The sequence below is a fragment of the Enterobacter sp. 237C8 genome (assembly GCF_034106865.1).
GTDB lineage: Bacteria > Pseudomonadota > Gammaproteobacteria > Enterobacterales > Enterobacteriaceae > Enterobacter > Enterobacter asburiae_B.
Genome location: NZ_JAWNDF010000003.1, coordinates 1 through 113,491 on the forward strand (window position 1 = coordinate 1; position 113,491 = coordinate 113,491).

Sequence of the window (113,491 nt, forward strand, 5' to 3'; positions counted from 1 at the left end):
GCCGGAGAGATCCTGCTCGGTAAGAAAGGCGCGGCTGGTGATATATCCCCGGCTGATATACCAGTCAGAAATACGGGCGAGAAGCTCCGTTATTTTCGCCATATCCAGACAGCGGCCCTGCCACGGCGCAACCAGGGCCTGCCGCGTTTTCGGGGAAATGAGGGGCGTGCCGGAGAGGGTAATGGTATCAATGGTGAAGCAGGGCCCGGCGCCGGCTGCAGGCAGAGGCCTGTCAGGCGCGGGACGAGGAATACTCCGCTCCAGCTCTTCACGCTGTTGCTGGTTCTTTAATAACAGTTCCTCCTGCTGCTGACGCACGGTGTCCCGGTCAGCAGGAGTAAGGGGGGCTGCATGGCTCAGAGAGCAAAAAAATAACGAGCAAAAAAAGACGGCTTTGCTGTAATAGCGCATATAAAAGGATAATATTTTTTGGTTTTCTTAATTATGCCAGCTCCGACGCAATAGAGAATAGTCTCAAAAAGAGGGCTACTATAATTAGTAGTAATATTTGCGTTAAGTCTAAAAAAATAAAAATCCGTGATAAAGAAGAGTGTAGTTTCTGAAAGCTTTATTATTCGATCATGGTTCCTTCTTTCACAAAATATTAACTAACCTTCCCAATAATGAGATGTAAACGTCAGCGAGTAGTGCTGATTAAATTACCCGTCGTACTCATCGTGCTGCAAACTCTGATGGAGTCTGATAATTCAGTGCTGAATATGGGGCTCGCGCGATAACGTCTTTGAAGTTATCAATCAACAGCATGACGATATCTGTATGGGAAAGCGTGGACAGGATAAAAACAGGCAAAAGAAGATAACATCAGGAAAAGCTGGAGCGGGCGAAGGGAATCGAACCCTCGTATAGAGCTTGGGAAGCTCTCGTTCTACCATTGAACTACGCCCGCTTTGAGGTGCGTATGGCATTATAGACCTTACGCACCTTCATACAAGCCTCTTAACAACTAACCGGCGATAAAATAATCACTTAGCACTTCGGTTTGCTGCCGGGCACAGGCAGATAACGCTGCGGATCGATGGCCGTCGCCTTATAGCGAATCTGGAAATGCAGCTTCACCGCGTCCGTGCCGGTGCTGCCCATGGTGGCAATCTTCTGCCCGGCTTTGACGTTCTGACCGTTGTTGACCAGCATCGTGTCGTTGTGCGCATAGGCCGTGATGTAGTCTTCGCCATGCTTAATCATGATCAGGTTACCGTAGCCGCGCAGCTGGTTACCCACGTACACCACCTTCCCTGCCCCGGAGGCATAAACCGGCGTACCGCGCGCAGCGGCGATATCAATACCCTTGTTGCCACCTTCAGAAAGTGAGTAAGGGGCGACCACTTTACCGCTGGCAGGCCAAATCCAGCAGCGCTGTCCAACCGGCGGCCATGATGATTGCGGCACCTGATAGGACGGCGTCACTTTGGCGGTTTTGCCTTTCGTAGAGGATTTTTTGCCCGAGGACGAGCCGCCGCTAACCTTCAGCTGCTGCCCCACCTCGATGGTGTAGGGCGGCGAGAGGTTATTCAGCCGCGCCAGATCCTTCACGCTGGTTCCCGTTGCGCGCGAAATCCGGTATAGCGTATCCCCGCGCTTAACGGTATAGACCGAACCGGAATAGCTGCCCATATCCGAAGATTTGCTCCCTGAACAGCCCGCCAGCAATAGCGTCAGCGTCAGGCAAAAAATGGCGGTGATGGGATTTCTCGTCAGGCTTCCTGCAAACAAAACAGATCCTCGGTCAGCGTGAATGGCGCACTATGATAACAGCCAAAACGAATATGGGTCATGCCCTTTTCCGCTCTACGCGCCAAACCGTTCGTATAAGAATGCCGTATAATGATCCGGCTGATGGTGCTGAACCACTCGGCATTTTGGCACTGGAGCATCAATGAGTATTCAAGAACACGTTATTTTGGTAAACGACCAGGGAATGGTGATTGGCACTCAGGAAAAATATGCCGCGCACACCTTACATACCCCGCTGCATCTGGCTTTCTCCTCCTGGCTTTTTAACGCAAACGGCGAATGTCTGATCACCCGGCGCGCCTTAACCAAAAAAGCCTGGCCCGGCGTCTGGACCAACTCCGTCTGCGGCCACCCGCAGTCCGGCGAAGAGACGATACAGGCGATAATCCGCCGCTGCCGCTTTGAAGTGGGCGCTGAGCTAACCGATATCACCGCCGTCGCCCCTGAATTTCGCTATCGGGAAACCGACCCGTCCGGGATCGTGGAAAACGAAATTTGCCCGGTATTCGCGGCCCGCATCACCAATGACGTGACGATAAACGAAGATGAAGTGATGGACTATCAGTGGGTGGAGCTGGACGCGTTATTCCGCGCGCTGGACGCGACGCCCTGGGCCTTTAGCCCGTGGATGGTCATGGAAGCGACAACCGCCCGCGAAAAACTCAAAGCCTTCGCGGCGCAATAAAAAAGCCCCTTTCGGGGCTTTTTTTACATCTTAACGCCTTATTTCACCGGGCGCATCGCCGGGAACAGGATCACGTCGCGGATGGTGTGGCTGTTGGTGAACAGCATGACCATACGGTCGATACCAATCCCCAGGCCCGCCGTTGGTGGCAGACCGTGCTCCAGCGCGGTCACGTAGTCTTCGTCGAAGAACATCGCTTCGTCGTCGCCTGCCGCTTTCGCGTCAACCTGATCCTGGAAGCGCTGAGCCTGGTCTTCCGCATCGTTCAGCTCGCTAAAGCCGTTGCCGATTTCACGGCCGCCGATGAAGAATTCGAAGCGATCGGTGATTTCCGGGTTCTCGTCATTACGACGCGCCAGCGGAGAGACTTCAGCCGGGTATTCGGTGATGAAGGTCGGCTGAATCAGGTGCGCTTCGGCCACTTCTTCGAAGATCTCGGTCACGATACGGCCCAGACCCCAGCTCTTCTCAACCTTGATACCGATGCTTTCCGCGATCGCTTTCGCAGAATCGAAGTTATCCAGGTCCGCCATGTTGGTTTCCGGACGGTATTTCTTGATCGCTTCGCGCATGGTCAGTTTTTCGAACGGCTTGCCGAAGTCGAAGACTTCTTCACCGTAAGGAACCTGCGTGGTGCCCAGAATGTCCTGCGCCAGAGTGCGGAACAGGGATTCGGTCAGCTCGATCAGATCTTTGTAATCCGCATACGCCATATAGAGTTCCATCATGGTGAACTCTGGGTTATGACGAACGGAGATACCTTCGTTACGGAAGTTACGGTTGATTTCGAACACGCGGTCGAAACCACCGACCACCAGACGCTTCAGGTACAGTTCCGGCGCGATGCGCAGGTACATGTCCAGGTCCAGGGCGTTATGATGGGTGATGAACGGACGCGCAGACGCGCCGCCAGGGATCACCTGCATCATTGGGGTTTCCACTTCCATAAAGTCGCGGTTGACCATGAACTGGCGGATACCGGCCATGATCTGGGAGCGAATTTTGAAGGTCTTACGGGATTCATCGTTAGAGATGAGATCCAGGTAGCGCTGACGATAGCGCGCTTCCTGATCCTGCAGGCCGTGGAATTTGTCCGGCAGCGGGCGCAGAGCTTTGGTCAGCAGACGCAGCTCGGTGCAGTGGATAGACAGTTCACCGGTTTTGGTTTTGAACAGTTTACCTTTCGCGCCCAGGATATCGCCCAGGTCCCACTTCTTGAACTGCTCGTTGTAGATGCCTTCCGGCAGGTCGTCACGGGAAACGTACAGCTGAATACGGCCACCAACGTCCTGCAAGGTCACGAAGGAGGCTTTACCCATGATACGACGGGTCATCATGCGGCCTGCTACGGCCACTTCAACGTTCAGCGCTTCCAGCTCTTCGTTCTCTTTAGCGTCGAAGTCAGCGTGCAGTTGGTCTGAGGTATGGTCACGACGAAAATCGTTCGGGAACGGCACGCCCTGCTCGCGCAGCGCTGCCAGCTTCTCGCGGCGGGTTTTCAGTTCGTTGTTAAGATCGACTACCGCGTCAGCGCCCTGTGCTTGTTGTTCAGACATGTTGGTTCCTCATAACCCTGCTTTCAAACTTGCTTCGATAAATTGGTCCAGGCTGCCGTCCAGCACCGCCTGCGTGTTGCGGGTTTCAACCCCGGTACGCAGGTCTTTGATGCGGGAGTCATCAAGGACGTAAGAACGGATCTGGCTGCCCCAACCGATGTCGGACTTGTTGTCTTCCATCGCCTGTTTCTCAGCATTTTTCTTCTGCATCTCCAGCTCATAAAGCTTCGCTTTCATCTGCTTCATGGCCTGGTCTTTGTTCTTATGCTGGGAACGGTCGTTCTGGCACTGTGTTACCAGCCCGGTTGGAATGTGGGTAATACGCACCGCTGATTCCGTACGGTTAACGTGCTGACCACCCGCGCCGGATGCGCGATAAACGTCGATACGCAGGTCCGCCGGGTTAATTTCGATATCAATATCTTCATCAACTTCTGGATAAACAAACGCGGAGCTGAAGGAGGTATGACGACGGCCACCAGAGTCGAACGGGCTCTTACGCACCAGGCGGTGAACGCCGGTTTCGGTACGCAGCCAGCCGTAGGCATAATCGCCAATGATCTTGATGGTGACGGATTTCAGACCCGCAACTTCACCTTCAGACTCTTCGATAATTTCGGTTTTGAAGCCGCGCGCTTCTGCCCAACGCAGGTACATACGCGTCAGCATGCTGGCCCAGTCCTGCGCTTCGGTGCCGCCAGAACCCGCCTGAATATCGAGATAGCAGTCAGCGCTGTCGTATTCGCCGGAGAACATACGGCGGAACTCAAGCTGCGCCAGCTTCTCTTCCAGCACGTCGAGTTCTGCCACGGCTTCGTTAAAGGTTTCTTCGTCGTCGGCTTCGACGGCCAGCTCCAGCAAACCGGAAACATCTTCCAGCCCCTGAGCCATTTGATCCAGCGTATCTACGATAGCTTCGAGAGAGGAACGCTCTTTACCCAGCGCCTGTGCGCGTTCAGGTTCGTTCCAGACGTCCGGCTGTTCCAGCTCGGCGTTTACTTCTTCAAGACGCTCTTTCTTGGCATCGTAGTCAAAGATACCCCCTAAGAACGTCAGAGCGCTCCGTGAGGTCCTGAATACGGTTTTTTACCGGATTAATTTCAAACATGGTCTGTTTTCTTTTATGGACTTGTCAAAATGCGGTGATAAGAGCGGGATTGTACCGAATCCACGCCCTTTTTTATAGAGATTACTGCCGCTAAATTGGCCAGATATTGTCGATGATGATCTGCAGGGTGCGGTTACCGCGAAACTCGTTGATGTCCAGTTTGTACGCCAGCTCGACCTCGCGCACGCCGTTGTCCGGCCATACCGCCGTGTCAACGTTGAAGGCAATGCCGTCCAGCAGCGGTCCACCGCCCACGGGCTCGACCATCACTTTCAGATGGCGTTCGCCGACGATGCGCTGCTGCAGCAGACGGAAACGACCGTCAAACAGCGGTTCCGGGAACATCTGCCCCCACGGACCGGCATCGCGGAGCATTTGCGCCACGTCCATCGTCATCTCAAGCGGTGAAAGCTCGCCATCGGACACCACTTCCCCCTGCAACAGGGCCGGATCAATCCAGTCGGTGACCAGTTCACCAAACAGCCGCTGAAACTCGTCGAACTTCGCCTCTTCCAGCGACAGGCCCGCCGCCATCGCATGGCCGCCAAACTTGATCATCAGACCCGGATACAGCGTATCGAGACGCTCCAGCGCATCGCGCATGTGCAAACCCTGAATCGAACGGCCTGAGCCTTTCAGCGTGCCGTCGCCTGCGGGGGCGAACGCGATCACCGGGCGGTGGAAACGCTCTTTAATGCGCGACGCCAGAATGCCGACCACGCCCTGGTGCCACTCAGGATGGTACATCGCCAGGCCGCCCGGCAGCGTATCGCCGCTGCGTTCAAGCTTTTCGCACAGGGTCAGCGCTTCGGCCTGCATCCCCTGCTCAATCTCTTTGCGTGTCTGGTTCAGCGCGTCCAGCTCGTTGGCCAGCACGCGCGCTTCACCGATGTTGTCGCACAGCAGCAGCGCCACGCCGACGGACATATCGTCCAGCCTTCCTGCTGCGTTAAGACGCGGGCCGAGGGCAAAGCCCAGGTCGCTTGCCGCCAGCTTGAGCGGATCGCGGTTGGCAATCTCCAGCAGCGCCTTGATCCCCGGACGGCACTTGCCCGCCCGAATGCGGCTTAGGCCCTGCCAGGTCAAAATGCGGTTATTGGTATCGAGCGGTACCACGTCCGCGACGGTGCCCAGCGCCACCAGATCGAGATATTCGGCCAGGTTCGGTACGGCAATACCGCGAGAGTCGAACCAGCCCTTATCGCGCAGCAGGGTCCGTAACGCCAGCATCAGATAAAACGCTACGCCCACGCCTGCGAGGGATTTCGACGGGAAATCGCAGTCGCGCAGGTTGGGGTTAATAATCGCTTCCGCATCGGGCAGCGTTTCGCCCGGCAGGTGGTGATCGGTGACCAGCACCGGGATCCCCAACGCGTGAGCATGATCGACGCCCGCATGGGAGGAGATCCCGTTATCGACGGTCATGATCATCTGTGCACCACGGGCGTGGGCCTGATCGACCACTTCCGGGCTGAGGCCATAGCCGTCTTCAAAACGGTTCGGTACCAGATACGTGACGTTATCGCAGCCCAGCGCGCGCAGGCTGAGCACGCTCAGCGCGGTGCTGGTTGCGCCGTCGGCGTCGAAATCGCCCACCACCACAATCCGCGTTCCCTCTCGAAGCGCGTTGTAGAGCATTTCGGTGGCTTTTTCGATACCGCTCAGCTGCTGCCAGGGCAGCATCCCTTTCACGCTGCGTTCAAGATCCTCAGCGCGACGCACGCCGCGGCTGGCGTAGAGGCGCTTAAGCAGCGCCGGGAGATCGTCCGGTAAATCAACGGGTTCAACCGCCTCGCGGCGGCGCAATTTTATTGGGGCTTTCACGCGGATTATTTACCACCAAACTGTTTCTGGTGCGCGTCGAGGAACTCTTTCATCTCTTTCGGTCCCTGATAGCCCGGAACGACATAGCCGTTGCTCAGGACAATCGCAGGCGTACCGCTCACGCCAAACTGCACGCCGAGCGCGTAGTGGTTAGCGATATCAATGTCGCAGGAGGCCGGCTTAACGCCTTTGCCGTTCATCGCGTCGTCAAACGCTTTGTTACGGTCTTTCGCACACCAGATAGCCTTCATGTCCTGCTCTGGCTGGCTCTGCACGCCCGCGCGCGGGAAGGCCAGATAACGCACGGTAATGCCCAGCGCGTTGTAGTCTTTCATCTCTTCATGCAGCTTGTGGCAGTAGCCGCAGGTGATGTCGGTGAAGACGGTAATGACGTGTTTTTCCTGCGCCGCTTTATAGACGATCATCTCTTTTTCGAGCGCGTTCAGGTTTTTCATCAGCAGCTGGTTGGTGACGTTTACCGGCTGCGCGCCGCTCACGTCGTACATTGGCCCCTGAATAATGTGTTTGCCGTCTTCGGTGACGTACAGCACGCCGCTGTTGGTGAGTACCGTTTTCATGCCGGCAACCGGTGCAGGCTGAATATCGCTACCGGTGACGCCAAGCTTAGCCAGCGACTGTTTGATGGCGGCATCGTCCGCATGGGCGAAACCGGTAAATGAGGCTGCCAGCAGGGTGAACAGCGCGAAAGACTTTTTCATATGTGATCCTGTTACAATTCGTCGGCACTCACGCACGAGGGTGGTGCTGTTGGTGTAGCTGCCGCAGGCGTTCCGTCGCGACATGGGTATAAATTTGCGTCGTGGAAAGATCGCTGTGGCCCAGCAGCATCTGCACCACGCGTAAATCAGCGCCGTGGTTTAACAGATGCGTCGCGAAGGCGTGACGCAATACGTGCGGCGAAAGCTTTTCACTGTCGATACCCGCCAGTGTGGCGTAATGCTTGATGCGATGCCAGAACGTTTGCCGCGTCATCTGCTGGGCGCGCTGGCTCGGAAACAGGACATCGATAGACGTACCATTGAGCAGCCACGGACGACCGTGCTCCAGGTACGTTTCCAGCCAGTAAACCGCCTCTTCACCCAGCGGAACCAGCCTTTCCTTATTTCCTTTACCGATGACGCGCACTACGCCCTGACGCAGGCTGATGTCGCTCATCGTCAGGCCAACCAGTTCCGAAACGCGCAAGCCGGTAGCATACAATAGCTCAAGCATGGCTTTATCGCGTAACTCCAGCGGCAGGTCAACAGCCGGTGACTGTAATAATCTCTCAACTTGTGCTTCGCTGAGATCTTTCGGCAGCCGCTGCGGGAGCTTAGGAGATGCCAGCAGCGCGCTGGGATCGTCTTCGCGGATCTTCTCACGGTAGAGGTGCTGGAACAGCCGACGCATGGCGCTGAGCAAACGCGCGGAACTGGTGGCTTTGTAGCCCCCTGCGATACGTTCCCCAAGCAGCGCCTGCAGGTCGTCACGCTGCGCGCTCGCAAGGGATAACCCCCGGTGCGCAAGCCACTCCACCAGCATGGTGAGATCGCGACGGTAGGCGCTAAGGGTATTCTCCGCCAGATTTTTCTCCAGCCACAGCGCGTCGAGAAACTGTTCGATCAGTGCGAGATCCTTTTCCACATCAGCCCCTTTGATTCTGCAGTCAGGCCATTATGCCTGATTGCGACCGGTTTCTGGTACACTACGCGCATAGTCAAAGCAAGAATTGAGATAGTTACGCGATGAATATTGGTCTGTTCTATGGTTCCAGCACCTGCTACACCGAAATGGCGGCAGAGAAAATTCGCGACATCATTGGCCCGGAACTGGTGACGTTGCATAACCTGAAAGATGACGCGGTCGCGCTGATGGAACAGTACGATGTCCTGATCCTTGGCATCCCAACCTGGGATTTTGGTGAGATACAGGAAGACTGGGAAGCCATCTGGGATCAACTCGATTCGGTCAATCTCGACGGCAAAATCATTGCCATGTACGGCATGGGGGATCAGCTGGGCTACGGGGAATGGTTCCTGGACGCGCTCGGCATGCTGCATGACAAGCTGGCGCCGAGAGGGGTGTCGTTTATCGGCTACTGGCCAACCGAAGGTTACGAGTTCACCAGTAAAAAACCGATTATTGCCGACGGCGAGCTGTTTGTTGGACTCGCGCTGGATGAAACCAACCAGTACGATCTCAGCGATGAGCGCCTGCAAAGCTGGTGCGAGCAGATTCTGGGCGAAATGGCTGAAAAGTTTAGCTAACGCGCATTACCCCTGCGTCGTCTGTTGCAACAGCATCCGGCGCAGGTCTCGCCACTCGGCAGCATCCATACTGTCAGCCGCCAGCCACAGATGCTGGCAACGCCCGCCGTCCACCTTGCGTAACCGTAACATCATGCCGCAGTTGAGCATCCAGGGCATACCGAGAATATCCCACTCTTTACCCTGCCAGCGCAGGCGGGAATCCATCAGTAATTTAATCTCTCCCTGACGGGCATTAATGCGACGCTGGCTGCGTACGCTGTCAAAAACGACAAACGACAGTAACAGCAGCCACAGCGGCGTATAGCTCAGCGGCCACGGCATCAGTAAAACAAAGGCCGCGACCAGGCCGTGGAGCAATAAAGACATCCACTGCGAGCGCCACGAGACGCGAAGATCAGATTGCCACAGGACCACGTTCCCGATTCCGTGTTTGAATTAATTGCACCATCCGTTGCAACTCGGTGTCGGCGGGTTTGCCGTGGTTCATCAGCCAGTTGAATAAATCCGGATCGTCAGACTCAAGCAGGCGAACAAACAGACGCTTATCATCATCGCTTAAGCTGTCATACTCATATTCGAAGAAAGGCATGATGGAAATATCAAGTTCACGCATGCCGCGACGGCACGCCCAGTGAATACGGGCCTTGTTGTTAATATCCATGTTCAGTTTCCTGCATTACGTTTGGCACAGTCGGTACCCCGTTCAGTGTTCTTTATTTCTCTACGGGGACACCAGCTAGTGTAACGTGTTTTTGACCGTTTCATTACTGGAATATTGCGATCGCCGAGCAGGCTTCCAGAATAATCCCCACAAAGACAGTGGATTACATTATTTTGCGTAGCGCTACGCATAACCGGTTTAGGGCACAAATGGTCTGTTGAAAGCGCTTGCATTGCCTGCAGGCTCTTTTACCATTAGGCATTATCAAAGCGTTAAGCAATTCAGGATATCGTTATGGCATTTACACCATTTTCTCCTCGCCAGCCCGCCGCCTCTGCGCGTCTGCCGCTGACGCTTATTTCTCTTGATGACTGGGCGCTGGCAACGCTCTCCGGTGCCGACGCCGAAAAATATCTGCAGGGCCAGGTGACCGCCGACGTCAGCCAGATGACCGAACACCAGCACCTGCTGGCCGCGCATTGTGACCCAAAAGGCAAAATGTGGAGCAATCTGCGACTCTTCCGCCGTCAGGACGGCTTTGCCTTTATTGAGCGCCGCAGCCTGCAAGAGGCCCAGCTCAAAGAGCTGAAGAAGTACGCGGTCTTCTCCAAAGTCACTATCGCCCCGGACGACGAACATGTCCTGCTGGGAGTGGCCGGCTTCCAGGCGCGTGCGGCGCTGAAAAATCTCTTCAGCGAACTGCCGGATGCAGAAAAGCAGGTGGTCAGCGAAGGCGCGACCTCCATCCTGTGGTTTGAACACCCGGCGGAGCGTTTCCTGTTAGTCACGGATGCGGCAACAGCCGAACGCGTGACCGAAGCGCTGCGCGGCGAAGCGCAGCTCAACAACAGTCAGCAGTGGCTGGCGCTGAATATCGAAGCGGGTCTGCCGGTGATTGACGCCGCAAACAGCGCGCAGTTTATTCCTCAGGCAACGAACCTGCAGGCGCTGGGGGGTATCAGCTTTAAAAAGGGCTGTTATACCGGCCAGGAGATGGTGGCACGTGCAAAATTCCGCGGAGCTAACAAACGAGCGCTGTGGACGCTGGCGGGCCATGCCAGCCGTGTACCTGAAGCGGGTGAAGACTTAGAGCTGAAGATGGGTGATAACTGGCGCCGCACCGGCACCGTGTTAGCCGCCGTACAGCTGGATGATGGACGTCTTTTGGTGCAGGCCGTCATGAACAACGACATGGAAGCCGACAGCGTGTTCCGCGTGCGTGACGATGCGAACACGCTGAGCATCGAGCCGCTGCCATATTCGTTAGAAGAGTAATCGTATCCAGGTGCCCTCCCTCTCCCTGTGGGAGAGGGCCGGGGTAAGGGCAACCGCCCGCACGGTGGAAAAAACTACACCTGCCCCACGTACAAATAGATCGCCAAAAAGTGGCATACGCTGCCGCCCAGCACAAAGCCGTGCCAGATGGCATGGTTGTACGGGATGCGCTTGCAGACGTAGAAAATCACGCCGAGCGAGTACACCACGCCGCCTAAGGCCAGAAGCGTCACGCCCCCTACCGACAGTTTAATCGCCAGTTGATACACCACAATCAGCGACAGCCAGCCCATTGTCAGATAGGTGACCAGTGACAGCACCTTAAACCGGTGCGCGATGGTCAGCTTAAACAGGATCCCCAGCAGTGCCAGGCTCCAGATAACAATCATCAGGCCACGCGACAGCGGTGAGTTGAGCCCCACCAGCAGAAACGGTGTGTAGGTGCCTGCAATCAGAAGATAGATAGCACAGTGGTCAAATTTCTTGAGCCACATCTTGGCCCGCTGATGCGGGATCGCGTGATACAGCGTCGACGCCAGGAACAGCAGGATCATACTCCCGCCATACAGGCTGTAGCTGGTAATGGCCATCGCGCTGGCATTGGCGTCCACCGCCTGCACCAGCAATAACACTAAACCGACAATCCCAAACACCAGGCCAATGCCGTGGCTGATGCTGTTGGCTACTTCCTCAGCCAGCGAATATCCCTGTGCGATTAATGGTCTGCTCACCATACAAAACTCCGGGAAAACAAAAGATGATTATTCATCGCATAACTATGCTAACTGAGAATGATTCCAGTGAACACCTGTTAGCTAAAATAAAGTTAAACATAACGTTTCTAAATTACAATCAGACAGTTACACTTTAATTTCAGCGAACGCTCGTTTCGATTTTAATTATAAACATTTAAAATCAATTACATAAAACTGGTTCTGCCTGGGGTAGATCTCTGCGATCACGCTTTTCAATGCATCCAGGGTCATGTTCTCCTGTTCAGCATGTTTTTGCGTCAATGTGTCGAACGTAACGGTTGACGTTCCTGTTACTTCGATGGTGCAAAAATAACCATCATCCTCATAACGCCCCACCCGCAGGATATCGCCGGTTTTGAAATGGGATTCACTTTTATCCCGGATAGTGATGGTTTTACGTCCGGCCAGGATGTCGTCCTGAAAGCGCTGAAAAAAAGTGATGTCGTTTGGCTGCATGTTATTATTCCCTGAAGAAAAGTCTGATGAGTGAGTGTAGCCATTGTGAGCATGTTCTCCCATTCCGCCATTGCCAGTCTCAATAACCTGGAGATGATGGTCTACAACTATGTCATAAAAAATCGTGACAAAGTGATGTACATGACCATCCGCGAGCTGGCGGATGCGGCAGACGTCTCAACCACGACTATCCTGCGCTTTTGCCGCAAGCTTAACTGCGAAGGGTATTCTGAATTTCGGGTGCGCTTTAAGCTTTATCTTGAACAGAACGAGCCCCAGCAGGCGAATTTCGGTGCCAGCGAAATTATCAGCTTTTTTAAAAGCGTGAATAATGAAGAGTTCGATGCGCTATTAGATAATGCGGTTGATATTATTTTATCGTCAGAGCGAATTATATTTGTCGGTGCCGGAACATCGGGTTCGCTGGCAAAATATGGCGCACGCTTCTTTTCTAATATCGGGAAATTCAGTAACCATATTGATGACCCTTATTTCCCGGTCACCAATGATATGGCGAAAAATGCGCTGGCGATTGTGCTTTCCGTCTCTGGCGAGACCGAGGAGATCCTGCGCTTCGCCAGCCAGTTCAGCCTGCATCACTGCAAGGTGCTCTCGATAACCAGCCACGAGCACTCGCGTCTCGCAAAACTGGCGGACTTTAATCTCTCCTGGCATGTTCCTCAGACGCGTATTGCAGGCGTCTACGACATCACCACGCAAATTCCCGTCATTTATATTCTGGAGTCTCTCGGACGTAAACTGGCGAAGAAACTTACAGAATAAAACACCCTGTTTTTTTGATGTAACAAATCACATTTACTGTGAATTGTTATATCGTGACATTCAATTTCGCTTTGCTAGACTCGATGCCAATAAGCCATTTATTGAGAAGAGCAGCGATGAAAAAATTAACCTTACCAAAAGATTTTTTATGGGGCGGCGCGGTTGCCGCTCACCAGGTTGAAGGCGGCTGGAACAAAGGCGGCAAAGGGCCAAGCATTTGTGACGTATTGACCGGCGGTGCGCACGGCGTCCCGCGCGAAATCACCCAGGAAGTAGTGCCGGGTAAATACTACCCAAACCACGAGGCCATCGACTTCCACGGCCACTATAAAGAAGACATCAAGCTGTTTGCCGAGATGGGTTTCAAGTGCTTCCGCACCTCTATCGCCTGGACGCGCATCTTCCCGAAAGGTGACGAAACGCAGCCAAACGAAGAGGGGCTGAAGTTCTACGACGACATGTTCGACGAGCTGCTGAAATACAACATCGAACCGGTGATCACCCTCTCCCACTTCGAAATGCCGCTGCACCTGGTACAGGAGTACGGTAGCTGGACCAACCGTAAAGTGGTCGATTTCTTCGTGCGCTTCGCGGAAGTGGTTTTTGAGCGCTACAAAAACAAGGTCAAATACTGGATGACCTTCAACGAAATCAATAACCAGCGTAACTGGCGCGCGCCGCTGTTCGGTTACTGCTGCTCGGGCGTGGTCTATACCGAACATGACAATCCGGAAGAGACCATGTACCAGGTCCTGCACCACCAGTTTGTGGCCAGCGCCCTGGCGGTGAAAGCCGCGCGCCGCATCAACCCTGAGATGAAAGTTGGCTGCATGCTGGCGATGGTGGCGCTCTATCCGTTCTCCTGCAAACCGGAAGACGTGATGTTCGCCCAGGAATCCATGCGCGAGCGCTATGTCTTTACCGACGTCCAGCTGCGTGGTTACTACCCGTCCTACGTGCTGAACGAGTGGGAGCGCCGCGGCTTCTCCATCAAAATGGAGGCAGGCGACGAGCAGATCCTGCGTGAAGGTACCTGCGACTACTTAGGTTTCAGCTACTACATGACCAACGCGGTGAAAGCGGAAGGCGGGACCGGCGATGCGATTTCCGGCTTCGAAGGCAGCGTGCCGAATCCGCACGTGAAAGCGTCCGACTGGGGCTGGCAGATCGATCCGGTAGGCCTGCGCTATTCCCTGTGCGAACTGTACGAGCGTTATCAGAAGCCGCTGTTTATCGTGGAAAACGGGTTCGGCGCCTACGATAAGGTGGAAGAAGACGGCAGCATCAACGACGACTATCGCATCGACTACCTGCGTGCCCACGTGGAAGAGATGATCAAAGCCGTGACGCACGACGGCGTGGATCTGATGGGCTATACGCCATGGGGCTGCATCGATTGCGTGTCGTTCACCACCGGCCAGTACAGCAAGCGCTACGGTTTTATCTACGTGAACAAGCACGACGACGGCACGGGCGACATGTCGCGTTCCCGCAAGAAGAGCTTTAACTGGTATAAGGAAGTGATTGCCAGCAACGGCGAGAATCTTTAACGCCGGGCGGCGCTACGCTTGATCCCCTCTCCCTTTGGGAGAGGGTTAGGGTGAGGGGTTTACTTCCCGCCCGCCAACTCAATAAAACTGCCCGTTACGTACGACGCCTTCTCGCTCAGCAGCCAGACAATCGCCTGCGCCACCTCTTCCGGCTGGCCGCCGCGCTGCATCGGCAGCAACGATTTCACGCGATCCACTCGCCCCGGCTCTCCACCGGACGCATGAATATCGGTATAAATCAGCCCCGGACGTACGCAGTTGACGCGAATACCCTGCGCCGCCACCTCCAGCGATAGCCCGGTTGTTAGCGAATCGACCGCCCCCTTGGACGCGGCATAATCCACATATTCACCCGGCGCGCCCAGTCGCGACGCGGCGGAAGAGACGTTCACTATCGCCCCACCCTTGCCGCCATGCCTGAAGGACATGCGTTTTACCGCTTCCCGGCAGCAGAGAAAGTAGCCCGTGACGTTGGTCGCCAGGACGCGGTTAATGCGCTCAGCGGAGAGGTTCTCGATAGTGGATTGCTCAAACAGAATGCCCGCATTATTGACCAGCGCACGAAGCGGCTCGCCTTCACGATCGAGGCTGTCAAACATCGCCAGCACCTGGGCTTCATCACTGATATCCGCGCGGACGGCAAAGGCTTTACCGCCCGCTTCAACGATCTGGTTGATCACGTCCGTCGCGGCTTTAATGTTGTGGTGATAGTTCACCGCCACAGTGTAGCCTTCGCGCGCCAGCTGCAGCGCGGTGGCTTTCCCAATGCCCCGGCTGGCGCCGGTGACCAGTGCTATTGCCATTTTCTTCTCCCAATAAAAAAGCCGGGTGGCGGCTTCGCCTTACCCGGCCTACGTTACTACACCAATAATATTACTGGTATTCGCTCATCGGCACGCAGGAGCAGAACAGGTTACGGTCACCGTAGACGTCATCAAGACGCTTCACGGTCGGCCAGTACTTGTTTGCCACGCCTGCCGGGAAGACGGCCAGCTCGCGGGAATAACCGTGGTTCCACTCTGCCACCATTTCGTGCTGGGTGTGCGGGGCGTTAACCAGCGGGTTATCTTCCAGCGTCCACTCGCCGTCCTGCACGCGATCGATCTCCATGCGGATGGCCAGCATCGCGTCGATAAAGCGGTCCAGCTCGGCTTTGCTTTCAGATTCCGTTGGCTCCACCATCAGCGTACCCGCAACCGGGAACGACATGGTTGGCGCGTGGAAGCCGTAGTCAATCAGGCGCTTGGCAATATCCAGCTCGCTGATGCCCGTCGCTTCTTTCAGGGGACGAATATCGAGGATGCACTCGTGCGCCACGCGACCGTCGCGGCCGGTATAGAGCACCGGGAAGGCAGACTTCAGGCGAGTCGCAATATAGTTGGCGTTCAGGATCGCCACCTGGCTCGCCTGCTTCAGCCCTTCCGCGCCCATCATGCGGATGTACATCCAGCTGATTGGCAGGATAGAGGCGCTACCGAACGGTGCCGCAGAGACCGCGCCCTGACGGGTCAGCATCCCTTCAATCTGCACCACGCTGTGGCCCGGTACAAACGGTGCAAGGTGCGCTTTCACGCCGATTGGGCCCATGCCCGGGCCGCCACCGCCGTGCGGGATGCAGAAGGTTTTGTGCAGGTTCAGGTGCGACACGTCCGCGCCGATAAAGCCCGGAGAGGTAATGCCCACCTGAGCGTTCATGTTTGCGCCGTCGAGGTAAACCTGACCGCCGAACTGGTGCACCACTTCGCACACTTCACGGATGGTCTCTTCGTACACGCCGTGGGTAGACGGGTAGGTCACCATGATGCAGGAGAGCTTGTCGCCCGCCTGCTCGGCTTTCGCACGCAGGTCGACCAGATCGATGTTGCCGTTCTTATCGCACGCCACCACCACCACTTCCATGCCCGCCATCTGCGCAGAAGCCGGGTTGGTACCGTGGGCGGAGCTTGGGATCAGGCAGATATCGCGGTGACCTTCGTTGCGGCTTTCGTGATAGTGACGGATCGCCAGCAGACCCGCGTATTCGCCCTGCGCGCCGGAGTTCGGCTGCATGCAGAGCGCGTCATAACCGGTCAATTTCACCAGCCAGTCGGAAAGCTGGTTGATCATCATATGATAACCTTCCGCCTGCTCTGGCGGGCAGAACGGGTGCAGCTCGGAGAATTCAGGCCAGGTGATCGGGATCATCTCCGCCGCGGCGTTCAGCTTCATGGTGCAGGAGCCCAGCGGGATCATCGCCTGGTTCAGCGCCAGATCCTTGCGCTCCAGAGAGTGCATATAGCGCATCATCTCGGTTTCGCTGTGGTAGCGGTTAAACACCGGATGCGTCAGGATCGCATCGTTACGCAGCATGCTTTCCTGAATGGAGCGGCTGTCGAGCGCGACCTCTTTGTCGAGCGCATCAATGTCCAGACCGTGCGCGTCACCCAGCAACACGCTGAACAGGTTCAGGATATCGTCGCGGGTGGTGCTTTCATCCAGCGTAATGCCGACGGCGTTGTGAATGTCGCTGCGCAGGTTGATCTCTGCTGCATTCGCGCGCGCCAGCACGGCCGCTTTGTCCGCCACTTCCACACACAGGGTGTCGAAGTAGTGAGCGTGGCGCAGCTTAAGGCCTTTCTGCTGCAGACCGCAGGCCAGAATATCGGCCAGGCGGTGAATTCGGCTGGCAATGCGTTTCAGGCCAGCCGGGCCGTGGAACACGGCGTACAGGCTGGCGATGTTTGCCAACAGTACCTGGGAGGTACAGATGTTGGAGTTCGCTTTCTCGCGGCGGATGTGCTGCTCGCGGGTCTGCATCGCCATGCGCAGGGCGGTGTTACCGGCAGCGTCTTTTGAGACGCCGATAATACGGCCTGGCATGGAGCGTTTGAATTCATCTTTCGCGCCGAAGAACGCCGCGTGCGGGCCGCCGTAGCCCATCGGCACGCCGAAGCGTTGCGCTGAACCGAATACGATATCCGCGCCCTGTTTACCCGGCGCCGTCAGCAGCACCAGCGCCATAAAATCGGCGGCAACGCTGACAACCACTTTGCGGGTTTTCAGCTCGGCAATCAGCGCGCCGTAGTCGTGAACTTCGCCGGTGGTGCCCACCTGCTGCAGCAGCACGCCGAAGACGTCCTGGTGATCCAGCACTTTGTCAGCGTCGTCTACGATCACGTCAAACCCGAAGGTCTCTGCGCGGGTACGCACCACGTCCAGCGTCTGGGGATGCACGTCCGCCGCGACGAAGAAGCGGTTGGCATTTTTCAGCTTGCTCACGCGTTTGGCCATCGCCATTGCTTCGGCGGCAGCGGTCGCTTCATCCAGCAGCGAAGCGGAGGCGATGTCCATCCCGGTCAGATCCAGTGTCACCTGCTGGAAGTTCAGCAGCGCTTCCAGACGGCCCTGGGAGACTTCCGGCTGGTACGGGGTGTAAGCGGTGTACCAGCCCGGGTTTTCCAGCATGTTGCGCAGGATAACCGGCGGTAACTGCACGTTGGTGTAGCCCATGCCAATGTAAGACTTATAGCGCTTGTTCAGGCCTGCGATAGCCTTCAGCTCCGCCAGCGCGGCGAATTCCGTGGTGGCTTCCCCCACCTGAGGCGGCGTGGCAAGCTGGATGTCTTTTGGCACAATCTGGCCGATCAGTGCGTTTAATGAATCCGCGCCAACTGTCTTCAGCATCTCCTGCTGTTGCTGAGCATCCGGCCCAATGTGACGTTCAATGAAGGCGCCACGGTTTTCAAGCTGGCTTAAAGTCTGTGTCATGAGCGATGGTTCCTGAAACGTGCAGTGAATTTAAGTTCCCTCTCCCTCTGGGAGAGGGTTAGGGTGAGGGGAAGATGGGCACCCTCGCCCCTGCCCTCTCCCGAAAGGAGAGGGGGATAAACGATTACTCGTCTTCTAACAGTGCTTCGTACGCGGTCGCATCCAGCAGCGCGGCAACCTGAGATTCGTCGCTGGCTTTGATCTTGAAGATCCAGCCGCCTTCATAAGGCTCGCTGTTCACCAGCTCTGGCGAATCGCTCAGCGCGTCGTTGACGGCAACGATTTCGCCGCTCACAGGAGCATAGATGTCAGATGCCGCTTTTACGGACTCCGCCACGGCGCAGTCGTCGCCCGCGCTAACGGTCGTGCCCACGTCAGGCAGGTCAACAAACACCATGTCGCCCAGCAGCTCTTGCGCGTGCTCGGTGATCCCTACGGTGTAAGTGCCGTCCGCCTCTTTGCGCAGCCACTCGTGTTCTTTGCTGTATTTCAGTTCTGCTGGCACATTGCTCATTGAAGTTCTCCTGATAAAAATGATTAGGCGACCGGCTTACCGGCGCGAACAAAAATCGGTTTGGTCACGTTGACCGGCATTTCGCGGTTGCGGATTTGTACCACCGCCGTTTCGCCAATGCCCGCCGGCACGCGTGCCAGTGCAATACTGTAGCCCAGCGTCGGGGAGAAGGTACCGCTGGTGATCACGCCTTCGCGAGGATTGCCGTCGGCATCGGTAAAGCGCACCGGCAGTTCACCGCGCAGCACGCCCTTCTCGGTCATCACCAGACCCACCAGCTGTTCAGTGCCCTTCTCGCGCTGCATCTCCAGCGCTTCGCGGCCAATAAAGTCACGGTCAGCCGGTTCCCATGCGATGGTCCAGCCCATGTTGGCGGCCAGCGGAGAGACGCCTTCATCCATCTCCTGACCGTAGAGGTTCATCCCCGCTTCCAGACGCAGCGTATCGCGCGCGCCCAGACCCGCAGGCTTCACGCCCGCCTCCACCAGCGCGCGCCAGAAATCAGCGGCCTTCTCGTTCGGCATCGCAATTTCGTAGCCCGCTTCACCGGTGTAGCCGGTGGTGGCGATAAACAGATCGCCCGCCTGCACGCCGAAGAACGGCTTCATGCCTTCGGTTGCTTTGCGCTGCTCGTCGTTAAACAGAGACGCGGCTTTCGCCTGCGCGTTCGGCCCCTGTACGGCGATCAGCGACAGATCGTCACGGACGGTGATGTCGATGGCATAAGGTTCGGCGTGTTGGGTGATCCAGGAGAGGTCTTTTTCACGGGTGGCGGAGTTGACAACGAGGCGGAAGAAATCTTCAGTGAAATAGTAGACGATAAGGTCATCAATCACGCCGCCGGAGGCATTCAGCATGCCGGTATAGAGCGCTTTACCCGGCGTCTTCAGTTTGGCAACGTCATTTGCCAGCAGATAACGCAAAAACTCCCGGGTGCGGCTACCGCGCAGATCGACAATCGTCATGTGGGACACGTCGAACATACCGGCATCGGTGCGCACCGCGTGGTGCTCATCAATCTGCGAGCCGTAGTGCAGCGGCATCATCCAGCCGTGGAAGTCCACCATGCGGGCGCCGCATAACACGTGTTGTTCGTACAAAGGAGTCTGTTGAGCCATCTTGTCCTCGTTGAAAAATTCACCGTGAAACCCGGTATCGGCCCCGTTACCTGGCGCCGACGCAAACGTTCTCTTTTACCCGAACTTACCACCGAAACCGGCGGTTAACCATAAGGTAAAACGGGTCATCACATTAGCTTATGACCAAAAAACGCTGAAAAGCCTACAGAGTTATTCACTGGAAAAATGCGATTAAACCCGCACAAAATTAACAATGATCTAACAGGATTTAGCACATGGTGATATTTCGTGCGGGAAAACGGGCCGAATTTCCGTAACATAAAATCCCGTAGATTAGATTTTCTAATGCGAAAAATGACGTGAAATTAGAATATTTCAAACGAGGGAATTTCCCCGGCGCAGAGGCCGGGAAAATAAAGTGTGACGGGGATCGAGATTAGCGTAACCAGTCGGGAAGATCGTTAAGACCCATCGCCTGACGGAGGAGTTGAGGTTTAACACCCGGAAGGGTGTCAGCAAGCTTGAGGCCAATGTCGCGCAGCAGTTTTTTCGCCGGATTCGCCCCGGCAAACAGCTCGCGGAAGCCCTGCATGCCCGCCAGCATCATCGCCGCACTGTGCTTGCGGCTGCGCTCGTAGCGACGCAGGTACAGATGCTGACCGATATCTTTGCCTTCGCGATGCAGGCGACGCAGTTCCTCAACCAGCTCAGCCGCGTCCATAAAGCCAAGGTTAACGCCCTGCCCGGCCAGCGGATGAATGGTATGCGCCGCATCCCCCACCAGCGCCAGACGGTGCGCAGCAAACTGACGCGCGTAGCGGCCGGTTAACGGGAATACCTGACGCTCGCTTTCAAGCGTACACAGGCCAAGGCGGTTATCAAAGGCCATGCACAGCGCCTGGTTAAAGGCATCCGGCGTCGCCTCCTCCATCAGCTGGGCTTTTTCAGGCACCAGGGACCAGACAATCGAGCACAGGTGCGGATCGGCAAGCGGCAGGAACGCCAGAATGCCGTCGTTGTGGAAAATCTGCCGCGCCACGCCGCCGTGCGGCTCCTCGGTACGGATCGTCGCCACCAGAGCGTGATGACGATAGTCCCAGAAGGTCAGCGGGATATCGGCTTTATTCCGCAGCCAGGAGTTCGCACCGTCAGCACCGACCACCAGACGCGCGGTCAGCATGTCGCCGCTCTGTAAGGTGATAAACGCCTCGTTTTCACCCCACGCCACCTGCTGGATCTGCGCAGGCGCAATCAGCGTCACGTCGCTGCACTGCTGCGCTTTCTGCCACAGCGCGTGGTGGATCACCGCGTTTTCGACGATATGACCCAGATGGCTGTAACCCATGCTTTCATCATCAAAAGCAATATGACCAAAGCTGTCTTTATCCCACACTTCCATGCCGTGATAGCAGCTGGCGCGCTGCGCCACAATATCTGCCCAGACGCCAAGGTGCGTCAGCAATTTCTCGCTGGCGGCATTGATCGCCGAGACGCGGAGTTCCGGCGGGGCATCTGGCGCAACGGGCTGAGGCTGCTTTTGCTCCAGCACCGCCACGCGCAGGCCGCTGCCCTGTAAACCGCAGGCCAGAGCCAGTCCGACCATACCGCCGCCAACAATGGCGACATCAACATTTTGCACGGTGATAACTCCTTAACGCGCGACCCAACCAAGAGTCCGCTGCGCCAGCACGTCACGTGCCGGAATGAATAATTCCATCGCCATTAGCCCGAGGTTGCGACCCGCAACCAGCGGTGCCCAGCGATTGGCAAAAAGATGGACTAAGCCGTCGGTGACGCCAATCGTCGCCTCTTTATCCGCCTGGCGGCGCTTCTGGTAATGGCTGAGCACCGGGTATGCGCCACAGTCTTTTTGTTCGCCCCATGCCTGAGACAGGGTTTCCGCCAGGCTCATGACATCCCGCAGGCCAAGGTTGAACCCCTGCCCCGCGATGGGGTGCAGCGTCTGCGCGGCATTACCGACAAGCGCCAGACGATGCGAGATGGACTGAGAGGCAGTAGTCAGCGAAAGCGGGTAAATCGCCCGCTGTCCAGCATGGGTAATACGCCCCAGCCGCCAGCCAAAGGCTTTCTGCAGCTCGGTACAAAAACGTTCGTCTGACCAGGCTTTAACCTCTTCGGCCTTATCCTGCGGGTGGCACCAGACCAGGGAACAACGCCCGTCCGACATCGGCAGCATCGCCAGCGGGCCATGCTGCGTAAAGCGTTCAAACGCCCTTCCGTGGTGTTCAGCTGCGGTAGAGACGTTGGCAATGACCGCAACCTGCCCGTAAGGCTGTTGACGCCACTCCACGCCACACTGGGCGCCGAGCGATGAGCGCGAGCCGTCCGCGGCGACCAGAAGCTGGCCTTCAAGCACGGTGCCGTTTTCCAGCGTTACGCTGACCGACGCCTCACTGCGGCTCACGCTGGCCACGCGCGCCGGACAATGCAGCGTGACGCCCGGCGCATCCTGGAGCAGACGAAACAGACGCAATCCGACGTCGTGCAGCTCGACAACCTGACCCAGCGCGTCAATGCGGTAATCCTGCGCGTCCAGCGTGACAAAGCCAGCATGGCCGCGATCGCTTACGTGAACGGTTTTAATTGCCGTCGCGCAATCGGCGATGGCCTGCCAGATGCCAATACGGGACAGCTGCTGGCAGGTACCCTGCGCCAGGGCAATAGCGCGGGAATCAAAACCGGGATGATTCTTCGCATGCGGTGCGATAGCTTCAACCAGGTGCACCGGAAGCTGCCCCTTCGTCAAATGCGAAATGGCCAGCGCCAGCGTGGCCCCGGTCATGCCGCCGCCAACGATAATCACGCTCATGCGCGTGCCGCTGCCATCAGCGCCTCGATATCGTCAGCGTTTTTCACGACGCTCGCGGTCAGGTTTTCGTTACCGGTTTCGGTGATCACGATGTCGTCTTCGATGCGAATGCCAATTCCGCGGTACTCTTCAGACACGTCGGCATCCGGTGCGATATACAGGCCTGGCTCCACGGTTAACACCATGCCCGGCTCCAGCACGCGCGAACGGTCGGTGCCGTACGCGCCAACGTCATGCACATCCAGCCCCAGCCAGTGGCTTAGGCCGTGCATGAAATACGGTCGATGCGCATTTTCAGCGATCAGGATATCGACCTCCCCTTTCAGGATCCCGAGCCTGACCAGACCGGTAATCATGATGCGCACCACTTCGCCGGTCACTTCCTGCATGGAGGTACCGGGACGATACAGCCTGAGCGCCGTCTCAAGCGACTCGAGAACGATGTCGTAAATGGCGCGCTGTGCCGGTGAGAATTTACCGTTCACCGGAAAAGTACGGGTGATGTCTCCCGCGTAGCCCTGATATTCGCAACCGGCGTCAATCAGCACCAGATCGCCGTCGCGCAGCGCGCTTTCGTTTTCGGTGTAGTGCAGAATGCAGCCGTTTTCTCCGCCGCCAACAATGGTGTTGTAGGAGGGATAACGCGCGCCGTGGCGGTTAAATTCGTGATGAATTTCGCCTTCCAGCTGGTATTCGAACATCCCGGGACGGCACTTTTCCATGGCGCGGGTGTGCGCCAGGGCGCTGATTTCGCCCGCTCGACGCATCAAATTCAGCTCTTCTTCAGACTTGAACAGGCGCATTTCATGCACCACCGGACGCCAGTCCGTCAGCGTGGCCGGCGCGGACAGGTTCTGCCGCGAGCCTTTGCGCAGCTTATCCAGCGCGGTGAAAACAATCTCATCGGCGTACGCATATTCACCCTGCGCGTGATAGAGCACGTCGAGGCCGTTAAGCAGCTGATAGAGCTGCTGGTTGATTTCGCTAAACGCCAGAGCACGGTCAACGCCCAGCTTCGCCGGTGCGGCCTCCTGGCCCAGGCGGCGACCAAACCAGATTTCGGCCGTCAGATCGCGCACGCGGTTGAAAATCACGCTGTGGTTGTGGGTGTCATTGCTCTTAATCAGCACCAGCACCGCTTCCGGCTCGTTAAAGCCGGTGAAGTACCAGAAATCGCTGCTCTGGCGATAGGGGTATTCGCTGTCGGCGCTGCGCGTGACTTCGGGCGCAGCAAAAATCAGCGCGGCGCTGCCCGGCTGCATTGTTGCCAGCAGCGCCTGACGGCGGCGCGAATACTCTTGACTCGAGATAACCATGACACCCTCCTGTGCGTTATTTTTCTTAATGTAAGGTTGGCTTGCGGACTTCCGGCGCGGTCGGCTGTGAGCGCGTGAAATTGTCGTGGCACAGCAGTGCCGCCACGCGCACGTACTCGATAATCTCTTCAAGAGACATTTCCAGCTCTTCCTGGTCTTCGTCTTCATCGTAGCCGAGCTGGGCAATGTTACGCAGGTCGTCAATCGCTTCACCCGCTTCGCCGGTCACTTTATCCAGTTTAGGCTGCGTCACGCCCAGCCCCAGCAGATAGTGGTTTACCCAGCCGGCCAGCGCATCGGCGCGATCGAACACGCTGACGTCGTCGCCTTCAGGCAGATAAAGCTGAAAAAGGAAGCCATCGTCTTCCAGCGAATCGCTGGTTGCGGCGTGCATTTTACGCAGCGCTTCCGCCAGCTCGTGACCAAACGCCAGCCCTTCATTCGTGAGGTCGTGGATCAGCGGCTGCCATGAGCTGTCGCTGTTTCCGCCGCACAGCATGCCACTGATCAGACCGTGCATTTCGGCAGGGGTTAAACCGACTCCCTGCTGGTTCAGTAACTGGTTTAAATCCTTGTAACCAGGCATTTCGTTCTGTATAGACATGAGCATTCGTCATCAAAGGGGGGAAGTTTCATGATATGCTACCACTTTGGACCCTGGTGATACCAGAAAAGGGCTTGTATCTTCACATCAGGGTAGCTATAGTGTCGCCCCTTCGCAGCCCCCGGGGCAGTAAGCGAAGGCAGCGCAGTCAATCAGCAGGAAGGTGGCATGTCTGCACAACCCGTCGATCTCCAGATTTTTGGCCGTTCACTGCGAGTGAATTGTCCGCCTGAACAAAGGGATGCTTTGAATCAGGCAGCGGACGATTTGAATCAGCGGTTGCAAGATCTAAAAGAACGCACTAGAGTCACAAATACTGAGCAGCTGGTTTTCATCGCCGCGTTGAACATCAGCTATGAACTGACTCAGGAAAAAGCGAAGACCCGCGACTACGCGGCAAGCATGGAGCAGCGCATTAAAATGCTCCAGCAGACCATAGAACAGGCATTGCTTGATCAAGGTCGCAATCCCGAAAGACCGGGACCAAAGTTTGAATAACACTTCTCAGTTGACTATGGTAGAGTAACTGTGAAGACAAAATTTCTCTGAGATGTTCGCAAGCGGGCCAGTCCCCTGAGCCGATATTTCATACCACAAGAATGTGGCGCTCCATGGTTGGTGAGCATGCTCGGTCCGTCCGAGAAGCCTTAAAACTATGACGACACATTCACCTTGAACCAAGGGTTCAAGGGTTACAGCCTGCGGCGGCATCTCGGAGATTCCCTCTCTTTTCTTCTACCGACTACCATGACCCAATTCCCTGAAGTTTCTGCTTCACGCCAGGACATCCGTCAGTTAATTCGTCAGCGCCGCCGTGCGTTAACCGCCGATCAGCAAGCGCATTTTGCCCAGCAGGCCGCCGCCCGTATGATGGCGTATCCCCCTGTCGTGATGGCGCACACCGTTGCGCTGTTTCTGTCATTTGATGGAGAGCTGGATACCCAACCGCTGATAGAGCAGCTCTGGCGCGCCGGGAAGAAGGTCTATCTGCCGGTGCTGCACCCGTTCAGCGAAGGTAATTTGCTGTTTCTGCACTATCACCCCCACAGCGAGCTGGTGGTGAATCGCCTGAAAATCACCGAGCCGAAACTCGACGTGCGCGACGTGCTCCCGCTGTCACAGCTGGATGTGCTGATTACGCCGCTGGTGGCGTTTGATGAACAGGGCCAGCGTTTAGGGATGGGCGGCGGTTTTTACGACCGGACGCTGCAAAACTGGCAGCAGTACGGGTTGCAGCCGGTGGGTTATGCGCATGATTGTCAGGGCGTAGAGGCGTTGCCGGTGGAGAAATGGGATGTGCCGTTGCCGGCGGTAGTGACGCCATCAAAGTTGTGGGAGTGGTGAATCAAACGTGCGGCGTGATGCCCTCACCCCAGCCCTCTCCCACAGGGAGAGGGTGAAAACATAAAAAACGGTAACTATCGTTACCGTTTTGCATTTATCTCGCACCATCAGTACAGCAGACGCGCGCGAATCGTCCCTTGAATCGCCTTCATGCTCTGCAGCGCTTTCTCAGCAACATCGTCATCCGCTTCGATATCAATGACCACGTAGCCCATCTGCGAGTTCGTTTGCAGATACTGCGCGGCAATGTTGACGCCCTGCTCGGCAAAGATCTGGTTGATGGCGGTCAGCACGCCAGGACGGTTTTCGTGGATGTGGAGCAGACGACGACCACCGTGCAGCGGCAGAGACACTTCCGGGAAGTTCACGGCAGAGAGCGTAGAACCGTTGTCGGAATATTTGCTCAGCTTACCCGCTACTTCCAGGCCGATATTCTCCTGCGCTTCCTGGGTAGAGCCGCCGATGTGCGGCGTCAGGATCACGTTGTCGAATTCGCACAGCGGAGAGGTAAACGGATCGCTGTTGGTCGCTGGCTCCGTCGGGAAGACGTCGATGGCCGCGCCCGCCAGGTGCTTACGCTTCAGCGCATCCGCCAGGGCCGGGATATCGACAACCGTACCGCGCGCGGCGTTGATCAGCAGTGAGCCCGGCTTCATCAGCGCCAGCTCTTCCGCGCCCATCATGTTTTTGGTGGACGCATTTTCCGGCACGTGCAGGCTCACCACGTCGCTCATGTTCAGCAGGTCAGAAAGGTGTTGAACCTGGGTAGCGTTACCCAGCGGCAGCTTGCTTTCGATATCGTAGAAAAACACGTGCATACCCAGGGATTCCGCCAGAATACCGAGCTGCGTACCGATGTGGCCGTAACCGATAATCCCCAGTTTTTTACCACGTGCTTCATATGAGCCGGACGCCAGCTTGTTCCACACGCCGCGGTGCGCCTTGGCGTTCGCTTCAGGAATGCCGCGCAGCAGCAGCAGCAGTTCGCCAATCACCAGCTCCGCCACGGAACGGGTGTTGGAGAACGGGGCGTTGAAGACGGGAATACCGCGTTTGGCGGCGGCATTCAGGTCAACCTGATTGGTACCGATGCAGAAGCAGCCGATAGCCACCAGCTTTTCCGCCGCGGCAATAACCTCTTCAGTCAGGTGAGTACGGGATCGCAGGCCAATGAAGTGGGCATCACGGATGGACGCTTTCAGCTCTTCGGTATCGAGCGCGCCTTTGTGAAATTCGATGTTGGTGTAACCTGCCGCACGAAGGCTATCGATTGCTTTTTGATGCACGCCCTCGACCAGCAGGAATTTAATCTTGTCTTTCTCCAGTGATACCTTTGCCATTTACCCGACCCTGTTTTTGTCTGAACTGATGTTGTGCTGGATATGAATCCGCTGTAGCCAACATATCAAAAAAAACTATTGCAGCAATATGAACGTTTGCGTCGGCACTCTGAAGAAAAGTCATACAGAGCAAAATGTCAGAGGAAAATGCTATGGAAATTTACAAACGCGGCAGGATCGGCAAAAGAGGCGTAAAAACGTGACACAAGTCACCGAATTTAGCTTTTCAAAAATTTTTTAGCGGGGGGAGGACTCCCCCCGTCAGATCATTTTACGATGGTTTTCACGCCGTCAGCGGTGCCGATCAGCGCCACATCCGCGCCACGGTTGGCGAATAGCCCTACGGTCACTACGCCTGGAATACCGTTGATGGCATTTTCCAGCGCAATCGCGTCAAGAATTTCCAGACCGTGAACGTCGAGGATCACGTTACCGTTGTCGGTGACTACGCCCTGACGGTATTCCGGGCGACCGCCCAGCTTCACCAGCTGACGGGCAACCGCGCTACGGGCCATTGGGATCACTTCGACCGGCAGCGGGAAATTACCCAGAATGTCGACCTGCTTGGAGGCGTCCGCGATACAGATGAACTTGTCCGCAACGGAGGCGATGATTTTTTCACGCGTCAGCGCCGCGCCGCCGCCTTTGATCATCTGCATGTGGCCGTTGATTTCATCCGCGCCATCAACGTAAATCCCCAGACGATCCACTTCGTTGAGATCGAAAACGGTAATGCCGAGGCTTTTCAGCTTTTCCGTGGAAGCATCAGAGCTGGAAACCGCGCCCTCGATTTGCCCCTTCATCGTGCCCAGCGCATCGATAAAGTGTGCCGCGGTTGATCCCGTACCGACACCGACAATGGTACCCGGCTGCACGTACTGGAGAGCGGCCCATCCTACTGCTTTTTTCAGTTCATCCTGCGTCATGATCGTTTTGCCTGTGGTGTGAAAACTCAGGGCGCATTATAGAACACGTCGAATGGAATTCGTCTGCCACGAAGGGAAAATTGTGTCATAGTGCAGAATAAGCAAAATTAAGGAGCCAGCCAGAGCAATGAAACGTCCGGACTACAGAACACTACAGGCACTTGATGCAGTTATTCGTGAACGCGGTTTTGAGCGCGCGGCGCAAAAGCTTTGCATCACCCAGTCCGCCGTATCACAGCGTATCAAACAGCTTGAAAACATGTTCGGCCAGCCGCTGCTGGTGCGTACCGTGCCGCCACGTCCAACCGAGCAAGGGCAAAAACTTCTCGCCCTGCTGCGCCAGGTTGAACTGCTGGAAGACGAGTGGCTGGGTGACGAACAAACGGGCTCTACGCCGCTGCTGCTCTCTCTGGCGGTCAACGCCGACAGCCTGGCAACCTGGCTGCTGCCGGCCCTTGCGCCGGTATTAGCGGATTCCCCTATCCGTCTGAATTTACAGGTTGAAGATGAAACCCGTACCCAGGAACGCCTGCGTCGCGGTGAAGTGGTTGGGGCGGTCAGTATCCAGCCTCAGGCCTTGCCAAGCTGTCTTGTCGATCAGCTGGGCGCGCTGGACTACCTGTTTGTGGGTTCAAAAGCCTTTGCAGAGCGCTACTTCCCGAACGGCGTCACCCGCGCCGCGCTGCTGAAAGCCCCTGCCGTGGCGTTCGACCATCTGGACGATATGCATCAGGCGTTCCTGCAGCAAAACTTCGATCTGCCGCCGGGCAGCGTGCCGTGCCATATCGTCAACTCGTCTGAAGCCTTTGTGCAGCTTGCGCGTCAGGGCACCACCTGCTGCATGATCCCGCATCTGCAGATTGAGAAAGAGTTGAAAAGCGGTGAGCTGATTGACCTCACGCCGGGGCTATATCAGCGCCGGATGCTCTACTGGCACCGGTTTGCGCCAGAAAGCCGCATGATGCGCAACGTCACCGACGCGCTGCTGGCCTACGGGCACAAGGTGTTGAGACAGGATTAATCGATTGAATTCCCTCTCCCTGCGGGAGAGGGTTAGGGTGAGGGCAAATTACTGCGCCTTAGCCGCCTCAGTTTGCTGAGTTTGAGTTGGCTCCAGCTGGAACACCACATCCACCTGATCGTCAAACTGGATGGTTGGCTGCTCGTAAGTTTCCTGAGCAGACACCGGGGCTGCATCAGCCTTCATCATCCGCACCATCGGGCTTGGCTGGTAGTTAGAGACGTGGTAACGCACGCTGTAAACCGGGCCGAGCTTGCTCTTAAAGCCAGAAGCCAGCTGTTCCGCCTGGTGAATGGCATCATCAATCGCCGCTTTACGCGCTTCGTCTTTGTATTTCTCCGGTTGCGCAACGCCCAGCGACACGGAACGAATTTCGTTCAGACCCGCCTTCAGCGCGCCATCCAGCAGCGAGTTAAGCTTATCCAGCTGACGCACGGTCACTTCGACGGTACGCACGGCACGGTAGCCTTTCAGGATGCTTTTACCATTCTGGTAGTCGTAATCGGGTTGAGTACGCAGGTTCGCGGAGTTGATATCTTTTTTACCGACACCGTTCTGCTCGAGGAAAGAGAGGTATTGCGCAACACGATCGTCAGCCTGCTTCTTGGCAGATGCCGCATCTTTCGCAGATACATTGACTTCAATTGCCAGCGTTGCGACATCGGGTACCGCGTCCACGCTTGCGGTGCCTGAAGTGACGATGTGCGGGCCATCCGGCAGTTCACTTGCCTGCACCGACACCGCACCAAAACTTACTAATGCCGCCAGGGCCATCACCTTAAACTTCACTGTTATTCCTCCATGTTGCGAAGAGTGCCCATTAACAGGGCGCATGCCAGCAAGCTTAGCGGGTCTTGTTCAGTTGTCCATAAGACAAGGATTAGTTGAACAATTCCTGTACGTGGTGAATCCCCTCTTTTGCCAGCTGAAAAGCAATAAACCACATCACCAGCCCCACCAGCGTATTAATGATGCGCTGGGCTTTGGCCGTACGCAGACGAGGAGCCAGCCATGCAGCCAGAATGGCGAGACCAAAGAACCAGAGGAAAGAGGCGCTAACCGTACCCAGCGCAAACCAGCGTTTCGGCTCAACGTCCAGCTGCCCGCCCAAGCTGCCCAGCACCACGAAGGTGTCCAGATAAACATGCGGATTAAGCCAGGTGACCGCCAGCATGGTGACGATAATCTTCCAGCGGCCCTGCTTCATGACTTCCGCACTCGCCAGTTCGAGGTTGCTGCTCATCGCGGTTTTCAGTGCACCAAAACCGTACCAGAGCAGAAACGCCACGCCGCCCCAGGTGACCAGCGCCAGCAGCCAGGGAGACTGCATGAGCAATGCGCTGCCGCCAAAAATCCCGGCACAGATCAGCAGTAAATCGCTTACCGCGCACAGCAGGGCAATCATCAGATGATACTGGCGGCGAATGCCCTGGTTCATCACAAACGCATTTTGCGGGCCAAGGGGAAGGATCATGGCCGCACCTAAGGCAAGCCCTTGAAAGTAATAAGATAACATGACGAAATTCTCACAGTATTGTCCAGGAAGGAGACTATACTGCGCGAATCACATTAGAGGAAATTGATAATATTAATTGGGGATTAGCAGCACTTATAAAAATAAAGCCCGGTGGCGCTAACGCTTACCGGGCCGGCAAGAAGTTATTCGGCTTCTTTGACTTTTTTGACGTTTACGTCCATCTGCGGGTACGGGAAGCTGATGCCGTTGGCGTCGAAGTCGCGCTTAATGCGTTCCAGAACGTCCCAGTACACGTTTTGCAGATCGCTGCTTTTGCTCCAGATACGCACCACGAAGTTAATGGAGGAAGCGCCCAGCTCGTTCAGGCGAACCGTCTGCTCTTTATCTTTCAGAATGCGATCGTCTGAGGCGATGATGTTGCTAATCAGCGACTTCACCTGATCGATGTCGGAGTCGTACGCCACGCTGATAATCAGCTCGTTACGACGCACCGGTTCACGGGAGAAGTTAATGATGTTGCCCGCGATGATTTTCCCGTTAGGCACGACCACGATGCGACCATCGACGGTACGCATGGTCGTTGAGAAAATCTGCACCTGTAGCACGGTTCCGGCAATGCCGCCAAGGTCAACGTATTCGCCGGAGCGGAACGGACGGAAGGTGACCAGCAGAACGCCAGCCGCCAGGTTTGACAGCGAGCCCTGCAGCGCCAGACCAATAGCCAGACCGGCGGCACCGAGAACGGCAATGACGGAGGCGGTCTGCACGCCCACACGGCCCAGCGCCGCAATCAGCGTAAAGGCGATAATGCCGTAGCGCACCAGCGCGGAGAGGAAGTCAGCCACCGTGGCGTCAATATTACGTGCCAGCATTACGCGGTTAACCGTGTTCGATACAATGCGCGCCACGATCATCCCGACGATGATGATGGCAATCGCCGCGACGATATTCACGGCATAGCTCAGCAGCAGCGCCTGGTTGCGCACCAGCCAGTTACCGGCGTTATTGATGCTGTCTACAACATCGAGTTGTTCCATTTATTCTTCCTTTTGTTATACCAAAACACAAAATCCATCCCCCATGGAGACAGGCAGGTCCGTAAAGGGTAAACAAAAAGCGCAAGTATTGCCAAACAGATCACAAAAACCGGCCTGGCAGAGTATTGAAAAAGCATAAAAAAAAGCCCGCATTTGCGGGCCTTCTGATGCTGTTAGCAGCTCAAATTACAGAACGTCTACCGCGTTCAGTTCTTTGAATGCCTGCTCCAGACGAGTAATCATAGAAGTCTGGGCAGCGCGCAGCCATACGCGTGGATCGTAGTATTTCTTGTTCGGCTGGTCTTCGCCTTTCGGGTTGCCCAGCTGACCCTGCAGGTAAGCTTCGTTGGTTTTGTAGTACTGCAGGATACCGTCCCATGTTGCCCACTGGGTGTCGGTATCGATGTTCATTTTCACTACGCCGTAGCTTACGGAGTCTTTGATTTCCTGAGCAGAAGAACCGGAACCGCCGTGGAAGACGAAGTTCAGGCTGTTGTGCGGCAGGTTGTGTTTCTTGGAAACATATTCCTGAGAATCACGCAGGATGGTCGGGGTCAGAACCACGTTACCTGGTTTGTAAACGCCGTGTACGTTACCGAAGGACGCTGCGATGGTGAAGCGTGGGCTGATTTTGCTCAGCTCGGTGTAAGCGTAATCAACGTCTTCTGGCTGGGTGTACAGTGCAGAAGCGTCCATGTGGCTGTTGTCCACGCCGTCTTCTTCACCACCGGTGCAACCCAGTTCGATTTCCAGAGTCATGTCCATTTTGGCCATGCGCGCCAGGTATTTGGAGCAGATTTCGATGTTTTCGTGCAGTGACTCTTCAGACAGGTCGATCATGTGAGAAGAGAACAGTGGCTTACCGGTAGCCGCGAAGTGTTTTTCACCCGCGTCCAGCAGACCGTCGATCCACGGCAGCAGTTTCTTCGCGCAGTGGTCAGTGTGCAGGATAACTGGAACACCGTAGTGCTCAGCCATCTGGTGTACGTGGTGCGCACCAGAGATAGCGCCCAGGATTGCAGCACCCTGAGGAATGTCAGTTTTCACGCCTTTACCTGCGATGAACGCAGCGCCGCCGTTAGAGAACTGAACGATAACTGGCGCTTTAACTTTAGCAGCAGTTTCCAGTACGGCGTTGATGGAGTCGGTACCCACGCAGTTAACTGCTGGCAGAGCGAAGTTGTTTTCTTTAGCTACCTGGAACACTTTCTGTACGTCATCACCAGTGATAACGCCAGGTTTTACGAAATCAAAAATTTTAGACATGTTGCTTAGTCCTGTATCTTCGGCCGTTAGAAAAGGTGCGAGCTCTTAAAAGCGCGCTGAAAATTGGGCAGGTTTCCCTGCCCTTGAATGGCTTACTTCTTAGCGCGCTCTTCGAGCATTGCTACTGCTGGCAGTACTTTGCCTTCCACGAATTCGAGGAATGCGCCGCCACCAGTGGAGATGTAGGAGATCTTGTCAGCGATACCGAACAGGTCGATTGCTGCCAGGGTGTCACCACCGCCTGCGATAGAAAACGCTTCGCTGTCTGCGATAGCGTTAGCAACGATTTCAGTACCTTTGCGGAAGTTCGGGAATTCGAACACGCCAACAGGACCGTTCCACAGGATAGTTTTTGCGTTTTTAAGGATTTCAGCCAGTTTCTGTGCAGAAACGTCGCCCAGGTCCAGAATCTGCTCTTCATCTTTGATGTCGTTAACAGATTTCAGGGTCGCGGTTGCGGTTTCGGAGAACTCGGTCGCTACGCGAACGTCAGTTGGAACCGGGATATCGCAGGTGCTCAGCAGGCGTTTGGCTTCGTCAACCAGGTCTGCTTCGTACAGGGATTTGCCCACGTTGTGGCCCTGAGCAGCAACGAAGGTGTTCGCGATACCACCGCCAACGATCAGCTGGTCAGCGATTTTAGACAGGGAATCCAGAACGGTCAGTTTGGTAGAAACTTTAGAACCACCAACGATAGCCACCATTGGACGAGCAGGTTCTTTCAGTGCTTTACCCAGCGCTTCCAGTTCGTCAGCCAGCAGAGGACCGGCGCACGCTACGTCTGCAAATTTACCGATACCGTGGGTTGACGCCTGAGCACGGTGAGCCGTACCGAATGCATCCATCACGAACACGTCGCACAGTGCAGCGTATTTTTTGGACAGAGTTTCGTCGTCTTTCTTTTCGCCTTTGTTAAAGCGAACGTTTTCCAGAACAACCAGTTCACCGGCTGCAACTTCAACGCCGTCCAGGTAATCTTTCACCAGGCGAACCGGGTTGGACAGTTTGTCTTTCAGGTAATTAACCACTGGCAGCAGAGAGAACTCTTCGTTGTACTCGCCTTCAGTTGGACGACCCAGGTGGGAGGTGACCATCACTTTCGCGCCCTGCTTCAGAGCCAGTTCGATGGTTGGCAGAGATGCACGGATACGCGCGTCGCTGGTCACTTTGCCATCTTTAACCGGTACGTTCAGATCGGCACGGATGAAAACGCGTTTACCAGCCAGATCCAGATCGGTCATCTTAATTACAGACATGGTGAATCCTCTCGTTGATTCTTAAAGTTTTGCAGACGCACAATGCGTCTTACCTGAAACCTTGAGCGGCCATTGCTAACGTGGTGTCGAGCATTCGGTTAGCAAAGCCCCATTCGTTATCACACCAGACCAGCGTCTTGATAAGGTGTGCGCCACTGACTCTCGTTTGCGTGCCATCGACGATGGCGCTGTGCGGGTCGTGGTTAAAATCTACTGAGACCAACGGTAATTCCGTATAGTCAACTATACCATGAAATGCCCCCTGTGCCGCTTTTTGCAGCAACAGGTTGACTTCACAGGCTTTTACCGGTTTTTTCACCGTCACGCTAAGGTCGATTGCGGTGACGTTAATCGTCGGAACACGCACGGCAATCGCTTCAAACCGGTCATTAAACTGCGGAAAAATTCGGGTGATCCCTGCAGCCAGTTTCGTGTCCACCGGAATGATTGACTGGCTCGCTGCGCGAGTGCGTCGTAAATCCGGATGGTAGGCGTCGATAACCTGCTGATCGTGCATGGCGGAGTGAATCGTGGTCACGGTGCCGGATTCAATGCCATACGCATCGTCTAACAGTTTGATGACCGGAATAATGCAGTTAGTGGTACAGGAGGCGTTGGAAACAATGCGGTGTTCGGCCTGCAGCTCATGCTGGTTGACGCCAAACACGACGGTCGCGTCGAGGTCGTTACTGCCGGGATGAGAAAACAGGACTTTTTTCGCGCCTGCTGCCAGATGCGCTTCGCCATGTTCACGGTTGCCGTACACGCCGGTACAGTCAAGCACCACATCCACACCCAGTTCACGCCAGGGTAGCCCGGAGATGCTGTTCTCATGCAGCACACGAATAGCGTCGTCACCAACAAAAAGTCGATCTCTTTCCTGGCGTACGTCCCAGGCAAAGCGTCCGTGGCTGGTGTCATATTTCAACAAATGCGCCATGCCCGTAGCATCCGCCAGTTCATTGATTGCCACCACGGTTATTTCCGCCCGACGTCCTGATTCATATAAAGCACGAACCACGTTACGTCCGATGCGACCGAAGCCATTAATCGCTACGCGTACGGTCATAGATCTCCTGCAAAGCAATCCCTGAGTTTGAGGTGGCTGAAAGAGTAATCCAGCTACGCCCGAAGGGGAATCCTTGCTGTCACAAACTGCGATTGATTGGTCAATTGTCGAACATTTAATCGACTGAAACGCTTCAGCAAGAATAAGCGAATCGGGGAATAAAAGGAATGTCTGTCCAGATGAATAAGCGCGCTATATGACTTGCGTCACATTTTAGGTGGAATAATGGCGGCAAGGTAAAAGCAAAACGGTAACCGAGAGGTTACCGTTTTTTAGTGTTTGCACCCTCTCCCGTGGGAGAGGGCTCGGGTGAGGGCATCAGCCCGCACCGTACAAACGATTACAGCAGTTCTTTCGCTTTCGCGACAACGTTCTCAACGGTGAAGCCGAACTCTTCGAACAGCTGTTCTGCAGGAGCAGATTCACCGAAGGTGGTCATACCGACGATAGCGCCGTTCAGACCCACGTATTTGAACCAGTAGTCAGCGATACCCGCTTCCACTGCTACACGAGCGGAAACCGCTTTAGGCAGAACGGATTCACGGTAAGCGGCATCCTGTTTGTCGAACGCATCGGTAGACGGCATGGAGACCACGCGCGCTTTCACGCCTTCGGCAGTCAGTTTTTCCCACGCGGCAACAGCCAGTTCAACTTCAGAACCGGTGGCGATGAAGATCAGCTCTGGCTGGCCCGCGCTATCTTTCAGCACGTAACCACCGCGAGCGATGTTTGCCAGCTGCTCAGGCGTACGCTCCTGCTGCGCCAGGTTCTGACGGGAGAGGATCAGCGCGGTTGGACCGTCCTGACGCTCAACGCCGTATTTCCACGCCACCGCGGATTCCACCTGGTCACATGGACGCCATGTGCTCATGTTCGGGGTCACGCGCAGGGAAGCCACCTGCTCTACCGGCTGGTGAGTTGGACCATCTTCGCCCAGACCGATGGAGTCGTGGGTGTAGACCATCACCTGACGCTGTTTCATCAGCGCGGCCATACGCACGGCGTTACGTGCGTATTCAACGAACATCAGGAAGGTAGAGGTGTACGGCAGGAAACCGCCGTGCAGGGAGATACCGTTGGCAATCGCGGTCATACCGAACTCACGCACACCGTAATGGATGTAGTTACCGGCAGTATTTTCGTTGATTGGCTTAGAACCAGACCACAGGGTCAGGTTAGATGGTGCCAGGTCAGCGGAGCCGCCCAGGAATTCTGGAAGCCATGGGCCGAACGCTTCAATCGCATTCTGAGACGCTTTACGGCTCGCGATTTTAGACGGGTTCGCCTGCAGCTTAGCGATGAATTCGTTCGCTTTCGCGTCGAAGTCAGACGGCATTTCACCTTTCATACGACGGGTGAATTCAGCCGCTTCCTGCGGGAACGCTTTCGCATAGGCAGCGAATTTCTCGTTCCAGGCCGCTTCTTTCGCCTGGCCTACTTCTTTTGCATCCCACTGAGCGTAGATCTCAGACGGGATTTCGAATGCAGGGTGTTTCCAGCCCAGCGCTTCGCGAGTCAGTGCGATTTCCGCATCACCCAATGGCGCACCGTGGGAGTCGTGAGTACCCGCTTTGTTCGGGGAGCCGAAACCGATGATGGTTTTGCACATCAGCAGGGACGGTTTGTCCGTCACCGCGCGCGCTTCTTCCACTGCACGTTTAATCGAGTCAGCATCGTGACCATCAACGCCACGCACTACGTGCCAGCCGTAGGCTTCGAAACGTGCTGCGGTGTCGTCGGTGAACCAGCCTTCAACGTGACCGTCGATGGAGATACCGTTGTCGTCATAGAACGCAACCAGTTTGCCCAGCTTCAGGGTACCTGCCAGGGAGCACACTTCGTGAGAAATGCCTTCCATCATGCAGCCGTCGCCCATGAACGCGTAGGTGAAGTGGTCTACGATGTCGTGACCAGGACGGTTGAACTGCGCCGCCAGCGTCTTCTCGGCAATCGCCATACCCACAGCGTTAGCAATACCCTGACCCAGCGGACCGGTGGTGGTTTCTACGCCAGCGGTGTAACCCACTTCCGGGTGACCTGGAGTTTTAGAGTGCAGCTGACGGAAGTTTTTCAGCTCTTCGATAGGCAGATCGTAGCCGGTGAGATGCAGCAGGCTATAGATCAGCATAGAGCCGTGGCCGTTGGACAGCACGAAGCGGTCGCGGTCAGCCCATGACGGGTTCTGCGGGTTGTGGTTCAGGAAATCACGCCACAGGACTTCGGCGATATCAGCCATACCCATAGGAGCCCCTGGGTGGCCGGATTTGGCTTTCTGTACTGCGTCCATGCTCAGCGCACGAATAGCATTAGCAAGCTCTTTACGTGAGGACATTTTAACTCCAGATCGGACTGTTAAAGGCCATGCCCTTGACGACAGCGCGTTTTGGGCTACGCCGGAAAAAAGTGCCAACAATGTAACCCAAGCCGCAAGTCATGTACATGGAGCATTCTTTTGCTTGTTAAGAAATCTCTGGATCATGCTCGCATGTTGCGCAATCTGCTCGCCCGGCCCTGTAGATATTCCTTATACTTAGCCCGACACCGGCTTCGCTGACGGTGCCCTTTTCGGATTTTATTCAGTTTAACGAGTACGGAAGCAACCTCATGAAAATGCGTGCAATAGTGCTGACCCTGGGTACAACGCTCCTGCTGAGCGGCTGTCAGAATATGGATTCTAACGGTCTGATGACGTCAGGTGCAGAGGCCTTTCAGGCCTATTCCCTGAGCGATGCGCAGGTGAAAGCGCTGAGCGACCAGGCCTGTAAAGATATGGACGGAAAAGCCACGCTTGCGTCGGCTAACAGTACCTACACGCAGCGTCTGAATAAGATTGCTTCCGCGCTGGGCGACAACATCAACGGCCAGCCCGTGAACTACAAGGTGTACATGGCGAAAGATGTCAACGCCTTCGCGATGGCGAACGGCTGTATCCGTGTCTACAGCGGGCTGATGGACATGATGACCGACAACGAAGTGGAAGCGGTCATCGGCCACGAAATGGGCCACGTTGCCCTGGGCCACGTGAAGAAAGGGATGCAGGTTGCCCTGGGGACCAATGCCATCCGCGCAGCGGCGGCCTCTGCGGGCGGTATCGTTGGCAGCCTGTCGCAGTCACAGCTTGGCGACGTGGGTGAAAAGCTGGTTAACTCTCAGTTCTCACAGCGTCAGGAGTCCGAGGCGGATGACTACTCCTACGATCTGTTGCGCAAACGCGGCATTAATCCATCAGGCTTAGCCACCAGCTTCGAAAAACTGGCCAAGCTGGAAGCCGGACGCCAAAGCTCCATGTTTGACGATCACCCGGCCTCAGAAGAACGCGCACAGCATATTCGCGACCGTATGGCCGCAGACGGAATTAAATAATTTTGGAAGGAGGCAGATTTGCCTCCTTTTTATTTCGCATGAATTGTTAACTTAACAGCACGTATCGACAACACCCCTGAAAGCCCCGCCAAATCTGCCTTATCACCTTGAAATGTCTGGTCACATAATTATTGCAAAGGTCACTTTTTCCGGTAATTATCACCCCCGCAGTTATTCAAATTACTATATCCAGACAGAGACGTTCCCTCCGTGAAAAAAGAATTATCATTAATTGCTTTAAGTTTATTTGCTGCATTACCTGCCGCTGCAAGCCAGCAATCCGACAGCCAGGGTTTTATTGACGACAGCCATCTGGATCTGTTTTTACGCAATGCGTATATCAGCCGCGACTACCATCAGGGCCAGCAGGACAAAGCCGAGTGGGGTCAGGGGATCATCGCCACGTTTGCATCCGGCTATACCGAAGGGCTGGTGGGCTTTGGCGTGGACGGTATTGCTCAATACGGCGTGCGCCTGGACGGCGGCCGTGGCAAAAGCGGCGCAGGTGGCATCGACTTCTTTAAACAGGAAGAGGATGGCCGGGCAAAATCCGATCTGGCAAAGTTTGGCGCCACCGCCAAAATGCGTATATCAAACACCGTGCTGAGCTACGGAAATCAGCGTCCAGAGCTGCCTGTCATCAATGCCGACAGCTCCCGCCTGCTGTTTGAAAGCTACACCGGCACCATGCTGACCTCGAAAGAGATCGACGGTCTGGAAATCAACGCCGGTTACTTCACCGACGAGCAGCGTAAAAGCGATGACCGCCACGACAGCGGGCTGAAGAGCCTCTCCTTCGGCGGTGCGAGCTATCAGTTTAACGACCAGTTCAGCGGCGCGCTGTACGCCTCTCATAATGAAGAGGTGATGAACAAGCAGTACCTGGGCATGAACTTCAAACAGCCGTTCAGCACCGGGCAGCAGCTGGTGCTCGACTTCAACGGCTATAACTCCCGTCTGGATCAGGGTTACGCGGACAGCCTCGACACGGGCCGCAGCAACACCATCTGGAGCCTGGCGGCGAGCTACATCTGGGACATTCACACGTTCAAAGTGGCGTACCAGCAGAGCAGCGGCAGCACCGGTTACAACTACGGCGGCTATCGTGACAAGGGCGGCGTGGGTGACGGCGGAAACACCATCTGGCTGGCGAACTCCTACTGGTCTGATTTTAACGGCGAAGACGAACGTTCCTGGCAGGCATCCTACGGTCTGGACTTTGGCGGTCTTGGCTTACCGGGCCTGAGCTGGACCACTGCCTACGTACGTGGGGATAATATTAAAACCTCTGAAACCAGCAACGGCAAAGAGCACGAGTGGTTTAACCAGATCCAGTACCAGGTGCAGGATGGTCCGGCGAAGGATCTGAAGCTTAAACTGCGCTACTCCGTACTGCGCGTCTCCGGCAACGCCAGCGAGTACAACGTGGGCGGGGACGAGATCCGGGCTTATGTGGAATACCCGTTTAACGTGTTCTGAAGGCAATAAAAAACCTCTCAATAGAGAGGTTTTTTTTCACGCAAGGTGAGGCTTATTCGCCTTTTTTGGCTGCCTGAATGTAGAGCATTTCCAGCGCCAGAGTCGCTGCGGCCAGCGCGGTGATCTCGGACTGGTCATACGCAGGCGCCACTTCCACCACGTCCATCCCGACAATGTTCAGATCCTTCAGGCCGCGCACCAGCTTGATGGCACGATCTGAGGTCAAACCGCCGATGACCGGCGTACCGGTACCCGGAGCAAATGCCGGATCCAGACAGTCGATGTCGAAGGTCAGATACACGGGCATATCACCCACGATCTGCTTCACCTGAGCGATGATGTCGTCGACGCCGCGATCGTTAACCTGCCCCGCATCCAGCACGGTGAAACCGTTGTCTTTGTCGAACTCGGTGCGAATGCCGATCTGCACGGAGTGGTTCGGGTCGATCAGACCTTCGTTCGGCGCGGTGAAGAACATGGTGCCGTGGTCAAACTCGCAGCCGTTCGCGTAGGTGTCGGTATGTGCATCGAAGTGCACCAGCGCCATTTTACCGAAGTGCTTCGCATGGGCGCGCAGCAGCGGCAGGGTCACGAAGTGGTCGCCGCCGAAGGAGAGCATGCGCTTACCGGCAGCCAGCAGCTTCTCGGCGTGCGCCTGCAGCTTCTCGCTCATCTCACGCGCGTCGCCGAAGGCGTACACCAGGTCACCGCAGTCCACCACGTTCAGGCGCTCGCGCATGTCAAAGTTCCATGGGAAGCGGTTATGCTCCCAGGCCAGGTTAGTGGAAACCTGACGAATCGCTGCCGGGCCGTGACGACCACCCGCGCGGCCAGATGTTGCCATATCGAACGGCACGCCGGTGATCACCCAGTCAGCGTCGCTGTCGTACGGCTGGAAGTTCATCGGAAGGCGTAAAAAACCAAACGCGTTAGATACCAGAGAGTTATCGTACTGATGACCTAAAGTGCTCATGTCCTGACCTCTTTTAAAGTCGATACATTAAAAACAGATGAAAAAAAATCCCCTCCGCGTCGTTAAACCCGACGAGGAAGGGATTGATTCGTAAATCGCTTATTGGGGCGAATTATCGCCGGTAATGCATACGGGTTCAAGTGAGTATAGGGCATTGTGCGGTCTGATGCCCTCACCCCGCCCTCTCCCTGTGGGAGAGGGCGTTTTCCTACTCGTCTTCCAGGTAGGTGTACCCGTACAGGCCCGCTTCAAACTCTTCCAGGAACTGCTGCTGGAGCGCATCGTCCAGACCGGTGTTTTTCACCTGGTCGCGGAACTGAGTGAGCAGTTTTTTCGGATCCAGCTGAACGTATTCCAGCATGTCCGCCACGGTGTCTCCTTCATCGGACAGCTCGATTTCCACGTTGCCGTCAGGGAACACGAACACGTCCACCGCTTCGGTATCACCGAACAGGTTGTGCATGTTGCCGAGGATCTCCTGATAAGCGCCGACCATAAAGAAGCCCAGCATCGGCGGGTTCTCCGGGTCGTATTCCGGCATTGGCATCGTCGTTGCGATACCGTCGCCGTCAACGTAGTGGTCGATGGCACCGTCGGAGTCACAGGTGATGTCCAGCAGCACCGCACGGCGTTCCGGCGCGTGGTTCAGCCCTTCCAGCGGCAGAACCGGGAACAGCTGGTCGATACCCCAGGCATCCGGCATCGACTGGAACAGCGAGAAGTTGACGTAAATCTTGTCCGCCATACGCTCCTGCAGCTCGTCGATAATCGGACGGTGCGCGCGGTTGCTCGGGTCGAGCTGTTTCTGCACTTCATGGCACATGTTCAGGTAGAGCTGTTCCGCCCACGCGCGCTCCTGCAGGCTGAAGGTGCCTGAAGAATAACCCACGTGAATGTCATGCAGATCCATCTGGCTGTCGTGCAGCCATTCGCGCAGGGAACGACGCGTGCCCGGCTCGTGCATTTCCTGCCAGGTTTCCCACATGCTTTGCAGGGAACGCGGAGCATCGTCTGCCGGAGGCGTCGCCTCGGAGATTTCGCTACGCTCAACGCCGATGATGTTAGAGACCAGCACCGTATGGTGCGCGGTCACCGCGCGACCGGATTCGGTGATCACCGTCGGGTGCGGCAAGCCGTTCTCTTCACAGGCATCACCGATTGCCCAGATGATGTTGTTCGCGTATTCGTTCAGGCCGTAGTTCACGGAACAGTCAGACTGCGAGCGGGTCCCTTCGTAGTCCACGCCCAGGCCGCCGCCCACGTCGAAGCACTGAATATTTACGCCGAGCTTGTGCAGCTCAACGTAGAAACGCGCTGACTCACGCACGCCGGTGGCGATGTCGCGAATATTGGCCATCTGCGAGCCGAGGTGGAAGTGCAGCAGCTGAATGCTGTCCAGACGACCGCGCTCGCGCAGGATTTCCACCAGCTGCAGCACCTGGTTTGCCGCCAGGCCGAACTTGGATTTCTCGCCGCCGGAGGACTGCCATTTACCGGAACCTTGTGACGCCAGACGCGCACGCACGCCAAGGCGCGGCACCACGTTCAGACGTTCGGCCTCTTCCAGCACGATGGCGATTTCGGTCATTTTTTCGATAACCAGATAGACCTTGTGGCCCATCTTTTCGCCGATCAGCGCCAGACGAATGTATTCACGGTCTTTATAGCCGTTACAGACGATCACTGAACGGGTCATGCCCGCATGCGCCAGAACCGCCATCAGCTCCGCTTTGGAGCCTGCTTCCAGGCCCAGCGGCTCGCCGGAGTGGATCAGGGATTCAATCACGCGGCGGTGCTGGTTCACCTTGATCGGGTAAACCAGGAAATAGTCGCCTTTATAGCCGTAGGACTCACGCGCGCGCTTGAACGCGGCGTTAATAGAACGCAGGCGATGTTGCAGGATCTGCGGGAAGCAGAACAGTGCAGGCAAACGCTGGCCCTGAGCCTCACGGGCTTTCACCAGTTTCGCGAGATCCACGCGCGCTTCAGGGACGTCCGGATCCGGGCAGACGCTGATGTGGCCCAGTTCGTTGACGTCGTAGTAGTTATTGCCCCACCAGGCAATATTGTAAGTGCGCAGCATCTTGCTGGCTTCCTCGGAGCTCATCGCAACCTCCTGCATAGAACGTAGTACACCCTGTTCGCCCGCTGACGAAGGCGAAAAAGAAGACATGTCGTCAGACATAGCGAACCTCAACTCTTTGTAATAAGTGTAAAACAGTTGACTACTATCGCAGCGTTATACGGCGATAACAACCCATAAACGGCTCCGTTTCCCAGCAGAGTATGCTGAAAACCAGACCGTGCGACCGGTTTCTTATTCATATCATTGTAAAACACGTATCCGAACTCTGTATGACAAGGTTCGGCGAAACCACGAGAAAACTCTTGTATTAACAAGAGCGCCCTTGTTCAGTTTTCACAAAGCGTGACCGGCCCTGGAATCCTGAGAAGCGCCGAGATGGGTATAACATCGGCAGGTTTGCAGACTAGAAATGCGGGTTGCGGGAATCAAATACGCGCCAGAACGGCTGCGCTGAATGTGCGGAAAACGATGGTTCATTATCTCGTATCACCTCCACGGCCGCCTCTGTTGAAACGGACCACAAGCCAAAGCTAAAAGTTCACTGCTTAACCCGGCTGGAAGTGGCGACACGATGAGTTCATCGAGCGCTTATTTTATATGAGCCGCGCGCCGCGTTTTATACCGAGAACAGGGGTAAAAAGCAAAAGATAAATGTGCGTGTTGCCGGGGCCGTCAGGAATTATTGCCAGCAGCAATTTCAACTGAGTGAGAGGTTAGTCAAAAAAAACTGGAAATCGGGCGAAGAAGTGACCTAAAATAGCCGTCCAGATGTTAATCCATCTATACTGATTAACACTCATACTGCCAGTGTCAAAAACCTGCAGGCCTTGGTAGAATTATCTCCTTTGGCTATTCCGCACAGCAGCTTGAGCTAACCAAATTCCTCTTAGGTGAAATAAAACATGGCAAAACACCTGTTTACGTCCGAGTCCGTATCAGAAGGACATCCTGATAAAATTGCTGACCAAATCTCCGATGCGGTGCTGGATGCGATCCTGGCGCAGGATCCTAAAGCGCGCGTAGCGTGCGAAACCTATGTCAAAACCGGCATGGTTCTGGTTGGCGGTGAGATCACCACCAGCGCATGGGTTGATATCGAAGAGATCACCCGTAATACGGTGCGTGAGATCGGCTATGTGCATTCTGATATGGGCTTTGATGCCAACTCCTGCGCGGTTCTGAGCGCGATTGGCAAACAGTCTCCAGACATCAACCAGGGCGTTGACCGTGCCGATCCGCTGGAACAGGGCGCGGGCGACCAGGGCCTGATGTTTGGCTATGCAACCAACGAAACCGACGTGCTGATGCCAGCACCGGTCACCTACGCACACCGTCTGGTGCAGCGTCAGGCTGAAGTGCGTAAAAACGGCACCCTGCCGTGGCTGCGCCCGGATGCGAAAAGCCAGGTCACCTTCCAGTATGACGATGGCAAAATCGTCGGTATTGACGCGGTGGTTCTGTCTACCCAGCACTCCGAAGATATCGATCAGAAATCCCTGCAGGAAGCAGTGATGGAAGAGATCATCAAGCCGGTTCTGCCGACCGAATGGCTGAGCTCTGCGACCAAATTCTTCATCAACCCAACCGGACGCTTCGTTATCGGCGGCCCAATGGGTGACTGCGGTCTGACCGGTCGTAAAATCATCGTTGATACCTACGGCGGCATGGCGCGTCACGGTGGCGGTGCGTTCTCCGGTAAAGATCCGTCTAAAGTTGACCGTTCTGCGGCGTACGCGGCACGTTATGTGGCGAAAAACATTGTTGCAGCCGGCCTGGCTGACCGCTGTGAGATCCAGGTTTCCTACGCGATCGGCGTAGCTGAGCCAACCTCCATCATGGTTGAAACCTTCGGTACCGAGAAAGTGCCTTCAGAACAGCTGACGCTGCTGGTGCGCGAGTTCTTCGACCTGCGTCCATACGGCCTGATTCAGATGCTGGATCTGCTGCACCCAATCTACAAAGAAACCGCGGCATACGGTCACTTTGGTCGTGAACATTTCCCATGGGAAAAAACCGACAAAGCCGCCCTGCTGCGTGAAGCTGCCGGTCTGAAGTAATCGACTGACATCTGCGTGATAAAAGGCCAGCCTTCGGGCTGGCCTTTTTTTGTAGGTGGCGCCGCAAAGGTGCACATATGGTACCGATTACACCGCACCGGATGCGCCTCGCTTTCAGAACATTCTCTTTGCATGATCGCCTTTCTTCTGCTGTTACATCGCCTTTCAGTTAAGTCTGAAATGTGTTCTTTCGCGATGCATATCACCTCGTTTACCTCTATATTTTCAAAGCTTTAATTATTTTTACGTTTGCACGCTAGTGTAACCGATTACACCTATGTGATTAATCTCACATATTTTTACGGGTCACTCACCTACCCTTTACATCAATAAAACTGATAACCCAACTGGAGGGCATAATGCCTGACAATAAAAAACAGGGGCGTAGGTCCAACAAGGCGATGACATTCTTCGTCTGTTTCCTCGCCGCCCTGGCAGGATTACTTTTTGGCCTGGATATCGGCGTGATTGCCGGTGCATTACCTTTCATCACTGACGAGTTCCAGATCAGCGCTCACACCCAGGAGTGGGTGGTCAGCTCCATGATGTTTGGCGCCGCAGTGGGTGCCGTCGGCAGCGGCTGGCTCTCCTTCAAGCTCGGGCGTAAAAAGAGCCTGATGATCGGCGCGATCCTGTTCGTTGCCGGTTCACTCTTCTCTGCCGCTGCGCCTAACGTTGAGGTTCTGCTGGTTTCCCGCGTGCTGCTCGGCCTGGCCGTGGGCGTGGCGTCCTATACCGCCCCGCTTTACCTGTCTGAAATCGCGCCGGAGAAAATCCGCGGCAGTATGATTTCGATGTACCAGCTCATGATCACCATCGGTATTTTGGGCGCGTACCTTTCCGACACCGCGTTTAGCTACAGCGGCGCATGGCGCTGGATGCTCGGCGTGATCATCATCCCGGCCATTCTGCTGCTGATTGGCGTCTTTTTCCTGCCGGACAGCCCGCGCTGGTTCGCCGCCAAACGCCGATTCCACGATGCCGAACGCGTACTGATGCGCCTGCGCGACACCAGCGCCGAAGCGAAAAACGAGCTGGAAGAGATCCGCGAAAGCCTGAAGGTCAAACAGTCCGGCTGGGCGCTGTTTAAAGAGAACAGCAACTTCCGCCGCGCGGTGTTCCTCGGCGTGCTGCTTCAGGTCATGCAGCAGTTCACCGGGATGAACGTCATCATGTATTACGCGCCAAAAATCTTTGAGCTGGCGGGCTATACCAACACCACCGAGCAGATGTGGGGGACCGTCATCGTGGGTCTGACCAACGTGCTGGCGACCTTTATCGCCATCGGTCTGGTGGACCGCTGGGGACGTAAGCCAACTCTGACGCTGGGCTTCCTGGTGATGGCGGCCGGTATGGGTGTCCTCGGTACCATGATGCATGTGGGCATTCACTCACCAACCGCCCAGTACTTTGCGGTCGGCATGCTGCTGATGTTTATCGTCGGGTTTGCGATGAGCGCCGGCCCGCTGATTTGGGTGCTGTGCTCTGAGATCCAGCCGCTGAAAGGGCGTGATTTTGGTATCACCTGCTCTACCGCAACCAACTGGATTGCCAACATGATCGTCGGCGCAACGTTCCTGACCATGCTCAATACCCTGGGCAACGCGAACACCTTCTGGGTCTACGCTGGTCTGAACATCTTCTTTATTGTGCTGACTATCTGGCTGGTTCCAGAAACCAAACACGTTTCTCTGGAACATATTGAACGTAACCTGATGAAAGGTCGTCCTCTGCGCGAAATCGGCGCCCACGACTAATCCTCATGCGGGAGGCGCCTCTTGCGCCTCCCCGCTTCGCGCTTTATGCTCTGCCCCTATGAAAGCACCCCGTCTCCCCATCGCCCTTCAGCAAGCCGTTATGCGCAGCCTGCGGGAAAAACTCGCCCAGGCGAACCTGAAGCTCGGCCGTAATTACCCTGAACCTAAGATCGTATATCAGCAGCGCGGAACCGCAGCGGGTACTGCCTGGCTCGAGCCCTATGAGATCCGCCTTAACCCGGTGCTGATGATGGAAAACCAGCAGGCGTTTATCGAGGAAGTGGTACCGCACGAGCTGGCGCATCTGCTGGTGTGGAAACACTTCGGACGCGTCGCGCCCCACGGCAAGGAGTGGAAGTGGATGATGGAAGCGGTGCTCGGCGTTCCGGCACGCCGTACCCATCAGTTCGAGCTGGAATCGGTGCGCCGCAATACCTTCCCCTACCGCTGCCAGTGTCAGCAGCACCAGCTTACCGTCCGCCGCCATAATCGCGTGGTGCGCGGCGAGGCGACCTACCGCTGCGTCAAATGCGGCGAGCCGCTGGTTGCGGAATAATCATCTGAACTTTCAGGAACTTTCCTGATCTGACTGATTGCATACGGGAACAACATTCGTTACGTTGCGGGCTCGTTTTGACACGGAGTGTAAGATGTCCCGTAATTTTTCTCTCGCGGTCGCCTTTCTGACGACGGCGCTCTCAGGCCATGCTCTGGCCGACGGTATCAACAGTTTTTCCCAGGCTAAGGCAGCAGGCGTAAAGGTAAACGCCGATGTGCCGGGCGATTTCTACTGCGGCTGTAAAATTAACTGGCAGGGTAAAAAAGGGGTCGTTGACCTTGAGTCCTGCGGCTATAAGGTGCGTAAAAATGAAAACCGCGCCAGCCGCATTGAATGGGAACATGTCGTTCCGGCCTGGCAGTTTGGCCACCAGCGCCAGTGCTGGCAGGATGGCGGACGTAAAAACTGCGCCAAAGATCCGGTTTATCGCCAGATGGAAAGCGATATGCATAACCTGCAGCCTGCCGTCGGTGAAGTGAACGGCGACCGAGGTAATTTCATGTACAGCCAGTGGAACGGTGGTGAAGGCCAGTACGGCCAGTGCGGTATGAAGGTTGATTTTAAAGAGAAAGTCGCCGAGCCCCCTGCCCGCGCGCGCGGCAGTATCGCCCGCACCTACTTCTATATGCGTGACCGTTACGACCTCAACCTCTCCCGCCAGCAGACGCAGCTGTTCAACGCCTGGGACAAGCAGTATCCGGTGACGGAGTGGGAATGCCAGCGCGACGAACGTATCGCCAGAGTCCAGGGGAATCACAACCCTTACGTCCAGCGGGCTTGCCAGGCGCAAAAGAGCTAACCTACACTACGGCAATTCGCTTATATCGCATGACACATGGAATTTCTGACTATGCGCATTCCCCGCATTTACCATCCTGAACTGATTACCGCAGGCCGCGAAATCGCCCTGTCTGATGACGCCGCCAACCACGTTGGCCGCGTGCTGCGCATGGGCGCAGGTCAGGCAATACAGCTGTTCGACGGCTCGAACCAGGTTTTCGACGCGGAAATCACGCGGTCTGATAAAAAAAGCGTACACGTTAACGTCCTGCGTGGCGAAGTGGATGACCGGGAATCACCGCTGCACATCCATCTGGGCCAGGTGATGTCGCGCGGCGAGAAAATGGAGTTCACCATTCAGAAATCCATTGAACTGGGTGTAAGCCTCATTACGCCACTTTTTTCTGAACGCTGTGGCGTTAAACTGGATGCGGAACGTCTGAACAAAAAGATCCAGCAGTGGCAGAAAATTGCCATTGCGGCTTGCGAACAGAGTGGCCGCAACCGTATTCCGGAGATCCGCCCGGCGATGGATCTGGAGGACTGGTGTGCAGAAGAGGAGAGCGGGCTGAAGCTCAATCTTCATCCGCGCGCCAGCGCCAGCATCAATACGCTGCCTCTGCCCGTTGAGCGCGTACGCCTGCTGATTGGCCCCGAAGGCGGCCTGTCGGCGGATGAAATTGCGATGACGGCACGTTACCAGTTTACTGATATTCTGTTGGGACCTCGCGTTCTGCGCACTGAGACAACGGCACTCACGGCCATTACCGCGCTACAGGTACGGTTTGGCGATCTGGGTTGAAGCATTAACGGAGAAGAACATGATCAAGCTCGGCATCGTGATGGACCCCATCGCAAACATTAACATCAAGAAAGATTCCAGCTTCGCCATGCTGCTGGAAGCGCAGCGTCGCGGCTATGAACTCCACTATATGGAGATGAACGATCTTTACCTGATCAACGGTGAAGCCCGCGCGCGCACCCGCATCGTTAACGTCGAGCAGAACTACGACAAATGGTACGAGTTCGGCACCGAGCAGGATATTGCCCTGGCCGATCTCAACGTCATCCTGATGCGTAAAGATCCGCCGTTCGACACCGAATACATCTACAGCACCTACATCCTTGAGCGTGCAGAAGAGAAAGGCACGCTGATCGTCAACAAGCCGCAGAGCCTGCGCGACTGCAACGAGAAGCTCTACACCGCCTGGTTCTCTGACCTGACGCCGGAAACCCTCGTGACCCGCAGCAAAGCGCAGCTGAAAGAATTCTGGCAGAAGCACGGCGATATCATCATGAAGCCGCTGGACGGCATGGGCGGCGCGTCGATTTTCCGCGTGAAAGAGAGCGACCCGAACATTGGCGTGATTGCCGAAACGCTGACCGAGCTGGGTACGCGCTACTGCATGGCACAGAACTATATTCCGGCGATCAAAGACGGCGATAAGCGCGTTCTGGTGGTGGATGGCGAACCGGTTCCTTACTGCCTGGCGCGTATCCCGCAGGGTGGCGAAACTCGTGGGAACCTGGCAGCCGGCGGTCGCGGTGAGCCGCGCCCGCTGACCGAAAGCGACTGGGAAATTGCCCGCCGCGTTGGCCCGACGCTGAAAGCCAAAGGCCTGATCTTCGTTGGCCTGGATATCATCGGCGATCGTCTGACCGAAGTGAACGTCACCAGCCCGACCTGCATTCGTGAAATTGAAGCGGAATTCCCGATTTCGATCACCGGAATGCTGATGGACGCTATCGAAAAACGTTTACAGAAATAACCTAACAATACTATTAGTGACAGCGCCTGTGTTTGTCCCCATACTGGGCGCTGTCGCTTTTTAAACCAGGAAACAGTACCTCTGACAATGAATTTACAGCATCACTTTCTTATTGCCATGCCTGCTCTCCAGGACCCGATTTTTCGCCGCGCCGTGGTTTATATTTGTGAATACAATGAAGACGGCGCGATGGGTATTATCATCAATAAACCACTGGAAAATCTTCAGGTTGAAGGAATTCTGGACAAGCTGAAAATACCGGCTGAAGCGCGACTGCCGGAAATCCGGCTTGATAAACCCGTGATGCTGGGTGGACCTCTTGCAGAAGATCGCGGCTTTATCCTGCATACGCCGCCGGTATTCTCTTCCAGTATTCGAATTTCGGATAACACCGTTATCACGACCTCGCGCGACGTGCTTGAAACGCTGGGCACCGCTGAGCAGCCTTCTGAAGTGCTGGTGGCGCTGGGCTATTCGTCGTGGGAGAAAGGCCAGCTTGAGCAAGAGATCCTCGATAACGCCTGGCTTACCGCGCCTGCGGACATGAATATCCTGTTTAAAACCCCGATCGCCGATCGCTGGCGTGACGCGGCAAAGCTGATTGGCATTGATATCCTGACCATGCCTGGCGTAGCGGGGCACGCCTGATGAGCGGAACGCTTCTGGCCTTCGATTTTGGTACTAAAAGCATTGGCGTCGCCGTGGGTCAGCGCATCACCGGTACCGCGCGTCCGCTTACGGCCCTGAAGGCCAACGACGGCACGCCAGACTGGAATCTTATCGAGCGTATGCTCAAAGAGTGGCAGCCGGATGACGTGATTGTTGGGCTCCCGCTGAACATGGACGGCACAGAACAGCCGCTTACCGCCCGGGCGCGTAAGTTCGCCAATAAAATCCATGGCCGCTTTGGCGTCTCCGTGAAGCTTCACGACGAGCGTCTTAGCACCGTCGAAGCGCGCGCGGGCCTGTTTGAGCACGGCGGCTTCCGGGCGCTCAACAAAGGCAGCGTGGACTCCGCTTCAGCAGTAATCATCCTCGAAAGCTATTTCGACCAGGGCTTTTAAACACAGGGGCTTACAGCCGCCCCTGCGCCCGTCTCTCCGCCAGGCTCTGGTCAAAGTTCTGCATTCCTGCCTGCTGACCGGTCTGGATGATGCCGGGCAGTTGCCACGTTTTCCCTTCACGAATCAAATTCGCCGCCGCCGCAGTGTTCACCAGCAGTTCATACAACGCGACGCGCCCGCCCTGTAGATCGGGAAGCAGCCTCTGCGCCAGCACCGCCCGCAGGCTGCCGGCCAGCTGGCTACGCACCGGATCTTTCTCCTGCGCCGGGAACGTATCGACCAGTCGTTCAATCGCCTGCGATGCCCCGCGCGTATGCAGCGTCGCCAGCACCAGATGGCCGGTTTCCGCCGCCGTCAGCGCCAGGCGGATCGTTTCGCTGTCGCGCAGCTCCCCCAGCAGAATAACGTCCGGATCCTGGCGTAAGGCGCTGCGCAGCGCTTCGGCAAATGACGGGCTGTGCTGACCTATCTCCCGCTGCTGGATCAGGCAACGTTCGCTCTGGTAGATAAACTCCACCGGATCTTCAAGCGTGAGGATATGGCCGTCAGCATGGTGGTTGAGAAAATCGACCATCGCCGCCAGCGTAGTGGATTTGCCGCTGCCGGTCGCCCCCGTGACCAGAATCAGCCCGGCGTCATTGGATAACAGTTCCGGGATCGCCCGCGGCGCGCCCAGCGAAGAGAGTTGCGGGCAGCTACGAGGCAACAGCCGCAGCGTCACAGAGACACCTCTCATCTGCTTAAAGGCACTGCCGCGCAGGCGCTGGCCTCCCGTTACCGTCGCGGCAAAATCCACCTGCCCCTTTGCCCACCATGTTCCCTGCTGCTCATCGTTAAGCCACGCTTTTAATAACGCCCCAACGTCGGGAGGCTGAAAGGGAGCGGGTTCAAGCCGGCCTAATCTGCGCCAGCGCGGTGGCGAATCACTGCACAGGTGTAGATCGGAGACGTTATGCTTTACACTAAGGGCCACAATTTCTTCCACATCCATAGACTACTCCTCGGAAAATGAACGACATTGCGCATAACCTGGCACAGGTCCGGGACAAAATCTCTGCCGCCGCAGCGCGTTGCGGCCGTGCTTCAGAAGAAATTACGCTGCTTGCAGTCAGCAAAACCAAGCCTGCGAGCGCCATCGCAGAAGCTATTGATGCAGGCCAGCGGGCGTTTGGTGAAAACTACGTGCAGGAAGGCGTGGATAAAATTCGCTACTTCCAGGAACAGGGAAATACGGATCTGCAGTGGCACTTTATTGGCCCCCTGCAGTCGAACAAAAGCCGTCTGGTGGCAGAGCACTTCGACTGGTGCCACACCATCGACCGCCTGCGTATCGCTACCCGTCTGAATGACCAGCGTCCGGCAGAAATGCCGGCACTCAACGTGCTGATTCAGGTCAACATCAGCGACGAAAACAGCAAGTCCGGCATTGCGCTGAGCGAGCTGGAGGCGCTGGCCGCCGAGGTGGCCGAACTGCCGCGCTTGACCCTGCGCGGGCTGATGGCCATTCCTGCGCCTGAGTCAAGTTATGAAAGGCAGTTTGCCGTGGCACAGCAAATGGCTGTAGCATTTGAGGCGCTTAAAGCGCGCTATAACACGGTAGACACGCTTTCACTGGGCATGTCGGATGATATGGAAGCCGCCATCGCGGCAGGCAGCACTATGGTGCGCATCGGCACGGCAATTTTCGGTGCGCGCGACTACTCAAAATAATAAGGAAACCTGAGGAACGCCATGAAGACGTTGACTTTCCTGCTCTCAACAGTGCTTGAGCTGTATACGATGGCGCTTTTGCTGCGCGTCTGGATGCAGTGGGCCCGCTGTGATTTTTACAATCCGTTCTCGCAGTTTGTCGTGAAAATCACGCAACCTGTTGTCGGACCGCTGCGCCGCATTATCCCGGCGATGGGTCCCATCGACAGTTCGTCTCTGCTGGTGGCGTTTATTCTGAGCGTTATCAAAGCGATCGTGCTGTTTATGGTCATCACCTTCCAGCCGATTATCTGGATTGCTGCGGTCCTGATTTTAGTCAAAACCATCGGCCTGCTGATTTTCTGGGTGCTGCTGGTCATGGCCATCATGAGCTGGGTAAGCCAGGGGCGTAGTCCAGTAGAATATGCGCTGATCCAACTGGCCGAGCCGCTGCTGCGCCCGATTCGCAACCTGCTGCCTTCGATGGGCGGTATTGATTTCTCGCCGATGATCCTGGTTCTGCTGCTGTACGTGGTTAATATGGGGATCGCTGAGCTGTTACAGTCCACGGGCGATATGCTGCTGCCGGGGCTGTGGATGGCGCTATGAGTGCCGTAAGCACCTGCGCTGACGGGCTGGTTTTGCGGCTGTATATTCAGCCAAAAGCCAGCCGTGACGGTATTGTTGGGCTTCATGGCGACGAGTTAAAAGTCGCCATCACCGCCCCACCGGTTGACGGCCAGGCGAACGCGCATCTGACCAAATATCTGGCAAAACAGTTTCGCGTCGCCAAAAGCCAGGTCATCATTGAAAAAGGTGAACTTGGGCGACATAAACAGGTAAAAATCCTTAATCCGCAATCTATCCCGACGGAAGTCGCGGCTCTGAAAGAACAGGACTAAACCATGCAGAAAGTTGTTCTCGCGACCGGCAACGCCGGTAAAGTGCGCGAGCTGGCCTCGCTATTAAATGATTTTGGGCTCGATGTGGTCGCCCAGACCGATCTGGGCGTGGAGTCCGCCGAAGAGACGGGGCTGACGTTTATCGAAAACGCGATCCTGAAAGCACGTCACGCCGCGCAAATTACCGGCCTGCCCGCGATTGCCGACGACTCCGGCCTGGCCGTGGACTTCCTGGGCGGTGCACCGGGGATTTACTCTGCGCGCTATTCCGGCGTTGACGCCACCGACCAGCAGAATCTGGAAAAGCTGCTTGTCGCCCTGAAAGACGTACCGGACGAACAGCGCACCGCGCAGTTCCACTGCGTGCTGGTCTATATGCGCCACGCGGAAGACCCGACGCCGATTGTCTGCCACGGCAGCTGGCCGGGCGTGATTACCCGTGAAGCGGCTGGCAACGGCGGCTTTGGCTACGACCCGATTTTCTTTGTCCCGACCGAGGGCAAAACCGCTGCGGAACTGACCCGCGAAGAGAAAAGCGCGATTTCCCACCGTGGACGCGCGCTGAAACTGTTACTGGAAGCACTGCGTAATGGCTAATTTGCCGCCTCTGAGTCTGTATATTCACATCCCGTGGTGCGTGCAGAAATGTCCGTACTGCGATTTCAACTCGCACGCGCTGAAGGGCGAAGTGCCGCACGATGACTACGTTGCGCATCTGCTGGCCGACCTGGACGCCGATGTCGCTTACGCACAGGGACGTGAAGTTAAGACCATTTTCATTGGTGGCGGTACGCCGAGCCTGCTGTCCGGCCCGGCAATGCAGACGCTGCTGGACGGCGTGCGTGCGCGCCTGAACCTGGCGGCAGATGCTGAAATTACGATGGAAGCCAACCCCGGCACCGTTGAGGCCGACCGTTTTGTCGACTATCAGCGCGCGGGCGTGAACCGCATCTCCATCGGCGTGCAGAGCTTTAGCGAGCCGAAGCTGAAACGTCTGGGGCGCATTCACGGCCCGGAAGAGGCAAAGCGCGCGGCACACCTGGCAACGGGGCTTAACCTTCGCAGCTTTAACCTGGATTTGATGCACGGCCTGCCGGATCAGTCGCTGGAAGAGGCGCTGAACGACCTGCGCCAGGCGATCGAACTGAACCCGCCGCACCTGTCGTGGTATCAGCTCACCATCGAGCCAAACACGCTGTTCGGTTCCCGCCCGCCGGTGCTACCGGACGACGACGCGCTGTGGGATATCTTCGAGCAGGGTCACAGGCTGCTAACCGCTGCGGGCTATCAGCAGTATGAAACGTCCGCGTACGCGAAGCCGGGCTATCAGTGCCAGCACAACCTGAACTACTGGCGCTTTGGCGACTATCTGGGAATTGGCTGCGGGGCGCACGGCAAGGTGACCTTCCCGGACGGGCGCATTCTGCGCACCGCTAAAACCCGCCACCCGCGCGGGTATATGGAAGGGCGTTACCTGGAGCGTCAGCACGACGTCGAGGCGGCGGATAAACCGTTTGAGTTCTTTATGAACCGCTTCCGTCTGCTGGAAGCCGCGCCGCGCGCGGAATTTACGCGTTACACCGGGCTGCCGGAATCGGTGATCCGCCCGCAGATTGACGAGGCGCTGGCGCAGGGGTATCTCACCGAGAGCGAGGAATACTGGCAGATCACCGAGCACGGCAAGCTGTTCTTAAACTCTCTTCTTGAGCTGTTCCTCGCCGAAGAATCCTGAAGGCTGATTCAGGATTTTGCATCCCGCTCTGCCGGCTGAGGGAAAGGCTGGCAGAGTGTGGGGATGAAAATTACTCGTTCTTATGCAAAACAGCTCAGACGTGAGCTGACAAAAGAAGAAAGACGGCTTTGGTATCTACTGCGCAGCCGCCGTTTCGAAAATTATAAATTTCGTCGACAACATCCTGTAGATCACTACATTCTGGATTTCGCCTGCTGCGCGGCTCATCTGGCTGTTGAGCTGGATGGTGGGCAACATGATGAAAAGCAGGAATACGATCGTCAAAGAACGTGCTGGCTTAACGAGAAAGGCTGGCATGTCATTCGATTCTGGAACAACGAACTCTGGAATAACGAAGAGGCGGTGTTAGAAAAGATCCTTGAAACACTGCAAATGCTGCAACCCTCACCCCGGCCCTCTCCCTGAAAGGGAGAGGGAGCAAACCATCCCCTCGCCCCTTTGGGGAGAGGGTTAGGGTGAGGGGAAATTACTTAAGCGTCCCCACCAGCGCCTTCCGGCTATCTTCCAGCGACACCACGCGTTTACACACGTCTTTGCCGAACTGCTGGAAATCATCTTCCTGGTTCTTCCACTCGTTCTGAATGGAGGTCTGCAAGCCGCCCAGGCTGCCCAGCACGCCCTGCAGCGGATTACCGCCGCCTTTCAGCACGGCTTTCGCCCCCATTTCGTTGATGCTGTCCTGCAGGATGCCGCCCATCGCCTGGTTCACCAGCTGCTGCCCGTCAGCACGGACCTGATCGATCGCCTTGTAGTGGAACGTCAGGCCGTCGGAGCGCGTCTCGATAATGCGGTTCATCTGCTCTTTAAGCTGCTTATCGAGCTTCGTCAGACGGGTGCGCATATTGCTGCTCTCACCCACTTCTTTGGTGATGATCTTATCCAGCGCGACGCGGCTTTTCTCAACGCGGGTCAGCGCGCCTTCATTAATCCATGGCAGCGCGGTACGCAAATCGGCCTGATAGTCTTTCGCCTGCTCACGCTGTGCGGCAGTCAGGTTGTACTGCTTGCCGTTAAAGGTGACGTTCCCCTGCGGCGTAATCACCAGATTGCCGTTCTCGCCTTTGACCTGCACGGTTTGCGGGCTTAACACCACGTCATCACGCGGGGTGACGCTACATTGATAATCCGCATGGGCGGTGAATCCGGTTGCCATCAAAGCAACAGCCAGCAACGTTTTGCGCATCTTAAACACTCCCTCAGACAAAATGGGCCAGCTAATGCTGGCCCCTTACTGCTTTATTAGTCCCACCAAACGTCGAAAAGTTCGCTGACGCGGACATCTTCGAGCTTGTGGTCTTCAAGCCATTTACGTACCAGGGCCTGATGTTCTTCAGTGCATTTACCCACTTCCTGGGTGCAGATCAGACCTTCCCAGGCCAGGTAGCCGCTACCGTCGAAGGCCAGCTTGTTTGGCTCAATCACGTCATTGATGAACGCATCCACGTCCTGATCGATCTGTTCTACACTGGTGCCTTCCGGGAAACGCCACGCAACGGAGAAGCCCACTTCCTGGAATTCTTCGATGTGCATCTTTTTACGCAGACGACGGCTACGATTCTTTGCCATTATTTCACCCTCTCGAACATTAAGTCCCATACACCGTGACCAAGACGGTGGCCACGCTGTTCAAATTTCGTTACCGGACGCGATTCCGGACGCGGTACATAATCGTTACTCTCAGACTGGTTTTTATACCCGTCCAGCGACGACATCACTTCCAGCATATGTTCCGCATACGGTTCCCAGTCGGTCGCCATATGGAAGACACCGCCCAGCTTCAGCTTACTTTTCACCAGCTCGGCAAACGGCGCCTGAACGATACGGCGTTTATTATGACGTGCTTTGTGCCACGGGTCAGGGAAAAAGAGCTGAACCATGGTTAAAGAATTGTCAGGAATCATTTTATGCAGCACTTCCACCGCGTCGTGACACATCACGCGCAGGTTCTCAACGCCCTCTTCATGGGCCGTTGCCAGGCATGCACCCACGCCCGGGGAGTGGACTTCGATACCGAGGAAGTTCTGCTCCGGTCGCGCTTTCGCCATGGCCACCAGCGAGGTGCCCATACCAAACCCGATCTCCAGCGTGACGGGTGCTTCGCGGCCGAACAGTTCGGTAAAGTCCAGAGGCTGCTCGCTGAACTCAACGCCCATCACCGGCCAGTAGTTGTCCAGCGCATGTTGCTGCCCTTTTGTCAGGCGGCCCTGACGGCGGACAAAGCTGCGAATACGGCGCAGCGGGCGACCGTTTTCATCAAATTCCGGTGAAATGACGTCGTTTTTCATAAAAGAGTTGTCTGCTTGTGAGAATGTTCGGGAAACGGGCATTATCCAAAGTTAAGGCTTCTATGCAAGCATGGGAAAGATCCGGTTTACAGCAGATTGACGCTGTGCTGCAATCTGCGTCCCTGATTATGCGAATCGATGACCATGCAAGCCTCTCAATTTTCAGCCCAGGTGCTGGACTGGTACGACAAATACGGGCGTAAAACCCTGCCCTGGCAAATTGAAAAAACGCCTTACAAAGTATGGCTCTCCGAGGTGATGTTGCAACAAACGCAGGTCGCCACGGTGATCCCTTACTTCGAGCGTTTTATGGCGCGCTTCCCGACGGTGGCCGATCTGGCAAACGCGCCATTAGACGAAGTGCTGCACCTGTGGACAGGCCTGGGCTATTACGCCCGCGCGCGTAATCTTCACAAGGCCGCGCAGCAGGTCGCGACGCGCCATAACGGTAAATTCCCGGAAACCTTTGACGAGGTGGCCGATCTTCCCGGCGTCGGACGTTCAACCGCAGGCGCCATTCTCTCCCTGTCTTTAGGCAAGCATTTCCCGATCCTCGACGGCAACGTGAAGCGCGTGCTGGCACGCTGCTATGCCGTCGACGGCTGGCCGGGGAAGAAGGACGTCGAAAAACGCCTTTGGGAAATAAGTGAAGCGGTCACCCCGGCCAACGGCGTCGAGCGTTTCAACCAGGCGATGATGGATCTCGGCGCGCTGGTCTGCACGCGCTCAAAACCGAAATGCGAACTCTGCCCGGTGAATAATCTCTGCGTGGCGTATGCCAACCATTCATGGGCGCAATATCCGGGTAAGAAACCCAAACAGACGCTGCCGGAGCGCACCGGCTATATGCTGCTGATGCAGCACGGCGACGAGGTCTTCCTCGCCCAGCGTCCACCGAGCGGTCTGTGGGGTGGTCTATACTGCTTTCCACAGTTTGAAGATGAAGATTTGCTGCGTGAATGGCTTAAACAGCGCGGGATTGCTGCCGATAACCTGACGCAGCTGACCGCGTTTCGCCATACGTTCAGCCATTTCCACCTGGATATTGTACCCATGTGGCTTCCCGTGTCGTCATTTGCCTCGTGCATGGATGAAGGCACCGCTCTCTGGTATAACTTAGCGCAACCGCCATCAGTCGGACTGGCGGCTCCCGTGGAGCGCCTGTTACAGCAATTACGTGCCGGTGCAATGGTTTAGCATCGACAAGAAAAAGAGGAATGAGTATGGCCAGAACGATTTTTTGTACTTTCCTGCAGCGTGACGCTGAAGGCCAGGATTTCCAGCTTTATCCGGGCGATCTGGGTAAACGCATCTACAATGAAATCTCCAAAGAAGCCTGGGGACAGTGGCAGAAAAAGCAGACCATGCTGATCAACGAGAAAAAACTCAGCATGATGAACCCGGAACACCGCAAGCTGCTGGAGCAGGAGATGGTGAGCTTCCTGTTCGAAGGTAAAGACGTGCACATCGAAGGCTATACGCCACCGGAAAAATAACAGCGTGCGGGGGAAACCCCGCCGTTAAAGCAAACACAACACGCACTCCCGGAATGATGAAAAAACTTTTAGCGCTAGCCCTTGTTGCGCCGTTGCTTGTCTCGTGTTCGTCAAAAAAAGGCGAAGATTACAACGAAGCCTGGATCAAGGACACCAACGGTTTTGACATTTTGATGGGGCAGTTTGCCCACAACATCGAGAACATATGGGGATTTAACGAAGTTCTTATTGCCGGACCTAAGGACTACGTTAAGTACACCGACGCCTATCAGACCCGTAGCCACATCAACTTTGATGAGGGTACGATCACGATTGAGACCATCGCAGGCACCGACCCTGCGGCACGACTGCGTCAGGCGATCGTCAAAACCCTGCTGATGGGTGACGATCCGGGTTCTATCGATCTCTACTCCGATGCCGACGATATCACTATCTCGAAAGAGCCGTTCCTGTACGGCCAGGTCGTCGATCAGACCGCTCAGCCGATCCGCTGGGAAGGTCGCGCCACGAAATTTGCCGACTACCTGCTGCAGACGCGCCTGAAAAGCCGCTCTAACGGTCTGAAGATTATCTACAGCGTCACCATCAACCTCGTCCCGAACCACCTCGACAAGCGTGCGCATAAGTACATTGGGATGGTGCGTCAGGCCTCGCGCAAGTACGGCGTGGATGAGTCGCTGATTCTGGCGATTATGCAGACCGAATCCTCGTTTAACCCATACGCGGTGAGCCGTTCCGACGCCCTGGGGCTGATGCAGGTAGTGCAGCACAGCGCCGGTAAAGACGTCTTCCGCGCGCAGGGGAAATCCGGCACGCCGAGCCGCAGCTATCTGTTCGATCCGCAGAGCAACATTGATACCGGCACCGCCTATCTGGCGATGCTGAACAATGTGTACCTGGGCGGAATTGATAACCCAACGTCGCGCCGCTATGCGGTGATCACCGCCTATAACGGCGGCGCGGGCAGCGTGCTGCGCGTCTTCTCGAATGACAAAGTGCAGGCCGCGAACATCATCAACAGCATGGCGCCGGGGGATGTCTACTCCACTCTCACCACTCGTCACCCGTCTGCGGAATCCCGTCGCTATCTGTATAAGGTGAATACGGCGCAGAAGAACTATCGTCGCCGGTGATCGGCACACCTTCTTCCCACAGGGAGAAGGTGTTCTGTTTCCCCTCTTCCTGTGGGAGAGGGTCAGTGTGAGGGCATCAGGCCGCACCTATCCAACCCCACCCATACGAAAATGTTATTTGCATCACAATCCAAACTGCAAATTAATGTGGATTGCATTTTTTTGCGGGAGGTAACAAAACATATTGTTGCCAACTGATAGAATTGCATCAAATAACAACCCTGAATGTTCCCAAAACAACATATCTCCCGCTCACTTGTGAGGAAAGTAACATGAACCTTAAGCTGCAGCTTAAAATATTGTCGTTTCTGCAGTTCTGCCTGTGGGGTAGCTGGCTGACCACACTCGGCTCCTATATGTTTGTGACGCTCAAGTTCGACGGTGCGTCAATCGGTGCCGTATACAGCTCGCTCGGTATTGCGGCTGTCTTCATGCCAACGCTGCTGGGCATCGTGGCGGATAAATGGTTGAGTGCGAAATGGCTGTACATGCTTTGCCATCTGGTGGGCGCGGGGACGCTGTTTATGGCAGCCCAGGTGACCACGCCGGGGGCGATGTTCATGGTGATCCTGCTTAACTCGCTGGCCTATATGCCAACGCTTGGCCTGATCAACACCATCTCCTACTACCGCCTGAAATCTGCGGATTTGGATATCGTGACCGATTTCCCGCCAATCCGTATCTGGGGCACCATCGGCTTTATCATGGCGATGTGGGGCGTTAGCTTCGCAGGCTTCGAACTGAGCCATATGCAGCTCTATATCGGTGCGGCGCTCTCCGTGGTGCTGGCGATCTTCACCCTGACGCTGCCAACCATTCCGGTTTCTAACCAGCAGAAAAACCAGAGCTGGAGCACCATGCTCGGCCTGGACGCGTTCGCGCTGTTTAAAAACAAACGCATGGCGATCTTCTTTATCTTCTCCATGCTGCTGGGCGCGGAGCTGCAGATCACCAACATGTTCGGCAACACCTTCCTGCACAGCTTCGATAACAACCCGCTGTTCTCCGGCAGCTTTATCGTTGAACATGCGTCGGTGATGATGTCCATCTCTCAGATCTCTGAGACGCTGTTCATCCTGACCATCCCGTTCTTCCTGAGCCGCTACGGCATCAAAAACGTCATGCTGATCAGTATCGCGGCATGGATGTTGCGCTTCGGCCTGTTCGCCTACGGTGACCCGAGCGCGTTTGGTACCGTGCTGCTGGTGCTGTCGATGATCGTTTACGGCTGCGCCTTCGACTTCTTCAACATCTCTGGTTCGGTGTTTGTGGAAAAAGAGGTGAAGCCTGAAATCCGCGCCAGCGCGCAGGGTATGTTCCTGATGATGACCAACGGCTTCGGCTGTATTCTGGGCGGCGTGGTAAGCGGTAAAGTGGTTGAGATGTACACCACCAACGGCATCACCAACTGGCAGCCTGTGTGGCTGATCTTCGCGGCGTACTCGCTGGTGCTGTTCTTCGCGTTCATCGCGCTGTTCAAGTACAAGCACGTGCGCGAGCCGCACGGTGCGCAGCCGATCGCGCATTAATCTTTGCGGTATTGTGCCCGGTGGCGGCTTCGCCTTACCGGGCCTACAAAAACACCGTTCACAGGCCGGGTAAGCGTTAGCGCCACCCGGCTATTTTATTGCAGAGAGCACCCACCCCACCGACAGCAAATCCGCGCTGCCGCCCGGGCTCAGGTTCCGTTCAATCAATGCCTTATCCATCTTAAGCAGCGCCTCGCGATCCCAGCCGTTAGCCAGTAATTCCCGCGCGTAGCCCTGAACGTAGCGCAGCCCTTCAATGCCGCCGCGCGAGACGAGATTACTGTCCTGATTAACCGCCATCAGGCGCAACAGCAGGCCGTGAAGCGACTGTCCGCTCCACTGCGCCAGCACCCTACGCGCCGTCGCAAAGCCGCTTTCCGCCTCTCCGCGCGCGCCGGTTAAGCCGTACAGCTGAAACTGCCGCTCGCCCGCCGTCGCCTGTCCGCTGCGCGCGGCCAGTTCCCGCGACACCAGCCCGCTGCAGATGTTACTCACCTCACAACAGAGGCTGTCTGCGGAGATATTTTTCACACGTCCGGCAGCGAAGCACAGTAAACCCAGGGCAAAAATCCCGCCCTTGTGGGTGTTCACTCCGTTCGTCGCGGCGTACATCGCCTGCTCGCAGGCCATCCCCATCGGGCGGATAATGCGAAGCTGTGCGTCAGCGGGTTTATCTGCATGCGCGTTACCAAGTTCGGCAAAGCGCGAAAACCACGGGGTAATCGCCGCAATGCTGCGGACGAACAGCGCGTGGTCCATATCGCGATGGGAACCGTTATTGAGCTTGTCCACCAGCCCCGGCTTGGGCGTCAGCTCCAGTTCCTGCCATAGCGCCGCCTCCGCAAGCGCGGGCACGTCAACCGGGCGCGGTTTAGTCGCGAGCAAACCAGTCATCGATCGTCTTCTCCACGCGGGAAACCACCTGCTCAAGGGGGTGATTGCGCGAACGGGAACAGGCATGAGCGGGTTCGTCGCAGATCAGGCAGCGTCTGAGATTCGCCCCCAGCGACTGACGCCCGACGTGGCCGTGCTGAGGGCAGATCACGTCCAGATCCCACAGCCTGCCGAGCGGGTGCGTCTGCTCCAGCTCCGCACAGTGCGCTTTGATTTCCACCGCGGGATGGGCCACGCACCACAGGGCTTCTGGCCCGGTCGGGAGCCACAGCACCTGACGGTCCAGCACCTGCCAGCGGTTTTCCCACAGCAGCTGGTCGCACATTTGCAGCGCCACGCCCATGGTATTGCGATAGCGCAGGCTGTCTTTGATTTCCCCTGGTGTGACCAGCGTGAGGGAAATCACCGGTTGTTGATAGTGCTCAAGCATGTCAGCCTGGCGCGCCGCGCGGCGCTCTTTCGCCGCCAGCAGTTCCTCCAGGCTGACACCCGCCCGCACGGGTGTCGCTATTGTCATAACTACTCCTTTACCTGTCGCACGGTGTCGATCACGCTGCCGTCGCGGTAGCGGATCACCCCGACGATTTTGTCGGTAAATTCAATTGGTTTCGGTACGCCCGTCAGGGAAATAGCCCGCTCGTAAAGCGCGCTGATATCTACAACTTTGAGCCCGGCTTCCAGCAGGCGCTCGCGGATCTCCGGGCGCGCCGGGTTGACCGCAATGCCGTGGTCGGTGACCAGCACGTCGATGCTCTCACCCGGCGTGAGGCGCGTGGTGACGCGCTTCACGACCGTTGGAATGCGGCTGCGCAGCAGCGGCGCGACAACGATGGTCAGGTTTGCCGCGGCGGCCACGTCGCAGTGTCCGCCGGACGCCCCGCGCATCACCCCGTCGGAGCCGGTGATAACGTTGACGTTGAAATCAACGTCGATTTCCAGCGCGCTGAGGATCACCACGTCGAGCTGGTCGCAGCTTGCCGCCTTGCTGCCGGGGTTGGCGTAGACGTTGGTGGAGATCTCCACGTGGTTCGGGTTACGCGCCAGCGAGGCCGCCGCCTGGCCGTCAAAGCACTGGGTATCGAGCAGCTTTTCGATGAGTCCCTTCTCGTGTAAATCCACCAGGCTGCCGGTGATGCCGCCGAGCGCAAAGCGCGCCTTCACGCCGCTGCGCTCCATCTTCTCTTCCATAAAGCGCGTGCAGGCGGTCGCCGCCGCGCCGGAGCCGGTCTGCATCGAGAAGCCCGGTTTGAAGTAGCCGGAGTGTTCAATCACGTCCGCCGCATAGCGGGCGATCATCAGCTCGCGCGGGTTGCTGGTGACGCGCGCCGCGCCGACGCTGATTTTCGCCGGGTCGCCCACGCTTTCAACCTGCACGATGTAGTCCACCTGGTCCTGCACCAGGCTGGCGGGCATATTCGGAAACGGCACCAGTTCTTCAGTCAGCAGCACTACTTTACGGGCAAAGTGCGCGTCCACCATCGCGTAGCCCAGGGACCCGCAGCACGATTTACCGTGCGTGCCGTTGGCGTTGCCAAACTCATCGCTGCACGGCACGCCGAGAAACGCTACGTCGATATTCAGCTCGCCGTCCTGGAGCAGCTTCACGCGCCCGCCGTGGGAATGAATTTGCACCGGCTCGTCCATCAGCCCGTGGGAGATGGCGTCCGCCAGCCTGCCGCGCATGCCCGAGGTGTAAATCCGGGTGATGACGCCGCTTTCGATATGCTCGATCAGCGCGTCGTTGCAGGTCATCAGCGAGCTGGAGGCCAGCGTCAAGTTTTTGAAGCCCATTCGCGCCAGCAGCGCCACGACGGTGTTGATCACCCGGTCGCCTTCGCGAAAAGCGTGGTGGAAGGAGATGGTCATCCCGTCCTGCAGGCCGCAACGCTTAACCGCCTCTTCAACAGAGGCGCAGAGCTTGCGGCTGTGCTTCGCCTCGCAGTCCGCCAGCCACGGCGTGGCGCTGTGGGCGGTATCAAAGGGTTTTAAGTCCCGCAGATGGGGAAAATTCACGTGAAGAAGTTCTGTCTGATTCATTATTTTATCCTTACCGACGCACGCCGGAGGCCGCCGCGCGCTCCAGCACCACCTGCGCGTGGTTAATAATCGGTGCATCCACCATTTTGCCGTTGAGCGACACCACGCCCAGGCCGTTACGCTCGCCCTCTTCTGCCGCCTCAATCACCCTTTTGGCGTGATCCACCTCTTCCTGAGTCGGGGCGTAGGCGTTGTGCAGCAGGTCAATCTGGCGCGGGTTAATCAGCGATTTGCCGTTAAAGCCCATCTTGCGGATCAGATCGACCTCGCGCAGGAACCCGGCCTCGTCGTTAACGTCTGACCACACCACGTCGAAGGCGTCGATGCCCGCCGCGCGGGCGGCGTGCAGCACGGCGCAGCGGGCGTAGAACAGCTCGGTGCCGTCGCCGCGCTCGGTCTGCATGTCCATCACGTAGTCAAAGGCGGCCAGCGCAATCCCGATGAGGCGCACAGAGCTGCGGGCAATCGCCACGGCGTTGATGACACCAATGGCCGATTCAATCGCCGCCATCACGCGGGTGGAGCCAACCTCGCGGCCGCACTCCTGCTCGATACGCTCGAGATGGTTTTCCAGCTCGTAGATATCGTCCGGCGTGTCGGTTTTCGGCAGGCGGATCACGTCCACGCCGGCCCGCACGGCGGCTTCCAGATCCAGCAGGCCAAACGGCGTGCTGAGCGGGTTAATACGCACCACGGTTTCGATATCCTGATACATCGGGTGCTGCAGGGCGTGGAACACCAGCATGCGCGCGGTATCCTTCTCGCGCAGGGCGACGGCGTCCTCAAGATCAAACATGATGGAGTCGGGACGGTAGATAAAGGCGGTTGAGAGCATGGCGGCGTTGGCGCCCGGCAGGAACAGCATGCTGCGGCGGAGTTTGCTCATTTCAGCACCCCCCAGTTGATGGCCTGTTCATCGGCGGCACGCATCAGCGCGCTTTGCAGGCGGGCGCGGATCACACAGTCCAGCGCCCCTTTGTCTTCAATAATGATTAATCCCTGGTGCACGTTCATGGCGCGCAATGTGTCGTTGACCACCTGGCGAATCTGCTCGCCAAACTGCTTAATCACTTCACTGTGGATGACTATCTCCAGCTCGCCGTGAGCGGGAGCGATTTTCACCATCAGGTCGCTGGACTCCTGCGTTCCGGCCAGCGCCTCCCTTACAATTTTCATGATAAATTCCTGGTAGTTAAGCGACTTCCGCACTCGCACGGTAATGCGTTTCGAGATGCGCGAAGGTGGAGTCCGGGACAATCTCCCGGATCCGGGAAAACTGCTGTGTCTTCAGTAAGCGGCGCACTTCGGACGCTGAAATAGCGTTGCCGGTGGCCTTGATGCGCGGCATTTCTACCACCTCGATATGCGAGGCCAGCAGGTCGTGCAGCGTCTGGTTGTACTGGCGGGTGATATCGCAGAACGGCTCCGAGCCGATGAAGCGGTGCGTAATGCCCAGCGCCGGGGCGATGAAGTCCCGGAAGATCAGCACGTCGATCTCGCTCCACGCCTGCTGCACTTTGCCGGTCTCCTTCAGGAAGTAGGCCGGGAAGGTGGCGCGGGAGATGATGTACTGCGAGCCTTCATGCACCAACACGTTCGGCAGATGCGCTACGCCCGCGCGCACCATCTCGAGGCGCGCGCTGAACGGGAAGAACGAGGCGTCTTCACGCACCACGAACAGGTGCAGGGCATCGCACCGCTGCGCCGCCTGCTCCACCAGATGGCGGTGGCCGAGGGTGAACGGATTGGCGTTCATCACTATCGCGCCAACGTTCTCCCCGCACTTGCGCTTCGCGCGCAGGGAACGGCAGTAGCGTTCGATCCCCTGCGGGGTGTTCTCCATCAGCACCGCGTTGTTTCCGCTCTGGGCAATCGGCCAGAAGCCGCTGCGGGCAAAGCGCTCCCGGTTGCACGGACGGGTGCAGAGGAAGAGGTGAAAATGGCCGCACTCCAGCGCCGCATTTTCCACCTCTGCCAGCAGCCGCGCGCTGAGGTTCTCGCCGCGAAGCTGCTCGTTGACCGCCACGCATTTGATGACGTTGGCAGCAAGCCCTGCGCAACCCACCAGCTGCGAGCCGGACCAGGCTTCGACAAACAGCGTGATGTCGTTGTCCAGGCCAAGGCCGCTGTCTGCCAGCAGGTAGCGGATCTGGCTTAAGCGTTCCGGGTGTTTCGCCACCAGCGTGTGGCGAAAATCGATGGGTTGACTGTTCATGCCGTCTTTCTTAATGTGCTGCCGCAAGCCCGACGGCTGGCGCTTCCACGATCACGTTGCTCAGATGACCGATATGCTCGATCTCCACCTCAATGCGATCCCCTTCCTTCATAAACAGCGGCGGATTGCGCTTTTTACCCACCCCGCCAGGAGATCCGGTGATGATCACGTCGCCCGGGCTGAGGCGGGTGAAGGTGCTGATGTACTCGATCAGCTCCGCAACCTTGTGGATCATGCTGCTGGTGTTGTCTTCCTGCACCATGCGGCCGTTCAGCCAGGTGCGGATCGCAAGCCTGTGCGGATCCGGGATCTCATCTGCCGTCGCCATCCACGGCCCAAACGCGCCGGTTTTGCGCCAGTTTTTACCGGCGGTGAACCAGGTGTGCTGCCAGTCGCGGGCGGAGCCGTCCATGTAGCAGCTGTAGCCCGCCACGTGGCGCAGGGCGTCATCGCGGCTGATGTTCTCCCCGCCTTTACCGATGATCACCGCCAGCTCGCCTTCATAGTCGAATTCGCAGGAGTGGCGTGGCTTCAGCACCGGCTCGTTGTGGCCGGTCTGTGAATCCGGGAAGCGGACAAACAGCGTCGGGGCCGGGTTATGCTGGTCAAACTCCTTGCGCTTGTCGGCATAGTTCATGCCCACGCAGAGGATTTTTTCCGGCTGCTCGATCACCGGTAAGAAGGTGATGGCGCTCATCGGCACGTCCACGGCGTCGTTCAGGTAACGGGTGGCCTGCGCCAGCCCGTTGCCCTGCAGCAGCGCCTTGAGGTCGCTGTAGCGGTCGCCGAGACGGCGGCCTAAATCAATCACGCCGTCGGCCTGGACGATGCCGTAGCTGCGTTTTCCCTGGTATAAAAAGCTTGCGAGTTTCATTGTTCTTTCCTGAAAACTTAAACGAGGAAGTTGCCCAGAATCAGCAGTGAGACAGAGACGTTAATCGCCCCGCCGATACGGGTAGCAATCTGGGCGAACGGCATCAGGCTCATGCGGTTGCCTGCGGTCAGGATCGCCACGTCGCCGGTACCGCCCTGGCCGCTCTGGCAGCAGGAGACGATGGCGACATCAATCGGGTGCATACCAATCTTTTTGCCGACGAAGAAGCCGGTTGCCACCAGTGCGGAAACGGTGCTGACAATCACCAGCAGGTTGCTGACGGTGAACGCCGCCACCAGTTCATGCCACGGGGTGATGGCCACGCCGACGGCGAAGAGGATTGGGTAGGTCACGGAGGTCTGGAAGAATTTGTACACCACCTGAGAGCCTTCCAGCAGGCGCGGAGAGGCGCCGTTGCAGAGCTTCACCAGGACCGCCATAAACAGCATGCCAACTGGTGCTGGCAGGCCAATCAGCTTGTGGCCGAGCATGCCCAGCATGTAGAGCAGCACCGCCAGCAGCGCGCCGGAGGCGATAGTGGTGACGTCCGCTTTGCCGGAAAATGCAGGCTGAGAGACGGTGGCATCGGCATTCGCACGGTTAGGCATCAGCTGACCTTCACCGGTCAGGTGCGGGAAGCGTTTACCGAGCTGGTTCAGGCAGCCGGAGATGATGATTGCCGTCAGACCGCCGAGCATTACCATCGGCAGCACGCGGCCGAGCGCCACGCCCTGGTCCATGTGCAGCAGGGTGGCATAACCGATGGAAAGCGGGATTGCCCCTTCTCCGACGCCGCCCGCCATAATCGGCAGAATGATAAAGAAGAAGATCTGGAACGGCTCAAGACCCAGCGCCAGGCCGACGCCCATTCCCACCAGCATGCCGACAACTTCACCGCACAGCATCGGGAAGAAGATGCGCAGGAAGCCCTGAATCAGCACCGTGCGGTTCATGCTCATGATGCTGCCGACGATAATGCAGCAGATGTAGAGATAGAGAATGTTGGTGGATTTGTAGAACTTGGTGGTGGACTCGACCACCACGTCCGGCAGCAGACCATAATAGACCAGCGCGGAAGGGATAAAGGTGGCGCAAATCGCCGCCGCGCCGAGCTTGCCGACAATCGGCAGGCGTTTGCCAAACTCGCCGCAGGCAAAGCCGAAGAAGGCCAGCGTTGCCACCATGACCACGATATCGCTCGGCAGTTTTCCGCCCAGGCAATCAATCGCAATCAGCGCGCCCGCCAGAACGAACAGCGGCAGAGGAATAATCCCAACTTTCCAGGTATCCATAATATGCCACCAGCGCTCTTTGAGCGAAGGCCGCTGAATTTCAATCGGGTCGTGGGTAACAGAGAAAGAATCGTCAGTTGTGCTCATAATAAGCCCCTTGGTTATTTTGTGCGTTCAGCTTAGAGTCACAAAGGCTTACTTTATGTGAGGGATGGCATATTAAAAGCGAAGTTTTAATGGCAGCTATGGTTTTAATGGTTTCTTTTATTTAATGTGATTTATACCTTATTTATTGCCGTGGTTTTTATGGTTTCTTTTCCGAATTGAACAAACAAATAACATTTATTCGGGAAGCCCGAAGCACGTTCGCCTTCAGCATAACGCTTTTACAGCGCCCGCTGTGCAAGGGATCACAAGTTTTCGGCAAAGCGGGCGTCAGCGCGAAAAAAGATGATATATTGGCGATCTTTGCTGCTACCTCGCGTGATAGTTATGAAAGTTTCTTTCCAGATTAAGCTGTTTATTTCGCTGGTTGCCTTTTTCTCGGTGCTTTTCGCGCTGCTGGGCGGATATTATTATGCCGACGTCGGGAAACAGCTTTATCAGGAAATGAGTACGCGTGCCAAAATACAGGCTGAAGAGATTGCGCTTATTCCGACATTGCGTAATGAAGTTGAACAAAAGAATATCAGCGCCATCCATGATTTTATGCAGAAGATTTCTGCGCACAGTGACGCCAGCTTTATTGTGATTGGTGATAATAAGGGGCAGCATCTTTTTCACTCCGTCTTTGCCGACAGAGTGGGCACAACCCTGGTTGGCGGAGACAATGAAGCCGTATTGCAGGGTAAAAGCACCACCACCATTCGCAAAGGCGGGCTGGGCATTTCGCTGCGCAGTAAAGCCCCCATCTTCAACGCCGCCGGACAGGTGGTCGGCATTGTTTCGGTAGGCTATCTGACCAGCTACCTTGATACCATTACCGTCAGCAAAGTGGTTAATATCCTGATTGCCGCCGTGCTGCTGCTGATCGCTCTCTTTATCTTCTCCTGGTTCTTTACCCGCAGCATCAAGAAGCAGATCTTCTCCCTTGAGCCGCGCGAGATCGGCCTGCTGGTGCGCCAGCAGAAGGCAATGATGGAGTCTATTTATGAAGGCGTGATTGCCATTGACGATCGGCGGCGGATTGAAGTCATCAACCAGGCGGCGCGCAAGCTGCTGGGCCTGAGCCAGCCGGCCCGCGAGCTGCGCGGACAGCTGATAAGCCAGGTGATCGATCCGGTCCCGTTCTTCGACACGCAGACGATGCTGGCGAAAGATACCCATGACGAGATTTGTCGTTTTAACGATCTCACGGTGATTGCCAGCCGGGTGCACATCATGCTTGAGGGGTCGCTGCAGGGCTGGGTGATCACCTTCCGCGATCGCAACGAGATCGACTCGCTGAGCGCCCAGCTCAGCCAGGTAAAACGCTATGTCGATAACCTGCGCATTATGCGCCACGAGCAGTTAAACAGGATGACCACCCTCTCCGGCCTGCTGCACATGGGCCGCTATGAGGAAGCCATTGGCTACATTCAGGCGCAGTCGGAACATGCCCAGGAGCTGCTGGACTTTATCTCTTCGCGCTTCAGTTCCCCAACCCTGTGCGGCCTGCTGCTGGGGAAAGCCGCCCGCGCGCGGGAGAAAGGCGTAGAGCTGTGTTTCGACCCGGGCTGTCGGCTGGACAGACCCTTCCTGCCCCTTGGGGAGCAAGAGCTGATTTCAATTATTGGCAACCTGTTGGATAACGCCATCGAAGCAACACAGCGGTCGTCGCTTCCCCACGCGCCGGTAGAAGTGCTGATAAAACTCAGCGAACAGGAGCTGATTATTGAAGTCGCCGACCAGGGCGTTGGCATTACACCGGAGATGCGTGACCGGATCTTTGAACGCGGCATCACCACCAAAACGCGCGGCGATCATGGGATTGGCCTGTATCTGATCGAAAGCTACGTCACACAGGCTGGCGGCGCGATAGAAGTTGCCGATAATACGCCACGCGGCGCCATTTTCTCCTTGTTTATCCCGGCCACGGGAATCGCCCGGCAACTGGAAGACACCGACTATGCAACATGAACTTATCGACGTACTGATTGTTGAAGACGAGAACGAACTGGCGCAACTGCACGCAGAGCTGATAGGCAAACACCCGCGTCTGAGGCTGGTGGGCATTGCCTCGTCGCTGGCTGCGGCCCAGGCAGAGCTTGAAAGCAAACAGCCGCAGCTGATGCTGCTGGATAACTACCTGCCGGACGGCAAAGGCATCTCGCTTATCAATAACCCCATGCTGGCCCGCGCCAACTGCTCGGTGATTTTTATTACTGCCGCCAGCGATATGGACACCTGCAGCCAGGCGATTCGCAACGGCGCGTTCGACTACATCCTCAAACCCGTCTCCTGGAAGCGGCTCAGCCAGTCGCTGGAGCGGTTCGTGCAGTTTGCGGAACAGCAGCGCGTCTGGAAGATTGTCGACCAGCAGAACGTGGATTCGCTGTATCAGCTCCAGGCGAAAAACTACCGCCTGGACAACGGCAGTAAAGGCATTGAGGAAAATACGCTGGCGCGGGTGCAGACGCTGTTCAACGACAAGGCAACGCACTGCTTTACCGTGGATGAGGTGGTGAGCGAAACCGGATTAAGCAAAACCACCACCCGGCGCTATCTGGAGCACTGCGTGGAGGCGGGTTTTCTGACGGTGGAGATGCTGTACGGCAAGATTGGGCATCCGAGGAGGATGTACAAGCGTAGTGCGGTTTGATGAAACGTTCCCTCTCCCTGTGGGAGAGGGTTAGGGTAAGGGGCAACAGCCCGCACTATCTCAATACATACCCATACAGCCGCTTAATCCCGTCGGCATCCTTCTCGCTGTAAACCCCCTGCAGCTCCGGCGAGAAGCCCGGCAGCAGGTTGATGCCCTCCTCCAGCGCGAGGAAGTAACGCTGTACCGCCCCGCCCCAGACCTCACCCGGCACCACGCACAGCACGCCCGGCGGATAGGGCAGCGCCCCTTCGGCAGCAATGCGCCCTGCGGCATCACGTATGCGAACCAGCTCCACGTCACCGCGAATATAGGCCCGGTTCGCATCCTGCGGGTTCATCACTACCTCAGGCAGGCTCTCCTTGCGGAACATCGCCTTCTGCAGATCCTTCACGTCAAAGCTGACGTAGAGATCGTGCATCTCCTGGCACAGCTGGCGGAGGGTGTAATCCCGGTAGCGCACCGGGTATTTCTGGAAGATCGTCGGCAGCACGTCCGCCAGCGGCGTATCGTCTTCAATATGCTGTTCGAACTGGCCCAGCATCGCCACCAGCTGCGCCAGCTTCTCGCTGCTTTCGGCAGGCGTCAGCAGGAACAGGATCGAATTGAGGTCGCATTTCTCCGGCACGATGCCGTTTTCGCGCAGGTAGTGCGCCAGAATCGTCGCCGGGATCCCGAAATCCGTGTACTCCCCGGTTTCAGCATCGATACCCGGCGTGGTCAGCAGGAGCTTGCACGGGTCGACAAAGTACTGCTCGCGGGCATAGCCCTCAAAGCCGTGCCATTTGGCCCCCGGCTCAAAGCTGAAGAAGCGCAGCTCGCTGGCAATGGCGTGCGTCGGATGATCCTGCCACGGCCGGCCCGCCACCACCGGTGGGATAAACGGTTTGATCATATGGCAATTCGCAATGATCGCCTTGCGCGCTTCAATCCCCAGCTCGACGCACTCCGCCCACAGCCTGCGTCCGCTTTCACCTTCGTGGATCTTGGCATTCACATCCAGCGCTGCAAACAGCGGATAAAACGGGCTGGTGGAGGCATGCAGCATAAACGCGTTGTTCAGCCGCTTGTGCGGACAGAAACGCGCCTGACCGCGAATGTGGTTATCCTTTTTATGGATCTGCGACGTTTGCGAGAACCCGGCCTGCTGTTTATGCACCGACTGGGTCACGAAAATTCCCGGATCGTTCTCGTTCAATTCCAGCAAGAGCGGGGACGTTTCCGCCATCATCGGAATAAACTGCTCGTAACCCACCCATGCGGAGTCAAAGAGGATGTAGTCGCAGAGATGACCGATCTTGTCGATCACCTGGCGGGCGTTGTAGATCGTCCCGTCGTAAGTGCCAAGCTGAATGATCGCCAGGCGGAACGGGCGCGCCTCGTCGGCCTTCTCCGGCGCCGCTTCACGGATAAGATCCCGCAGATAGGCATCGTCAAAGCAGTGGTCGTCAATTCCGCCAATAAAGCCAAACGGGTTACGCGCGGCCTCAAGATAAACCGGCGTGGCGCCCGCCTGGATCAGCGCCCCGTGGTGGTTAGACTTATGGTTATTGCGATCGAACAGCACCAGGTCGCCGCGGGTCAGCAGCGCGTTGGTCACCACCTTATTGGCCGCTGAGGTGCCGTTCAGCACGAAGTAGGTTTTGTCCGCGTTGAACACTTTCGCCGCGAACTTTTGCGCGTGCTTGGCGGACCCTTCGTGGATCAGCAGATCGCCCAGCTTCACGTCGGCGTTGCACATGTCGGCGCGAAACACGTTTTCACCGAAGAAATCATAGAACTGTCGCCCTGCCGGGTGTTTTTTGAAAAATGCCCCGTGCTGGTGGCCCGGACAGGCGAAAGTGCTGTTGCCCATCTCCACATACTGGCTCAGGGTATCAAAAAAGGGCGGCAGCAGGTTCTCTTCGTAGCGGCTGGCAGCGCTCTCCAGTTCCAGAAACTCCTGAGCTTTACCCGAGATGACCGCGGTGGCGCCGTCGGGTACGTCCGTTGGCTCCTGCGAGAAAATAAACACCGGTAAATGAAAGCCCGTGCGTTTCAGCAGTGCAAGAATGCCGCTGCGACTTTCAGCTGTTGTGATGACGACGGCCGCCACATCGGTAAAATCAGTGCTGTCCAGCGTCACCTTTTCGCGGTGCGTAGACACAGTGGAGAGCAGCTCGCGGCTGACGGCAATTTTCATGGTTTTCATAGGCGCAGTTACCCTCACCGGGCGGTGAGACAGGGAGGAGAAAATTCGCGCAATAATGTCACCTTTTATTTTGAGGTGCAAGAAGGAATCAGTATGCACGAAATCAACCAAAGCTAAGGCCCGCGCGGCCCTGCCGTGCCATAATAATGCAATATCAATGATTAAATAACAGGAGTTAACTTTGGTTATCGGGCCATTTATTAACGCAGGCGCCGTATTGCTGGGCGGCGTACTCGGCGCCGTTCTGAGCCAGCGGTTGCCGGAGCGTATTCGCACCTCCATGCCCTCGATATTCGGCCTGGCATCGTTAGGGATCGGTATTCTTCTCGTGATCAAATGCGCCAACCTGCCGGTGATGGTGCTGGCCACCCTGCTCGGCGCGCTGATTGGCGAGTTCTGCTATCTGGAAAAAGGCATTAACAGCGCGGTGAGTAAAGCCAAAAACCTGATTGCCCGACCGGGCGGCAAGGCGAAACACGGTACGCACGAGTCGTTTATTCAAAACTATGTCGCCATCATCATTCTGTTTTGCGCCAGCGGCACCGGGATTTTCGGTTCGATGCAGGAGGGGATGACGGGCGACCCAAGCATTTTGATTGCGAAGGCATTTCTTGATTTCTTTACGGCCACTATTTTTGCCACCACGCTCGGCGTTGCCGTTGCCGCGATTTCCGTGCCGATGCTGCTAATTCAGCTGGCACTCGCCACCTGCGCCACGTTGATTCTCCCGCTCACCACGCCGGCAATGATGGCAGACTTTACCGCCGTCGGCGGCCTGCTGCTGTTGGCGACCGGGCTGCGCATCTGTGGGATTAAGATGTTTGCCGTGGTGAACATGCTGCCCGCACTGCTGCTCGCCATGCCGCTCTCCGCGCTCTGGACGCACTTTTTCGCTTAAGGATGCGGCGAAATGGTGAGAGATTGCGCAGTCTGTAACGAAAACAACATTTTTCGTTGACGCCACGGGGCAGATCGGGTTTAATGCGCCCCGTTGCCCGGATAGCTCAGTCGGTAGAGCAGGGGATTGAAAATCCCCGTGTCCTTGGTTCGATTCCGAGTCCGGGCACCACTATTTAAAGAACCCGCCCTCGTGGCGGGTTTTTGCTTTTGGTTTCTCCCCACCCCAGGGATCGTTCCCACCTGCGTCCAGCAGTTTGTTTTTAAAGATAAACAAACACGCCTCGTTGAAGTTCTCCGCCCCCAGGCGTTCCGAGAGAGCCGTTCGTTTACGATAGAGGCTTTTCACCGACGTATTCAGCTCATCGGCAATGGCTTCCATCGGCATCCCTGCCCTCAGCAGCCGCAGCATGATCGCTTCGTGCGTGCTAAGCCGTAAGTTAAGCAGCCACTTCGTGGTCAGGCGCCTGCCCTTCATATTGAGCACCAGGTTAAATAACGACGCCATATCCGGCGCGGTCAGCGACGTGTTCATAAATAACTTCATACTGAGCAGATTCTCCTCGCGGTGTCGCATATCGAGCATAACGCAGCAGATTGTTTTTTTCGTTCTGGCCGGATGGCGTATCAGGTAATCATATAAACGGAGCGGAGAACGACTATCAATCAATACAGAATATTCATCTGCACCGTTATCAAATATGTTTCTGTCAATCGAGTCGAGCAGGATAATATCCGGGAAAAATATCCGCATCCCTCTGACAAGGTAGCGATCCTGAGTCACTAAAACAATTGAAGTTGCCACTAACCATCCCTTTTAGATTAAAGCAAGCACGATCCCTCGCAAAGAAGGCCGCCTTCGTTTTATAGCGCTGTTATATTAACGATAAATGTATTCTGGCTTTGGACATCCCTCAATACAGACATTGATGAGTAAGACTTCCTGTAGACTATCATTCAATGGCTGCCATTAATTATAAATAAAAAACAATCGCAGAAAAGTCACTTCTCTAAACATTAAGAGTTTTTGTCATGAAACTTCCCAAACATGCACCAGAAAGTACTTTAATTGAGGCAGGTAAACCACATTAAAAATATATACAAAGCTGTCACAATATAAATAAAATACCAATACATCAATCAGTTACAAATAAACAATCATTTCAATAAAACCGCCAAAAACCACTCGATACAGAATTATCTCAAAACAACACAGCCCCATTTCAACATATTTATCCGGCAACATATCAGGTGTACATTAGCTTTCACCCAGTCCACTGACATAAGGATCCATAATTACCTTTAGGTAAGTATCCCGTAACATCACTGCATTCAGATTTAATGTTCTCATTTATGGCCTTTAACCCTGAGTTTAAAGGCGGCCGTGTTATGCAATGGATTCATGATAAACAAATGGCAAATAGATATGGAAAGATCGCTTCGCTTCAATACGTTATTCTTTTATCGCGCCCCAACATTATTGTTTCTGTTATTCCTCTTTCCTGTTCTGGCTCAGGCGACTGAATCCGTTTATGAGCAACAGATTCAACAGGCGCGTAACGGTAATTACTCGCCGTTTCTCGATTATCTTCAGCGTTATCAGCAGCAGCATGCCCTGACGCCAGAACACGTTGCGGACTGGTTACAGGTTGCGTCCTGGGCAGGTCATGATGACGAGGTTATTCAGGTCTGGCAGCGTTACGGTATTTATATGCCGCTGCCCGCCCGCGGCGTTGCTGCCGTCGCGCAATCCTGGCGGAATAAAAAAGCCTGGCAGCCAGCCCTGGCGCGCTGGAAAGAGGCGCGTAGCCTTGCGCCGGACAACGACGAGTATCGTATCGGCTACATAAAAACTCTCGCCGATGCCCGCATGGACACGCTTGCCCTGCAGGAAGCCCAACGGCTGGTAGCGGAAAATCCTTCTCAGGCACATCTTGAGACGCTCTCGTATGTCTGGTTACGCCAGGGAAAAAGCTGGGATCGGCTTCTGGCAGACACGCGCGCGCTGAATATCGCGCCTGAGAATAAAGCGCTCCTCAGCGAGCTGATCGACGCGCTAACGGATAGCCGGGTGAACACCCCCGCGCTGCAGCTTTCACAAAGCGTCACGCTGTCCCCCGCGGAGCGTCGCCGTCTTGAGCGTAATGCCGCTGCAGAACGGGTTCGCCTTGCCGATGTGCCAGGCAGAACAGAAAAGGAGCGCCTGCAGCTTGCGCAAACCGCGCTGAATCGTTACGACGCCCTGCTTTCCCGCTGGCAAAACGATCCGCAGGCGGCGGAAGACGTCGTCCTGGCGCGTATCGACAGGCTTGGCGCGCTTTACGCCCATGCTGATTACCCACGGGTGATTAGCGAATATCAGGCTCTTACGGCAGCCCAGCATCCGGTGCCGGGCTGGGCCATCGGCTGGGTGATTTCCGCGTATCTGCAGGAGCAAAACGCTGCCGCCGCCTTCGCGCTTCTGCAACGCTATCCGCAATACGCTTCCGATCCGCAGGACGAGGAGCACGCGCTTTTCTACGCCTGGCTGGATACGGGAGATTATCAATCCGCCCGCCGATATGCTGAGCGCCAGACCCGCAGCGTCCCGTGGACCCGCTACGATTTCGGCTCCCCTACCCCTCAGCCGAACGATCGGTGGCTTACCGGACAGTCGCTCCGCTTTAACTATTTGCTGGCAACGAATGCGCTGCCGGAAGCCGAAAAGCTGGCGCACCGTCTGGCGACAACGGCGCCGGGCAATCAGGGATTACAGATTGACTACGCCACCCTGCTTCAGGCGCGGGGCCTGCCGCGTGCGGCCGAGCAAACGCTGAAAAAGGCGGAGGCGCTGGAGCCGTCCAATACAGAGCTAGAGCAACAGCAGGCTTACGTCGCGATGGATCTACAGGAGTGGCGACAGATGGATTTACTGGCCGACGACGTGCTTGCCCGCGCGCCTGCCGACCGCAGCGCCAGGCGTCTCGACAGGCTCAGGACGGTCCACCACATGTCCGAGCTGCGCCTCAACGCGAGCAAGGGTTTGCACTCCGATAGCCCCGTCAGCGGGACGCACGACCTGAGCTGGGACGCCACGCTCTATGGCCCACCCGTAGCGGACAGCTGGCGGCTGTTTGCGGGTACCCGCTACGCGCAGAGTAATTTCGATGAAGGCAAAGGCACCAGCCGTCACCTTTTGGGCGGCGTCGAGTGGCGACCACGCGACCTCCAGCTCGAAGCCGAGCTTTCCAGCAACCGCTATCACGGCGAAAACAAGCCGGGCGCTCGCCTCGCAACAACGTACTTTGTGAACGATAGCTGGCAGGTCAGCGGCAGCCTGGAACGCCTGTCGCGCACTACGCCCCTTCGGGCGTTACGCAACGGTATTAGCGCCAACCGGGGTGAAGGCGGGGTGCGCTGGTATCAAAACGAGCGGCGTGAGTACCAGTTCAGCGCCGCCCTCAGCCGCTTCTCCGATCATAACCGCCGCCAGGAATACACCCTCACGGGCAAGGAGCGTCTCTGGCAGACCCCGTCCCTGACGCTGGATCTCGAGCCGGGGATCGCCGCCAGTAAAAACAGCCTGCGCGACACGCTCTACTACAACCCGGCGCGGGATCTGTCCGTGACGGCTGCCCTGGCCGTTGACCATGAAATGTACCGACATTACGACACCCTCTGGAGCCAGCAGTTCGTGGTCGGAGGCGGCAGCTACTGGCAGAAAAATCAGTCCGCTGGCGCCATCGCCCTGCTGGGTTACGGACAGCGCGTTCAGTGGAACAACGTTATTGATACCGGCGTGATGCTGAACTGGGGTAAACGCCCTTACGACGGCAAACGCGAGAGCAATCTCTCCGTCACGTTTGACGCGACTTTACGCTTTTAAGGATGAATATGCTGAACACACGTTTTTCCGTGAGCCTGATACTCCTCGGCTGGCTCTGCCTCAGCGCAAATGTCTGCGCGCAGGCGATCTCGTTCATTGCGCCCAAAGATCGGCCGCAGCTGGAGGCGAGTAAACCCTGGCCGGAGAACCAGTTTCTGGTCCTGGCCTACCACGACGTCGAAGACGATGCCGCCGATCAGCGCTATCTCTCCGTTCGCACCAGCGCGTTAAACGAGCAGATAAGCTGGCTGCTGCACAACGGCTACCACGCCATCAGCGTGCAGGACATTCTTGACGCGCATGACGGGAAAAAAACGCTGCCGCCAAAAGCCGTTCTGCTCAGCTTTGACGACGGCTACAGCAGCTTTTACACCCGCGTCTGGCCGCTGCTTCAGGCCTGGAACGTCCCCGCGCTGTGGGCGCCGGTGGGCAGTTGGGTCGATACGCCAGCGAATCAAAAAGTTAATTTCGGCGGCCTGATGACGCCCCGGGATCGCTTCGCGACGTGGGACATGGTGCGCGAGCTCAGCCAGTCTCCGCTGATTGAGATCGGATCGCATACCTGGGCCTCGCATTACGGCATTCCGGCCAACCCGCAGGGCAGCCGCGAGCCGGCCATCGCCAACCGCTTTTATGACAAAGCCACGGGTCGCTATGAAACCGACCAGCAGTTCAACCAGCGGATCGGCGATGACGTTCGCAAAGTGACTGAAAAAATCACGCAGGTGACGGGCAAGGCGCCGCGCGCCTGGGTCTGGCCCTACGGCGCCGCCAGCGGTACGTCGCTCGCTATCGCCAGACAGCAGGGTTACCGGCTGGCCTTCACCCTTGAGGACGGGCTGGGGAACGTGCAGGATCTGGGCAACATCCCCCGCCTGCTGATCGCCGGGAATCCCTCGCTCAAGGCGTTTGCCAGCACGGTCAGCCAGGTTCAGGAGCGCGATCCCGTGCGCGTCATGCACGTCGATCTCGACTACGTTTACGATCCCGATCCGGCCCAGCAGACCCAAAACATCAACAGGCTGATCCAGCGGGTTTACGACATGAAGATCAGCCATGTTTTCCTGCAGGCGTTTGCCGATCCGCAGGGCGACGGTAAGATCAAGGCGCTCTATTTCCCCAACCGTCGGCTGCCGGTTCGGGCCGATCTCTTTAATTTTGTCGCCTGGCAGCTGCAAACCCGCGCCGGGGTAAAAGTCTTCGCGTGGATGCCGGTGCTCTCGTTCGATCTCGATCCTTCCCTGCCGCGCGTGCAGCGCCGGGATCGTCAAACCGGCCAGCTGCATGAAGCCACCGAGCCCTATATCCGGCTCTCCCCGTGGGACCCGCAGGTGCGCCAGCAGGTGACGGACATCTATGAAGATCTGGCCCGCTATGCCAGCTTCAACGGGATTTTGTTCCATGACGATGCGGCGCTGACGGACGTGGACGATGCCGGTCAGAACACCACGCGCCAGAAAAGCCAGACGCTCATCGGGTTTACCCACGCCCTGAGCCTGGCGGTGAAGCATATCCGCGGCCCGCAGATAAAAACCGCGCGCAATATGTTCGCCCTACCCATTCTGCAGCCCGAAAGCGAAGCGTGGTTCGCGCAGAATCTTGATGATTTTCTGGCGGAGTACGACTGGACGGTGCCGATGGCCATGCCGCTGATGGAGTCCGTTCCGGCAGACGAGAGCGATGCCTGGCTGACGCGTCTGGTTAACGCGGTCGCCGCACGCCCCGGCGCGCTTGATAAAACCATTTTCGAGCTGCAGGCCAGGGACTGGGACCAGAAACCGCAGCGCGCCGTGTCCGACAGCCAGCTTGCGCAGTGGATGCGCGTGCTCCAGCTGAACGGCGTCAAAAACTACGGTTACTACCCCGACGACTTCATCAACAACCAACCTGATATCTCACGCATCAGGCCTGAATTTTCTTCGTACTGGTACCCTGACAATGACTGATCGCATTATCGCCTTCTCTATTTTATGTCTGGTATTCGGGTTGCCGTTAGGCGTGGCCGCCCTCTTTACCGGCGAACTGATTCTGGATTTTGTGTTCTTCTGGCCGCTGTTCATGTCGGTACTTTGGATAACCGGCGGCCTCTATTTCTGGTTTCAGCTTGAACGCCACTGGTCGTGGGATAAAGACACGTCCGCCCCGACGCTCGCCGGTGAGCCGCTCATCTCCATTCTTATCCCCTGCTTCAACGAGGGACGAAATGCCCGGGAGACCATCAGCGCTGCGCTGGATCAGCGGTATGAAAATATAGAAGTTATCGCCATCAACGACGGATCTTCTGACAACACGGCGGAGGTATTGCAGGCGCTGGCGCAGGAACAGCCGCGCCTGCGGGTGATTAACCTCGCGGAGAACCAGGGGAAAGCGCTGGCGCTCAAGGCCGGAGCAGCGGCGGCGCGGGGCGATCTGCTGGTCTGCATTGACGGCGACGCCCTGCTTGACCGCGATACCGCCGCTTATCTGGTGGCCCCGCTGATTCAGTACCCCCACGTCGGGGCGGTTACCGGCAATCCGCGCATTCGCACGCGCTCCACGCTGATTGGCCGCATTCAGGTGGGCGAGTTCTCATCCATTATTGGGCTCATCAAGCGGACGCAGCGGATCTATGGCCGGGTCTTTACCGTCTCCGGCGTCATCGCCGCGTTTCGCCGACAGGCGCTGGCGGACGTCGGGTACTGGAGTCCGGACATGATCACCGAAGACATCGACATCAGCTGGAAGCTTCAGCTGCGCCACTGGGATATCTTTTTTGAGCCGCGGGCGCTGTGCTGGATCCTGATGCCGGAGACGCTGAGGGGCCTGTGGAAACAGCGTCTGCGCTGGGCTCAGGGGGGCGCGGAGGTGTTTCTGGTCAACCTTCGCAGGATTGTGCGCTGGGAGCATCACCGCATGTGGCCGCTGTTTCTGGAGTACGCGCTGTCAACGCTGTGGGCCTTCGCGTACGCGATGACGGTGCTGCTGTTCCTCCTCAGCCAGGTTGCGCCTGTTCCCGCCAGGCTGACCGTGGAGAGCCTTTTTCCACCGGAGTTTACCGGGCTGCTGCTGGGCGTGATGTGCCTGCTGCAGTTCCTGGTCAGCTTGTACATCGAGCGGCGCTATGAACGTAAAGTGGCCAGCTCGCTTTTCTGGGTGATCTGGTTCCCGATGGTGTACTGGATGATCGGCCTGTTCACCACCCTCGTCGCATTTCCAAAAGTCATGCTTAAACGCCAGCGCGCCCGCGCGCGCTGGATCAGTCCGGACCGGGGAAAAGGGAGCATTTAATGAACGAAAACACCTTAATTTTGACCGAGCATCGGCTCTTGCCGCGTCTTTTTGATGCCGCGCTGACGCTGGTGGCATGGGGAGGATTTCTGTTTTTCCTGTATGCCCGTCTGTGGATGCAGCTAACCGATGAGAGCGACCACCGCTGGAGCGTGATTATCGCGTCCTTTAATACGGTGTTGCTCTACCTGCTGTTTGCCGCGCTCAACGGCTGGCTGCTGATTTTGTGGTATCAGTACAACCGCCGTCGCGCCAACGTGAGGCGGCGCCAGCCGGGCTATTTTCACCAGGAGGAGCTGGCCCGCAGCTTTAACGTCTCACCGCAGATCATCTCCGAGATGAGCCAGTACAACCTGCTGACGGTGTACCACGATCAGATTGGCCGCATCATCGATCTGAAGATCAACGAGCAGCAGGAAGAGGAAGAACAGTAGCGAAAAGCCCCCGCAGGAGACGCTGCGGGTTGAGGGATCCACAGTATTTTGTAGCAAGGAATATAACGTGACATGAGCCGTATGTTCCCCCTCACCCCAGCCCTCTCCCTCAAGGGAGAGGGGGCCGTCCTTGCAGGCATTATTTTGTAGGCAATCCTCAGCCCTGCGGGGGGATTTTTATAGCGAGTCCTTCACCACAATCAACGGCTCGATATCGCTCTCTTTCTTCACCACCAGCGAGTCATCGCCGCGCAGACAGGTTCCGCCGTAGTTCCCGCCCACGGTGAAGGTGCAGACCTGTATGTACTTGCCGTCGACCTTCGGCAGGCACCACAGCTGCTGGTAGATATTCTTGCGGTCGACAAACTTGCCGCTGGATTTATCCAGCAGTTCGTCCTGGGCGCTGATGAGATCGATATTGCTGCCGCAGCGGCCGGCAATCGGCTTGACGGCATAGCCGGTCTGCTTCAGCAGGTCGTTAACCTCAAAATCGGTGTCGAGCAGGTAACGGTGATTCGGGAACAGCTGCCACAGAACCGGGAGAATCGCCTTGTTGCCGGGAATAACGGTCCACAGCGGTTCGAAGACCAGCACCTCCGGGCGCAGCAGGACGTCAATCAGGCGTACCTCACCTTCGGGATGTCCGGTGCGGATCGGTACGGCGGCGTATTCGGTTTCGCTGACCTCGCGGATCTGCTCAATCGCCGTCTCCCACGCCCAGGTTTTCCACACGCAGTTGACGTGGCGGCCTTCGTCGTCAATCAGCTGCCCGGCGGCATCCCAGCTCAGAGCGCCAAGCCCGTGCAGGATTTTGGTTTCGAACCCGGCCTGCATCAGCGAACGCTGAATAAAGAGCGCGTGATAGTCCTCTTCGACATCGTTGTCCTGCATGATGTGGACGAACGGCCGCGCGTGGCTGTGCTTCCACGCCCCGGTCAGCTCTTCCAGCAGCCCTTCCGCCGGGTTATGCCCGTTGCCGCGATAGCCGTTTTTCACCCACTCTTCGAGAATCAGCCCGCCCTCGGTATGGCAGGAGGCGGAGTCGGCGTTGTACTCGTAAACCTTAATGCCGCGCTCATCCATGCAGAAATCCATACGACCGGTGATCATATGGTGGCGACGCCACTGCCATGAGAGGCGCAGGCGCGGCCAGAGGATTTTCGGGATGTCGAAAAGCGCCAGCAGGCTGTCGTCTTTCAGCACCTTGTCCGTCGCGTGCAGGTACATCAGGTGCAGTTCGTTAGTGGCCTTGATCAGCTCCTGCTCGGCGCTTTCGGTAATGGTGAAGTACTGGCAGGGATCTTTGTTGATCACATGGCCGTTGGCGCGGATATACGCCTGCTGCAGCGCGTCATTTTCGTTAAGCCATTTGCCGTCGAACTGACGTTTGTTTTTCAGCCGCGCGCCGCTGATTTTCAGCAGTTCGCCGTCGATTTCCGGCTGGGGAATGCTGTGTTCCGCGTCGTCGGTCTGGATCATCCAGCCGAGAATCTCCGTGTCGTTGAAGGTGTCATGGATCGTGTAACACCCGTTCTCCACGCTCAGACGCAGCTCGCGCGTCCACTGCTGCCCGAGCGGCAGCGGGGAGTGAATCACGTTCTGCTCCGCAATTCGAACCTTATCGTCGAGAAGCTGGGTGATCACCGCCACGTGGCCGGTCTCGTGAAACTCGCCGCCCTTTTGCCAGATCAGCAGCGCCCCGGCGCGCGGCGCGCGTTTTGAGCCGTTGGCAAAGGCCTGAAGGGGCAGAATGTTATCGTTCACCACCTGCCGCAAAAAGCGCAGGGAGAAGATTTCCCACGCCATGCCGACATCGGTAAACACGAAGCCATAGTTGAGAAACAGGAAACGGCGGGCAAACTCAACGCATTGCCACTTGTGGCCCATGTATTCGTTGCCGATATAGCTGCGAAAATCCGCGTCTTCCGGGTAGCTGTGCGGGTCCAGACTGCCGTAATTTGAAGAGTAAATCGCCACGCCACCGGGCGCATAGCCTAACAATGTCCCGAATGGCGCATCACTGCTTAACTTTCCTTTACGCATGTATCCAACCTAAAACAGGCAGGCGGCAATTTTTTTAAGGGTTGTCGTCGTCTGCACGTTGTAATTAACCTGACAGAGGGACATTTATCATACACCTGCGCGGCGCATTAACTACATGTTAAACAGCCAGCATGCCGCGAAATGCCCTGGCGCGATCTCCCGCATGGCAGGCTCCTGCGTCTGGCAAACCGGCATGGCGTGCGGGCAGCGGCTGCAGAACTTACAGCCCGGCAGCGCGGACGTGGGGCCGGGAATGTCGCCGCGCAGGGTGGCGTCTTCGAGATTGCGGATGCGCGGATCGGGCTGGGGAACCGCCGCCAGCAGCGCGCGGGTGTAAGGGTGCGCCGGACGTTGATACAGTTCATTCGCCGGGGCCACCTCCACCAGTTTGCCGAGATACATCACCCCAATGCGGCTGGAGATATGGCGAACCATGGAGAGATCGTGGGCGATGAACAGATAGGTTAGCCCCAGCTCCTGCTGCAGATCCTGTAAAATATTCACCACCTGCGCCTGCACCGAGACGTCCAGCGCAGAGAGCGGCTCATCGCACAGCACAAATTCAGGATGCACGGACAACGCGCGGGCGATACTGATGCGCTGACGCTGGCCGCCGCTGAACTCATGCGGGAACCGTTCAAGGTGCTCGTGCTTCAGCCCCACTTTGTAGAGCAGCGTTTCCGTACGTTCCCGCTGTTCTTCGCGGCTGTAGCCGTGGATCTGCATCGGCTCGGCCACCAGCTGTCGCACCGTCATTCCGGGGTTGAGCGAGGAGTAAGGATCCTGAAAAATCGCCTGCATCCGTTTACGCAGCGGCTTAAGCTCTCTTTCGTGGGCGTGAGCAATCGCCTGCCCGGCGAAGTGGATCTCGCCCGAGGTGATATCGAAAAGGCGCAGGATGGCGCGCCCGAGGGTGGATTTTCCGCAGCCTGACTCCCCCACCAGGCCAAACGTCTCGCCGGGCTGGATATCAAAGCTCACGCCATCAACCGCCTTCACGGCCACGCCTTTACGCAGCAAACCGCCGTTGAGCGGATAGTGCTTGCGCAGATCGCGCACGCTCACTAATGGCGCCAGTTGTTCACTCATGCCTGAATCTCCTTGTCTGCCCATAGCCAGCAGGCGGCGCGATGGCCCTCTCCGGCGGTGTAAAATGCGGGCTGCCGTTCACACTGGGGCATGCGTTTCGGGCAGCGTTCCGCGAACGGACAGCCCGGCGGCGGGTTAAGCAGGCCAGGCGGCGAACCTTCGATCGGCGATAAACGCTGATTGACCTCATCCGGGCGCGGCAGCGAGGCCAGCAGCCCCTGGGTGTAAGGATGCGCAGGGCGATAAAAAATGTCCTCTACGCTCCCCTCCTCCATCACCAGCCCGCCGTACATCACCACCACGCGGCTGCAGACCTGCGCCACCACGCCGAGATCGTGGGTGATCAGCAAAATCGCGGTCCGGGTCTGCTGCTGCAGACTTTTCAGCAGGCGCAGGATCTGCGCCTGAATGGTCACGTCCAGCGCGGTGGTCGGTTCATCGGCGATCAGCAGCTTAGGGTTGCAGGAGAGCGCAATGGCGATCATCACCCGCTGGCGCATCCCGCCGCTGAACTCGTGGGGATACTGGTCGTATCGCCGTTCCGCCTCGGCAATGCCTACCTGTTCCAGCATGGCGATGGCCGCCGCTTTGGCCGCTTTTTTGCTGAGTCCTTTGTTGCGCATCAGGATCTCAGCCATCTGCTTGCCGATGGTCAGCACCGGATTCAGGGCGGTCATCGGATCCTGAAAAATCATCGCGATCTCGTTGCCGCGAATGGCGCGCATCTGCGCGGGCGTTTTCTGCGCCAGATCCTCATTCTGGAAGCGGATGCTGCCGCCGGTTATCCGTCCGTTGCTCCCCAGAAGCTGGATAATCGACTTGCAGGTGACGCTTTTCCCGCAGCCCGACTCACCGACGATGCCGACGAGTTCGCCCGGCTGAACCTGAAAGCTCACGCCGCGCACCGCGTGAACCTCACCCTCGCGGGTGCGGAACGTGGTTTGCAGGTTCTCAAGCGCTAATAAGTTACTCATCGCGATTCGCTCCCGGCTCAAAGGCGGTACGGAACACATCGCCCAGCACGTTAAAGCTGAACACCGTCAGCAGGATCAGAATGCCGGGGAACATCGCCAGCCACGACGCTTCGCCAATATAAGACTGCGCGTTGTTAAGCATGCTTCCCCACGACGCCGCGGGCGCCTGCACGCCCAGCCCTAAGAAGCTGAGCGTTGACTCCATCAGAATGGCCGAGGCGATATTGAGCGTGGCCGCCACGATAATGGTCGGCAGCACGCCGGGAATAATGTGGCGCACGATGATGCGCAGCGGATGCTCTCCCGACGCGCGGGCATAAAGCACGTACTCGCGCTCTTTCACCGACAGGGTTTCAGCACGCACCAGACGCGACATGTTCATCCACGTCAGCAGGCTGATAATCAGAATGATGTTATCCACGCCCGGCTTGAGGTAAGCATTTACTACCAGCAGCAGGAAGAAGGCCGGAATGGCCATCAGGATATCCACGGCGCGCATCATCAGGTTATCCAGCCAGCCGCCAAAATAGCCGCTCACCGTTCCTACCACCGTGCCGATAAGCGTGGAAAAGAGCATCGCCAGAAAACCGACCATCAGGGAGATCTGGCCGCCATACAGCGCGCGGGTGAAGTAGTCGCGGCCGTATTCGTCGGTGCCGAACCAGTGCGCGGCATCCGGCGGCAACGTGCGCGCGCCGAGCGCCATTCGATCCGGATCGTACGGGCTTAAGCCCGCACAGAGCGCGGCGACCACGAAAATAAAAAGCACAAACAGAGAGAACTGCGCCGGACGGTTGCGGCGCAGCTGGTGACGAACCTGCTGCCAGCGTCTGCTCATCCGGGTTACCTCAGCGTACGAATGCGGGGATCGGCGAAGCGATAAAGCACGTCGGCGATCAGGTTTCCGACGATCAGCATCATCGACGAGAGCATGATGATCGCCATAATCAGCGGGTAATCCAGCGAGGCGATCGACTGGATCCCGAGCAGCCCCATCCCCGGCCAGGAGAAGACGCTTTCCGTCACATAGGCCCCCACAATCAGCTCTCCGAACGACAGGCCGAACAGGGTAATCACCGGCAGCAGCACGTTTTTCAGAACGTGCCGAAACAGAATACTGGAACGCGTCGCGCCGTAGGCAAGCTGGGTCTGCACGTAGTCGGCCGAGAGCTGCGAGATGGTGTTGGAGCGGATGTAGCGCACGTAGCTGGAGAGGTTGTAGAACGTGAGGGCAATACACGGCAGCACGCCGTGACGCAGCAGATCCAGCCCGTTATCCTCCATGCCGATGGTGCGCATCCCCATGCTGGGGAACCAGTTAAGCTGCACGGCAAAAACGGTGATGAGCAAGATGCCGAACCAGAATATCGGAACAGAAATGCCGATATAGGCGAATAAATTGAGCAGATGATCCAGCCAGCGGTGCTTAAATGCCCCGGCCAGCAGGCCCAGCGGGATCGCCAGCACGATCGCCATCAGCAGCGACGCGCCCATCAGCCCCAGCGTGGCCGGAATGCGTTCGCCGATCATCTCCAGCACCGGACGGTGGTAGATCAGCGAATAGCCGAGATCGCCCCGCAGGACGTTTTTCAGCCACAGGACGTACTGTATGACCAGCGGCTTATCCAGCCCCAGGCTCTGGCGAATACGCTCGATGTCTTCCGGGGCCATGCGCGGCGTAATGTACGCCGCCACCGGATCCCCAGGCGCGAGCTTGACCAGCAGAAACGCCACCAGTGAAATAAAGAACAGCATCGGCAGCAGCTGCAGCAGCCGACGCGTGAGGAGTGTGTTCACGACGTGCCCTTACCAAGGCCCCGACCTGACGGCCGGGGCAATCACTTATTTCTGATAGATTTTTGACAGATCCTGGAACAGATAGACCGGTTTCGGCTCCGCTTCCTGGGTGCCGCCGAAGCGCTTGTCCACCGCGACGGTCGCATTGGTGTAGGCAATCGGGTAGTAGGTCATGTCGTTCGCCACGGTCTGCTGAATTTGCTTATAGATATCGGCCCGTTTTGCGACGTCGGTTTCCACTGCACCTTTATCCCACAGGGCATCAAACTGCGGATTTTTGTAGTGCGCGTAGTTATAGGCTTCGTTGCTCATGAACAGCGATTTGTAACCGTCCGGCTCGGAGCCCATGATGTAGCCGCCCAGGTTCAGCTCCCACGCGGTGTTGTTCATATCGAGGCTGCGCTGAGACATGGCGTTGGAGTCCAGCGGCATCAGCTCCACGTTCACCCCAATGCCCTTCAGCGCCTGCTGAATGTAGAGCGCCATGCTCTCCTGGGTTTTGTTGGTGTTCACATACGCCAGGCGCAGCTTGAGGTTGTCCGGCGCGCCGGACGTCTTCAGCAGCTCTTTGGCTTTTTGCAGATCGAACTTGTACTGCTCGACGTCATCCGTCTTGTAAAGCGTATCTGGCGTCAGGAAGGAGGTCGCCGGTTTAGCGTAGTCCAGCGAGGTAAAGGCGGTCTGGGTGAGCTCGTCTTTGTTGATGGCATACGCGATGGCCTGGCGCAGCGCTTTGCTCTTCATCACCGGCACGTTCTGGTTGAACGTCATATAGGCCAGACGGCCTTCCGGATAGACCACGAAGTCAAACTTACCGGTATTTTTCAGACGGTTCACATCCTGCGGGTCAACCATCTTGAGGTTGATTTCCCCGTTTTGCAGCGCAAGGTTGGCGGCGTTGCTGTCTTTGGCGAAACGGTAGGTGACCGAATCAAGCTTCGCTTTGCCGTTCCAGTAATCGTCAAAACGGGTCAGGGCGTAATACTGCCCGGCGCGGTACTCTTTGAATTTGAACGGCCCGGAGCCGACCGGCGCATCGTTTTTGCTGCTCTTTTCCAGGTCGCCTTCACCGGCGAACACGTGCTGCGGAATCGGGTAGATTTGTACCAGGGTGCCGGTAAAGGCCGCGCTGACCTGCGGTAGGGTGAATTTGACGGTGCGCTCATCCACCTTGCTCACCTGTACCGGCTTGTCGCCGTAGGTGAACATGCTGCGGAAGAAGCTGTGCTGTTTGGCATCCAGCAGCTTATTGAACGTAAAGACCACGTCGTCCGTCGTCAGCGGCTGGCCGTCCTGCCATTTGAGGTTGGGTTTTAACGTCAGGGTATAGCTCAGGTTGTCGGCGGAAGGCGTCAGGCTTTCCGCCAGGCCCCACTCAATGTTGCCGTTATTAAAGCTGTACAGTGGGGCATAGAGCGCCTGCATGATCGTTAACGTCGTACGGTCACTGGCATAGAGCGGATTAACGGCTAACGGGTCGCCGGAGGTAATTCCAATAATTAGCGAACCGCCCTCTTTTGGCGCGTCGTTTTTTGCCGCAGCCGCACTGTTTGTCTCTTTATTTTTCGCATCATCACAGCCCGCCAGGCCTAACGCGAGCGAAACGACCACTGCCGATAACAGAAGCTTGCGCATCTCACTAACTCCTTGCCTTATAAAGTGTTTATTACTGCATCTTTTATTTATGTTGAAGCATCATATTCAGCTTTATCGGTTTACGCATTAATTATGAAAATGCGATTTTCGATTAAGCTTATGCCGGATTTGATATATATAAGCGCCGGAAGGAATAGCGGCAGATCGATTACGCTCAGTTCATTAAACGCTTCACAAATCTCCTGCTACACTGCCTCAACACATCACTCAAAAGGCAGGCCAACATGTCAGACAACACGTATCAGCCACCAAAAGTGTGGGAATGGAAAAAGAACGGCGGCGGCGCGTTCGCCAACATCAACCGCCCGATTTCCGGCGCGACCCATGAGAAAGATCTGCCCGTGGGCTCCCACCCGCTGCAGCTTTACTCTCTCGGAACACCGAACGGTCAGAAAGTGACGATCATGCTCGAAGAGCTGCTGGCGCTGGGCGTGACGGGCGCAGAATACGACGCATGGTTGATCCGCATCGGCGAGGGCGATCAGTTCTCCAGCGGGTTTGTTGAGGTGAACCCGAACTCGAAAATACCGGCGCTGCGTGACCACTCCACGAACCCGCCAACGCGCGTCTTTGAATCCGGCAATATCCTGCTCTATCTGGCAGAGAAATTCGGTCACTTCCTGCCGAAAGATCCGGCGGGACGCACCGAGACCCTGAACTGGCTGTTCTGGCTGCAGGGCGCAGCGCCGTTCCTCGGCGGCGGCTTTGGCCACTTCTACAACTACGCGCCGGTAAAAATTGAATACGCGATTGACCGCTTCACCATGGAAGCCAAGCGCCTGTTCGACGTGCTGGATAAACAGCTGGCGCGCGGTCGCTACGTGGCGGGTGAAGAGTACACCATCGCGGATATCGCCATCTGGCCGTGGTTCGGCTGCGTGGCGCTGGGCAGCGTCTATAACGCCGCCGAGTTCCTCGATGCAGAGAAGTACACAAACGTGCAGCGCTGGGCGAAAGACGTGGCGAATCGCCATGCCGTTAAGCGCGGCCGTATCGTTAACCGCACCAGCGGCGAGCTGAACGAGCAGCTCCACGAACGCCACGCGGCGAGCGACTTCGATACCAATACGGAAGATAAGCGTCAGGCGTAATGTTCAGCCGGGCGGGTCCCCGCCCGGCAACTGAGATCCCTGCCCAGGGCATGATTAGCTTAAAGGGTGAGCCGGTATTGCTGGCACTATCTGGACGTTTTTCTCGCGTGAGAAACGACGTCTCAACCGACAGCAGTCACAAAGGATCTGTTATGAAACTTATTAAAACAACGCTGGTTATCAGCGCCCTCATTTTTTCCACCTCAGGAATGGCTATCGACAAAACCGCCGCTGGCGCGGTAGCAGGCGCGGCCATTGGTGCGGCCACGGGCAAAGATCTGAAATCGACCGTTGGCGGCGCCGTCGTGGGCGCAGGCACAGGTGCCATGTTCAAAAACGGCGGCAAAGGTAAAGCCGCGCGTAAGGGCGGCGCGGTAGGTGCTGCCGTGGGCGCAGGTGCCGCAGCGGTTACCGGCAAGAGCGTGCTGAAAGGTGCAGCCGTTGGTGCGGGCACGGGCGCGCTGATTGGTGAAGCGACGCACTGATAAATACAGCCGGGCAGCGCTCTGCGAGCCCGGCCTCGTTGTTATGCAGTAATCCCTCCGCACAAAGTCTCAAATTTTTGCGATCCGCTTTCAGAAATCACATCTTCCCCTGTGTCACAACCCCGTGAACAGTTGCCTGCCGTAGCCTGAAGATTACAATGCATTTGCTTATCGTAAACTACAGGCTACAATAATGGCTAAGGTCAAACACTACATCACAGCAGACGGGTACGACCCTTTTGATGCATATCTGAGAAGTGTGAAAGATCCCATAGCAAAAGCCATGATTGCTACACGTGTCGCCAGAATGTCTACGGGTAACTATGGTGATTGCAAGCCATGCAGAGAGAGCGTTTCAGAACTCAGGATTGACCAGGGGCCGGGTTACCGCGTCTATTTCAGCGAAGTCTTCGATCCGGCAGATGGCGCAGTGAGTCTGGTGCTATTGACTGGAACGAAAAAAAAGCAAAATGCAGATATTGACAGGGCCGTTGAGTATCTCAACGACTACAAGCGCAGGATATAAGAGGAAATCGGAATGGCTAAATCAGTACTTCATGATGACGCAATGGTACAGCTCCTGAAAGATTCTCCGGATTTCGCGCCCGTATATCTTCATCAGGCTTTTATTGAAATTGACGAGCCCGGAGGCTATGAGGCGTTCATGCTGGCTTTACGACATGTGATTGAAGCTTCTGGCGGGATGACCGTCATTGCTAAACGTGCAGGCATTTCTCGCGAATCACTCTATAAATCACTTTCACCAAACGGTAACCCTTCATTTAAGCGTATTGCGGAAGTGGCATCCGCAACGGGATATCCGATTTCCCGAATTGCAGCTGCAGGGTTAAACGCACCAGCGTGAGACGCACGTCAAAATACGCCCGGATGCGCTAGCCGCGCGAAGCATCAATGACGATCGTCATGCTGAAACGCCATTGGAAAAGGCGGTAAGAGACATGCCTGCATGCCGCCTCATCTGTTGCATTAATACTTAATGTCCCGCGCTTTTTGTCTTCCGGACTGTTTCATCTGACGCTTGTCCTGACGGCAGTCGTGATTACTCTGGTTATTGTTCGCCACGCAGGTCTGCTTCACCTGCCGCGACGCGTCGCGGGTTTCCTGCCTGACATCACGCGCCACGCGCCGCTCCTGCGCCTGCTGGGTCGCACTGGCAGAAACCGAGAACAGCATCAGAAGAATGCAAGAAAGGACAGGAATGACAGATAACGATCTGTTCATAGCAACACCTCGGAGAAGAGAGCCCAGAACGTCAGGGGGTTAGCAATAGAATAGCAGTTTCAGAAGGGGCTCAATGGGGAAGGCGTTAATAATACAAGGCCGCACAAGGCGGCCTTGTACGTTGCGTTATGCCGTCAGGCGGAACTTCTGCACCGAGCGCTGAAGCTCTTCGGTCTGGCGCTCCAGCGCCGCCGCTGCCGCAGAAACCTCTTCAACCAGCGAGGCGTTTTGCTGGGTCACGCCATCCATCTGGGTAATGGCAATCCCGACCTGCGAAATACCCTTGCTTTGCTCCTCAGAGGCGGAAGCGATTTGCTTCATGATGGTCGTCACTTCCGTCACGTCGCGCAAAATCGCATCCATGGTGGTGCCGGTGTCGCTCACCAGCTGCGCCCCCTGCTCTACGCGGGAAACGGAATCGGTAATCAGCCCCTCAATCTCTTTAGCCGCGTTGGCGCTGCGGCTTGCCAGGTTACGAACTTCACCTGCCACTACCGCGAAACCACGCCCCTGTTCGCCGGCACGCGCCGCTTCAACCGCCGCATTGAGTGCCAGAATATTGGTCTGGAAGGCAATGCTGTTGATCACGTTGGTGATTTCAGCAATTTTCTTCGAGCTTTCCGAAATACCGCTCATGGTGGTCACCACCTCTTCCACCAGCGAGCCGCCGCGGCTGGCGGTAGTTGAGGCCACATCAGCCAGCTGGCTGGCCTGACGCGCGCTTTCCGCGTTCAGTTTCACCGTGGCGGTCAGCTGTTCCATGCTGGCTGCCGTCTCTTCCAGCGCAGCCGCCTGCTCTTCGGTACGGGAAGAGAGGTCGTTGTTACCGCTGGAGATTTCCGTCGCACCGCGCCAGATATTTTCACTGCCGGAGCGAATCGTACTGACCGCTTCGCGCAGGCTGTCCTGCATCGCGCTCAGCAGCGGCACCAGCTGCCCCACGCAGTTGCGGCCGAACGGCTCAATGGGCTGGCTGAGATCGCCCTGGGCAATCTGGCGGAACTGCTGGCGAATGCGAGCCAGCGGTTTGACCAGCATCGCCACCAGATAACGGTCGGTGAAGAGCAGGATCAGCAGGCCGATAATCGTGGCGACGATAATCACCGTGCGGGTCATGCTTGTCAGGCCGTCCACGACCACGCGGGTGCTGTCGAGCGACTTCGCGGCGGCATTGTTGAACGCCTCAGCGGCCGCACCGAACGCGCGGCTCAGCGGTGGCGTGACGTTGTTGGCCTGCTGGCGATACCCCTCCAGAGCCCCCTGCTTCGCCTGCTGCATTTGCGGCGTGACGCCCTGTTCAAGCAGCGCCTGCCAGGAGCCGATCACCCGGGAAGAGACCTGCTCGTCCATCGGGCCTGGGGAGATCGCTTTCATCTCGGCCAGTTTCTTGCCCATGTTATCCAGCGCCTGTTGGGCGGAGGACAGATCCGGCGTGCCGCCTGCGGCTTTGACTTCCATTGCGCGGCTCAGACGGGTCACAAAGCGGAAATATTGATCGTTACCCTGGCTGAGTACCGTCATCTGTTTAACCAGCTGGCGGTCGACTTCATTGCCATCCGATACGCGAGAAAGGGACCAGGTGCTGTACAACCCAACGCCCGCCCACATTAAACAAAAGATCCCGAGAATCGTCAGCATGACGAAACGGATCGTGAAATTACGGAGCATATTCATAAGTCTTCCTTGCCGTGAGGGTGAGTTCGCCCAGAGGCGAGTACTACTCTCGTTATCGGCAGGAAAGAGGGAAATTATAACGTTTTGTGATCATTTTTAATTAGCGTGGCTTCACTGGTCACACAGCTGGCGTTAATCATTAGGCCCGCGCTTAGTGATGCAATTTGTGATGTGATAAGTGCAGAGTGGGAAAGCGCTTTGAATCTGTGGCGGGCGTCGTCGGATAAATAGTACGGTCTGATGCCCTCACCCCGGCCCTCTCCCACAGGGAGAGGGAGAAAGGCCGCACCGAGCGGTCCCCTCGCCCCTTTGGGGAGAGGGTTAGGGTGAGGGGTAAGGTTTACTTTATTTCTTACTGATCTTATCCAGATACCCCATCACAAACGCAGACAGCACAAACGTCAGGTGGATGATGACGTACCACATCAGTTTGTTATCCGGCACGTTCTTCGCGTCCATAAACACGCGCAACAGGTGGATAGAGGAGATCGCCACAATCGACGCGGCCACTTTATTCTTCAGCGACGAAGCATCCATTTTGCCCAGCCAGCTGAGCTTCTCTTTACGCTCGTCGATATCGAGCTGGGAGACAAAATTCTCGTAGCCGGAGAACATCACCATCACCAGCAGCCCGCCCACCAGGGTCATGTCCACCAGCGACAGCAGAACCAGAATCAAATCCGCTTCGGCAATAGAAAAAATGTTCGGCAGAACATGCCAGATTTCCTGAAAGAACTTAATCGTCAGTGCGATAAGTGCCAGCGAGAGGCCAAAATAGACGGGAGCCAGTATCCAGCGGGAGGCGTACATGGCATTTTCAAAAAAGCGTTCCATAGAGTCCTGTTTGCAAAAGAAACCAGCGCCCAGTATATCTCAACGGCGCTAACTGTTTGCAATAACTCAACGGTACGTCACTCAGACGTTGTCTGGGTTAACCTCGGGACGTGCGTACTCCGGCCAGACAAGCGCCACCAGTTCAGGATAGGCTTCCAGACTGAACTCGCGAAAACACTGACGCAAATTTAATACGTCCAGATCGGAATAAGAGACCTTCTCGCCGTTAAGACAGCGCTTTTTAATATTGTCATAATATTTATAGACTGCTGAATTCAGATCGCTACAGCGACGCTGCGCCTCAAACAGTCCAGGCGTGTCATTAATTTCCGACATTTTCATGCGCTTAATTGTCGCGTGTAAAAAGTCGATATATTCGTGGTTCACCCGCCAGTACCAGACAGGCGTAACGGAGTTCATCAATACAGAGAAATGGTCTTCCCCTTCCTCTTTTGTCATCAGTTCAGGTTGCGGGGGTTCACTGGTGTCTTTCGACACTTTCGTTTTATTGAACTCCTGCATCAATAAAAGCACACCAGCGGTCAGTAATAGTAATGTGATGACCGTAAAAAAGATGCTGTTCATGGGTAGGCTCCATTTTTTTTGATTTTAAATTTGCCTCATGATATTGTCAACGAATCTCACGCCTTTACCAACCCCACCCTGTTGAAAATAAAGGAAATTAAAAATGCTGCCCGACTATCTCGTCCCGGCTAAGTACCACATTACGCCTGTGGAACAGCAACCGACGGAAGCAGAAAAAGAGGCCAGTTTCACTCAGGGGAAAAGAAAGCTCTCTGATTTCGAGCCCGATATATTAATTGGTGTTTCCCGAACTGGCAAATCCCGAAATATGTTGCTGGAAGAGCACGATCGCCATATAAAAGACCGCTTATTTCGCGCCATAAAAATTGAAGCCTTTGTCCACCTGCTGAATGACCTGCAGGCCGAGGGTGAAATAGATGCCCAGAAACTAAGTCAAATAATGGCCGAGAAAACCGAAGAAATTAATGAAGCGGGCAATGAAATTTGGCTTAATTTAATTACGCGCGAAAAAAACAACCCAATCTTTTATAGCCTGGGGGAAGATTAACGTGAAAGAAGTTAAAAACAACGACGTTTATTTGACTTTAGATGATAAAAAAAGTGATGAATTTATCTTAAAGCAAAATCTCGACGCGCTAAGAAACACAAAAAATGACGAGATGACGCGTATTACGCAAGACCTGGTATCGATCCCGGCGACGCTGGTTCGTCTGAAATGGCAGAATCGCCGTGAAATTTATCCGCTACAGGTCAAAGAAGAGATTTACGGTGCCGTGATGAACGCCATCATAGAGCAGCGTCCCGAGCTGAAAGAGAAGCTTCTGGGACGTCTTGAGGCCAATTATCAGTATCTGCTTGCCAGAGAAATCGCCACCCTGCGTCTGACGCGCAAGCTGTCAGACGGTGAGTACCGTACCTCAAACGTCACCTGCGTGGCGCTTGATGAGGACGCGCTGGCAACCCCTTCTACCGCACCGACGGATAATAAAAACGCTTAAACCGACAGGCATAAAAAAAGCCGGCTTTCGCCAGCTTCTTTATCACTTCGAGGCCGCTTTCTCTTCGCCGACCAGTCCAATCTTCAGGTAACCCGCCTGATGCAGCGTGTCCATTACCTTCATCATGGTTTCATAATCAACGGTTTTATCCGCGCGGAAGAAGACCGTGGTGTCTTTCTTACCGCCCGTAAGCTGCTCCAGCGCCGGGATGACAGAGTCGGCCGTCACCGGGTCGTTCCCGAGGAACATGGATTTATCCGCTTTCACCGACAGGTAGATAGGCTTCTCCGGGCGCGGCTGGGGCTGGCTGGAAGAGGCAGGCAGATTGACCTTCACATCCACCGTCGCCAGCGGCGCGGCCACCATGAAGATAATCAGCAGAACCAGCATGACGTCGATAAACGGCGTCACGTTGATTTCATGCATTTCGCCGTTATCGTCCAGATTTTCGTTTAGACGCATCGCCATACTCTTAACCTGCGCGCAGTTTAGACGCCGCGTGCACCGGCTTAACCGAGCTGGCGTTCAGGTCGAGATCGCGGCTTTGCAGCAGCAGAACCTGCGCGGCAACATCACCCAGCGTGGCTTTGTAGCTGCCAATCATGCGTGCGAAGATGTTGTAGATAACCACCGCCGGGATAGCGGCGACCAGACCGATTGCCGTCGCCAGCAGCGCTTCTGCGATACCCGGCGCCACGACCGCCAGGTTGGTGGTTTGGGTCTGCGCGATACCGATAAAGCTGTTCATGATGCCCCAGACCGTACCGAAAAGACCGATGAACGGTGAGATCGCGCCGATGGTCGCCAGATAGCCATTGCCGCGTCCCATGTGTCGGCCAACGGCCGCAACGCGACGCTCCAGGCGGAAACCGGTACGTTCTTTGATGCCTTCGTTATCTTCACTGCCAGCGGAGAGTTCCAGTTCGTTCTGCGCTTCGTTCACTAACAGGGTGGTCAGGCTTTTGGCGTGGAAGGATGAGGTCATATCTGAAGCCTGATCCAGAGAGCGGGCTTCAGCCAGCTGCTGCTGTTCCCGCTTAAGGCGACGCTTCTGCGAAAGCAGCTCGGCGCTTTTGCTGAAGAAGATAGCCCAGGTGACAACGGACGCCAGAATCAGGCCGATCATCACAATCTTAACCACGATGTCAGCATGCTGATACATGCCCCAAACGGAGAGATCCGTCTGCATCAAATTATTACCCACTCTGTATCTCCAGGACGCAAATCACAAAATCTGAGCGTAATAATATCAAAACGTCGTCGAATTGATAGTAGTTCTCATTAGTATTTGCATGGTGCCGTAATTTTCGTTCACTTTCCTTGCGCTTACGCAGTAAAAATTTCTTATGCAAATTTTTGCTAATATTTTCTGCTTATTCGATAAGCCCCGGGGTGCAGTTTTTTCCAATCGTGGTAGTCTGGACGTCCAGACGTATAAAAACAGGGTTAGCGAACATGACAAAGAAGCATCTTGATACCACGCTGGTACAGGCAGGACGCAGCAAAAAATATACGCAGGGATCGGTCAACAGCGTGATTCAACGAGCCTCCTCGCTGGTGTTTGATACCGTTGAGGAGAAAAAAATTGCCACGCGCAATCGCGCGAAAGGCGGGCTGTTTTATGGCCGTCGCGGCACGCTAACCCATTTCTCTCTTCAGGAAGCGATGTGCGAGCTGGAAGGCGGCGCAGGCTGCGCGCTGTTCCCGTGCGGGGCGGCGGCGGTCGCCAACACCATTCTGGCGTTTGTGGAACAGGGCGACCATATCCTGATGACCAACACCGCCTACGAGCCCAGCCAGGACTTCTGCACCAAAATCCTCAGCAAGCTCGGCGTAACGACCGGCTGGTTCGACCCGCTGATTGGTGAAGGCATTGCCGAACTTATTCAGCCAAACACGCGCATTGTGTTCCTGGAATCTCCGGGATCGCTCACCATGGAAGTTCACGACGTACCGGCTATCGTGAAGGCCGTGCGCAGCAAAGCGCCAGAGGCGATCGTGATGATCGACAACACCTGGGCGGCGGGCGTGCTGTTTAAAGCCCTGGAGTTCGACATTGATATCTCGATTCAGGCGGCGACGAAATACCTGATAGGCCACTCTGACGGCATGATTGGCACCGCGGTTTCCAACGCGCGCTGCTGGGATCAGCTGCGTGAAAATGCCTACCTGATGGGCCAGATGGTGGATGCAGACACGGCCTACATGACCAGCCGCGGACTCCGCACGCTGGGCGTTCGCCTGCGTCAGCACCATGAAAGCAGCCTGAAGGTGGCCGAATGGCTGGCGCAGCATCCGCTGGTTGAGCGCGTGAATCATCCCGCGTTACCGGGCAGTAAAGGCCACGAATTCTGGCAGCGTGATTTTACGGGCAGCAGCGGTTTGTTCTCGTTCATACTGAAAAAGCGGCTGAATCACGACGAGCTGGCGAGCTATCTGGATAATTTTACCCTCTTCAGCATGGCCTACTCCTGGGGCGGTTTTGAATCCCTGATCCTGCCTAACCAGCCGGAACAGGTTGCGGCTCTGCGTCCCGGCGGTGAAGTGGACTTCAGCGGTACCCTGATTCGACTGCATATCGGTTTAGAAAACGTTGACGATCTGATTGCCGATTTAGCAGCAGGGTTCGAGCGTATCGTGTAGAGTGCTGGCTGAAAATGTACTCCCTGGACGCTTTTGTGGACACCGCAAGCAGAAAAGTCTGCTTGAGTTGCGCCCGGGATCAAACCCGACGGGCGAATAAGGGAGTACAATAGCGCTATATCTGCTGTTCCACAGGAAAGTCCATGGCTGTTATTCAAGATATTATCGCGGCGCTCTGGCAACACGACTTTGCCGCGCTGGCGGATCCTCACGTCGTCGGTATCGTTTACCTCGTGATGTTCGCAACTCTGTTTCTGGAAAATGGATTACTGCCAGCCTCTTTTTTACCCGGTGACAGCCTGCTTTTACTTGCCGGGGCGTTAATCGGGAAAGGCGTCATGGACTTCACGCCAACGATGGTTATTCTCACTTCCGCAGCAAGCCTGGGCTGCTGGCTGAGCTATCTGCAGGGCCGCTGGCTCGGGAATACCCGCGTCGTGAAAGGCTGGCTGGCGCAGTTACCGCATAAATATCATCAGCGTGCGACCTGCATGTTCGATCGCCACGGCCTGCTGGCACTGCTGGCGGGGCGTTTCCTCGCGTTTGTTCGCACGCTTCTGCCTACGATGGCGGGCATTTCCGGTCTGTCAAACCGCCGCTTTCAGTTCTTCAACTGGCTCAGCGCCCTGCTGTGGGTGGGTGTGGTCACCACGCTCGGCTACGCGCTGAATATGATCCCCTTTGTGAAACACCATGAAGATCAGGTGATGACCTTCCTGATGGTGCTGCCGATGTTCCTGCTGGTGGCAGGACTGGTGGGAACCATCGCGGTAGTGATAAAGAAAAAGTACTGCAGCGCCTGATACCCTCACCCTGACCCTCTCCCCATAGGGGAGAGGGGAAAAGCTTAAGCTCCCTGCATCGTTCTTATACGTGATGCATCTTCTCCCGGCGTGACGCCGAAATATCGCTTAAACTCCCGACTGAACTGCGACGCACTTTCGTAACCCACCCGCATCGCCGCCGCGCTGGCCTTCATGCCGTCGTGGATCATCAGCATCCGCGCCTTATGCAGCCGGTAGGTTTTAAGGTACTGCAGCGGCGAGGTGCTGGTTACCGACTTGAAGTTATGGTGAAACGCCGAGACGCTCATGTTCGCTTCCGCCGCCAGCTGGTCGACGCTGAGGTTTTCCGTGTACTGGCTTTCGATACGCTTGAGCACGCGGCTTATCAGGCTGAAGTGGGTCTGTCGGCTCACCAGAGCCAGTAACGCCCCGCCGCCCGGGCCCAGCAGCACGTGGTAGAGAATTTCGCGGACGATCTGTTTGCCCAGAATACGCGCGTCCAGCGGCCTTTCCATCACGTCCAGCAGACGTTCAATGGCGCAGAGGATCTCTTCCGACAGCGTCGCCGAGTTAATCCCGCTCGACGCCATAGACGGCTGGAAGAATTCGTCTTCGCCAATATCCATCAGCAGCTCCTGCAGCTGAAGAATATCGACGTTGACGCGAATACCGGCCAGCGGAACGGCCTCTGTCGCGAAGGTTTCACATTCGAAGGGTAAAGGTACCGTCAGGAGCAGATATTCATTGGTGTCGTAGCGGAACACGCGCTCGTTGATATAGCCAATTTTATGGCCCGAGAAGAGAAAAACGATGCCCGGCTGGTACATGACCGGCGTGCGCGTCCCGGGCTGCGTGCCGTAGAGCAGGCGAATGTCAGGAAGCAGATCGCTGACGCCATTTTCTTTATCTATCAGTCTTTTAATCTGCGCAGTGAGCTGATGGCAGATCGCTTCACGGTTCATATTACGTTACTCCGGGTACGGTTTCCGACGTTGACAGTGTGCGTGCTTTTCCGCGCTTTCTCCAGCGCTCTGTAGAAATGGGCAAGACATCGGCAGGAATGTGCATTGAGAGGATAGCCCCGGACGGCCACAATGTGCAGCATCAGGTCGCCCTCTGCGCCACCACGGTTTTTCACCCACTAAAGGGAACGAGCAATGAACAACTTTAATCTTCACACCCCAACCCGCATTCTGTTTGGTAAAGATGCTATCGCCGATCTGCGCGCGCAGATCCCCGCTGACGCCCGCGTACTGATCACCTACGGTGGCGGCAGCGTGAAAAAAACCGGCGTGCTGGATCAGGTTTACAGCGCCCTGGACGGTTTGGACGTGCGTGAGTTCGGCGGCATCGAGCCAAATCCGTCTTACGAAACGCTAATGAACGCGGTGAAAATTGCCCGCGAAGAAAATATCACCTTCCTGCTGGCCGTCGGCGGCGGCTCCGTGCTGGACGGCACCAAGTTCATCGCGGCGGCAGCGCACTACGCTGACGGCATCGATCCGTGGCACATTCTGGAAACCCGCGGCAGCGACATTAAAAGCGCAATCCCGATGGGCTCCGTGCTGACCCTGCCGGCCACCGGTTCTGAATCCAACAAGGGCGCGGTGATCTCCCGTAAAACGACCGGCGACAAACAGGCCTTTATGAACGAACACGTTCAGCCTGTGTTCGCGATCCTGGATCCGGTTTACACCTACACCCTGCCTGCGCGTCAGGTGGCGAACGGCGTGGTCGATGCCTTTGTTCATACCGTTGAGCAGTACGTCACGTATCCGGTAGATGCCAAAATTCAGGATCGATTCGCGGAAGGCATTCTGCTGACGCTCGTCGAAGAAGGTCCGAAAGCGCTGAAAGAGCCGGAAAACTACGACGTTCGTGCCAACGTCATGTGGGCGGCAACGCAGGCGCTGAACGGCCTGATCGGCGCTGGCGTGCCGCAGGACTGGGCAACCCATATGCTGGGCCACGAGCTGACGGCGATGCACGGTCTGGATCACGCTCAGACGCTGGCCGTTGTGCTGCCTGCCCTGTGGAACGAAAAACGGGATACCAAGCGTGCCAAACTGCTGCAGTATGCCGAGCGCGTGTGGAACATCACCGAGGGTTCTGACGATGCGCGTATTGATGCCGCCATCGAAGCGACCCGCAGCTTCTTTGAAGGTCTGGGCGTGCCAACGCGTCTGTCCGGCTACGGCCTGGACGGCAGCTCCATCCCTGCCCTGCTGGCGAAACTCGAAGAGCACGGCATGACCCACCTGGGCGAGCACGGCGATATTACGCTCGACGTGAGCCGTCGCATCTACGAAGCGGCACGCTAAGCGTTTTTGCCCTCCCGACTTTCGTTTTTTGACATTTCGTCCAGACTTAATGCACAACCCATCGCCGGAGGAACCCTCCGGCGATGCGCACCTGAAGGAGGAAAAATGGCAAACCAAACCGTAATCAAGCTGCAGGACGGCAACGTGATGCCCCAGCTGGGGCTAGGTGTATGGAAAGCCGGTAACGACGAGGTCGTCTCCGCCATTCATAAAGCCCTGGAAGTCGGCTATCGGTCCATTGATACCGCCGCCGCATATAAAAACGAGGACGGCGTGGGTAAGGCACTGGCCAGCGCTGGCGTCCCCCGCGATGAGTTATTCATCACCACGAAACTGTGGAACGACGATCAAAAACGTCCCCGCGAAGCGCTGGAGGAGAGCCTGGAGAAACTCCAGCTCGATTTCGTCGATCTCTGGCTGATGCACTGGCCGGTTCCGGCTATCGATCACTACGTTGATGCCTGGAAAGGGATGATTGAACTGCAGAAAGAGGGGCTGGTGAAAAGCATCGGCGTCTGTAATTTCCAGGTTCATCACCTGCAGCGGCTGATTGACGAAACGGGCGTTGCGCCAGTGATTAACCAGATCGAGCTGCACCCGCTGATGCAGCAGCGCCAGCTACACGCCTGGAACGCTACGCATAAAATCCAGACCGAGTCCTGGAGCCCGCTGGCGCAGGGCGGCGAAGGGGTGTTTGATCAAAAGATTATCCGTGAGCTGGCGGATAAATACGGTAAAACCCCGGCGCAAATCGTCATTCGCTGGCATCTGGACAACGGCCTGGTGGTCATCCCGAAATCGGTCACGCCATCGCGCATCGCCGAGAACTTCGACGTCTGGGATTTCCGTCTGGACAAAGACGAGCTGGGTGAGATTGCGAAGCTGGATAAGGGTAAACGTTTAGGCCCGGACCCGGACCAGTTTGGCGGGTAATCGCGTAAAAAAGCCGGGTGGCGGCTTCGCCTTACCCGGCCTACGTGTCGACATAAAAAACCCCGGCTCGCCGGGGTTTTTTATTTACGCTTTGCGCTTCACGGGCTTCTTCACACTCGAATTACCGTTCGAACGCTGATGCACAATCGGCGTGTGCTTGGTCAGCGCCGGGCGCGTATTGCGGTTCTGGCGACGCGCTTCGCGCATCTCATCCAGCGTCGGGGCCGGTACCAGGCAGTCGCGGCGCGAGCCGATCAGGTGTTTTTTACCCATATCTTCCAGCGCCTGACGGATCAGCGGCCAGTTTTTCGGATCGTGGTAGCGCAGCAGCGCTTTATGCAGACGGCGCTGTTTATCCCCTTTCGGCACCACCACCTCTTCACTCTTATAACCAATCTTACTCAGCGGGTTCTTGCCGGTGTAATACATGGTCGTCGAGTTAGCGAGCGGTGACGGATAGAAGTTCTGCACCTGATCCAGGCGGAAGCGACGCTGCTTCAGCCACAGCGCCAGGTTCACCATGTCCTCATCGCGCGTGCCCGGGTGGGCAGAGATGAAGTATGGGATCAGATACTGCTCTTTACCCGCCTGCTTTGAATAGGTATCGAACAGCTCTTTAAATCGATCGTAGCTGCCCATGCCCGGCTTCATCATTTTCGACAGCGGGCCTTCCTCGGTGTGCTCCGGCGCAATCTTCAGATAGCCGCCGACGTGGTGCGTCGCCAGCTCTTTGATGTAGCGCGGATCTTCCACGGCGATGTCGTAACGTACCCCGGACGCGATCAGGATCTTCTTGATGCCCTTCAGGTCCCGCGCGCGGCGGTAGAGGTTGATCGTCGGCTCATGGTTGGTGTCCATATGCTCGCAAATGCTCGGATAGACGCAGGAGAGGCGACGGCAGGTTTGCTCCGCGCGCGGCGACTTGCAGCGCAGCATGTACATGTTCGCGGTTGGGCCGCCAAGGTCGGAAATCACGCCGGTAAAGCCCGGCACCGAGTCGCGAATCGCTTCGATCTCATTGATGATCGAATCTTCAGAGCGGCTCTGGATAATACGCCCTTCGTGCTCGGTAATGGAGCAGAACGAACAGCCGCCGAAGCAGCCGCGCATGATGTTGATCGAGAAGCGGATCATCTCATACGCCGGGATACGGGCGTTACCGTACGCCGGGTGCGGCACGCGCTTGTACGGCAGCGCAAAGACGCTGTCCATCTCTTCGGTGGAGAGCGGGATCGCCGGCGGGTTGATCCAGATAAAGCGCTCGCCGTGCTTCTGCATCAGCGCGCGGGCGCAGCCCGGGTTGGTTTCATGGTGCAGAATACGGGACGCGTGCGCGTAGAGCACCTTGTCGGCTTTCACCTTCTCGTAGGACGGCAGCAGCACGTAGGTCTTTTCCCACGGTTTCGGGCGCGGCGGCTGCACAACGATTGCCTTCGCTTCCGCTTTTTTCGGCTCAACCGGCTTGTTATCGGCACACGGCAGATCTTCACCGTACGGGTGCGGGATAGGGTCGATTTTGCCCGGCATATCAATGATGCGGGAATCCACCCCGCTCCAACCCGGCAGCGCCTCTTTCACCATAATGGCGGTATTGCGTACGTCGCGGATGCTGCTCACCGGCTCACCCTGCGACAGACGGTGCGCCACTTCCACCAGCGGACGCTCGCCGTTACCGTAAATCAGCATGTCGGCTTTGGAATCCACCAGCACCGAGCGGCGTACGGTATCTGACCAGTAGTCGTAGTGCGCGGTGCGGCGCAGGCTCGCCTCGATGCCGCCCAGGATCACCGGGACGTCTTTCCAGGCTTCTTTACAGCGCTGGGTATAGACCAGGGTCGCGCGGTCGGGGCGTTTACCCGCCACGTTATCCGGCGTGTAGGCGTCGTCATGGCGCAGCTTGCGGTCGGCGGTATAGCGGTTGATCATCGAGTCCATGTTGCCTGCGGTGACGCCGAAGAACAGGTTCGGTTTACCCAGACGCATAAAGTCGTCTTTGCTGTTCCAGTCAGGCTGGGAGATGATCCCCACGCGGAAGCCCTGCGCCTCAAGCATACGGCCACAGATGGCCATGCCGAAGCTCGGATGGTCAACGTAGGCATCGCCCGTGACCAGAATGATGTCGCAGCTGTCCCAGCCCAGTTGGTCCATCTCTTCCCGGGACATCGGCAGGAATGGCGCCGGTCCAAAGCAGGCCGCCCAGTACTGGGGCCAGGAGAAGAGGTCACGATCCGGCTGGATCAGGGAAATTGCGCTCATAATGCTTCCGAAGAAAAAATAGACAAAAGGAGCGGGATTATACGCTGTTCATCCGCCAGATTTGAAGAAAAGGATGCATGAAGCAGGCAGATATTCGGGGAAGTCGTTAAAATACGGCGCCCAGATAATTTTGAATCATAATATTCACTATATTTTCCGGTGAGTTGTCCCGGAACGTGTTATTGCGCGGAGCTCTGTCGTGAAGCCCAACGATTCGTTACATGTATCCCAGCTGCGGGTTGTCCTTCACCTCTGCGGTTTTCTGGTTCTGCTGTACAGCCTTTCCATGCTGCCGCCGATGGTGATCGCCCTGCTGAATAAAGAGCGGACCTACTTTGCCTTCCTGACCACCTTTTTAACCTTTTTTACTCTCGGAGGGCTAACCTGGCGGGCAACACGTCACGCCGGCATACAGCTTCGCACCCGCGACGGGTTTGTGATTATCGTGCTGTTCTGGCTGCTGTTTTCATTCATTAGCGCCATGCCGCTCTGGATGGATGACGGGCTACAGCTCTCCTTTGCCGACGCGCTCTTTGAAGGGGTTTCCGGGATCACCACCACCGGGGCAACGGTCATCGGGGACGTCAGCGCCCTGCCTAAGTCATACCTTTATTACCGCGCTCAGCTGAATTTTATCGGCGGGTTAGGTGTCATCGTGCTGGCCGTCGCGGTCCTGCCGCTGCTGGGCATCGGCGGCATGAAGCTCTATCAGTCAGAGATGCCGGGGCCGTTCAAAGAGGAGCGTCTGACGCCCCGCCTTGCCGATACCGCGCGCACGCTGTGGGTAACCTACTTCGCGCTGGGCGTGGCATGCACCCTGGCCTACTGGCTGGCGGGAATGTCATTTTTTGACGCCCTCTGTCACGGGCTGTCGACCGTGTCGTTGGGCGGGTTTTCCACCCGCAGCGAGAGCATTGGGTTTTATGACAGCCACGCGATTGAGTTGGTCGCCGGGGCGTTTTCACTGCTTTCCGCGTTCAACTTCACCCTCTGGTACGTCGCCATTGTCAGACGCACCCTGAAACCGATTCGCCGCAGCCCGGAGGTTAAATTCTTTCTGAGCGCCGCCGCGGTGATTATTGTCATCACCGCCTGGCAGGTCTGGCATGCCGGGATGTACAACGCCACGGATAGCCTGGTGCACGCCTTCTTCCTTGCCAGTTCGATGATGACCGATAACGGCCTTTCGACAGCCGACTATGCCCAATGGCCCGCACACACCATCTTCCTGCTGTTGAGCGCCAGCTTTTTTGGCGGCTGCGTAGGCTCGACCTGCGGCGGGATCAAAGCCCTGCGTTTTCTCATTATGTTCAAGCAGAGTATTCAGGAGATGAACCAGCTGGCGCATCCGAGAGCGCTGCTGAGCATTAAGGTGGGCAAAAGCGTGGTGAATGAACGCGTCCTGCGCTCGGTATGGAGCTTCTTTTTTCTCTACGTCATGATCACAGGCTTTTTTGTCTGGTCGCTCAACCTGATGGGCTACGACCTGTTTACCGCATTCGCAACGGTTGCCGCCTGCATCAACAACATGGGGCTGGGGTTTGGCGAGACGGCGTCGACGTTCGGCACGTTAACCGAGGGGGCAAAACTGCTGATGTGCGCGGCGATGATCCTGGGGCGTCTGGAAATTTACCCGGTGCTGATTCTGTTCTCGCGCTTTTTCTGGCGGGCATAAAACATTCCCGGCGAACCGGGAATGTTGGGGTTAAGGTGCGGGGTTGATCAGCATCTGCCCCACGGAGCCCCTGTCCATCATCTCCAGCGTCTGGCTGTGGAACAGGAACGGGAAGTGCGGCCACGAAGGCTGACCATAGTAGACAAGCAGTTCGACCTGACCGTCCACCCAGACGGTATCTTTCCAGCCGCGGTCTTCCGGGAACGGCATCGCACCGTTGACGTTGCGGATCAGGAATGCCACCCCTTCAATATGGAACGACTGCGGCATATCTGAACGGACCGTCCAGCGCTCCCAGGTGCCCTGCTGCGCGGTAATGTCGATGCGGTTGACGTCCCACAGCGCGCCGTTGATGCCCGGGTCGTCGCCCAGGCTGATATCACGGCTACGCACCGGCGAGCCGCTCATGATCTCCTGCGGCAGCAGGCGCATTGGCAGGCTATCGGTCACCAGCGGCAGCAGACCGGTCGGGCGCAGGGTCAGAACCAGAGTAGAGACAAGAATGCTCGACGGTTCAAAGAACCCGCGAATGCGGTCCACAATGCTGGCCGCTTCACCGCAGGTGACAGACACTTCATCCCCATTGGTCATATCAATGAGAACTTCGCGACGTTCGCCCGGCGAGAGCGCCAGCTGTTTGACGGAAACCGGCGCCGGTAAAAAGCCCTGGTCGCCGGAGATCACGTGCAGCGGACGGCCATCGCTCATTTGCAGCTGATAGCGGCGCGAGTTAGACGCGTTGAGCAGACGCAGGCGCACCCAGCCGCGCGAAACTTCCACATACGGGCTTTGCGCGCCGTTGACCAGCAGCGTATCGCCGACAAAGCCACCGCTGCCCGGCTCGCTGTATTCTGGCGTACCGAAATTATCCAGACGCTTGTCCTGGATGATAACCGGGAAGTCATCCACGCCGTAGTGGTTGGGGATCGGCAGGGATTTGCTGACCTCATCTTCCACCAGCCACATTCCGGCCAGGCCGTTATAAACCTGCTGCGCCGTGCGGTTAGGCGTGTTGGCGTGATACCACAGGGTGGCCGCGCTCTGGCGAATCGGCAGAACGGGCGCCCAGTCGGCGCTGGGTGACATCATTCGCGCCGCGCCGCCAATCAACGGGCCAGGCACCTGTAAGCCGCTGATGGTCATGGCGACATTTTCAGGGGTACGGTTACTGTAGATGAGCTTTACGTCATCGCCATTCCACACGCGTATGGTCGGCCCAAGGTAACGTCCGTTAATGCCCCAGACCGGCGCGCGCGTCCCCTGGGTAAAGGACCAGTGGCTACGCTGCAGCGTCAGGAAAAGCGGCTGACCGCGACGGGATTCAATTAATGGCGGAATGGGCAGCGGCTGCTGCTGCCCGGCGGCGCTGGCTGTCAGCGGCATCGCACCCGCACAAAGGGCGATCCCGGAAGCCTGAATAAACTGACGCCGACTGAGTGACATATAAGCTCCATCTGAAACGACTAACAACGCGGGAATTCGTTTTCCCTTCAACGCCGGATTAAATCTTACCGGCGGCTTCTCTCTCTGCGACTTCTTTGTCGAGCTGCGCAATATGCTGAGCCATCAGCTCACGGCAGTGCGCTGCCAGCTCGCGCACCTGGTCTTTACCGTATTTGCTGGTATCGACGGGTGGCAGCATTTCGACAATCACCAGCCCGTTATTCAGGCGGTTAAGATTAATCTTATTCGAAGTATTGGAAACGCACACAGGAATAATTGGAACACCTGCCGCAATTGCGGCATGAAACGCACCGGTTTTAAACGGCAGCAGGCCGCGGCCGCGGCTGCGCGTTCCTTCCGGGAACATCCAGATTGAGATTCTGCGCTTTTTAAAATGATTGACCACTTCCGCAATGGTGCTGTGCGCTTTCGCACGGTTGTTACGGTCGATCAGCAGGTTACCGGTCAGCCAGTACAGCTGGCCAAAAAACGGGATCCACAGCAGGCTTTTTTTCCCCACCGTCACGGTCGGTGGCAAAACGATATTTGCGGCGGTCACCATATCGTAATTGTTCTGATGGTTGGCGATATAGATAGCGTTACCGAAATTCTCCGCCCCTTCAGGCAGACGTTTTTCAACCTTCAGACCAAACAGCGGCGCAAGACGACCGAACATATGGCCGAAGGTGGCAACATGCTTCGGATTACGCGGACTGAACAAGCAATAGATGCAGCCGAAAATACAGACCAGAATGCAGTAGATAACGGTAAGAATAAGACGAACAATATATAGCATAGCGACCTCTGAAGCCCCAACAGCTGACAATTATACTTCACCTGTGGCCAGGTAAGGACTTTATTACGAGCGCGTATTGTTAATCGCAACGCACGAATTAACAACGATTTTACGGGAAATTTTATTGAAACTCCCCCTCCGGGCAGAGGGGGATATCACGACATTACTCTTCGCTGTCACCCGCAGCGCTGCGTGCAGGAGAGTCAATCTCCACGCGGTCGATGCGCTGCAGGCCGCGCATCAGCGAGCCGCGGCGACCGCGCTCACCCACCACTTTCTGCAGCTCTTCCGGACGCAGCTTGATCTTACGCTTGCCGACGTGAATGGTCAGCGTGCTCTGCGGCGGCAGGAGGAAGAGGTGCGCCAGGCCATCTTCGCCTTTCGCGGCTTCCGCCGACGGGATGTTGATGATCTTGTTGCCCTTGCCTTTCGACAGTTCCGGCAGATCGCTGACCGGGAACATCAGCATACGTCCGGCGGTGGTGATCGCCAGCAGCATGTCGCTTTCGTTCTCGATCACCAGCGGCGCCATCACGTGGGCGTTGTCCGGCAGGCTAATCAGCGCCTTACCGGCACGGTTACGGGAGACCAGATCGTTGAAGGTACAGATAAAGCCGTAGCCCGCATCGGACGCCAGGAGCAGCTTCTGGTCATCGGCTTCCATCAGCATATGGTCAACCGTCGCTCCCGGCGGCAGCGTCAGCTTGCCGGTGAGCGGCTCGCCCTGCCCGCGCGCGGAAGGCAGCGTAATCGGGTCGATGGCGTAGCTGCGGCCGGTGGAGTCGATAAACGCCACCGGCTGGTTGCTCTTGCCTTTCACCGCCGCTTTGAAGCTGTCGCCCGCTTTGTAGCTCAGGCCCGGCGCGTCGATATCGTGGCCTTTGGCGCTGCGCACCCAGCCGCTCTGCGACAGGACAATGGTGACCGGCTCGGACGGCTGCATGTCGTGCTCGTTCATCGCCTTCGCTTCTTCGCGCTCGTGCAGCGGAGAACGACGGTCGTCGCCGAAGGCGTCGGCATCGGCCTGCAGCTCTTTCTTCAGCAGGGTATTCATCTTGCGCTCGGACGCGAGGATCGCCTGCAGCTGATCGCGCTCTTTTTCCAGCTCGTTCTGCTCGCCGCGGATCTTCATCTCTTCCAGTTTGGCAAGATGGCGCAGCTTCAGTTCGAGGATCGCTTCGGCCTGGGTTTCGCTGATGCCAAAGCGCGACATCAGCGCCGGCTTCGGTTCGTCCTCGGTACGGATGATCTCAATCACTTCGTCGATATTGAGGAACGCCACCAGCAAACCTTCGAGGATATGCAGGCGCTTAAGCACTTTCTCCAGACGATGGTTCAGACGACGGCGGACCGTATCGCGGCGGAAGGTCAGCCATTCGGTGAGGATCTCCAGCAGGTTTTTCACCGCCGGGCGTCCGTCGAGGCCAATCATGTTCAGGTTGATGCGGTAGCTTTTTTCCAGATCGGTGGTGGCAAACAGGTGGTTCATCACCTGCTCCATGTCCACGCGATTGGAGCGCGGCACGATCACCAGACGGGTCGGGTTCTCGTGATCCGATTCATCGCGCAGGTCGTCCACCATCGGCAGCTTTTTATTGCGCATCTGTGAGGCGATCTGCTCCAGCACTTTGGCACCGGAAACCTGATGCGGCAGCGCGGTGATCACCACGGCGCCGTCCTCTTTATTCCACACCGCGCGCATACGCACGGAGCCGCGACCGTTCTGGTAGATTTTGCGGATTTCCGCGCGCGAGGTGATGATCTCGGCTTCGGTCGGGAAATCTGGCCCCTGCACGATATCCAGCAGCTCGTCGAGCGTCGCTTTCGGCTGCTCAATCAGGGTAATAGCGGCTTTCGCCACTTCACGCAGGTTGTGCGGCGGAATGTCCGTCGCCATACCGACCGCGATACCGGTGGTACCGTTCAGCAGGATGTTCGGCAGACGCGCAGGCAGCATCTTCGGCTCCTGCATCGTACCGTCGAAGTTCGGCACCCAGTCAACGGTTCCCTGACCCAGCTCGCCCAGCAGCACTTCGGCATATTTAGAGAGGCGGGATTCGGTATAACGCATCGCCGCGAAGGATTTCGGATCGTCCGGCGCCCCCCAGTTCCCCTGCCCGTCCACCAGCGGATAGCGGTAAGAGAACGGCTGCGCCATCAGCACCATCGCTTCATAACAGGCGCTGTCGCCGTGCGGATGGTATTTACCCAGTACGTCACCGACGGTACGGGCGGATTTCTTGAACTTGGCGGTGGCGTTCAGCCCCAGTTCGGACATCGCATACACGATGCGGCGCTGAACGGGCTTCAGGCCATCCCCGATAAACGGCAACGCCCTGTCCATGATGACGTACATGGAGTAGTTCAGGTAGGCGTTTTCCGTGAATTCATGTAGCGCGAGGCGCTCTGCCATATCGCTCATTACGTGTGATTCCTCAACTCAGAAACCGAAGGGTTTCAGGCAATATTGCCGCAGATACTACCTCATCTGATGAATTGAGTCACAAAGAAAAAGGGCCGCACAGGCGGCCCTTTTCGGGTTATTTGTTCAGCTTAATAACCTGCTTCACGTCGATTTCAAACTCGTTCCAGTCTTTATCGACTTTACCCTGCAGTTCAACTTTATCCTGCGGAGTGACGGTCACGCCGTTCCAGCGCTTGTGGTCAATCTCAACTACGACCGTGCCGGACTCATCGCGGAAGGTGTAGCGGTCATCGGACAGGCGCTCGGTGATGTTCCCGCGCAGCTTCACCCAGGCATCGTCCTTCAGGTCTTTCACTTTTGCCGCGGTGGTGAGGTTGGCGTTGTTATCGACAAAACCGCCCTGCTGAGTTTGCGTCTGGGTCTGTGTGGCCGATGGGCCAGTAAAACCGCCCTGAGCAGCAAAGACCGGCGCGGTGGTCATCATCATAATGGCAGCAATTGCAGCGAATTTTTTCATCTTCATCTCTCCCTTTAATGTCGTTTCGCAGTCCATTTAACAGGGTAATCCTTAACAACTTCTTAAGGGAAAAATTTATTTATTATTGCTGTACAGCAGGCGCTTACAGAGGGTTTACTGACGACATCAAGGAGGGAACATGCGCATTTTACTGGTAGAAGACGACAGGTTAATCGGCGACGGTATAAAGGCGGGGTTGAGCAAAATGGGCTTTAGCGTGGACTGGTTTACCGACGGTAAAACCGGCCAGGCCGCGCTGTCCTCTGCACCCTATGATGCCGTGGTGCTGGATCTGACGCTGCCGGAAATTGACGGTCTGGACATCCTGCGCGCGTGGCGCGAGAGCGGGCGCAGCGAGCCGGTACTGATTCTGACGGCGCGGGATGC

General features: G+C 56.6%; 110 protein-coding genes, 2 tRNA genes and 1 other RNA gene (1 of these 113 cut by a window edge). 49 read left to right on the forward strand and 64 right to left on the reverse strand.

What is annotated here, in order from left to right; translation table 11 throughout:
• The 3 genes from USF70_RS11690 to actS form a co-directional block, all read right to left on the reverse strand.
• A partial coding sequence (locus tag USF70_RS11690) for a POTRA domain-containing protein (protein WP_414464678.1) occupies positions 1-318 on the reverse strand: 318 nt, incomplete at its 3' end.
• A gap of 515 nt (positions 319-833) precedes the next feature.
• Positions 834-907: transfer RNA gene (locus USF70_RS11695), tRNA-Gly, on the reverse strand.
• Positions 908-987: 80 nt separating this feature from the next.
• Entirely contained in the window at positions 988-1,731 is a 744-nt protein-coding gene (gene actS, locus USF70_RS11700) for an amidase activator ActS (RefSeq protein WP_320735651.1), read from the reverse strand.
• A 163-nt stretch (positions 1,732-1,894) separates the two neighbouring features.
• On the opposite strand from actS, the gene idi reads away from it, so the two are divergent.
• Positions 1,895-2,437, forward strand: a complete 543-nt coding sequence (idi, locus tag USF70_RS11705) for an isopentenyl-diphosphate Delta-isomerase (protein ID WP_033146588.1) — start codon at positions 1,895-1,897, stop codon at positions 2,435-2,437.
• 38 nt (positions 2,438-2,475) lie between these two features.
• Here idi and lysS read toward each other — a convergent pair whose 3' ends face one another.
• The 5 genes from lysS to xerD form a co-directional block, all read right to left on the reverse strand.
• Positions 2,476-3,993, reverse strand: a complete 1,518-nt coding sequence (gene lysS / locus USF70_RS11710) for a lysine--tRNA ligase (protein WP_023309094.1) — start codon at positions 3,991-3,993, stop codon at positions 2,476-2,478.
• Positions 3,994-4,002: 9 nt separating this feature from the next.
• Positions 4,003-5,101, reverse strand: a protein-coding gene (gene prfB / locus USF70_RS11715; protein ID WP_096151315.1) for a peptide chain release factor 2 whose coding sequence is annotated in 2 segments (ribosomal slippage) — positions 4,003-5,025 and positions 5,027-5,101 — 1,098 coding nt in all. Because the reading frame shifts where the segments join, the coding sequence is not laid out codon by codon here.
• A gap of 90 nt (positions 5,102-5,191) precedes the next feature.
• Positions 5,192-6,925 carry a single-stranded-DNA-specific exonuclease RecJ gene (gene recJ / locus USF70_RS11720; protein ID WP_039262981.1) on the reverse strand — a complete coding sequence of 578 codons (1,734 nt, stop codon included), beginning with the start codon at positions 6,923-6,925 and terminating at the stop codon, positions 5,192-5,194.
• A 5-nt stretch (positions 6,926-6,930) separates the two neighbouring features.
• Complete coding sequence (gene dsbC, locus USF70_RS11725) at positions 6,931-7,644, reverse strand: bifunctional protein-disulfide isomerase/oxidoreductase DsbC (RefSeq protein WP_029740340.1); 714 nt, start codon at positions 7,642-7,644, stop codon at positions 6,931-6,933.
• A gap of 28 nt (positions 7,645-7,672) precedes the next feature.
• Positions 7,673-8,569 carry a site-specific tyrosine recombinase XerD gene (gene xerD, locus USF70_RS11730; RefSeq protein WP_023309098.1) on the reverse strand — a complete coding sequence of 299 codons (897 nt, stop codon included), beginning with the start codon at positions 8,567-8,569 and terminating at the stop codon, positions 7,673-7,675.
• Between the two features lie 101 nt (positions 8,570-8,670).
• Here xerD and fldB point away from each other — a divergent pair, with 101 nt between their 5' ends.
• The gene (gene fldB / locus USF70_RS11735; RefSeq protein ID WP_039262979.1) at positions 8,671-9,192 is read left to right on the forward strand and encodes a flavodoxin FldB; all 522 of its coding nucleotides are present in this window, start codon (positions 8,671-8,673) and stop codon (positions 9,190-9,192) included.
• A gap of 6 nt (positions 9,193-9,198) precedes the next feature.
• On the opposite strand, the gene USF70_RS11740 is transcribed toward fldB, so the two are convergent.
• Entirely contained in the window at positions 9,199-9,609 is a 411-nt protein-coding gene (locus USF70_RS11740) for a protein YgfX (RefSeq protein WP_021242050.1), read from the reverse strand.
• Positions 9,590-9,856: an FAD assembly factor SdhE gene (gene sdhE / locus USF70_RS11745; RefSeq protein WP_010435322.1), complete on the reverse strand. Its 267-nt coding sequence runs from the start codon at positions 9,854-9,856 to the stop codon at positions 9,590-9,592. The genes USF70_RS11740 and sdhE overlap by 20 nt, the downstream gene beginning before the upstream one ends.
• 294 nt (positions 9,857-10,150) lie before the next feature.
• Between sdhE and ygfZ the strand changes: the two genes are divergently transcribed.
• Positions 10,151-11,131 carry a tRNA-modifying protein YgfZ gene (gene ygfZ, locus USF70_RS11750; RefSeq protein WP_033146590.1) on the forward strand — a complete coding sequence of 327 codons (981 nt, stop codon included), beginning with the start codon at positions 10,151-10,153 and terminating at the stop codon, positions 11,129-11,131.
• 74 nt (positions 11,132-11,205) lie between these two features.
• Here ygfZ and trhA read toward each other — a convergent pair whose 3' ends face one another.
• Positions 11,206-11,865, reverse strand: coding sequence for a PAQR family membrane homeostasis protein TrhA (trhA, locus tag USF70_RS11755; protein WP_033146591.1), 660 nt, complete (start codon positions 11,863-11,865; stop codon positions 11,206-11,208).
• Between the two features lie 165 nt (positions 11,866-12,030).
• Complete coding sequence (gene yqfB, locus USF70_RS11760; RefSeq protein WP_033146592.1) at positions 12,031-12,342, reverse strand: N(4)-acetylcytidine aminohydrolase; 312 nt, start codon at positions 12,340-12,342, stop codon at positions 12,031-12,033.
• A gap of 51 nt (positions 12,343-12,393) precedes the next feature.
• Between yqfB and USF70_RS11765 the strand changes: the two genes are divergently transcribed.
• Together USF70_RS11765 and bglA are read left to right on the forward strand one after the other, a co-directional pair.
• Positions 12,394-13,125, forward strand: coding sequence for a MurR/RpiR family transcriptional regulator (locus USF70_RS11765; protein ID WP_029739204.1), 732 nt, complete (start codon positions 12,394-12,396; stop codon positions 13,123-13,125).
• 116 nt (positions 13,126-13,241) lie between these two features.
• Positions 13,242-14,675, forward strand: coding sequence for a 6-phospho-beta-glucosidase BglA (bglA, locus tag USF70_RS11770; RefSeq protein ID WP_069303275.1), 1,434 nt, complete (start codon positions 13,242-13,244; stop codon positions 14,673-14,675).
• 59 nt (positions 14,676-14,734) lie between these two features.
• Here the strand turns inward: bglA and USF70_RS11775 are convergent, their stop codons facing one another.
• From USF70_RS11775 to USF70_RS11810, 8 genes are all read right to left on the reverse strand, one after another.
• Complete coding sequence (locus USF70_RS11775) at positions 14,735-15,478, reverse strand: SDR family oxidoreductase (RefSeq protein ID WP_032660097.1); 744 nt, start codon at positions 15,476-15,478, stop codon at positions 14,735-14,737.
• A 70-nt stretch (positions 15,479-15,548) separates the two neighbouring features.
• Positions 15,549-18,422 carry an aminomethyl-transferring glycine dehydrogenase gene (gene gcvP / locus USF70_RS11780; RefSeq protein WP_182382660.1) on the reverse strand — a complete coding sequence of 958 codons (2,874 nt, stop codon included), beginning with the start codon at positions 18,420-18,422 and terminating at the stop codon, positions 15,549-15,551.
• A 124-nt stretch (positions 18,423-18,546) separates the two neighbouring features.
• A complete protein-coding gene (gene gcvH / locus USF70_RS11785; RefSeq protein WP_008499718.1) occupies positions 18,547-18,936 on the reverse strand; it encodes a glycine cleavage system protein GcvH in 390 nt (129 codons plus the stop codon).
• 23 nt (positions 18,937-18,959) lie between these two features.
• Positions 18,960-20,054: a glycine cleavage system aminomethyltransferase GcvT gene (gcvT, locus tag USF70_RS11790; RefSeq protein ID WP_029739208.1), complete on the reverse strand. Its 1,095-nt coding sequence runs from the start codon at positions 20,052-20,054 to the stop codon at positions 18,960-18,962.
• A 397-nt stretch (positions 20,055-20,451) separates the two neighbouring features.
• A complete protein-coding gene (gene ubiI, locus USF70_RS11795; RefSeq protein WP_064673274.1) occupies positions 20,452-21,654 on the reverse strand; it encodes an FAD-dependent 2-octaprenylphenol hydroxylase in 1,203 nt (400 codons plus the stop codon).
• A gap of 12 nt (positions 21,655-21,666) precedes the next feature.
• Entirely contained in the window at positions 21,667-22,845 is a 1,179-nt protein-coding gene (gene ubiH, locus USF70_RS11800) for a 2-octaprenyl-6-methoxyphenyl hydroxylase (RefSeq protein ID WP_320735652.1), read from the reverse strand.
• On the reverse strand, positions 22,842-24,155 hold the full coding sequence (gene pepP, locus USF70_RS11805; protein ID WP_232938758.1) for a Xaa-Pro aminopeptidase: 1,314 nt from the start codon (positions 24,153-24,155) through the stop codon (positions 22,842-22,844). The genes ubiH and pepP overlap by 4 nt, the downstream gene beginning before the upstream one ends.
• Positions 24,156-24,186: 31 nt before the next feature.
• A complete protein-coding gene (locus USF70_RS11810) occupies positions 24,187-24,765 on the reverse strand; it encodes a YecA family protein (protein ID WP_029739212.1) in 579 nt (192 codons plus the stop codon).
• Positions 24,766-24,933: 168 nt separating this feature from the next.
• On the opposite strand from USF70_RS11810, the gene zapA reads away from it, so the two are divergent.
• The 3 genes from zapA to USF70_RS11825 all read left to right on the forward strand — a co-directional run bounded on the left by zapA (position 24,934) and on the right by USF70_RS11825 (position 26,109).
• Positions 24,934-25,263 carry a cell division protein ZapA gene (gene zapA / locus USF70_RS11815; RefSeq protein ID WP_006811891.1) on the forward strand — a complete coding sequence of 110 codons (330 nt, stop codon included), beginning with the start codon at positions 24,934-24,936 and terminating at the stop codon, positions 25,261-25,263.
• Positions 25,264-25,304: 41 nt separating this feature from the next.
• Positions 25,305-25,488, forward strand: a non-coding RNA gene (ssrS, locus tag USF70_RS11820) — 6S RNA.
• A gap of 24 nt (positions 25,489-25,512) precedes the next feature.
• On the forward strand, positions 25,513-26,109 hold the full coding sequence (locus tag USF70_RS11825) for a 5-formyltetrahydrofolate cyclo-ligase (RefSeq protein WP_032660084.1): 597 nt from the start codon (positions 25,513-25,515) through the stop codon (positions 26,107-26,109).
• 107 nt (positions 26,110-26,216) lie between these two features.
• Here the strand turns inward: USF70_RS11825 and serA are convergent, their stop codons facing one another.
• Together serA and rpiA are read right to left on the reverse strand one after the other, a co-directional pair.
• Positions 26,217-27,449, reverse strand: coding sequence for a phosphoglycerate dehydrogenase (gene serA / locus USF70_RS11830; RefSeq protein WP_023309113.1), 1,233 nt, complete (start codon positions 27,447-27,449; stop codon positions 26,217-26,219).
• 266 nt (positions 27,450-27,715) lie between these two features.
• Positions 27,716-28,375, reverse strand: a complete 660-nt coding sequence (rpiA, locus tag USF70_RS11835; RefSeq protein WP_003860091.1) for a ribose-5-phosphate isomerase RpiA — start codon at positions 28,373-28,375, stop codon at positions 27,716-27,718.
• A 127-nt stretch (positions 28,376-28,502) separates the two neighbouring features.
• On the opposite strand from rpiA, the gene argP reads away from it, so the two are divergent.
• Positions 28,503-29,396 (forward strand): DNA-binding transcriptional regulator ArgP, encoded by an 894-nt coding sequence (gene argP / locus USF70_RS11840; RefSeq protein WP_008499727.1) that lies wholly within the window; start codon positions 28,503-28,505, stop codon positions 29,394-29,396.
• 48 nt (positions 29,397-29,444) lie between these two features.
• On the opposite strand, the gene USF70_RS11845 is transcribed toward argP, so the two are convergent.
• From USF70_RS11845 to tkt, 7 genes are all read right to left on the reverse strand, one after another.
• Complete coding sequence (locus USF70_RS11845; protein ID WP_023309114.1) at positions 29,445-30,185, reverse strand: oxidative stress defense protein; 741 nt, start codon at positions 30,183-30,185, stop codon at positions 29,445-29,447.
• Positions 30,186-30,276: 91 nt separating this feature from the next.
• Positions 30,277-30,912 carry an arginine exporter ArgO gene (gene argO, locus USF70_RS11850; RefSeq protein WP_021242063.1) on the reverse strand — a complete coding sequence of 212 codons (636 nt, stop codon included), beginning with the start codon at positions 30,910-30,912 and terminating at the stop codon, positions 30,277-30,279.
• A gap of 143 nt (positions 30,913-31,055) precedes the next feature.
• Positions 31,056-31,910 (reverse strand): small-conductance mechanosensitive channel MscS, encoded by an 855-nt coding sequence (gene mscS, locus USF70_RS11855; RefSeq protein ID WP_033146600.1) that lies wholly within the window; start codon positions 31,908-31,910, stop codon positions 31,056-31,058.
• A 186-nt stretch (positions 31,911-32,096) separates the two neighbouring features.
• Positions 32,097-33,176: a class II fructose-bisphosphate aldolase gene (fbaA, locus tag USF70_RS11860; RefSeq protein ID WP_032660076.1), complete on the reverse strand. Its 1,080-nt coding sequence runs from the start codon at positions 33,174-33,176 to the stop codon at positions 32,097-32,099.
• 92 nt (positions 33,177-33,268) lie between these two features.
• Complete coding sequence (pgk, locus tag USF70_RS11865) at positions 33,269-34,432, reverse strand: phosphoglycerate kinase (protein ID WP_023333323.1); 1,164 nt, start codon at positions 34,430-34,432, stop codon at positions 33,269-33,271.
• 49 nt (positions 34,433-34,481) lie between these two features.
• Positions 34,482-35,501: an erythrose-4-phosphate dehydrogenase gene (gene epd, locus USF70_RS11870; protein ID WP_032660071.1), complete on the reverse strand. Its 1,020-nt coding sequence runs from the start codon at positions 35,499-35,501 to the stop codon at positions 34,482-34,484.
• A gap of 340 nt (positions 35,502-35,841) precedes the next feature.
• Positions 35,842-37,833 carry a transketolase gene (tkt, locus tag USF70_RS11875; protein WP_221702983.1) on the reverse strand — a complete coding sequence of 664 codons (1,992 nt, stop codon included), beginning with the start codon at positions 37,831-37,833 and terminating at the stop codon, positions 35,842-35,844.
• Between the two features lie 272 nt (positions 37,834-38,105).
• On the opposite strand from tkt, the gene USF70_RS11880 reads away from it, so the two are divergent.
• Both USF70_RS11880 and USF70_RS11885 read left to right on the forward strand, forming a co-directional pair.
• Positions 38,106-38,864, forward strand: coding sequence for a M48 family metallopeptidase (locus USF70_RS11880; protein WP_033146602.1), 759 nt, complete (start codon positions 38,106-38,108; stop codon positions 38,862-38,864).
• A gap of 210 nt (positions 38,865-39,074) precedes the next feature.
• Positions 39,075-40,343 (forward strand): OprD family outer membrane porin, encoded by a 1,269-nt coding sequence (locus USF70_RS11885; protein WP_094935385.1) that lies wholly within the window; start codon positions 39,075-39,077, stop codon positions 40,341-40,343.
• A 52-nt stretch (positions 40,344-40,395) separates the two neighbouring features.
• On the opposite strand, the gene speB is transcribed toward USF70_RS11885, so the two are convergent.
• The 3 genes from speB to yqgB form a co-directional block, all read right to left on the reverse strand.
• A complete protein-coding gene (gene speB / locus USF70_RS11890; protein WP_014071686.1) occupies positions 40,396-41,316 on the reverse strand; it encodes an agmatinase in 921 nt (306 codons plus the stop codon).
• Between the two features lie 208 nt (positions 41,317-41,524).
• A complete protein-coding gene (gene speA, locus USF70_RS11895) occupies positions 41,525-43,501 on the reverse strand; it encodes a biosynthetic arginine decarboxylase (protein WP_023309121.1) in 1,977 nt (658 codons plus the stop codon).
• A gap of 8 nt (positions 43,502-43,509) precedes the next feature.
• Positions 43,510-43,641 carry an acid stress response protein YqgB gene (gene yqgB, locus USF70_RS11900; protein ID WP_127341063.1) on the reverse strand — a complete coding sequence of 44 codons (132 nt, stop codon included), beginning with the start codon at positions 43,639-43,641 and terminating at the stop codon, positions 43,510-43,512.
• Positions 43,642-44,304: 663 nt separating this feature from the next.
• Here yqgB and metK point away from each other — a divergent pair.
• From metK to ruvX, 8 genes are all read left to right on the forward strand, one after another.
• The gene (gene metK / locus USF70_RS11910; protein ID WP_010435443.1) at positions 44,305-45,459 is read left to right on the forward strand and encodes a methionine adenosyltransferase; all 1,155 of its coding nucleotides are present in this window, start codon (positions 44,305-44,307) and stop codon (positions 45,457-45,459) included.
• A gap of 359 nt (positions 45,460-45,818) precedes the next feature.
• On the forward strand, positions 45,819-47,216 hold the full coding sequence (gene galP / locus USF70_RS11915; RefSeq protein ID WP_320735653.1) for a galactose/proton symporter: 1,398 nt from the start codon (positions 45,819-45,821) through the stop codon (positions 47,214-47,216).
• 58 nt (positions 47,217-47,274) lie between these two features.
• Entirely contained in the window at positions 47,275-47,772 is a 498-nt protein-coding gene (locus USF70_RS11920) for a SprT family zinc-dependent metalloprotease (RefSeq protein WP_029739221.1), read from the forward strand.
• Between the two features lie 94 nt (positions 47,773-47,866).
• Positions 47,867-48,574: a deoxyribonuclease I gene (gene endA / locus USF70_RS11925; RefSeq protein ID WP_023333343.1), complete on the forward strand. Its 708-nt coding sequence runs from the start codon at positions 47,867-47,869 to the stop codon at positions 48,572-48,574.
• A 51-nt stretch (positions 48,575-48,625) separates the two neighbouring features.
• A complete protein-coding gene (gene rsmE, locus USF70_RS11930) occupies positions 48,626-49,357 on the forward strand; it encodes a 16S rRNA (uracil(1498)-N(3))-methyltransferase (protein ID WP_023309126.1) in 732 nt (243 codons plus the stop codon).
• Between the two features lie 19 nt (positions 49,358-49,376).
• Positions 49,377-50,324 carry a glutathione synthase gene (gene gshB, locus USF70_RS11935; protein ID WP_029739222.1) on the forward strand — a complete coding sequence of 316 codons (948 nt, stop codon included), beginning with the start codon at positions 49,377-49,379 and terminating at the stop codon, positions 50,322-50,324.
• 87 nt (positions 50,325-50,411) lie between these two features.
• Complete coding sequence (locus USF70_RS11940) at positions 50,412-50,972, forward strand: YqgE/AlgH family protein (RefSeq protein WP_008499752.1); 561 nt, start codon at positions 50,412-50,414, stop codon at positions 50,970-50,972.
• Positions 50,972-51,388 (forward strand): Holliday junction resolvase RuvX, encoded by a 417-nt coding sequence (gene ruvX / locus USF70_RS11945; RefSeq protein WP_069303285.1) that lies wholly within the window; start codon positions 50,972-50,974, stop codon positions 51,386-51,388. Before USF70_RS11940 ends, ruvX begins: the two co-directional genes overlap by 1 nt.
• 10 nt (positions 51,389-51,398) lie before the next feature.
• Here ruvX and USF70_RS11950 read toward each other — a convergent pair whose 3' ends face one another.
• Positions 51,399-52,379, reverse strand: coding sequence for a type IV pilus twitching motility protein PilT (locus tag USF70_RS11950; protein WP_058841910.1), 981 nt, complete (start codon positions 52,377-52,379; stop codon positions 51,399-51,401).
• A gap of 17 nt (positions 52,380-52,396) precedes the next feature.
• Between USF70_RS11950 and USF70_RS11955 the strand changes: the two genes are divergently transcribed.
• From USF70_RS11955 to USF70_RS11980, 6 genes are all read left to right on the forward strand, one after another.
• Positions 52,397-53,098: a YggS family pyridoxal phosphate-dependent enzyme gene (locus tag USF70_RS11955; RefSeq protein WP_048979373.1), complete on the forward strand. Its 702-nt coding sequence runs from the start codon at positions 52,397-52,399 to the stop codon at positions 53,096-53,098.
• 21 nt (positions 53,099-53,119) lie between these two features.
• Entirely contained in the window at positions 53,120-53,686 is a 567-nt protein-coding gene (locus USF70_RS11960; protein ID WP_167819141.1) for a YggT family protein, read from the forward strand.
• The gene (gene yggU, locus USF70_RS11965) at positions 53,683-53,979 is read left to right on the forward strand and encodes a DUF167 family protein YggU (protein WP_023309131.1); all 297 of its coding nucleotides are present in this window, start codon (positions 53,683-53,685) and stop codon (positions 53,977-53,979) included. Before USF70_RS11960 ends, yggU begins: the two co-directional genes overlap by 4 nt.
• Positions 53,980-53,982: 3 nt before the next feature.
• Positions 53,983-54,576 (forward strand): XTP/dITP diphosphatase, encoded by a 594-nt coding sequence (locus USF70_RS11970; RefSeq protein ID WP_048979374.1) that lies wholly within the window; start codon positions 53,983-53,985, stop codon positions 54,574-54,576.
• The gene (gene hemW / locus USF70_RS11975) at positions 54,569-55,711 is read left to right on the forward strand and encodes a radical SAM family heme chaperone HemW (RefSeq protein WP_033146610.1); all 1,143 of its coding nucleotides are present in this window, start codon (positions 54,569-54,571) and stop codon (positions 55,709-55,711) included. The genes USF70_RS11970 and hemW overlap by 8 nt, the downstream gene beginning before the upstream one ends.
• Positions 55,712-55,774: 63 nt before the next feature.
• Positions 55,775-56,137, forward strand: coding sequence for an endonuclease domain-containing protein (locus USF70_RS11980; protein WP_071993605.1), 363 nt, complete (start codon positions 55,775-55,777; stop codon positions 56,135-56,137).
• A 61-nt stretch (positions 56,138-56,198) separates the two neighbouring features.
• Here USF70_RS11980 and USF70_RS11985 read toward each other — a convergent pair whose 3' ends face one another.
• Genes USF70_RS11985 through trmB form a run of 3 tightly spaced genes read right to left on the reverse strand, consistent with a single transcriptional unit; the run spans position 56,199 to position 58,017 of the window.
• Complete coding sequence (locus USF70_RS11985; protein WP_024906551.1) at positions 56,199-56,915, reverse strand: DUF2884 domain-containing protein; 717 nt, start codon at positions 56,913-56,915, stop codon at positions 56,199-56,201.
• Between the two features lie 56 nt (positions 56,916-56,971).
• A complete protein-coding gene (locus USF70_RS11990) occupies positions 56,972-57,298 on the reverse strand; it encodes a YggL family protein (RefSeq protein ID WP_014885198.1) in 327 nt (108 codons plus the stop codon).
• Positions 57,298-58,017 (reverse strand): tRNA (guanosine(46)-N7)-methyltransferase TrmB, encoded by a 720-nt coding sequence (gene trmB, locus USF70_RS11995; RefSeq protein WP_033146613.1) that lies wholly within the window; start codon positions 58,015-58,017, stop codon positions 57,298-57,300. The genes USF70_RS11990 and trmB overlap by 1 nt, the downstream gene beginning before the upstream one ends.
• 144 nt (positions 58,018-58,161) lie before the next feature.
• Between trmB and mutY the strand changes: the two genes are divergently transcribed.
• From mutY to USF70_RS12015, 4 genes are all read left to right on the forward strand, one after another.
• Complete coding sequence (mutY, locus tag USF70_RS12000) at positions 58,162-59,214, forward strand: A/G-specific adenine glycosylase (protein ID WP_176686752.1); 1,053 nt, start codon at positions 58,162-58,164, stop codon at positions 59,212-59,214.
• 26 nt (positions 59,215-59,240) lie between these two features.
• Complete coding sequence (locus USF70_RS12005; protein ID WP_023309138.1) at positions 59,241-59,513, forward strand: oxidative damage protection protein; 273 nt, start codon at positions 59,241-59,243, stop codon at positions 59,511-59,513.
• Between the two features lie 56 nt (positions 59,514-59,569).
• Positions 59,570-60,646: a membrane-bound lytic murein transglycosylase MltC gene (gene mltC / locus USF70_RS12010; protein WP_232938759.1), complete on the forward strand. Its 1,077-nt coding sequence runs from the start codon at positions 59,570-59,572 to the stop codon at positions 60,644-60,646.
• Positions 60,647-60,918: 272 nt separating this feature from the next.
• Positions 60,919-62,175, forward strand: coding sequence for a nucleoside permease (locus USF70_RS12015; protein WP_029740744.1), 1,257 nt, complete (start codon positions 60,919-60,921; stop codon positions 62,173-62,175).
• A gap of 90 nt (positions 62,176-62,265) precedes the next feature.
• On the opposite strand, the gene citG is transcribed toward USF70_RS12015, so the two are convergent.
• From citG to USF70_RS12055, 8 genes are read right to left on the reverse strand one after another with little or no spacing between them, the layout of a single operon-like run.
• Positions 62,266-63,069 (reverse strand): triphosphoribosyl-dephospho-CoA synthase CitG, encoded by an 804-nt coding sequence (gene citG, locus USF70_RS12020; protein WP_167819139.1) that lies wholly within the window; start codon positions 63,067-63,069, stop codon positions 62,266-62,268.
• Positions 63,047-63,586, reverse strand: a complete 540-nt coding sequence (citX, locus tag USF70_RS12025; protein ID WP_320735654.1) for a citrate lyase holo-[acyl-carrier protein] synthase — start codon at positions 63,584-63,586, stop codon at positions 63,047-63,049. Before citX ends, citG begins: the two co-directional genes overlap by 23 nt.
• Before the next feature lie 2 nt (positions 63,587-63,588).
• Positions 63,589-65,106, reverse strand: a complete 1,518-nt coding sequence (gene citF, locus USF70_RS12030; RefSeq protein WP_320735655.1) for a citrate lyase subunit alpha — start codon at positions 65,104-65,106, stop codon at positions 63,589-63,591.
• A 10-nt stretch (positions 65,107-65,116) separates the two neighbouring features.
• Entirely contained in the window at positions 65,117-65,992 is an 876-nt protein-coding gene (citE, locus tag USF70_RS12035; protein WP_320735656.1) for a citrate (pro-3S)-lyase subunit beta, read from the reverse strand.
• The gene (gene citD, locus USF70_RS12040; protein WP_320735657.1) at positions 65,989-66,282 is read right to left on the reverse strand and encodes a citrate lyase acyl carrier protein; all 294 of its coding nucleotides are present in this window, start codon (positions 66,280-66,282) and stop codon (positions 65,989-65,991) included. The genes citE and citD overlap by 4 nt, the downstream gene beginning before the upstream one ends.
• A gap of 16 nt (positions 66,283-66,298) precedes the next feature.
• Positions 66,299-67,321: a [citrate (pro-3S)-lyase] ligase gene (gene citC / locus USF70_RS12045; protein ID WP_033146620.1), complete on the reverse strand. Its 1,023-nt coding sequence runs from the start codon at positions 67,319-67,321 to the stop codon at positions 66,299-66,301.
• Between the two features lie 10 nt (positions 67,322-67,331).
• Positions 67,332-68,195 (reverse strand): fumarylacetoacetate hydrolase family protein, encoded by an 864-nt coding sequence (locus tag USF70_RS12050; protein WP_320735658.1) that lies wholly within the window; start codon positions 68,193-68,195, stop codon positions 67,332-67,334.
• A gap of 17 nt (positions 68,196-68,212) precedes the next feature.
• Entirely contained in the window at positions 68,213-69,574 is a 1,362-nt protein-coding gene (locus tag USF70_RS12055) for a 2-hydroxycarboxylate transporter family protein (RefSeq protein WP_033146621.1), read from the reverse strand.
• A 345-nt stretch (positions 69,575-69,919) separates the two neighbouring features.
• Here USF70_RS12055 and USF70_RS12060 point away from each other — a divergent pair, with 345 nt between their 5' ends.
• Entirely contained in the window at positions 69,920-71,545 is a 1,626-nt protein-coding gene (locus tag USF70_RS12060; protein ID WP_320735659.1) for a sensor histidine kinase, read from the forward strand.
• Positions 71,535-72,227, forward strand: coding sequence for a response regulator (locus USF70_RS12065; RefSeq protein ID WP_023309148.1), 693 nt, complete (start codon positions 71,535-71,537; stop codon positions 72,225-72,227). Before USF70_RS12060 ends, USF70_RS12065 begins: the two co-directional genes overlap by 11 nt.
• 55 nt (positions 72,228-72,282) lie before the next feature.
• Here the strand turns inward: USF70_RS12065 and USF70_RS12070 are convergent, their stop codons facing one another.
• A complete protein-coding gene (locus USF70_RS12070; protein WP_048979386.1) occupies positions 72,283-74,418 on the reverse strand; it encodes an ornithine decarboxylase in 2,136 nt (711 codons plus the stop codon).
• A 181-nt stretch (positions 74,419-74,599) separates the two neighbouring features.
• Here USF70_RS12070 and USF70_RS12075 point away from each other — a divergent pair, with 181 nt between their 5' ends.
• Together USF70_RS12075 and USF70_RS12080 are read left to right on the forward strand one after the other, a co-directional pair.
• Positions 74,600-75,316, forward strand: a complete 717-nt coding sequence (locus tag USF70_RS12075; RefSeq protein WP_023309150.1) for a DUF554 domain-containing protein — start codon at positions 74,600-74,602, stop codon at positions 75,314-75,316.
• A gap of 95 nt (positions 75,317-75,411) precedes the next feature.
• Positions 75,412-75,487, forward strand: a tRNA-Phe gene (locus USF70_RS12080).
• On the opposite strand, the gene USF70_RS12085 is transcribed toward USF70_RS12080, so the two are convergent.
• Entirely contained in the window at positions 75,488-76,069 is a 582-nt protein-coding gene (locus USF70_RS12085; RefSeq protein ID WP_049015725.1) for a helix-turn-helix transcriptional regulator, read from the reverse strand.
• A gap of 672 nt (positions 76,070-76,741) precedes the next feature.
• On the opposite strand from USF70_RS12085, the gene pgaA reads away from it, so the two are divergent.
• Genes pgaA through pgaD form a run of 4 tightly spaced genes read left to right on the forward strand, consistent with a single transcriptional unit; the run spans position 76,742 to position 82,881 of the window.
• A complete protein-coding gene (gene pgaA, locus USF70_RS12090; RefSeq protein WP_320735660.1) occupies positions 76,742-79,180 on the forward strand; it encodes a poly-beta-1,6 N-acetyl-D-glucosamine export porin PgaA in 2,439 nt (812 codons plus the stop codon).
• An 8-nt stretch (positions 79,181-79,188) separates the two neighbouring features.
• Positions 79,189-81,126 (forward strand): poly-beta-1,6-N-acetyl-D-glucosamine N-deacetylase PgaB, encoded by a 1,938-nt coding sequence (gene pgaB / locus USF70_RS12095; protein ID WP_320735661.1) that lies wholly within the window; start codon positions 79,189-79,191, stop codon positions 81,124-81,126.
• Positions 81,119-82,447 carry a poly-beta-1,6-N-acetyl-D-glucosamine synthase gene (gene pgaC / locus USF70_RS12100; RefSeq protein WP_320735662.1) on the forward strand — a complete coding sequence of 443 codons (1,329 nt, stop codon included), beginning with the start codon at positions 81,119-81,121 and terminating at the stop codon, positions 82,445-82,447. Before pgaB ends, pgaC begins: the two co-directional genes overlap by 8 nt.
• Positions 82,447-82,881 carry a poly-beta-1,6-N-acetyl-D-glucosamine biosynthesis protein PgaD gene (gene pgaD, locus USF70_RS12105; protein WP_202771187.1) on the forward strand — a complete coding sequence of 145 codons (435 nt, stop codon included), beginning with the start codon at positions 82,447-82,449 and terminating at the stop codon, positions 82,879-82,881. The genes pgaC and pgaD overlap by 1 nt, the downstream gene beginning before the upstream one ends.
• Before the next feature lie 177 nt (positions 82,882-83,058).
• Here pgaD and gss read toward each other — a convergent pair whose 3' ends face one another.
• The 6 genes from gss to USF70_RS12135 all read right to left on the reverse strand — a co-directional run bounded on the left by gss (position 83,059) and on the right by USF70_RS12135 (position 90,419).
• Positions 83,059-84,924 (reverse strand): bifunctional glutathionylspermidine amidase/synthase, encoded by a 1,866-nt coding sequence (gene gss, locus USF70_RS12110; protein ID WP_320735663.1) that lies wholly within the window; start codon positions 84,922-84,924, stop codon positions 83,059-83,061.
• Between the two features lie 111 nt (positions 84,925-85,035).
• Complete coding sequence (locus USF70_RS12115; protein WP_221702968.1) at positions 85,036-86,013, reverse strand: ABC transporter ATP-binding protein; 978 nt, start codon at positions 86,011-86,013, stop codon at positions 85,036-85,038.
• Positions 86,010-86,987: an ABC transporter ATP-binding protein gene (locus tag USF70_RS12120; RefSeq protein WP_094935323.1), complete on the reverse strand. Its 978-nt coding sequence runs from the start codon at positions 86,985-86,987 to the stop codon at positions 86,010-86,012. Before USF70_RS12120 ends, USF70_RS12115 begins: the two co-directional genes overlap by 4 nt.
• Positions 86,980-87,825 (reverse strand): ABC transporter permease, encoded by an 846-nt coding sequence (locus USF70_RS12125; RefSeq protein WP_023294546.1) that lies wholly within the window; start codon positions 87,823-87,825, stop codon positions 86,980-86,982. The genes USF70_RS12120 and USF70_RS12125 overlap by 8 nt, the downstream gene beginning before the upstream one ends.
• Positions 87,826-87,830: 5 nt before the next feature.
• Entirely contained in the window at positions 87,831-88,784 is a 954-nt protein-coding gene (locus USF70_RS12130; protein WP_318592349.1) for an ABC transporter permease, read from the reverse strand.
• A gap of 45 nt (positions 88,785-88,829) precedes the next feature.
• Complete coding sequence (locus tag USF70_RS12135; RefSeq protein WP_320735664.1) at positions 88,830-90,419, reverse strand: ABC transporter substrate-binding protein; 1,590 nt, start codon at positions 90,417-90,419, stop codon at positions 88,830-88,832.
• Between the two features lie 245 nt (positions 90,420-90,664).
• Here USF70_RS12135 and yghU point away from each other — a divergent pair, with 245 nt between their 5' ends.
• The 4 genes from yghU to USF70_RS12155 all read left to right on the forward strand — a co-directional run bounded on the left by yghU (position 90,665) and on the right by USF70_RS12155 (position 92,881).
• Positions 90,665-91,531 (forward strand): glutathione-dependent disulfide-bond oxidoreductase, encoded by an 867-nt coding sequence (gene yghU, locus USF70_RS12140; RefSeq protein WP_023309162.1) that lies wholly within the window; start codon positions 90,665-90,667, stop codon positions 91,529-91,531.
• A 152-nt stretch (positions 91,532-91,683) separates the two neighbouring features.
• Positions 91,684-92,016 carry a hypothetical protein gene (locus USF70_RS12145; RefSeq protein ID WP_029740720.1) on the forward strand — a complete coding sequence of 111 codons (333 nt, stop codon included), beginning with the start codon at positions 91,684-91,686 and terminating at the stop codon, positions 92,014-92,016.
• A 193-nt stretch (positions 92,017-92,209) separates the two neighbouring features.
• On the forward strand, positions 92,210-92,542 hold the full coding sequence (locus USF70_RS12150) for a type II toxin-antitoxin system RelE/ParE family toxin (protein WP_033146641.1): 333 nt from the start codon (positions 92,210-92,212) through the stop codon (positions 92,540-92,542).
• A gap of 12 nt (positions 92,543-92,554) precedes the next feature.
• Positions 92,555-92,881: a DNA-binding protein gene (locus USF70_RS12155; protein ID WP_032640599.1), complete on the forward strand. Its 327-nt coding sequence runs from the start codon at positions 92,555-92,557 to the stop codon at positions 92,879-92,881.
• A 122-nt stretch (positions 92,882-93,003) separates the two neighbouring features.
• Here the strand turns inward: USF70_RS12155 and USF70_RS12160 are convergent, their stop codons facing one another.
• The 4 genes from USF70_RS12160 to USF70_RS12175 form a co-directional block, all read right to left on the reverse strand.
• Positions 93,004-93,258 carry a hypothetical protein gene (locus USF70_RS12160; RefSeq protein ID WP_023309166.1) on the reverse strand — a complete coding sequence of 85 codons (255 nt, stop codon included), beginning with the start codon at positions 93,256-93,258 and terminating at the stop codon, positions 93,004-93,006.
• Positions 93,259-93,384: 126 nt separating this feature from the next.
• Positions 93,385-94,932, reverse strand: a complete 1,548-nt coding sequence (locus tag USF70_RS12165; protein ID WP_045888191.1) for a methyl-accepting chemotaxis protein — start codon at positions 94,930-94,932, stop codon at positions 93,385-93,387.
• A 345-nt stretch (positions 94,933-95,277) separates the two neighbouring features.
• Positions 95,278-95,766, reverse strand: a complete 489-nt coding sequence (locus USF70_RS12170) for a TIGR00645 family protein (RefSeq protein WP_023309169.1) — start codon at positions 95,764-95,766, stop codon at positions 95,278-95,280.
• Positions 95,767-95,847: 81 nt separating this feature from the next.
• A complete protein-coding gene (locus USF70_RS12175) occupies positions 95,848-96,351 on the reverse strand; it encodes an ESA_00282 family adhesion-associated protein (RefSeq protein ID WP_023309170.1) in 504 nt (167 codons plus the stop codon).
• Positions 96,352-96,454: 103 nt separating this feature from the next.
• Here USF70_RS12175 and USF70_RS12180 point away from each other — a divergent pair, with 103 nt between their 5' ends.
• The gene (locus tag USF70_RS12180; RefSeq protein ID WP_023309171.1) at positions 96,455-96,859 is read left to right on the forward strand and encodes a hypothetical protein; all 405 of its coding nucleotides are present in this window, start codon (positions 96,455-96,457) and stop codon (positions 96,857-96,859) included.
• 1 nt (position 96,860) lies between these two features.
• Positions 96,861-97,310, forward strand: a complete 450-nt coding sequence (locus USF70_RS12185; RefSeq protein ID WP_032659963.1) for a hypothetical protein — start codon at positions 96,861-96,863, stop codon at positions 97,308-97,310.
• A 42-nt stretch (positions 97,311-97,352) separates the two neighbouring features.
• Here the strand turns inward: USF70_RS12185 and exbD are convergent, their stop codons facing one another.
• Positions 97,353-97,778 (reverse strand): TonB system transport protein ExbD, encoded by a 426-nt coding sequence (exbD, locus tag USF70_RS12190; protein ID WP_023309173.1) that lies wholly within the window; start codon positions 97,776-97,778, stop codon positions 97,353-97,355.
• A gap of 4 nt (positions 97,779-97,782) precedes the next feature.
• Positions 97,783-98,514 carry a tol-pal system-associated acyl-CoA thioesterase gene (exbB, locus tag USF70_RS12195; RefSeq protein ID WP_023333405.1) on the reverse strand — a complete coding sequence of 244 codons (732 nt, stop codon included), beginning with the start codon at positions 98,512-98,514 and terminating at the stop codon, positions 97,783-97,785.
• Positions 98,515-98,765: 251 nt separating this feature from the next.
• On the opposite strand from exbB, the gene metC reads away from it, so the two are divergent.
• Positions 98,766-99,953 carry a cystathionine beta-lyase gene (gene metC / locus USF70_RS12200; protein WP_033146644.1) on the forward strand — a complete coding sequence of 396 codons (1,188 nt, stop codon included), beginning with the start codon at positions 98,766-98,768 and terminating at the stop codon, positions 99,951-99,953.
• Between the two features lie 143 nt (positions 99,954-100,096).
• Positions 100,097-100,756, forward strand: coding sequence for a DedA family general envelope maintenance protein YghB (gene yghB / locus USF70_RS12205; protein WP_023309176.1), 660 nt, complete (start codon positions 100,097-100,099; stop codon positions 100,754-100,756).
• A 44-nt stretch (positions 100,757-100,800) separates the two neighbouring features.
• On the opposite strand, the gene USF70_RS12210 is transcribed toward yghB, so the two are convergent.
• Positions 100,801-101,700: an AraC family transcriptional regulator gene (locus tag USF70_RS12210; protein ID WP_033146645.1), complete on the reverse strand. Its 900-nt coding sequence runs from the start codon at positions 101,698-101,700 to the stop codon at positions 100,801-100,803.
• A gap of 195 nt (positions 101,701-101,895) precedes the next feature.
• Between USF70_RS12210 and yqhD the strand changes: the two genes are divergently transcribed.
• Positions 101,896-103,059, forward strand: a complete 1,164-nt coding sequence (gene yqhD / locus USF70_RS12215) for an alcohol dehydrogenase (protein WP_033146646.1) — start codon at positions 101,896-101,898, stop codon at positions 103,057-103,059.
• 105 nt (positions 103,060-103,164) lie between these two features.
• Positions 103,165-103,992, forward strand: coding sequence for a 2,5-didehydrogluconate reductase DkgA (gene dkgA / locus USF70_RS12220; RefSeq protein WP_033146647.1), 828 nt, complete (start codon positions 103,165-103,167; stop codon positions 103,990-103,992).
• 84 nt (positions 103,993-104,076) lie between these two features.
• On the opposite strand, the gene USF70_RS12225 is transcribed toward dkgA, so the two are convergent.
• On the reverse strand, positions 104,077-106,248 hold the full coding sequence (locus USF70_RS12225) for a YgiQ family radical SAM protein (protein WP_048979110.1): 2,172 nt from the start codon (positions 106,246-106,248) through the stop codon (positions 104,077-104,079).
• A gap of 199 nt (positions 106,249-106,447) precedes the next feature.
• Here USF70_RS12225 and USF70_RS12230 point away from each other — a divergent pair, with 199 nt between their 5' ends.
• The gene (locus USF70_RS12230) at positions 106,448-107,923 is read left to right on the forward strand and encodes a TrkH family potassium uptake protein (RefSeq protein WP_033146649.1); all 1,476 of its coding nucleotides are present in this window, start codon (positions 106,448-106,450) and stop codon (positions 107,921-107,923) included.
• A gap of 30 nt (positions 107,924-107,953) precedes the next feature.
• Here USF70_RS12230 and ftsP read toward each other — a convergent pair whose 3' ends face one another.
• The 4 genes from ftsP to USF70_RS12250 form a co-directional block, all read right to left on the reverse strand.
• Entirely contained in the window at positions 107,954-109,366 is a 1,413-nt protein-coding gene (ftsP, locus tag USF70_RS12235) for a cell division protein FtsP (RefSeq protein WP_033146650.1), read from the reverse strand.
• Positions 109,367-109,424: 58 nt separating this feature from the next.
• The gene (gene plsC / locus USF70_RS12240; protein WP_023333413.1) at positions 109,425-110,162 is read right to left on the reverse strand and encodes a 1-acylglycerol-3-phosphate O-acyltransferase; all 738 of its coding nucleotides are present in this window, start codon (positions 110,160-110,162) and stop codon (positions 109,425-109,427) included.
• Between the two features lie 163 nt (positions 110,163-110,325).
• Positions 110,326-112,584, reverse strand: coding sequence for a DNA topoisomerase IV subunit A (gene parC / locus USF70_RS12245; RefSeq protein ID WP_032659942.1), 2,259 nt, complete (start codon positions 112,582-112,584; stop codon positions 110,326-110,328).
• Between the two features lie 118 nt (positions 112,585-112,702).
• The gene (locus USF70_RS12250; RefSeq protein ID WP_023309189.1) at positions 112,703-113,104 is read right to left on the reverse strand and encodes a YgiW/YdeI family stress tolerance OB fold protein; all 402 of its coding nucleotides are present in this window, start codon (positions 113,102-113,104) and stop codon (positions 112,703-112,705) included.
• 139 nt (positions 113,105-113,243) lie between these two features.
• On the opposite strand from USF70_RS12250, the gene qseB reads away from it, so the two are divergent.
• Positions 113,244-113,491: the 5' portion of a quorum sensing response regulator transcription factor QseB gene (gene qseB / locus USF70_RS12255; protein ID WP_320735665.1), read on the forward strand. The gene runs 412 nt beyond the window's last position; the window shows 248 of its 660 coding nt (coding positions 1-248); its start codon is at positions 113,244-113,246; its stop codon lies beyond the right edge, outside the window.

What these genes read in the sequence shown, in the direction of transcription:
- idi (WP_033146588.1), top strand. Translation starts at nt 1,895, where the DNA reads ATGAGTATTCAAGAACACGTTATTTTGGTAAACGACCAGGGAATGGTG.
- lysS (WP_023309094.1), bottom strand. Translation starts at nt 3,993, where the DNA reads ATGTCTGAACAACAAGCACAGGGCGCTGACGCGGTAGTCGATCTTAAC.
- dsbC (WP_029740340.1), bottom strand. Translation starts at nt 7,644, where the DNA reads ATGAAAAAGTCTTTCGCGCTGTTCACCCTGCTGGCAGCCTCATTTACC.
- fldB (WP_039262979.1), top strand. Translation starts at nt 8,671, where the DNA reads ATGAATATTGGTCTGTTCTATGGTTCCAGCACCTGCTACACCGAAATG.
- sdhE (WP_010435322.1), bottom strand. Translation starts at nt 9,856, where the DNA reads ATGGATATTAACAACAAGGCCCGTATTCACTGGGCGTGCCGTCGCGGC.
- ygfZ (WP_033146590.1), top strand. Translation starts at nt 10,151, where the DNA reads ATGGCATTTACACCATTTTCTCCTCGCCAGCCCGCCGCCTCTGCGCGT.
- trhA (WP_033146591.1), bottom strand. Translation starts at nt 11,865, where the DNA reads ATGGTGAGCAGACCATTAATCGCACAGGGATATTCGCTGGCTGAGGAA.
- yqfB (WP_033146592.1), bottom strand. Translation starts at nt 12,342, where the DNA reads ATGCAGCCAAACGACATCACTTTTTTTCAGCGCTTTCAGGACGACATC.
- USF70_RS11765 (WP_029739204.1), top strand. Translation starts at nt 12,394, where the DNA reads ATGTTCTCCCATTCCGCCATTGCCAGTCTCAATAACCTGGAGATGATG.
- bglA (WP_069303275.1), top strand. Translation starts at nt 13,242, where the DNA reads ATGAAAAAATTAACCTTACCAAAAGATTTTTTATGGGGCGGCGCGGTT.
- USF70_RS11775 (WP_032660097.1), bottom strand. Translation starts at nt 15,478, where the DNA reads ATGGCAATAGCACTGGTCACCGGCGCCAGCCGGGGCATTGGGAAAGCC.
- gcvP (WP_182382660.1), bottom strand. Translation starts at nt 18,422, where the DNA reads ATGACACAGACTTTAAGCCAGCTTGAAAACCGTGGCGCCTTCATTGAA.
- gcvH (WP_008499718.1), bottom strand. Translation starts at nt 18,936, where the DNA reads ATGAGCAATGTGCCAGCAGAACTGAAATACAGCAAAGAACACGAGTGG.
- gcvT (WP_029739208.1), bottom strand. Translation starts at nt 20,054, where the DNA reads ATGGCTCAACAGACTCCTTTGTACGAACAACACGTGTTATGCGGCGCC.
- ubiH (WP_320735652.1), bottom strand. Translation starts at nt 22,845, where the DNA reads ATGAGCGTGATTATCGTTGGCGGCGGCATGACCGGGGCCACGCTGGCG.
- USF70_RS11810 (WP_029739212.1), bottom strand. Translation starts at nt 24,765, where the DNA reads ATGTCTATACAGAACGAAATGCCTGGTTACAAGGATTTAAACCAGTTA.
- zapA (WP_006811891.1), top strand. Translation starts at nt 24,934, where the DNA reads ATGTCTGCACAACCCGTCGATCTCCAGATTTTTGGCCGTTCACTGCGA.
- USF70_RS11825 (WP_032660084.1), top strand. Translation starts at nt 25,513, where the DNA reads ATGACCCAATTCCCTGAAGTTTCTGCTTCACGCCAGGACATCCGTCAG.
- serA (WP_023309113.1), bottom strand. Translation starts at nt 27,449, where the DNA reads ATGGCAAAGGTATCACTGGAGAAAGACAAGATTAAATTCCTGCTGGTC.
- rpiA (WP_003860091.1), bottom strand. Translation starts at nt 28,375, where the DNA reads ATGACGCAGGATGAACTGAAAAAAGCAGTAGGATGGGCCGCTCTCCAG.
- argP (WP_008499727.1), top strand. Translation starts at nt 28,503, where the DNA reads ATGAAACGTCCGGACTACAGAACACTACAGGCACTTGATGCAGTTATT.
- argO (WP_021242063.1), bottom strand. Translation starts at nt 30,912, where the DNA reads ATGTTATCTTATTACTTTCAAGGGCTTGCCTTAGGTGCGGCCATGATC.
- mscS (WP_033146600.1), bottom strand. Translation starts at nt 31,910, where the DNA reads ATGGAACAACTCGATGTTGTAGACAGCATCAATAACGCCGGTAACTGG.
- fbaA (WP_032660076.1), bottom strand. Translation starts at nt 33,176, where the DNA reads ATGTCTAAAATTTTTGATTTCGTAAAACCTGGCGTTATCACTGGTGAT.
- pgk (WP_023333323.1), bottom strand. Translation starts at nt 34,432, where the DNA reads ATGTCTGTAATTAAGATGACCGATCTGGATCTGGCTGGTAAACGCGTT.
- epd (WP_032660071.1), bottom strand. Translation starts at nt 35,501, where the DNA reads ATGACCGTACGCGTAGCGATTAATGGCTTCGGTCGCATCGGACGTAAC.
- tkt (WP_221702983.1), bottom strand. Translation starts at nt 37,833, where the DNA reads ATGTCCTCACGTAAAGAGCTTGCTAATGCTATTCGTGCGCTGAGCATG.
- USF70_RS11880 (WP_033146602.1), top strand. Translation starts at nt 38,106, where the DNA reads ATGAAAATGCGTGCAATAGTGCTGACCCTGGGTACAACGCTCCTGCTG.
- speB (WP_014071686.1), bottom strand. Translation starts at nt 41,316, where the DNA reads ATGAGCACTTTAGGTCATCAGTACGATAACTCTCTGGTATCTAACGCG.
- speA (WP_023309121.1), bottom strand. Translation starts at nt 43,501, where the DNA reads ATGTCTGACGACATGTCTTCTTTTTCGCCTTCGTCAGCGGGCGAACAG.
- yqgB (WP_127341063.1), bottom strand. Translation starts at nt 43,641, where the DNA reads ATGAATAAGAAACCGGTCGCACGGTCTGGTTTTCAGCATACTCTGCTG.
- metK (WP_010435443.1), top strand. Translation starts at nt 44,305, where the DNA reads ATGGCAAAACACCTGTTTACGTCCGAGTCCGTATCAGAAGGACATCCT.
- galP (WP_320735653.1), top strand. Translation starts at nt 45,819, where the DNA reads ATGCCTGACAATAAAAAACAGGGGCGTAGGTCCAACAAGGCGATGACA.
- USF70_RS11920 (WP_029739221.1), top strand. Translation starts at nt 47,275, where the DNA reads ATGAAAGCACCCCGTCTCCCCATCGCCCTTCAGCAAGCCGTTATGCGC.
- endA (WP_023333343.1), top strand. Translation starts at nt 47,867, where the DNA reads ATGTCCCGTAATTTTTCTCTCGCGGTCGCCTTTCTGACGACGGCGCTC.
- rsmE (WP_023309126.1), top strand. Translation starts at nt 48,626, where the DNA reads ATGCGCATTCCCCGCATTTACCATCCTGAACTGATTACCGCAGGCCGC.
- gshB (WP_029739222.1), top strand. Translation starts at nt 49,377, where the DNA reads ATGATCAAGCTCGGCATCGTGATGGACCCCATCGCAAACATTAACATC.
- USF70_RS11940 (WP_008499752.1), top strand. Translation starts at nt 50,412, where the DNA reads ATGAATTTACAGCATCACTTTCTTATTGCCATGCCTGCTCTCCAGGAC.
- ruvX (WP_069303285.1), top strand. Translation starts at nt 50,972, where the DNA reads ATGAGCGGAACGCTTCTGGCCTTCGATTTTGGTACTAAAAGCATTGGC.
- USF70_RS11950 (WP_058841910.1), bottom strand. Translation starts at nt 52,379, where the DNA reads ATGGATGTGGAAGAAATTGTGGCCCTTAGTGTAAAGCATAACGTCTCC.
- USF70_RS11955 (WP_048979373.1), top strand. Translation starts at nt 52,397, where the DNA reads ATGAACGACATTGCGCATAACCTGGCACAGGTCCGGGACAAAATCTCT.
- USF70_RS11960 (WP_167819141.1), top strand. Translation starts at nt 53,120, where the DNA reads ATGAAGACGTTGACTTTCCTGCTCTCAACAGTGCTTGAGCTGTATACG.
- yggU (WP_023309131.1), top strand. Translation starts at nt 53,683, where the DNA reads ATGAGTGCCGTAAGCACCTGCGCTGACGGGCTGGTTTTGCGGCTGTAT.
- USF70_RS11970 (WP_048979374.1), top strand. Translation starts at nt 53,983, where the DNA reads ATGCAGAAAGTTGTTCTCGCGACCGGCAACGCCGGTAAAGTGCGCGAG.
- hemW (WP_033146610.1), top strand. Translation starts at nt 54,569, where the DNA reads ATGGCTAATTTGCCGCCTCTGAGTCTGTATATTCACATCCCGTGGTGC.
- USF70_RS11980 (WP_071993605.1), top strand. Translation starts at nt 55,775, where the DNA reads ATGAAAATTACTCGTTCTTATGCAAAACAGCTCAGACGTGAGCTGACA.
- USF70_RS11985 (WP_024906551.1), bottom strand. Translation starts at nt 56,915, where the DNA reads ATGCGCAAAACGTTGCTGGCTGTTGCTTTGATGGCAACCGGATTCACC.
- USF70_RS11990 (WP_014885198.1), bottom strand. Translation starts at nt 57,298, where the DNA reads ATGGCAAAGAATCGTAGCCGTCGTCTGCGTAAAAAGATGCACATCGAA.
- trmB (WP_033146613.1), bottom strand. Translation starts at nt 58,017, where the DNA reads ATGAAAAACGACGTCATTTCACCGGAATTTGATGAAAACGGTCGCCCG.
- mutY (WP_176686752.1), top strand. Translation starts at nt 58,162, where the DNA reads ATGCAAGCCTCTCAATTTTCAGCCCAGGTGCTGGACTGGTACGACAAA.
- USF70_RS12005 (WP_023309138.1), top strand. Translation starts at nt 59,241, where the DNA reads ATGGCCAGAACGATTTTTTGTACTTTCCTGCAGCGTGACGCTGAAGGC.
- mltC (WP_232938759.1), top strand. Translation starts at nt 59,570, where the DNA reads ATGAAAAAACTTTTAGCGCTAGCCCTTGTTGCGCCGTTGCTTGTCTCG.
- USF70_RS12015 (WP_029740744.1), top strand. Translation starts at nt 60,919, where the DNA reads ATGAACCTTAAGCTGCAGCTTAAAATATTGTCGTTTCTGCAGTTCTGC.
- citG (WP_167819139.1), bottom strand. Translation starts at nt 63,069, where the DNA reads ATGACTGGTTTGCTCGCGACTAAACCGCGCCCGGTTGACGTGCCCGCG.
- citX (WP_320735654.1), bottom strand. Translation starts at nt 63,586, where the DNA reads ATGACAATAGCGACACCCGTGCGGGCGGGTGTCAGCCTGGAGGAACTG.
- citF (WP_320735655.1), bottom strand. Translation starts at nt 65,106, where the DNA reads ATGAATCAGACAGAACTTCTTCACGTGAATTTTCCCCATCTGCGGGAC.
- citE (WP_320735656.1), bottom strand. Translation starts at nt 65,992, where the DNA reads ATGAGCAAACTCCGCCGCAGCATGCTGTTCCTGCCGGGCGCCAACGCC.
- citD (WP_320735657.1), bottom strand. Translation starts at nt 66,282, where the DNA reads ATGAAAATTGTAAGGGAGGCGCTGGCCGGAACGCAGGAGTCCAGCGAC.
- citC (WP_033146620.1), bottom strand. Translation starts at nt 67,321, where the DNA reads ATGAACAGTCAACCCATCGATTTTCGCCACACGCTGGTGGCGAAACAC.
- USF70_RS12050 (WP_320735658.1), bottom strand. Translation starts at nt 68,195, where the DNA reads ATGAAACTCGCAAGCTTTTTATACCAGGGAAAACGCAGCTACGGCATC.
- USF70_RS12055 (WP_033146621.1), bottom strand. Translation starts at nt 69,574, where the DNA reads ATGAGCACAACTGACGATTCTTTCTCTGTTACCCACGACCCGATTGAA.
- USF70_RS12060 (WP_320735659.1), top strand. Translation starts at nt 69,920, where the DNA reads ATGAAAGTTTCTTTCCAGATTAAGCTGTTTATTTCGCTGGTTGCCTTT.
- USF70_RS12065 (WP_023309148.1), top strand. Translation starts at nt 71,535, where the DNA reads ATGCAACATGAACTTATCGACGTACTGATTGTTGAAGACGAGAACGAA.
- USF70_RS12070 (WP_048979386.1), bottom strand. Translation starts at nt 74,418, where the DNA reads ATGAAAACCATGAAAATTGCCGTCAGCCGCGAGCTGCTCTCCACTGTG.
- USF70_RS12085 (WP_049015725.1), bottom strand. Translation starts at nt 76,069, where the DNA reads ATGCGGATATTTTTCCCGGATATTATCCTGCTCGACTCGATTGACAGA.
- pgaA (WP_320735660.1), top strand. Translation starts at nt 76,742, where the DNA reads ATGGAAAGATCGCTTCGCTTCAATACGTTATTCTTTTATCGCGCCCCA.
- pgaB (WP_320735661.1), top strand. Translation starts at nt 79,189, where the DNA reads ATGCTGAACACACGTTTTTCCGTGAGCCTGATACTCCTCGGCTGGCTC.
- pgaC (WP_320735662.1), top strand. Translation starts at nt 81,119, where the DNA reads ATGACTGATCGCATTATCGCCTTCTCTATTTTATGTCTGGTATTCGGG.
- pgaD (WP_202771187.1), top strand. Translation starts at nt 82,447, where the DNA reads ATGAACGAAAACACCTTAATTTTGACCGAGCATCGGCTCTTGCCGCGT.
- gss (WP_320735663.1), bottom strand. Translation starts at nt 84,924, where the DNA reads ATGCGTAAAGGAAAGTTAAGCAGTGATGCGCCATTCGGGACATTGTTA.
- USF70_RS12115 (WP_221702968.1), bottom strand. Translation starts at nt 86,013, where the DNA reads ATGAGTGAACAACTGGCGCCATTAGTGAGCGTGCGCGATCTGCGCAAG.
- USF70_RS12120 (WP_094935323.1), bottom strand. Translation starts at nt 86,987, where the DNA reads ATGAGTAACTTATTAGCGCTTGAGAACCTGCAAACCACGTTCCGCACC.
- USF70_RS12125 (WP_023294546.1), bottom strand. Translation starts at nt 87,825, where the DNA reads ATGAGCAGACGCTGGCAGCAGGTTCGTCACCAGCTGCGCCGCAACCGT.
- USF70_RS12135 (WP_320735664.1), bottom strand. Translation starts at nt 90,419, where the DNA reads ATGCGCAAGCTTCTGTTATCGGCAGTGGTCGTTTCGCTCGCGTTAGGC.
- yghU (WP_023309162.1), top strand. Translation starts at nt 90,665, where the DNA reads ATGTCAGACAACACGTATCAGCCACCAAAAGTGTGGGAATGGAAAAAG.
- USF70_RS12145 (WP_029740720.1), top strand. Translation starts at nt 91,684, where the DNA reads ATGAAACTTATTAAAACAACGCTGGTTATCAGCGCCCTCATTTTTTCC.
- USF70_RS12150 (WP_033146641.1), top strand. Translation starts at nt 92,210, where the DNA reads ATGGCTAAGGTCAAACACTACATCACAGCAGACGGGTACGACCCTTTT.
- USF70_RS12155 (WP_032640599.1), top strand. Translation starts at nt 92,555, where the DNA reads ATGGCTAAATCAGTACTTCATGATGACGCAATGGTACAGCTCCTGAAA.
- USF70_RS12160 (WP_023309166.1), bottom strand. Translation starts at nt 93,258, where the DNA reads ATGAACAGATCGTTATCTGTCATTCCTGTCCTTTCTTGCATTCTTCTG.
- USF70_RS12165 (WP_045888191.1), bottom strand. Translation starts at nt 94,932, where the DNA reads ATGAATATGCTCCGTAATTTCACGATCCGTTTCGTCATGCTGACGATT.
- USF70_RS12170 (WP_023309169.1), bottom strand. Translation starts at nt 95,766, where the DNA reads ATGGAACGCTTTTTTGAAAATGCCATGTACGCCTCCCGCTGGATACTG.
- USF70_RS12175 (WP_023309170.1), bottom strand. Translation starts at nt 96,351, where the DNA reads ATGAACAGCATCTTTTTTACGGTCATCACATTACTATTACTGACCGCT.
- USF70_RS12180 (WP_023309171.1), top strand. Translation starts at nt 96,455, where the DNA reads ATGCTGCCCGACTATCTCGTCCCGGCTAAGTACCACATTACGCCTGTG.
- exbD (WP_023309173.1), bottom strand. Translation starts at nt 97,778, where the DNA reads ATGGCGATGCGTCTAAACGAAAATCTGGACGATAACGGCGAAATGCAT.
- metC (WP_033146644.1), top strand. Translation starts at nt 98,766, where the DNA reads ATGACAAAGAAGCATCTTGATACCACGCTGGTACAGGCAGGACGCAGC.
- yghB (WP_023309176.1), top strand. Translation starts at nt 100,097, where the DNA reads ATGGCTGTTATTCAAGATATTATCGCGGCGCTCTGGCAACACGACTTT.
- USF70_RS12210 (WP_033146645.1), bottom strand. Translation starts at nt 101,700, where the DNA reads ATGAACCGTGAAGCGATCTGCCATCAGCTCACTGCGCAGATTAAAAGA.
- yqhD (WP_033146646.1), top strand. Translation starts at nt 101,896, where the DNA reads ATGAACAACTTTAATCTTCACACCCCAACCCGCATTCTGTTTGGTAAA.
- dkgA (WP_033146647.1), top strand. Translation starts at nt 103,165, where the DNA reads ATGGCAAACCAAACCGTAATCAAGCTGCAGGACGGCAACGTGATGCCC.
- USF70_RS12225 (WP_048979110.1), bottom strand. Translation starts at nt 106,248, where the DNA reads ATGAGCGCAATTTCCCTGATCCAGCCGGATCGTGACCTCTTCTCCTGG.
- ftsP (WP_033146650.1), bottom strand. Translation starts at nt 109,366, where the DNA reads ATGTCACTCAGTCGGCGTCAGTTTATTCAGGCTTCCGGGATCGCCCTT.
- plsC (WP_023333413.1), bottom strand. Translation starts at nt 110,162, where the DNA reads ATGCTATATATTGTTCGTCTTATTCTTACCGTTATCTACTGCATTCTG.
- parC (WP_032659942.1), bottom strand. Translation starts at nt 112,584, where the DNA reads ATGAGCGATATGGCAGAGCGCCTCGCGCTACATGAATTCACGGAAAAC.
- USF70_RS12250 (WP_023309189.1), bottom strand. Translation starts at nt 113,104, where the DNA reads ATGAAAAAATTCGCTGCAATTGCTGCCATTATGATGATGACCACCGCG.